The sequence below is a fragment of the Solicola agrisoli genome, from assembly GCF_049059935.1.
In the GTDB taxonomy this organism is placed as follows: domain Bacteria; phylum Actinomycetota; class Actinomycetes; order Propionibacteriales; family Nocardioidaceae; genus JAURVT01.
In genome coordinates this window covers 55858-169521 of the sequence record NZ_JBMGQR010000002.1, presented here as the reverse complement: position 1 = coordinate 169521, position 113664 = coordinate 55858, and the positions used below count along the sequence as shown (strand labels likewise).

The window sequence follows — 113664 nt, the reverse complement described above, 5'->3', positions numbered from 1 at the left end:
CTCCGCGGAGGTGACCGCCCGACGGTTTCTGCGACAATCCGCCCGTGGCCACTGCACCGAGCGTCTCGTACTCCATCACCGTCCGCCTCGAGGTCCGCTCCGGCGGCGCCGGGGTCGGCGAGCTGACGTCCGCCGTCGAGCAGGCCGGGGGCCTGGTCTCCGCGCTCGACGTCACCGGGTCGGAGACCGACCGTCTCCAGATCGACGTCACCTGCGCCGCCTCCGACACCGAGCACTCGGCGGCCATCGTCGAGGCGCTGCGCGCCGTCGAGGGCGTCACCGTGCACAAGGTCTCCGACCGGACCTTCCTCATGCACCTCGGTGGCGTCATCGAGATGGACAGCAAGCACCCGATCCGCAACCGCGACGACCTGTCGATGGTCTACACGCCGGGCGTCGCGCGCGTCTGCCTCGCGATCGCCGAGAACCCCGAGGACGCACGCCGCCTCACCGTCAAGCGCAACTCGGTCGCCGTCGTCACCGACGGGTCCGCGGTGCTCGGCCTGGGCAACATCGGGCCGCACGCGGCGCTGCCGGTGATGGAGGGCAAGGCCGCGCTGTTCAAGCGCTTCGGCCAGATCGACGCGTGGCCGATCTGCCTCGACACCCAGGACACCGACGAGATCGTCCGCACCGTCGCGGCGATCGCGCCGGGCTTCGCCGGCATCAACCTCGAGGACATCTCGGCGCCGCGCTGCTTCGAGGTCGAGCGCCGCCTGCGCGACATGCTCGACATCCCGGTCTTCCACGACGACCAGCACGGCACGGCCATCGTGGTGCTCGCCGCGCTCCGCAACGCCCTGCGCGTCGTGGGTAAGGACATCGGCTCGGTCCGCGTCGTCATGGTCGGCGCCGGTGCCGCGGGCACCGCGATCCTCAAGCTGCTGCTGGCCGCCGGGCTCCGCGACGTCACCGTGTGCGACGTCGACGGCGTCATCCACGGCGGACGGGCCGACATGCACGACTCGATCCGGTGGATCGCCGAGCACACCAACCCCGAGGGCCGGACCGGCACGCTGCGCGAGAACCTCCCCGGTGCCGACGTCTTCGTCGGCGTCAGCGCCCCCAACCTGCTCGAGGAGTCCGACGTCGCCGCGATGGCCGCCGACTCGATCATCTTCGCGCTCGCGAACCCCACGCCGGAGGTCGACCCGGCGATCGCGCGTCGTCACGCCGCGGTGGTGGCCACCGGCCGCTCGGACTACCCCAACCAGATCAACAACGTGCTCGCGTTCCCCGGGATCTTCCGCGGCCTGCTCGACGCCCGCAGCCACGGCATCCACGAGTCGGTGCTCGTCGCCGCCGCCGACGCGATCGCGGCCACCGTCACCGACGAGGAGGTCAACGCGAACTACATCATCCCCAGCGTCTTCCACGCCGACGTGCACGAGCTGGTCGCCGAGGCCGTCCAGCACGCGTCCGAGGTGGCCGAGGGGCGCGCCCCGAGCAAGCAGGGCTAGGCGGGGGCGCCGGCCTCGCCGAGGTTGCGCAGCTCGGCGCCGAGCACGTCCTCGATGGCCGCGGCGAGCTCGCGGCGGAACACCGCGAGGACGGCCTGCCCGGCGACGGGCAGCAGGCCCTCGATCAGGCCGAGGATCTCGGGCCAGCGGTCCTCGGGCATCTCGGCCTCGACGAACGGCTGCCAGACCTGCGCACGGACGCGGTCGACGAGCGTCTGCGCGACGGCGCCGAGGTGCTCGGACAGCGTGGGCAGCAGCGTCATCACCGTCTCGGTGGACAGGCCGATCGCGATCGCGGACGTGCCGGCGCGCACGACGCTGGGCTGCAGCAGCAGCAGCGAGTCGTCGCCCTGGACCTCGACCAGCCCCGCGGTCACGAGCTGCTCGACCAGGGCGTCGTCGCGCTCGGTGCCGGCCATCGCGGCGAGCGCGTCGCGCGAGACCACCTGGGTGTCGTCGTCGGCGACGGGGGACTCCAGCACCTCGAGCAGGTCGAGCGCGTGCGCGGCGGTGCTGTCCTGGTTGCTGAGCACGGCCTTCTCGACCGCCGCGAGGGTGTAGCCGCGGTCGAGCAGCTCGCGCACCAGGCGCAGCCGGCTCACGTGGACGTCGTTGTAGTACCCGGTGCGCCCGGCGAGGCGAGGGGCCGGGATCAGCCCGCGTCCGGCGTAGGCGCGGACGTTGCGCACGGTCATGCCGACCCGGGCGGCGAGCTCGTCGATCGTGAGCTCGGCCTCGGACGTGGAGTCCGGGTCGGTCATCGCTGGCCTCTCGTGGTGCGGTCGGGGTCGGTACAGGATGTCACGGCATACGATCGGGGCGTGGTGGACGACGCGGCCGAGGGCGACTGGCTGACCGGCCGGCTGCTGCTCGCCGCGCCCAGCCTGGACGAGCCGACGTTCCGGCGCGCGGTGGTGCTGCTCCTCGACCACGACGAGCACGGGGCCCTCGGGGTGATCCTCAACCGGCCCACCGGTGCCGGGCTCGACGACGTCCTGCCCGGGTGGGCGGCCGTGGCGGCCGGCCCCGTCACGATCTTCGAGGGCGGCCCGGTGTCGGCCGAGGCGGCGCTCGCGGTGGGCGTCCTGCTGCCGGGCGTCGACGACGAGCCGCTCGGCTGGCGCCCGATGTACGGACGCGTCGGGCTGGTCGACCTCGACACCCCGGTGGCCGCGGTCGGTGACGCCCTCGCGGGCCTGCGCGTCTTCGCCGGCTACGCGGGATGGTCGCCCGGCCAGCTCGAGGAGGAGCTCGCGTCGGGGTCGTGGCTGGTGGTGCGCTCGAGCGAGCAGGACCTGCTGAGCCCCAGCCCGGACGACCTGTGGCGCGTGGTGCTCCGGCGGCAGGACGGCGAGCTGCGGCTGCTCGCCAGCTACCCCGACGACCCGTCGATGAACTGAGACCAGAACCCGGACGAAAGCGACTCCGGGAGGGCGGGTGGATGGCCTACACTTCGACTCGTGACGCCCCCCATGAGTCCCGGTTTCCTGAGTCCTGGTGCGCAGACCGTGGAGGACCGCCGCACGCTGCCCCAGACCAGTGACGGCGATCACGAGCGCTTCTCGCACTACGTGCCCAAGGACAAGCTCACCGAGGCGATGATCGAGGGCACTCCCGTGGTCGCGCTCTGCGGCAAGGTGTGGGTCCCGAGCCGCGACCCGCAGCGCTTCCCGGTCTGCCCGGAGTGCAAGGACCGGTGGGAGTCGTTCGAGCCCGGTGACGACGAGGGAGACGACCGTTAACGGGCGCTCCTCGCGCGCCGGACTGCTGGGGCTGACCGCTCTCGCGCTGGCTGCTGCACTCGTGTCCGCCGCCCCGTCCACGGCCCGGGCCGTCGACGCCCCCGCCGTCTCGCGCACGGCCGACGCGTGCGTCCCCGGCGACGTCGCGGCCCGTCAGGACGGCTACAGCCGCGAGTCCGCGCTCCCGGCCGCCACGGCGCACGCGCTCGACCGCCACCTCGACCGCCGCGTCAACGCCTCCGCCGGTGCCCGTCAGGCGCGTCCGTCCACGGCCGCGCTGGTGCGCAAGAACGTCCGCATCCCCGTGCGCGTCCACGTGATCAAGCCCCGCAAGGGCGCCAAGACGAAGATGACCAAGGCCAAGGTCAAGCGTCAGATCTCGATCATGAACAAGGCGTTCGCCGGCAAGCAGTCGTCGACCGGCGCCAACGCGCGCATCCGCTTCGTGCTCAAGGGCATCGACTACACCGCCAACCGGTCCTACTGGGACGCCGACTACCGGTCGGCGGCGGCCAAGAAGATGATGGCCCGCCTGCACCGCGGCGACGCCCGCACGCTCAACCTCTACTTCAGCTCGCCCAAGAACGACGTCAACAAGACGCTCGGCTGGTCCAGCTTCCCGCAGCGCGCCGCCAAGGCGCCGCGCAGCGACGGCGTCGTCATCAACGTCGACACCGTGCCCGGCGGGCGCTTCGCCGGCTACAACCGCGGCGACACCGCCGTCCACGAGGTCGGCCACTGGCTCGGGCTGTTCCACACGTTCCAGGGCGGCTGCTCGTCGCGCAACGACTACGTGTCCGACACCCCTGCCGAGCGCAACCCCAGCTTCACCTGCCCGATCGGACGCGACACCTGCTCGGCACCCGGTGCCGACCCCGTGCAGAACTTCATGGACTACTCCTACGACTCGTGCATGAACCACTTCACACGGGGCCAGGTGGAGCGCATGAAGCTGGCTTGGTACGCGTACCGTCGTTGACGATGAACCACGCTGCTGACCTTCCTCCGGCCTTCCCGGGGCGGGCGGCGTGGGGGACGGCTCCGGCGCTGCGCGCCTGGCAGGCCGACGCCCTCGCGCAGTACCGCGAGCGTGCGCCGCGGGACTTCCTCGCGGTCGCCACGCCCGGCGCCGGGAAGACGACATTCGCCCTGCGCGCCGCCGCCGAGCTGCTCGACTCCCGCGTCGTCGAGCGGATCGTCGTCGTCACGCCGACCGACCACCTCAAGACCCAGTGGGCCGAGGCCGCCGCCCGCGCCGGCATCCCGCTCGACCCGGCCTTCACCGGCAGCCAGGGCAAGATGGCCAGCGACTTCCGCGGCTTCGTGCTCACCTACGCCGGCGTCGCCGGCAACCCGACGGCCTACCGGATGCGCACCGAGCGCTTCCGCACGCTGGTGATCCTGGACGAGATCCACCACGCCGGCGACGCGCGGTCGTGGGGTGACGCGGTCAAGGAGGCGTTCGCGCCCGCCGTGCGCCGCCTGGCGCTCACCGGCACCCCGTTCCGCTCCGACGCCAACCCGATCCCGTTCGTCACCTACGCCCCCGAGGCCGACGGCGTCTCGCGGAGCGAGGCCGACTACTCCTACGGCTACGCCGAGGCCCTGCGCGACGGCGTCGTGCGCCCCGTGCTGTTCATGGCCTACTCCGGCGACATGCGCTGGCGCACGCGGGCCGGCGACGAGATCGAGGCGCGCCTCGGCGAGCCGCTGACCAAGGACATCACCCAGCAGGCCCTGCGCACCGCGCTCGACCCCCAGGGCGCGTGGATCCCGGCGGTCCTGCGGGCCGCCGACCGCCGACTGTCGGAGGTGCGGCGCCACGTCCCCGACGCCGGCGGCCTGGTGATCGCCACCGACCAGACGCAGGCCCGCGCCTACGCGAAGATCCTCAAGGAGGCCACCGGCACCCTGCCGGTCGTGGTGCTCTCCGACGAGCGCGAGTCGAGCAAGCGCATCGCGGAGTTCTCCGACGGCGACGACCGCTGGATGGTCGCGGTGCGCATGGTCAGCGAGGGCGTCGACGTCCCGCGGCTGGCGGTCGGCGTCTACGCCACCACCACGTCCACGCCGCTGTTCTTCGCCCAGGCGGTCGGACGCTTCGTCCGTGCCCGCAAGCGCGGCGAGATGGCGTCGGTGTTCCTGCCGAGCGCGCCGGGCCTGCTGCGGCTCGCGTCCGACCTCGAGGTGCAGCGCGACCACGTGCTCGGGCGCCGGGTCACCGACGAGGACGACGTCTTCGCCGCCGAGGAGTCGCTGCTGGCCCAGGCCAACGAGGGCGAGGGCGCCAGCGACGAGCTGAACCAGCAGTTCGAGGCGCTCGGCAGCGACGCGTCGTTCGACCGCGTGCTGTACGACGGCGGCGAGTTCGGCCACGAGGGCGAGGTGGCCGTCGGCAGCGACGAGGAGATGGACTTCCTCGGCATCCCCGGCCTGCTCGAGCCCGAGCAGGTGCGCGACCTGCTCCGCCACGCCCGCTCCCGGCGCTCGGCGCAGACGGCCGCCGCCGCTGCGGCGGCTCCCGTGGCGGCCGCCGAGCCGGAGCCCGAGGTGGCGACCCACGCGCAGCGCTCGATGCTGCGCCGCGAGCTGAACGGCCTGGTCGGCGCGTGGCACCACCGCACGTCCACGCCGCACGGCGTCATCCACAACCGGCTGCGCGAGTCGTGCGGCGGGCCTCCGGCGGCGCAGGCCTCGGCCGACGAGCTGACCGCCCGCATCGACACGCTGCGAGGTTGGGCGACCAAGCCGTCCTGAGCGTCTGCCTAGGCTGGTGAGGTGGCTCCGGAGACCTCGCAGACCCTCGACCGCGGCGTGCGCCTGATGCTCGCCGTCGCCGAGGCGCCCGCGGGCTTCACCGTCGCCGAGCTGGCCGAGTCGCTCGCGCTCAACCGCACCGTCGTGCACCGGCTCGTCACCACCCTGGCCGGGCACGACCTGGTCACCCGCGACGCCCACGGGCGCGTCGTCGCCGGTGCGGCACTGCTGCGGCTGGGCCAGACCCTGCGACCGGTCCTGCTGGCGCGCACGACCCCCGTGCTGCGGGCGCTGGCCGACCGGGTCGGCGCCACCGCCCACCTCACCGTGGCCGAGGGGGAGGAGGCCGTGGCCGTCGTCGTGGTCGAGCCCGGGTGGACCGACCTGCACGTCGCCTACCGGGTGGGGGCACGCCACCGGCTGGCCGACGCCGCGTCCGGGCGCGCGATCGCCCTCGGCCGCGAGACCGGTGACGCCCGCGGCTGGGCGGTGAGCCGGGGCGAGGTGCAGCCGGGCACCTTCGGCCTCGCCGCGCCCGTCCCGTCGACCGAGCTGGGGGAGGCCGCCGTCGGCCTCGTCACGCTCGACGAGCTCGACGAGGACGCCGTCGGCCCCCTGGTCGTCGCCGCCGCCCTCGAGGTGGCCGAGGTGCTGGGCGCCTAGTCCGCCGGCCCGACGGCCCGGACGAGGGGGCCCGTGCGGGGAGGCACCTGGGTGTCGAGGGCGATGACCGTCGAGGTGCGCAGGACGCCGTCGATCGCCCCGACGGTGTCGATGACGCGCTGCAGGTCGGCGTTCGAGCGGGCCACGCAGCGCACCCACAGGTCGCCGCTGCCCGTGGTGGTGTGCACCTCGAGCACCTCGGGCAGGGCGGACAGCTGGACGGCGACCGGACGGTGACCGGCGGTCTGGCTGATCTCGAGGGCGAGGAAGGCCGTCACGGTGAAGCCGAGCGCGGCGGGTGACACCGTCGGCGCCCACGAGACGATGACGCCGTCGGCCTCGAGCCTGGCCAGTCGTGCCTGCACCGTGCCGCGCGCGACACCGAGCTGCCGGGAGGCGCCCAGCACGCCGATGTGGGGCTCGGCGCTGAACAGCTCGACCAGGTCGACGTCGAGGGCATCCAGCGCGCGGCTCATGCGGCCCAGCGTAGGGTTTGGGACCCCTCGGGCTGGGGTACGGTTCGCGCATGTCGACACGGTTCGTCCGCGCTCTCGGGGTCCTGCTCACCACCTGCTGCCTGGGGTTGGTGTCGGTCGTGCCCGGCCCCGCCACCGCCGCCCAACGGGCCGGCAGCACCGGTGCGGACGGGATCGGCGACCCGTACTTCCCCGAGGACGGCAACGGCGGCTACCAGGTGGGGCACTACGACATCCGGGTCTCGTACGACCACCCGTCCAAGAGGCTGGCCGGCACCGCGACCCTGACGGCGCGCACCAAGCAGCGCCTCACCCGGTTCAACCTCGACCTCGCGCTCAAGGCCTCCGCCGTGACCGTCGACGGCGCGACGGCCCGCTTCAGCCAGAAGGGCAAGGAGCTGACGGTCTCCCCGGGCAGGGCCCTGGCCAAGGGACAGAAGTTCCGCGTCGCGGTCACCTACGCGGGCGTGCCGGAGAAGATCAAGCGGCGCGGCGAGAACGCCTGGTACACCACACCCACGGGCGGCGTCGTGGTGAACCAGCCGCAGGCGGCCGCCTGGTGGTTCCCGAGCAACGACCACCCGGCCGACCCCGCGGCGTTCGACGTGCGCGTCACGGTGCCCAAGGGCACCGAGGCGATCAGCAACGGCAACCTGGTGAGCACCACGCCCACCGGCAGCCAGGCCACCTGGCACTGGCGGCTGAGGTCGCGCATCGCCACCTACCTCGCGTTCGTCGCCATCGGCGACTACGACATCGAGCAGGGCACCGCCGGCGGCCGGAAGTACCTCTACGGGCTCGAGAAGGGCCTGCCGGCGAGGACGGCCGCCAACGCCCGCCGCTCCCTACGCACCACGCCACGGGTGACGAGCTTCCTGGCACGCCGGTGGGGCTCCTACCCCTACGGCGTCGTCGGCGGCGTCGTCCCGAACGTCGACTTCGGGTACGCGCTCGAGAACGCGACCCGTCCGGTCTACAGCCCGGCGTTCTTCGAGGGGGGCGCCAGCTCGAGCATCGTCGTCCACGAGATGGCCCACCAGTGGTTCGGCGACAAGGTCGCGGTGAAGCGCTGGAAGCACATCTGGCTCAACGAGGGCTACGCGACGTACTCGGAGTGGCTGTGGTCGCAGGCCCGGGGCAACCGCTCCACCCAGAGCCACTTCAACCGGCTGTACAGGGGCTACGAGGCGTCCAACGAGTTCTGGGACCTCGAGATCGGCGACCCCGGTGCCAAGCACATCTTCGACGAGCCCGTCTACGACCGCGGCGCCATGACGCTGCACGTCCTGCACAAGCGCATCGGCGACAAGGCGTTCTACAAGCTGAGCACCCGCTGGCACCGCGACAACGCCGACGGCCTCGGCACCACGCGCGAGTACATCGACCTCGCCGAGAAGATCACGGGCAAGAACCTCGACCCGCTGTTCCGGCAGTGGCTCTTCAGCGGCAAGAAGCCCACGATCACCCGCTGAGCGGCGTCGCTCAGATCCGGGGGCTGGACGACGCGGGCTTCTGGTTCAGACGCGCGTGCCGGTAGCCGTAGGCGAAGTAGACGACGAAGCCGAGCAGCAGCCACACCACGAACCGCAGCCAGGTCTCGACCGCGAGGCTCGACATCAGCCCGATGCAGCACAGCGCCGACAGGATGGGGACGATCGGCACCAGCGGGGTGCGGAACGGGCGGTCCATGTCCGGTGACGTGTGGCGCAGCACGACCACGGCGATCGAGACCACCAGGAACGCGAACAGCGTGCCGATGCTGACCATCTCGGCGAGCACGGAGATGGGGATGAAGCCCGCGAGAATCGCGACGGCGCCGACCGTCAGGCCCGTCATCAGCACCGGGGTGCCCCAGCGGGGGTGGATCCGGCTGAAGATCGGCGGCAGCAGACCGTCCCGGGCGAGCGCGAAGCCGATACGACCCATGGCCACGATGTCGACCAGGATCACCGACGACAGCCCCGCGACCGCGGCGATGCCGATCAGGATGCCGGCCCACTGCAGGCCCACCTGGTCGAAGACGTCGGCGACGGCGTCTCCCTCGCTGAGGTTCTGGTACTCGACCATGCCGGTGACCACCAGGCAGACGCCGACGTAGAGCAGCGTGCAGATGCCGAGCGTGCCGAGCAGGCCGAGCGGCATGTCGCGGCCCGGCTTCTTGGTCTCCTCACCGAGGTTGGCCACGGCCTCGAAGCCGCTGTAGGCGAAGAACACGACGGCCGCGGCGACGAAGACGCCGGCCAGGCCGTACGACGACGGCTCGATCCCCGAGACGAACTGCCACAGGGGCGCCGTCAGGGTGCTGCTGGTGCCGCCGCCCTCGGGCTCCTTGGCCGGCGGGATGAAGGGCACCAGGTTGGAGCCCTTGACGTAGAACGCGCCGACCGCGATGACGAACAGGCAGACGATCACCTTGATGACGACCAGCCCGTTGGTCACCCACTTGGACTCACGGATGCCGCGGATGGCCACGAAGCCCAGCACCAGCACGATGAAGATCGCGCCGACGTTGACGACCGAGCCCTCCTCGGCGAACCACTTGGACGGCAGGTCGAACACGCCCGCGACGTAGCCCGACCAGCCGCGCGCGACCACCGCGGCCCCAAGGGCGAACTCCAGGATCAGGTCCCACGCGATGATCCAGGCGAAGATCTCGCCGATCGTCGTGTAGGCGTAGGTGTACGACGAGCCGGCCGTGGGCACCGCGGACGCGAGCTCGGCGTAGCAGAGCGCGGCGAGCAGGCTCACGAAGCCGGCGATCAGGAACGAGAACACGACGGCCGGGCCGGCGTTCTCCTTCGCCTGGAGTCCGGTGAGGGTGAAGATCCCGGTGCCGATGACGATGCCGATCCCGAACCCGATGAGGTCCCAGGCCGACAGCGACTTGTTCAGCTGGCCCCCGCCGTGGGGGTCGTCGGCGCCGTCGGGGGTCTCGTCGTTCTGGTGGATGACGTCGTCGACGCTCTTCTTGCGTGTGATGTCCACCCGGCGACAGTAGACCCGCCGGGGCCCGTTCTGCCCGGTTGAGTCGTACATCGGCGCAACGAAATGTGCCCGACACAAGCCGATCGCGCCCCAGGTGGCATCGTGGCGTCGTGCCTCTCGACCCCTCGCAGTCCGCCGCCCTGCCCATGCGCTGGCGCACCCGCGCCCTCGCCGCCCTGCTGAAGCGGGGGCCCGGGATCGAGGACCTCGACCCGAACGAGCTGCCCGCGGCCCGCACCGCACGGGCCACGGTGCGGGCGTCGTGGGCCGGCCAGCGCGTCTACGGCCGGCTCGACCCGGCGTGCGCCGTGGCCGACCGTCGTGTCGACCTCGACGGGACCGTCGTGCGGCTGCGGATCTACCGCCCGAAGGCCAAGGTCTCGCGCTCGCTGCCGCTCGTCGTCCTGTTCCACGGCGGCGGCTGGGTGCAGGGCGACCCCGAGCAGGACGAGTGGCTGGCCAGCCGCGTCGCCACCCGCACCCAGGCCGTCGTGGTCTCGGTGGCCTACCGGCTCGCACCCGAGCACCCGTTTCCGGCAGGGGTCGACGACTGCTGGGCCGCGACCCGATGGGTGCACGAGCACGCCGACGAGCTCGGGGGCGACGCCGACCGGATGGCCGTGATGGGCGACAGCGCGGGCGGCAACCTCGCCGCCGTCGTCGCGATGCTCGCGCGCGACGCGGGCGGGCCCCGACTGCGCGCCCAGGTGCTGATCTACCCGGGCACCGAGATGATCGACGTCTTCGACTCCGAGGTCGAGCACGCGGTCGCGCCGGTGCTGACGTCGCGCGGCATGCGCACCTTCACCGCGCTCTACCTGGCGGGTCAGGACGGCACCGTGCCCACCGCCTCGCCGATCCGGGCCGAGTCGCACGCCGGCCTCGCCCCGGCCCTCGTGCAGACCGCCGGCCACGACCCGCTGAAGGACAACGGTCGCCTCTACGCCGACAAGCTCCTCGCGGCGGGGGTTCCGGTCACCTACACCTGCTACCGCGACGCCATCCACGGGTTCGCGTCGCTCCCCGGCGCCGTCCCGGCTGCCGAGCCGGCACTGGCCGAGATCGTCCGGACGCTGCGCGACGCCTTCTCGGCAGCGCAGGCCTAGCGCTCGGCGATCCGGTCGAGCCAGTCCGCGAGCAGGGCCCGCTCGGCGGCGGTGAGCACCGGGACGTCGTCGAGGCCGGCGCGCAGGGTGATCGCCGCGGTGGCGACGTCGTCGGCGTCGGTGGCGGGGCCGTCGGCGAGGATCGCGGCCGCCACGGCCTCGTACACCGAGTCGACGAGCCCGAGGTCGCGCTCGGCCGGGGCAGTGGCGAGCAGCGTGAGCACCAGGCCGGTGCCGGCGGCGTGGATCATGTCGACGGCACGGTCCTCGGGCACGGCGAGTCGTCCTGCGGAGGCGACCCGGTGCACCCGGGCCCGCAGGACGCGCATCCCGGCGGCGCCCGCGGGCGACGTCCGGGCGCGGGCGGGATCGGCGAGCAGGGTCGCCACGGCCGGGTTCGCCAGCCCGAACTCGACGTGGGTCCGCCAGCTCGCGGCGAGCTCGGCCACCGGGTCCTCGCCCCCGACGACCTTGGTGTCGACGTAGGTGGCGAGCGCGTGCTCCGCGACGGCGTCGAGCAGCCCGTCCTTGTCGCCGAACAGCCGGTAGATCGTCGGCGGCTGGGCCCCCGCGGCGGCGGCGACGGCCCGGGTGGTGACGGCAGCGGGCCCGCCCTCGCGCAGCAGGGCGGCCGCGGCCTCCACGATGGCCCCGTGGGCGCGGGTCCGGCCCGGGCTCTGGTCCACCTCGGTCATGGTCCGACGATAACGCATCGGTGATGCCATCGATAAATCAGTGATAACGTCAGAAGCGTTCCGTCGGAAACACGAGAGGACCCCCCATGATCGTCGTCACCGGTGCCACCGGACAGCTCGGCTCCCAGGTCGTCCACCACCTGCTCGACCGGCTGCCGCCCGACCAGGTGGGCGTCAGCGTCCGCGACCCCGCGCGGGCCTCCGACCTCGCCGCGCGTGGCGTGCGGGTGCGGCGCGGTGACTTCGCCGAGCCCGACACCCTCGCCGAGGCCTTCGAGGGCGCGTCGCAGGTGCTGGTCGTCTCGTCGGACACCCTCGGGGCCGAGGGGGTGGCCCTGCACCGTGCCGCCGCCGACGCGGCCCGGGACGCCGGCGCCACCCGGGTGCTCTACACCAGCCACCAGGGCGCGTCGGCAGGCTCGGTCTTCACGCCGATGCCCGACCACGCCGCGACCGAGGACCACCTGCGCACGCTCGGCACGGCCTGGACGTCGCTGCGCAACGGCTTCTACGCGAGCACCGTGCCACGGATGATCGGCGGCGCGCTCGAGACCGGGGAGCTCGCGGTCCCGGCGGACGGCCCCGTCTCGTGGACGACCCACGCCGACCTCGCCGAGGCCACCGCGGTGCTCCTCGCCGACGAGGGACTGCCCGATGGGCCCACGCCGCCCCTCACCGCCCCGGAGGCCCACGACTTCGCCGACGTGGCCCGGATGCTCGGGGACCTGACGGGGCGCACCGTCCGCCGCGTGGTCGTCGAGGACGAGGACTGGGTCCGGGGCCTGGTCGACCGCGGCGTCCCGCGCGAGCAGGCCGAGATGCTCCTGCTGCTCTTCCTCGCCTCGCGGCGCGGCGAGTTCGCGGCCACCGACCCCACGCTCGAGAAGCTGGTGGGCCGTCCCGCGACCTCGTTGCGGGAGGTCCTGGCGGCCGCGGTCTAGACCGTCAGGACCGCACGCAGCGCGGTGACGAGGGCGGCGGGATCGGTGGACTCGACGGCGCGCAGCCAGCGACGCGCCGAGGCGCCGGCGGCGTCGTCCCAGCCCCGGACGTCGGCCCCGGCGGAGCCCGGCTCGGCGAGCATCCGCACCGCCTCGTCCCGACCACCGCCGTCCCAGAGCACGCGGACGGCGGCGAGGGCGCCGAGCGTCAGGTCGAGCGAGGTGTCGCCGGCCAGGTGCACGGGACACTCGCGGTCGAGGGCGGCGTCGACGACCGCCACGGTGGCGACGGGGTCGCCGGGCGCCGGCCGGAACGCGACGCCGTGGCCCTCGGCCCCGAGCCGGTCGACGGCGTCGAGCCAGGTGGGGGTCGGGCGACCCGTGGGCGGCGCGGGCACCTCGACGGAGGCGAGGACGTCGTCGGGCAGCTCGCCGTCGAGCACCCGGACGATGCGCTCGGCGTTGCGGCCCAGGTCGTCCTCGTCGCGCAGCGCGATCGAGACCGCGAGCAGTCGCTCGCCCACGACACGGACGGCGTGCTCGAGAGCCGGACCGAGCGCGCCGGCGCCGCCGGTGACGCGCAGCGAGACGGGCGCCGTCGTGGCGGCCTCGCCGAGGGCGCGCAGGGCGGTGTCGGGCACGGTGAGGGCGCGGAGCACCGGCTCGTCCACGGTCGGCGGGTCGGCGGGCAGCGCCCCGGCGGCGACCGCTCGGGCGTCGTCCACCAGGGCCGCGACGGAGGCGGGCACGTCGGCCATCAGAGGCTGACGCCCGCGGCGTCGAGGTCGGCGCGCGTGGCGGGGACGTTGTCGGCGGAGACGGCGGCGGTGAGGTCGAGGAGCACCCGGGTCGCGAAGCCGTGGCGGGCGGCGTCGAGCGCGGTGGCGCGCACGCAGTAGTCGGTGGCGATCCCGCAGACGTCGACCGCCTCGACCCCGTGCGCGGTGAGCCACAGCGCCAGCTCGGTGCCGTCGGCGTCCACGCCCTCGAACCCGGAGTAGGCGGCCTCGTACTCGCCCTTGCGGAACACGGCCTGGAAGAGGTCGTCGCGCAGCGGCTCGTGGAGGTCGGCGCCCGGGGTGCCGACGACGCAGTGGGGTGGCCAGGAGTCGACGAAGTCGGGCTCGTCGCTGAAGTGCGAGCCGGGGTCGACGTGGTGGTCGCGGGTGGCGACGACGGTGGCGTAGCGGCCGGACGCGACCAGCTCGGCCACGCGACGGGCGACGTCGGCGCCGCCGGTCACAGCCAGCGAGCCGCCCTCGCAGAAGTCGTTCTGGACGTCGACCACGACCAGGGCGGTCGTCGGGGTGGGAGTCGCCATCGCCCCATCATGCCAAGCGCTCACCAGCCGGAGCCGAAGCACTGGAAGGAGGTGCCGCCCACCCGCGCGGACGCGGCCGCCAGCGCCGCGGCGGGCGTGGTGCCCCGGGCCATCGACGCGTGCATCGAACCCAGGACCTCGCACGCGACGTCGTCGGCGACCTCGGCGGGGGAGGCGACGACGCACCGGGCACCAGCGTGCAGCCACGCGGCCGTCATGCCCACGAGCTCCTCGCCCCAGCGGACGGTGGAGCGGCCGACCTCGCACGCCGACAGCACCACCACGTCGGGCACGGCCGGCAACCGGTCGACGTCGTGACCGAACCACGGCCCGTCGGCGAGCTCGAGACCCGAGAACAGCGGGTGGTCCGACGAGTGCCGCCCGTGGGCGGCCACGTGCAGCACGTCCGCGGTGGTGGCCAGGGCCCCGGTGCGCGCGGCCGTCGCGTCGTCGCCGAGCACCACCGCGGCGCCGGGCCAGGCCCGCGCGGCCGCCGTGACCTCCTCGGCGGCACGGGGCACGTGCGGCCCGCCCACGAACGCGGCGGACCGTGGCGGGCGAGCGGTGCGGTGCTGCCGGACGAAGACCGACGCCGAGCCGGCCACCGTCGACGTCCGGCCGACCAGCCCCGGCAGCATCGACCACGGCACCCCGGCCAGCGCGCCCGACGGCGTCAGGACGACGGGTCCGTCGGCGAGCAGGTCGGCGACGGGGGAGACGAGCCGCTCGGCCAGCGCGGCCAGCCGCTCGTCGAGCGACGCGGCCACGACGGCGGCGAGCGGACCGGTGGCGTGCGCCGCGACGACGTCGAGGTCGGCCCGGAGCCCCTCGAGCAACCGGTGGACGGGCCCGGCGTCGCCCAGGTGCACGACCCGGTCGCGGGTCGCGGTGACGACGAGCGCGTGCACCGCGTCGTCGACCACGACGTGCACGACGAGCGTGCCGTCGGCGTCCCCGAGCACGGCCCGCACCTCGTCCAGGCCGAGCGGCTCGTCGACCTGCCCCGAGCCGGGGTCGGCCCAGGCCCGGCCCCGGATGCGGTCGACGAGCGCCGCCTCGTCGGTCAGCGCGACCCCGGACCGTCGGGACGCCCGCAGCGTCGCCAGGTCGGCGGCCCCGTCGAGGTCGGCCGGTGGACGCAGCGGCGCCACGCGGGTCGCGAGCGAGCGGGCCCGCTCGGACCACTCCAGGACGACGTCCGGACGCCCGTCGGCGACGGCGAGCCGCAACCCGTGCTGGGCGAGCCGACGTCCGTGCCCGACGACCGACGTCTGCAGGTCGAGCCCGCCGAACGTCGCCTGCCAGGCGCCCAGGTCACGCAACCCCGCACGCAGGTGCCGGCGGGCGTCGGCAGGACGCCCCGCGGCCGTCGCCACCTCGGCCCGCACCTCGCGGGCGAGCAGCCGGGTGGGCAACGGGGTGCGCGCGCCGGCCCGGACGCGGTCGACCCGCGACCGCGCACCGTCCAGGTCCCCTCCGGCCAGGGCCGCCCGGGCGGCCTGCAGACCGAGCACCTCGGCGTCGGGCCTCAGCCCGTGCGCGGAGAGGTCGTCGGCGAGGGCCTCGGCCCTCGCGAGCAGTCCCGGCCCGTGGCCCCCGGCGACCACCTCCGCGGTGGTGGCGACGGCCTCGGCCCGCAGCGCCCAGCCGGTGCTGCCGAGCCCGGCCAGGCGCCGCGCGGCCCGACGGGCCACGAGCCGGGCGCGGCGTGGGTCGTCGCGGACGAGCAGCCGGGCGAGCGCGAGCTCGGCCTCGCCCTGGTGCTGGCGGGCGCGCCGCGACCCGAACGCCCGCGCGGCCCGCGTCAGCGCCTCGTCGGCCTCCCGCACCATGCCGGCGGCCGTGAGCACCTCGGCCCGGTCCTGCTCACCGACGGCCCTGGACACCGGCGAGAGCGGGGCCAGCACGGGACGCGCGGCGTCCATCAGCCGCAGCGCGGTGACGAGGTCGCCGGCGAGCAGGCTGGCGTACCCCTCGTTGTGCTGGGCGCGCGCCCGGAAGATCGCGTCGCCCGCCAGGTCGAACGCGGCGGCGGCACCCCCGAGGTCGACGACGGCGCGCGCCGACTCGCCCCGCATCAGGTGCACGTTGCCGCGGTTGAGCAGCACCACGCCGAGCTGGTGCGGGTCGGCCGCGAGCCCGTCGGCGGCCCGGGCGAGGTGCTCCAGCGCCCGGTCACCGTCTCCCGCGCGCATGTGGATCATGCCGAGCTGCCCGTGCACCAGGGCGGTGGTCGAGGCCGAGAGGCCGGTCCGGGCGCCGGCCCGCTCGCAGACGGCCAGGGCCGCCTCGAAGCTGCCCGCCTCGGTCTCGAGGTGCGCCAGCGTGACCTCCACCCGGGCCCGCACGTCCTCGTCACCGGGGTCGACGCGGGACAGCGCGGTGTCGAGGTAGCGGCGGGCGGCGGCCAGGCGGCCGGCGTTGGTCGCGGCACGTCCGCGCCGGTGCAGCTCGTCGGCGGTGAGCACGGACGGTCAGGCCGGCACGGTCGCGACCGTCATCTCCTTGCTCGTGCGTTCGAGGACCGCGGCGGTGGCCTTCTCCGCCCGGGCCACCGCGGCGTCGGCCGACGGCGTCTTCTCCGGCGTCGCGAGGTCGTCGCACAGCTGCCGGGCGAGGCGACCGGCGAGCAGGGGAGCGGCGAACGAGGTACCGCTCCAGACCGCGAACCCCGAGCTGAAGTCGTCGGGGTCGATCGCCTCGCGTCGCAGCCCGTGCGCCTGCGTGGCCGCGGCGGGGAGGAACCCGCCCTGGAACGTCGTCGGGACCGTGCTCATCACCGCGGCGCCCTTGACGTAGGTCTGCACCCACGGTCCGGTATTGCTGAACAGGGCGACCGTGCCGTTGGGGTTGAGGGCGCCCACCGACACCGGGGGCACCACGCCCGGGATGGGCGGGATCGGCGACGTGCCGCCGACCCACGGGCCGAACGCCGCGGGGAAGACCGGTCGGTCGGTCGCGTCGTTGCCGGCCGAGCAGACCACGACGGTGCCGCAGGCGCCGAGCACCCCGAGCAGCTCGGAGAACGTCTGGTCGACGAGGGCGTCGTCGGCGGGGGTCTCGTGGTAGTAGCCCATCGACAGGCTCAGCACGTCGAGCAGGTGGCCGCCCGGCTGGTCGTCGTAGGCCAGCGACACCATCGTCGTGATGCGCGTGAGGGCGAGGAGCAGGTCGCTCTCGCGGATCGCGCCCTCCGAGGTGACGATCCGCCAGGCGAGCAGCTGGGCGTCCGGGCACTGCTGGTGGACGAGGCCGGCGATGAAGGTGCCGTGCCCCGACAGCTCGTCGAGCGCACCGTCGAGCGGGCCCATCAGGTCGCCGTGGTCCTCGGGTGCGGTGAGCGGGTCGTCGTACCCGATGGTCTCGCCGGCCGACTGCACGGCGCGGTCGACGACGTCCCCGCCCAGCCAGTCGTGCGCGCCGCACCCGGTGTCGAGCAGCCCGACGACGACGCGGCGGCCCGGCACGGGGTCGGGCTGCCGGACGGGCTGCGGGCCCACGTAGGCGACGGGCTGCAGGCCGCCGCTGCCGGCCCGGGCGTAGCTCTCGGTGCCCTCGCCGTGCGACCCGTGGTACGGGTGGGAGCCGTGGTACGGCGCCGGTTGGAACGCCCCCGACTGCACCACGTGGTCGAGGCCGACGCCGCGCAGCGCCTCCCGTCCGGCGAGGGCGCGGGCCCGCTGCAGCAGCACCCACGCATCGGGCACCGTCGCCACCCCGCCGGGCACGGCGGTGATGACCAGGCGCTGCACCCCGAGCTCGCCCGTGGCCCACGGCAGTCGTTCGGCGCGCCGGAGCCGGCTCCGTGTCCGCTCGGGCTCGGGCACCCGCGCCGCGGTGAAGGTGGGGTCGGGGGCGACCGTCCAGGACAGGCCCTTGGCGGCCCGCTCGAGCAGGGCGATCGTCGCTGCCTCGTCGACCAGCGTCGAGAGCACCAGCGTCGCGCCGACGTAGGCGGTGGGACGGGGCTCCACCCCCTCGACGACGACCGAGGTCGACGGGTCGAGCAGGCGCCCGCCGATCGAGTCGAGGACCTCGCGGGTGGGGAGGTCGGGCTCGCGGGCCAGCAGGGCCTCGCGACGGGGCTGGGTGACGGGGGCGGGCTTGTCGTTGGCCATCGGTGGGTCCTCAGATCGCGAAGGAGGGGGTGGCGAGCAGCGGCCCGTCGCCGCCGGTGGGCGTGAGCCAGAGCCGGCTGGGGCCGGGGGTCACGCGGGGGAGCTCGAAGCGGCCGCGCTCGTCGACCACGGCCTCGTAGGTGGTGCCGGCCTGCCGCAGCCGGGCGGTCATGGGCATCGCCGGAGCGACCCACCCGTCGACGCGACGGCCTCCGTCGACGTCGGCGATGCGCAGGAGCAGGTGCGTCTCGGTGCCGTCGAAGGCGTAGGTGGAGCGGGGGCCGTCTCCCCGGACGGCCGTCTGCTGGTCCTCGACGAGCACCAGGAGCTCGTGCTCGGCGTCGAGGTCGTCCAGCGCGATCTCGACCAGCACCCGCTCGGCGAGGCCGTCGGGGACGGGGTCGCGCCGGCGCCAGAGGTCGGCGACCTCGCGCAGCAGCTCGTCGTCGTCCATCACGCACCGACCCCGTCCGCGGCGAGCTCGGCCCGCAGCTTGTCCAGGCAGCGACGACGGGTGGGCCCGATGCTGCCGACGGGCATCTGCAGCACCTCGGCGAGACCCGCGTAGTCGGGACGCTGGTCGAACGCGACCACCCGGATCAGCCGGACGCAGCGCTCGGACAGCCGGTGCACGCAGCGCCACAGACGGTCGTGCTCGTCGGCCTCGAGCGCGTCGGACTCGGCGGACCTGGCGTCGGGGACGCGGCGCGCGAGCTCGTCGTCCTCCACCGGGCGCGCCCTGCCCTCGGCCTTCGCGACCCGCCACGCCTCACGCCTGGCCGTCGTGGTGAGCCACGACCCGACGGCGCGGGGGTCGCTGACGCTGTCGCCCCGGCGCACCAGCGTCATCCAGGTCGACTGCACGACGTCCTCGGCCCGCGCCTCCTCCAGTCCCGCGGCCCGCACGACGTGCCACAGCACCGGCGTCAGCGCGCGGACCAGCCGGTCGAGCGCCGCCGGCTCGCCGTCGCGCCACGCGGTGAAGTCGGCGGCGGCCGACGACCACAGGTCGGGCTCGTCGGACGGTGGGACTCGCGTGGCTGGCTCGGGCATCGACGTCGGCATCCTGGTCATACGAGGAAGGACTGTCCCGAGGTCCGCCTGATACATCCATCAGGTGCACAGCAAGGTAGCGCCTGCCGCACGCGCGTGTCATCGGTCTGCGGGCTGCTCAGTCCCGCTTGGGTCGGTATCGGGTGTTCGTCCTCGGTCTCCGGTACGGATCGAGGCGCGCGGGTGGGACGAACGCCGGCCGTCTGTCGTCGGTGTCGAAGGTGATGGTCCATCCGTCGTCGTGGACGGTGCGGTGGTGGAACGGGCAGAGCAGGACGCCGTCGTCCAGATCCGTGCTGCCGCCGTGGGACCAGGGTTCGCGTGCGTGGTGGGCCTCGGTCCAGGACGGTGGGCGGTCGCAGTCGGGGAACGCACAGCCGCCGTCGCGGTGGGCCAGGGCCAACCGCTGGGCCCGGTTGAACAATCTCTGGGTGCGGCCCAGGTCGAGGGGCAGGGACGCTCCGCCGAGGACCTGGGGAATGATCCCGGCCCGGCAGGCGGCCCGGCGGACCTCGCCGGCGGACATGCGCTGGCCGGTCGAGGTGGTGCCGACGCCGGTGCCGGTGGCCAGCGTGTCCAGGTCGACGTTCACGGTCACGACGAGTCCACTGCCGCCGGCGTCGGGGAGCCCGTCGGTGGGCAGGTGCTCGACCAGTGAGGTGAACGCCCGGCCTTGGCGCTGGGAGTAGGTGAGGTCCTCGGCGGCCTGCCCGTGGTCGAGGTGGCGGCGGCGGGGTGCGGTGAACCGGTCGAGGGCGTGCTTGAGGAACCCGGCCTGGGCTTCGGGGAGGCGGAAGCGGCCGACCCAGGTGCCGTCGGCCTGGTCCTGCATCCAGAACTCCGACCGGGCGTACGCGTCGCGTTCGCGGTCGCGCACGAGCTGGCCCTCGTCGACGTCGACCTGGTCGGCCGGCTTGAAGACGTCGGTGATCCGGTCGGCCCGGCGTCGCAGGTCGGGCATCGTCAGGGTCTGTGCGTCCTCGATCAGCGCCCGCTCGCACCGGACCCTCGTGACCTCAGGCAGCTGTTCGGGGAGCCCTGCGACGGTCCTGGCGATCAGGGCAGCCTGGTCCTTGGTCACCCGACCCTTCGCGAGGGCGTTCTCGGTGGTCCTGGCCTTCTCGAGGTCATCGCCCAGATGCACGTCACGCGCGGCCGCGTGGCGGTCGCCACCGAACTGGCCGGCCATCAGCGACCCGGTTGACGTCGCACCGGCCTTCTGAGCCGCACCCGAGTGGTGGACGGCCCGCGTCGCGGCCACCGCGTGCGCCGACACCCGAGCCTGCACCCGCGCCCACCGGGCCGCGACCTGCGTCGCATCCTCTGCGGACAGCCCGTCGAACACCGACAGGTCGCCTCCATCGAGGGCGATCTCGACCGCCGCGAGCACCGCGAACGCGGGGTGCTCGGTGAGCGGGAGAGCGGTGACCGTCATGGACTCATTTTACGACAGTCGAACACACGTTCGCAACGGTGTGGACGTGGAGCGGCCCGAACGCCGCTCGACGGACCGAACGCTGCGGGTTGTCCACAATCGCCCCGCGGCGCCTCGCCGGACCGCCTGCTGATCCGCCTGGCTGGTTCGCGAGCGACGGGCCGGCCGTCGGCCCGACTACACGTCGAGCCGGGCGACCCTCCTCGTGATCCCGGAGTCCGTCCGCTCGAGGAACACGATGTGGCCGAACTCCAGCTCCCACCAGTCCTCGGTGTTCTCGGTCAGGGGCTCGGAGGCGAAGATGACGGACGTGGCCTCGTCGACGTCGCACACGTCGACGTCGTAGGACGTCTCGTAGTTCTCGAAGTCGCGGCCGGTGAGCATGTACATCGGCTCCAGGAGCATGCCGAGCGCGTAGTCGTCGGTGCCCGGTCCGGACGTCAGCAGCTCCCTCCAGTCGCCCTCCGGAGCGGTCTCGCCGTGGTGCCCCGAGCCGACGTTGACGCCGATGATCCGGTGGGGGGCGACCAGGGCGATCTTCAGCTTGGTGAGTGCCACGAGGTCGAGCTTCTCCATCGCGCCGACGATGAGCCCGAGCAAGGTCTCGAACGCGCGCTGGACGTCGTCGTCGCTGTCGCCGTCGAGCAGCGACAGCAGCAGGACGTAGACGAACTCGGTGTCGGTCGTGCCCCGCATCTGCTCGAGGTACCGGTCCGCGCAGTGGGGCAGCAGCTCGCGCTGCAGGACCCTCCAGCTCGGCACGTCGCCGTTCTGGGCGATGATCCAGGGCGTCCCCTGGTAGGAGAACGGGTGGCAGTTCTCGTCCGTCACGACGGCGGCCGCGTCGTAGTCCGCCGCTCTCACGTGCGCGAGCAGGGTGTTGGCCCGCAGGCTCGGGATGATCCGCTGCACGTTGTCGTCGTAGAACGCTGCGGTCGGTCGCCGGTAGATCAGTGGTGTGTCGGGCTCCAGCAGGTGCTCGCTCCAGGCACCGAACCCCCAGCCCGCGAGCTGCAGCAGCGGGTGACGCTCGGGATCCAGGGTCTGGTTGATCAGGCTGTTCCCGGGCTCGAGGAGCAGGCTCCCCAGCGGGAGCTCGGGGCCGACGTAGGCGAGGACTCGACACACAGGGGTCACCCTAGGGCTCCGGCACCGCCGTCCGCCCCGGTCGGCCTCGCCTGGCCCACCCGTCCACCGGGATGTCGGCGTCGAATGTCTTGTGTGCAAGATGTTGGTGGGAGAGGATGACCGTCATGGTGGACCACGTGGACGACGTCGGCGGTGAGGAGACCGCGGTCGACTTCGAGTCCGACGACATCGCGACGTCGTGCCCGCACTGCCCGGACTGGCACCGGGAGGTCGCCTTCGACCGCGGCGTCGAGGTGTCGCGCGAGTGGCACGCGCCCGGGTGCCCCGTGGTCGTCAACTGGCTCTGACCGGCGCAGCGCTCGCGGGGATCCTCAGGCGCGCTCGTAGGTGAGCACGACGACGCCGATCTCGTGGACGCGTGACGCGACGAGGCGCCAGACGGACGGGTCGAACGCGCCGTCGACGAGGGGGATGCCCGCGCCGAGGACGACGGGGTTGAGCTTGAGCACGAGCCGGTCGACCTCCGGAGCGAGCGCGCCGGCCAGGCGTCCACCGCCGCACAGCCAGATGTCGCCGCCCGGCTCGGCCTTCAGGCGGCGGACGAACGCGAGCGGGTCCTCGTCGACGACCTGGACCCCCGGGTGGTCCTCGGCGCGGAGCGTGGAGGAGAACACGTACTGCGTCAGGTGGGCGTACGGGCTCTCGATGCCCGCGTCGATCGCCGGCTGAAACGTGCCCCGTCCCATCAGGACGGTGTCCCACCGGGTCCCGGGAGGGGTGCTGCCGGTGGCCTGGTGGAACGCGGTCGGGAACCCGTCGCCCCACTCGCTCGCGAGCGCGCCGAGGTACTCCTGGTCCATCGGGAACGAGTCGAACGACCCGTCGGGGCCGGCGATCCTCCCGTCGAGGCTGACGGCGACGAAGTAGACGAGCGAGCGCTGGGTCATGACGCCATGGTGGCAGCCCTGGCGTCCTCGGCGATCAGGTCGCCGTTGATGGCCGCGCCCGCCATCAGCCCCTGCCCGGCCGCCACCACCACCTGGGCCATCGCGTTGGCGACGTTGCCCGCCACCCACACGCCCGGCACCTCGGTGGCGCCCATCGGGTCGGCGACCACCTGGCTGCCGATGACGTGGCCGGCCACCTCGAGGTCGGACGTCGTGACGCCGAGGTCGGCGAGCGGGCCTGGACGGGCGAGGAACCGCGGGGCGACGACGAGCGCCTGCATCGGGACCACCTCGCCGGAGACCAGACGCACGCCGGTCAGCCGGCCGTCCGTGCGCTCGACCGCGGCGACCTCGCCCTCGACCACCCGCACCCCGCGGGCTGCCAGCTGCTCACGCTCCTCGCCGGTGAGGGCGGGGCCGGTGTGCTGGAGCAGGACGACGTCGTCGCTCAGCTGGCGGAACATCAGGGCCTTGTGGGAGGTCATGGGTCCGGTCGACAGCACGCCGACCGCCTGGTCGCGCACCTCGTAGCCGTGGCAGTACGGGCAGTGCAGGACGTCGCTGCCCCAGCCCTCGGCCAGGCCGGGGAGGTCGGGCAGCTCGTCGACGAGGCCCGTCGCACCCAGGAGGCGCCGCGCGCGCACCGACCGACCGTCGGCGAGGCCGAGCCCGAACCCGCCGTCGGTGCGGCTCGCCGACGTCACCTCGCCGTCCACCACGTGCGCGCCGTACCCCTCGGCCTCGGTGCGTCCGATCGCCACCAGCTCGGTGGGGGACGTCCCCTCGCGTCCCAGGTAGTTGTGCACCCCGTCGGCCGGTGCGTTGCGGGGCGAGCCCGCGTCCACCACCAGCACCGAGCGCCGTGAGCGCGCCAGCGCCACCGCCCCGCTCAGGCCGGCTGCGCCGCCACCGATGACCACCACGTCGTATGTCTCGTCCATGCCCCGACGATGCGTCAGCCCGTGCGGTATTGACAAGCATCGTTGCCGAAGTGGCAAGATCAGCGCATGGACGACGACTCCGACCTCGACGACGTGCTCGGCTCGGTCGGCCCGCGCCTGCGCGCGCTCCGGCTCGAGCGGGGCGCCACCCTGGCCCAGCTCTCCTCCACCACGGGCATCTCGGTAAGCACCCTGTCGCGCCTGGAGTCCGGCGGACGGCGTCCGACCCTCGAGCTGCTGCTCCCGCTGGCCCGCGCCCACCAGGTGCCGCTCGACGAGCTCGTCGACGCCCCTGCCACCGGCGACCCCCGCGTGCACCAGCGCCCGATCCGCAAGGGCGGGCAGACGATCATCCCGCTGACGCGACGACCGGGCGGGGTGCAGGCCTACAAGTTCGTCATCCCTCCGTCCACCCGCCGCACCGAGCCCGAGCAGCAGGTGCACGAGGGCTACGAGTGGCTGTACGTGCTCTCCGGACGCATCCGGCTGCTCCTCGGCGAGCACGACATCGAGCTGGGGCCGGGCGAGGTGGTCGAGTTCGACACCCGCGTGCCGCACTGGTTCGGCGTGATCGGCACCGAGCCCGCCGAGATCCTCAGCCTCTTCGGGCCGCAGGGGGAACGCATGCACGTCCGGGCCAAGTCCCGTTAGTCTGGCCAGCCGACCGGCGGACCAAACCCCTGGAGCCACGCATGCACGGCAGGACCGGACGCGTCACCGGTGCGATCGGCCCCGGTCTCGTGGGCGAGGTCATGGTGGCGGTGCGCGGGGGAGTCGAGGCGTTCTACGCCTACCCCTACGTCCCCGGTGACCAGATGGCCGTGGGCGACACCGTCCTGGTGATGGAGTACGACCCGCCCCGCAGCGTCCGCGTCGCGCCGACGTCCTAGACCCGACCCTCAACGGAAAGCTGGACCCATGCCCGGTTTCGTCATCCCGGTGGCCGTCGGCCTCGGTGTCGTCCTCGTCCTCGTGCTGCTCCTCAAGACCGTGTGGCGGGTGGCCGAGCCCAACGAGGCGCTGATCATCTCGGGCCTGGGCGCCCACGGCGACAACGGCACGCGGCTCGACAGCCTGGCGTTCAAGATCGTCGTCGGCCGCGGCACGATGGTGATCCCGGGGTTCCAGACGGTCCGCCGGCTGCCGCTCGACATCCGCTCCACGGGCATGGAGGTCGACGCGGTCTCCAACCAGTCGATCCCGCTGAAGGTGCGCGGCGTCGTCGCCTACAAGATCGGCGACGACCTGTCCTCGATCGCCAACGCGGCCCGCCGCTTCCTGGAGCAGTCCGCCGAGGAGATGCAGTCGACGATCCACGAGCTGTTCGCCGGTCACCTGCGCGCCATCGTCGGCGGCATGACCGTCGAGGAGATGCTCCACAACCGCGAGGTCCTCACCGCCAACATCCGCACCTCGCTCGCCGACGACCTGCAGAAGCTCGGTCTCGTCGTCGACTCCCTGCAGATCCAGGAGATCAACGACAGCTCCAACTACATCGCCAACCTCGGCAAGCCGCAGGCCGCCGACGTCGAGGCCAAGGCGCGCATCGCCGCCGCGGCGCGCAACCAGGACGCCACCGCCGCCGAGCAGGCGGCCAACGCCAACAACGCCCAGGCCGTCCGCGACTCCCGCATCAAGCAGGAGGGCTACCAGGCCGAGGTCGACACCGCCGCGAACGAGGCCGCGCAGGCGGGCCCGCTCGCCGAGGCCAGGGCCCGCCGCGAGGTCGTCCGCGCCGAGACCGAGACCGCCGAGCTCGACGCGCAGCGCACCGACCGCACGCTCGACTCGACGGTCCGCAAGCCCGCCGACGCCGCCGCCTACCAGGCCCGCGTCACCGCCGAGGGCGAGCGCGACGCCCGCATCGCGGCCGCGCAGGGCCAGGCCCAGGAGACCACGCTGGGCGGTGCGGCCGACGCCGAGGCGATCAAGCTCAGGGGCCAGGCCGAGGCCGCCGCGATCCAGGCCAAGGGCGAGGCCGAGGCCGCCGGCATCAAGGCGCGCGCCGAGGCGCTCGCGGTCAACTCCGACGCGGTCGTCGCCCAGCAGATGGCCGAGAACTACCCGGCCATCGTCACCGCGGCGGCGTCGTCGTTCGAGAAGGTCGGCACGATGGTCGTGCTGAACGGTGCCGACGGCGTCGAGGACATGCTGGGCAAGGCCATGACGATGGGCGGCGCCGGCTTCGGGCTGGCACGCCAGCTGATGGACTCGATCGGCGGCGCCCGGCCCGAGACGTCCGCGACGCCCGCCGAGCAGAACGGCGACGAGGCCCCGGCGCCGACGGCCTAGCGGCCGCCGACGTACTGCGTCTCGATCGCGGGCTCGCCCCGCGACAGCTGACGGGCGCGGTCGGGCAGCTCGGCGAGCGAGGCCTGCAGGCGTGCGCGTGCGTCGTCCAGGGTCGAGTGGTCGACGCGCACGCCGTCCTCGACGAGCGGCACGAGCAGCGCGCGGTCGTCGCCGTCGTCCTCCGGCGGCACGCCGATGCCCACGACCTCGGCCTCGGCGGTGCCGCGGGCGTCGCGGCGGCGCAGCGCGTACTTGCGTCCGCCGACCGAGGCCTTGTCCTTGCTGCGCTTGGCCACCGAGACCAGCTCCGAGCCGGGCTCGTCACCGCCGCGCGCCACCAGCTTGTAGACGAACCCGCAGGTCGGGTGGCCGGAGCCGGTGACGAGCTTCGTGCCCACGCCGTAGCCGTCGACGGGCGCGGCGGCGAGCGCGGCGATCGCGTGCTCGTCGAGGTCGCTCGTGACGGTGATGCGTGTGCCCGTGGCACCGAGCTCGTCGAGCTGGCGGCGGACGGTGCCGGCCATCTCCAGCAGGTCGCCGGAGTCCAGGCGCACCGCGCCGAGCCCGGTGCCGGCCACGTCGACGCCGATGCGTACGGCCTCCGCGACGTCGTAGGTGTCGACGAGCAGGGTGGTGCCCGTGCCGAGCGACTCGACCTGCGCAGTGAAGGCCTGGCGCTCGGTGTCGTGCAGCAGGGTGAAGGAGTGGGCGCTCGTGCCGACCGTCGGGATGCCGTGCGCCGCACCCGCGGCGAGGTTGGACGTCGAGGCGAACCCGGCGACGTACGCCGCCCGCGCGGCCGCGACGGCCGCGCCCTCGTGCGTGCGGCGCGAGCCCATCTCGATGCACGGACGGGTGCCGGCTGCCCCGGCCATCCGGGCCGCCGCGGACGCGATGGCCGAGTCGTGGTTGAGGATCGACAGCACCACCGTCTCCAGCACGACGGCCTCGGCGAACGTGCCCTCCACGACGAGCACGGGCGACCCGGGGAAGTAGACCTCGCCCTCGGCGTACCCCCACACGTCGCCGGAGAAGCGGTAGTCGGCCAGCCAGTCGAGCGTCGGGGCGTCGACGATCGCGCGGTCGCGCAGGAACGTCAGGGCGGCGTCGTCGAAGCGGAACGCCTCGATCGCGTCCAGCACGCGACCGAGCCCGGCGACCACGCCGTAGCGGCGGCCGCTGGGCAGACGGCGGGCGAAGACCTCGAACACCGAGCGGCGGTGGGCCGTCCCGTTCGCCAGCGACGCCTGCAGCATCGTCAGCTCGTACTGGTCCGTCAGCAGCGCGGTGGACGTCACCGCCACAGCGTAGGGCGTGGGCAGCAGGAAGCCTGGGGTCCGTCCCTCCCCCCGGACGGGACGGACCCCAGGAGCGTGGGGGCTGCGCTACTTCCTGACGCGGATCGTCGTGACCGCGGCCTTGCCGCTGCCGGCCTTGTTGGTCGCCCGAACCACGATCCGGTTCCTGCCCCGCACCAGCCGCGATCGCTTCAGCGTCGCCTTGCGGGCCCCGGCCGAGACGGTGCGCGTGAGCACGGCCTTGCCCTGGTGGCTGACCGTGATCCGGTAGCCGGTGATCGTCGCGCCGCCGGTGGACGACGGGACCGACCAGCGGACGACGCGCTTCTTGCTGCGGGCCTTGCCCGAGACCCGCAGGTTGCGGGGCTTGCTCGGCGCCTTGGCGACGACCTTGGTGAACAGCGGGGCGAACGTGCGCAGGCTGCTGTTGCCGAAGTTGGCGGTCACGATGCGGCGGTCGGCGCTCACCTGGACCGCGAACGGCTGGCTCATGCCGGTCGCGGCACCGGTGAGGGCGCGCTGCGGGGCCACGTTGCCGTCGGCGCCCTGGGGATAGGTCGTGACGGTGCTGGTGCCGACGTTGGACACGTAGAGCCTGCCGGTGTCGTCCTGACCGATGCCGGTCGGCTGCGAGAGCCCGGTCGCCCCGCCCACGATCGCGAGATCGGGAGCGACGTTGCCGTTCGCGCCCGCGCCAAAGGTCGAGACGCGGTTGCTCGCGGGGTCGGCGACCGCGAGGTCGCCGTCGGCCTGGTGGACGACACCACGCGGGCCGACCAGGCCGGTCGAGGCACCCGCGATCCGCCTGCTGGGCGCGGTGTTCCCGGTGGCCGACGGGCCGAAGGTGAGGACCGAGGCCGCGCTGGTCACGTAGACGGTGCCGTCGGGGTCCACGTCGATGCCGACGGGCGCGGACAGGGTCGTGGCCGCACCGGAGATCGTGGTGACGGGGGCGGCGTCGCCGTTGGCGTTGGGGGCGTAGACGGTGATCGAGGACGTTCCGAAGTTCGCGACGTAGATGAACCCGTTGGCGTCGACGTCGACCCCGGTCGGCGTGGAGAGCTTGGTCGCGGCGCCCTTGATCGTGCGGACGGGGTCCGCGTTGCCCGAGGCGCCCGGTGCGTAGACCGTGACGCTGGCCCCGGCCGAGCTGGTGGCGTAGGTGGTGCCGTTGGCGATGCGGTGGACGCCGGCGGGCTGGGCCAGCCCGGTGTCGACGCCGGCGACGACCGACGTCGGGCCGGTGTTGACGTTGTCGGCGACGGCGGAGCCACCGGCGAGGACGCCGGCGAGCAGGCCGCCCGTCGCCAGCAGGGCGACGGCCGGTCGGTGGAGCGTGGAGCGGTGCATGGTGGTCCTCCTGGGTGGTCGATGCCGCTCAGGAGCACGGGACGCCGTCGGTGATACGCCGACGGCGGACGGCGCTGTCGCCATCGGTGCCCGGGGTTGCCACAATGGGGCAATGGCTGCAAGCCCCGCGCCCGTCGAGCTCGACCGCCCCGAGACCGATCTCGTGGTGGAGCCCGACCTGCCCTGGGTCACCCTGGTCTGGAACGACCCGGTGAACCTGATGTCGTACGTGGCCTACGTCTTCCGGTCCTACTTCGGCTACTCCGACGCCAAGGCCGAGAAGCTCATGCTCGAGGTGCACCACGACGGCCGGTCTGCGGTCGCCAGCGGCAGCCGCGAGGAGATGGAGCGCCACGTGCAGGCCATGCACGACTACGGCCTGTGGGCCACCCTCGAGAAGTCCGGCTCCCAGTGAAGCCCTTCAAGCGACGACGCCGCGGCGGCATCGTGGGCGTCTTCGAGCCCACCGAGGCGCACCTGCTGCGCAACCTCCTCGGTCAGGTCGTCGAGCTGCTGCAGGACCGCACCGGGCCGAGCGAGTCGTCGCCCGACCCGTTGTTCGACCAGCTCGCGCCGGCGGCGTCGCACCTGCCGCCCGAGGACCCCGTGCTCCACCGGCTCCTGCCCGACGGGTACAGCGACGACGACGAGGCCTCCGGCGACTTCCGCCGCTACACCGAGCGCGGTCTGTCGACGGCCAAGGTGGCCAACGCCGAGGTCGTCATCGAGTCCCTCGTGCGCGGCGGCATGGATCCCGACGACGCCGACACCGCGCCCGTCGAGGTCGAGCTCGACCCGGGCGAGGTGCAGTCGTGGCTGCGCTCGCTCACCGACCTGCGTCTCGCGCTGGCCGTCCGCCTGGGCATCGAGACCGAGGAGGACGCCGAGGCCGCGTCCGAGAGCGACGACGAGCAGACGGTCGTCATGTCCGACATCTACGACTGGCTGGGCTACGTCCAGGAGACGCTCGTCGGCGCGATCGACTGAGGCTCAGCCCTCGGTCGGGGTGCGCGTGGTGGTCAGCTCGGCGACGGTGAACCGGTGCCGGCCGCCGCGCTTGGAGTCGTAGAGCGCCAGGTCGGCGGCGGCGAGCACGCTGGTCGCGGTCGTGGGGCCGTCGGTGATGGCGCACACGCCCACGCTGACGGTGATCTCGCGGTCGACCGTGGTGTAGCGCCCACGCACCTCGGCGTCCACACGTCCGATGATCGACCGGGCGGTCTCGACGGCGCGCTGCTCGCCGCCCTCGCACAGCAGCAGGGCGAACTCGTCGCCCCCGAGGCGTGCGGCGAGCTCGCCGTGGTCGCCGACGTGCTGGCGAAGCAGGTCGGCCACCTCGCGGATGAGGGCGTCCCCCGCCGCGTGGCCGAGCGTGTCGTTGACGGACTTGAAGTGGTCGATGTCGAGCAGCAGCAGGGACCCGGACGCGGTGCGGCCCGCCTCGGCGAGGTGCGTCTCGAGGGCGTGCGAGAACGCCCGGCGGTTCGCCAGGCCGCTCAGCGGGTCGTGGTTGGCCAGGAACTCCAGGTGCTGCTCGGCCAGCCTGCGCTCGGTGAGGTCGCGGGTGACCTTGCCGAAGCCGAGGAGGGTGCCGTCGCCGGAGCGCAGCGCGGTGATCACCACGTTGGCCCAGAAGGTGGTGCCGTCGCGGCGGACGCGCCAGCCCTCGTGCTCGGCCCGGCCCTGCATCTCGGCCTCGGTGAGGAGCGTGTCGCACAGGCCGCTCGCGGCGTCCGCGCGGGGGTAGAAGACCGAGAAGTGCCGGCCGACGATCTCCGCGGCCGTGTAGCCCTTGATGCGCGCGGCGCCGGCGTTCCAGCTCGACACGTGCCCGCCGGGGTCGAGGATCAGGACGGCGTAGTCGCTCAGCTCGTTGACGAGCTGCCCGATCGCGGCGTCGACGAACGCGCGGTCGCGCACCGCGTCGTCAGGGCCCTCACGATCCATGGTCCGGGATCCTACGGCGGACCACCGCCGTGGGGGCCCGATTCGGCGGATCCGGACGGACTAGAGGCCGAGACGTCCCAGGACGCGCTCGGTCGAGCGTCCGTCCTCGAGGCGGCAGAACGTGTCGGCGAACGCCGTGTACGCGTCCGCGTGCTCGGCGCGCAGGCGCGGCAGGTCGGCCAGGGCGTCGCCGACCTCCTCGGTGGTGCTGAGCACCGGGCCGGGCGCGACGGGGAGCAGGTCGAAGTAGAAGCCACGCGTGGAGTCGCGGTAGCGCTCGAGGTCGTAGGCGTCGAAGACGACGGGCTTGCCGGTGACGCAGAAGTCGAACATCACCGAGGAGTAGTCGGTGACGAGGACGTCGGCCGCGAGGTAGAGGTCGCGGATGTCGGGGTGGTACGACACGTCGGTGACGCCGTCGATCTCCTCGTGCGCCCAGCGTCCGGTGACCAGGTTGTGCAGGCGGACGAGCAGCTGGTACCCGTCGCCGAGCCGCTCGGTGAGCCGGGCGAGGTCGAGGCCCATCGTGATGGGGGAGCCGTCGGAGCGGTAGCCCTCGTCGTCGCGCCAGGTGGGCGCGTAGAGGACGGCGACCGTGTCGTCGGCCAGCCCGAGCTCGGCGCGGACACGACGGCGGACGGCGTCGCGGTCGGGGGCCTGCAGGGCGTCGTTGCGGGGGTAGCCGGTCTCCCAGACGTCGCCGTCGAAGCCGAACGCGCCGCGCAGGCGCGGGGTGCTCACCTCGTTGGGCGAGAGCAGCGCGTCCCAGCGGTCGACGTCCTGCTGCAGCCAGTCCAGGCGACCCTCGGGCGCCCAGAGCACGTCGTGGTGGACGCGCTTGAGCGGCGTGCCGTGCCACGTCTGCAGGTAGGTCGCGCCGGGCTTCTTGGTCCAGGTCAGCTCGATGTGGGACGAGGCGACCACGAGGTCGGCGTCCTCGAGCGCGGCGACGGCCGCCTCGCCCTGGACGGGGACGGTGCGGGCGTCCGCCGGGAAGGCGGCGGCGTGGTCGGGGTGCTCGAGCCAGGTGTGCTCCAGGCCGTCGCGGCCGAGCAGCGCCTCGTAGAGGGCCCGAGGGCTGTCGGAGTAACGCCCGTCGAAGCTGCTCCACACGATCTTCACCTGCTGATCGTAGGTGGGGGCCCGTCTCGCCGATCGAGCGGTGTCGGTCCGGATGCTGGGACGCAGATACGCTCGGAGGCGTGCTGACCATCGACGAGGCCATCCGCGACGCGATCGTCGCCCACGCCCGGCGCGACCACCCCGACGAGGCCTGCGGGGTCGTCGCGGGCGCCGAGGGGTCCGACCTGCCCACGCGGCACGTCCCCATGCTCAACGCGGCGATGTCGCCGACGTTCTACGAGTTCGACTCCACGGACCTGCTCCGTCTCTACAAGGACATGGACGCCCGCGACGAGGAGCCGGTGGTCGTCTACCACTCGCACACCGCGACCGAGGCGTACCCGTCGCGCACCGACATCGGCCTGGCCAACGAGCCGAACGCCCACTACGTGCTCGTGTCCACCCGCGAGACCGGCAACGACGACGGCCCGTACGACTTCCGGTCGTTCCGGATCGTCGACGGCGAGGTCACGGAGGAAGAAATCACCGTGGTCCCCGCTTCTACTTCACAGCACCCCTGACCAGCCACACCCCGAGCCAAGAGAGCGAGACACCCCAGACATGGCCATCGAGGTTCGCGTCCCCACCATCCTGCGCACGTACACCGGCGGCGAGAAGGCCGTCCAGACGTCGGGCGCCACGCTGTCCGAGGCGATCGACCAGCTCGAGGCCGACCACAGCGGCCTGAAGGAGCGTCTGGTCGAGGGCGGTCAGGTGCGCAAGTTCATCAACGTCTACGTCAACGACGAGGACGTGCGCTTCTCCGGCGGCATGGAGACCCCGCTGTCGGACGGCGACACCGTCGTCATCCTCCCCGCCGTCGCCGGCGGCTGAGCCGACGCCGTGCGTCACGACTCCCTGCTCGACTCGGTCGGCGGCACGCCCCTGGTGGGCCTGCCGACGCTCTCGCCCTCGCCCGACGTGCGGCTCTGGGCCAAGCTCGAGGACCAGAACCCCACCGGGTCCATCAAGGACCGGGCCGCCCTGGCGATGATCTTCCGGGCCGAGAAGGAGGGGCTGCTGCGCCCCGGCTGCACCATCCTCGAGCCCACGTCGGGCAACACCGGCATCTCCCTGGCCATGGCCGCGCGACTGCGCGGCTACCGGATGGTGTGCGTGATGCCGGAGAACACGTCCGAGGAGCGCAAGCAGCTGCTGCGCATGTGGGGCTCGGAGATCATCTCCTCGCCCGCCGCCGGTGGCTCCAACGAGGCCGTGCGCGTGGCCAAGCAGGTCGCGGCCGACCACCCCGACTGGGTGATGCTCTACCAGTACGGCAACCCCGCCAACGCCCAGGCGCACTACGAGGGCACCGGCCCCGAGATCCTCGCCGACCTGCCCGACGTCACCCACTTCGTCGCCGGTCTCGGTACCACCGGCACCCTGATGGGCGTCGGACGCTTCTTCCGCGAGCACAAGCCCGACGTCCGCATGGTCGCCGCCGAGCCGCGCTACGGCGAGCTCGTCTACGGCCTGCGCAACATCGACGAGGGCTTCGTCCCCGAGCTCTACGACGAGACCCTCATCGACGCCCGCTTCTCGGTCGGACCCCGTGACGCCGTGCGCCGCGTCCGCGAGCTGATCGACTCCGAGGGCATCTTCGCGGGCATCTCCACCGGCGCGATCCTGCACGCGGCGCTGGCGCAGGCGTCGAAGTCGGTCAAGGCCGGCGAGCGTGCCGACATCTGCTTCATCGTCTGCGACGGCGGCTGGAAGTACCTGTCCACCGGTGCCTACGAGGGCACCGTCGACGAGGCCGAGGAAGCCCTCGACGGGCAGCTCTGGGCCTGACCTACGGCCGGATCCCCCTCAGGAAGTCGTTGAGGGCCGAGGACTTGGCGTCGATCGTGCCGCGTGAGTCGATCACCAGCGTGTCGTAGACGCTCTTGGTGTCCGCGTCGCGCTGGTACTGCTCGAACCGGGCGTCCGAGCGGCCCCAGTCGCGCAGGTCGTTGAGCTCCCGGTTGGACAGCTCGCTGAGCGGCGGGAGCTTGCCGTCGTCGCCGAGCAGGCCGCTCAGCCGCTCCGGCAGCTGGTCGGGGTAGGCGTCGACCTTGGCCTGCGCGAACGTGTACGCGGCCGACGCGGTCTGCGCGGTGGAGTCGTTGACGTCGCCCACCTGGACGCCGTCCGGCAGTGGGGGCTCGGTGATGGCGCCCTGGACGACGAACTCGCCCAGGCCGCTGAACGCGCCGCTGGCGACCGCCGGGCCGACCGGGAGCGGGACCGCGCCGATCAGGCTGCCCAGGAAGTTCTTGCCCACCTGCGCCGCCAGCAGGTTGGCCTTGTAGTCCGCCACGTCCACGGCGTACTCGGTGCCCTTGTCGACGATCTCGGCGTTGACGCTGCCGGCGCCCACGAGCCCCTCGAGGTAGGCGGCCTCCTCGCCGGCGCGCTGCAGCTCGACGGGGTCGCCGGAGCGGATCGCCTCGTTGGCGCCGAGCTGCTCGTAGGCGCCCACCGTGATGCTGAGCCTGCGCATCGCGTCGTCGTCGGTGCCGACGAGCGTGAAGAAGCGGGCGCGGTCGCCGGCGTTGACGTTGAAGCTGTCGTCGCCGTCGGGCCCTGCCTCGGAGCCACCGGTCGGGGTGTCGGCGAACGCATCCAGGTTGGCCGCCGCGACCCCGGCGAAGCTGCGGGCGACGAACGGGTTGGCCCCGCCCACCGAGCTGGACTCGTCCTCGCCGACGTAGTCGCGCGGCACGCCCTGCATCAGGGAGCCGAAGGTGTTGGAGCCCGCGTCCTTCGTGCCGGTCTCCGTCGCGAACTCGATCAGGTCGCCGGAGGCCTGCAGACCCATCTGCTGGGTGCCCGGGTCGCCCATCGCGGCGGGGATCCAGTCGGTGTACTGCGCGACGGCCTTTCCCTGGTCGGGCCAGTCGAACAGGTAGAGCTCGCGCAGGTCGGCCGCGGCCCCGACGTCGGCGCGCGTGCTGCCGTCGTCGCCGTAGCCCTCGCCCGAGCCGTCGCGGGCCGCGTCGTGGAGCATCGTCGCGTTGGCGTCCTCGTTGCGGCTCGCGATGGACACGACGCCCTGGAGCCGGTCCTGCCAGTCGGTGCGGCTCTGGTCGCTGATCCAGTCCGTCATGTCGTCCTCCTTGACGGCGTGCTCGTTGACGCTGCCCGCGACGTCGGCCGCGGCGATCGTGAGGTCGCGCGAGGTCTGGTCGCCGGCCTCGACGTCCGCCGACGCGTGGCCGAGCAGGTCGGCGAGCTCGCCGAACTTCTCCCCGCCCTCGATCTTGTAGGGCAGGTAGGCCACGCCCTCGCCGGCGTAGCTGTAGTCGGTGTCGACCTTCGTCCGGTCGGCGAGGGCGTCCTTGACCGACTGGGGGAGCGCGTCGGCGCCCAGGCCCTCGCCGAGGTCCTCGTCGCTCGACAGGAGCAGACCGTCGGCGAGGTCGTTGAGCATCGCGTCCTGGGTGGCCTGGTCGAAGCCGGGGAGCTTCTCCGAGACGGTCCTCGTCGTGGTGACGGGCACCGGGTAGCCCATGTAGCCCGAGACGGTCGTCTGCGTGGTCCGCACCTCGTCGACGAGGTGCTCGTCCTGCTTGATCCAGTCGGTGAACCGCTGGAGCCCGCCCTCGGTCCGGTCGAGGTCGCCGTAGAAGGTCCTCAGGTAGTCCGCCGACGTGCCGGGCAGTGTCCGGCCGCCCCGCTGGCCAGCGATGCCCACGGCGGTCAGGAGCGACAGCCCGCTCATCGCCTCACGGGTGCCGGCGTCGTCGGTCCTGCGGTCCATCGCGCCGATGATCGTGGCGGCGTCGGCGCTGGCCTGGCCGGCGTCCCAGCCACCGACCCGCCGGCCGAGCGCCTCCCACACGTCGTCGGTGACGTCGGGGTTCTCGCGCAGCCAGGCCGCCAGGTCGGCGTCGGACATGTCGCGGACGGCGTCCAGGCCCTCGGACTCCTTCTCCACCGCCGCGAGCAGCGTCCCCTGGTCCGTCAGCAGGTCACGCCGGACCGAGAGCAGCTCGGCCGACGAGATGGCGTCCTCGTCGTGGAGCAGCGCGAGGCCCTGGCCGTTGGGGCCGCGGTCGAGGTGGCCGGCGATCAGCGCGGCCTCGTCGTCGAGCGCCGCGGTCAGCCGCTGCTCCTCGCGCTCGAGCTCCTGACGCAGACCGGCCTCCACCGGTGGCGTCTCGCTCGCCTCGCGCCACCGCGTGTTGAGCGGCCCGATGTCGCGGTTGTAGCCCTCGACGGCGGTCGCCCAGAGCCGCAGCAGGCCGCCGGCGAACACCGACGCGTCGGCGAGGTCGCGCGCCTGGGCGATCGTCGGGTCGGCGCTCTGCGACAGCGGCGTCACGAGCAGGCCCTCGGTGTGCGTGGCGGCGTCCCGGGTACGGGTGCGGACGTCGTCGCCGAGCGCCTGCAGATCGGTGCGCGCGGCGGTGAGGCGGTCGGCCTCGGCGCGGACGGCCTCCGGGGAGGAGGCGTGGGCGGGGAACAGGTCGATCTCCGGCATGTCTGCTGCGTCCTTCGGTGTGGTCACCCCCGTGGCCGAGCACGAAACTAGGACCGCAGGGGGTCACGTCCACGCGAACGGGCGGACCGCCGCAGCGAAACAGTCATCGAGAGCGGGTCAGATGCCCGTTCGTGTGGGGTGGCCGAAGCCGAGGCGCAGCAGACGCATGGCGCTCGCGAGCGGCGACAGCGTCGTCGACGCGGCCAGCAGGTGCCCCACCGGCCCGGGCACCGCCTCGCGGGCCACCAGGGGCGTCATCGGCACGTCCTCCAGGGCGACGAGCCCGGGGTGCTGCCGGGCCAGCGAGCGCGCGCCGCGCGTCGACCAGCGGAACCGGACGTCGTCGCGCGCGACGACCTTCAGCAGGCGGCTGACGGGCAGCACCCACCGTCCGACGGCGTCGAAGCAGATCTCTCCGGGAGAGCGACGGGCGGCCAGGTGGTCCAGCAGCGTCTCGACGGCGTCGGGCTCGAGGTACATGAGCAGGCCCTCGGCGACGACGAGCGTCGGCCGGTCGTCGGGGAGGTCGCGCCACAGGGCGGGATCGGTGGCCGAGGCAGCCAGCGTGACGACGTCGTCCGGGAGGTCGTAGACCGGGCGGCGCAGCTCGACCACGTCGGGCAGGTCGACGTCGGTCCAGGCCGACGTGGCGGGCCGGCGCACGCGCAGGACCCGGCTGTCGAGCCCGCAGGCGAGGTTGACCACCTGCCCGTCGGGGTGCCGGTCGAGGAACTGCTGGGTCCAGCGGTCGAGCTCGCGCCCGCGCGTGGCGATGGTGCGGATGTCGCCGCGCAGCAGGGCCAGGCGCCGCGCGTCGACCTCCACCCGGTCGAGCACCTGCTGCGCCCACGGGTCGCCGAGCACCGGGCGGGACGACCGGGCGTCGACCGCCCGCAGGTACAGCGTCCACAGCAGGGTCTCGCTGACGCCGCGCAGGGGGCGTGGTCGGCTCATCCTCCGATGGTGCCCCTCGCGGCCCGGGGGTGCCATGCGGCACAGTGGCGTCGTGCGCGACATCGTCGTCTTCTCCGGCAACGCCCACCCCGCCCTGGCCGACGCCATCGCCGGGCAGCTGGGCATCTCGGTCTCACCGGTCGACATCACCCGGTTCTCCAACGACTGCCTGCAGGTGCAGCTGCACGCCAACTGCCGCCAGCGCGACGTCTACGTCGTCCAGCCGCTGGTGCCGCCCACGCAGGAGCACCTGATGGAGCTGCTGCTGATGCTCGACGCCGCCCGTGGCGCGTCGGCCGCCCAGGTGACGGCGGTCATCCCGCACTACGCCTACGCCCGCTCGGACAAGAAGGACGCGTCGCGCATCTCGATCGCGGGACGACTCGTGGCCGACATGCTGACGACGGCCGGCGCCGACCGCGTCCTCACCATGACGCTGCACGCCCCGCAGGTGCACGGGTTCTTCTCGGTGCCGGTCGACCACCTGACGGCCATCGGCGAGCTGGCCGCGCACTACGCCGACCGCGACCTCACCGACACCGTCGTGGTCTCGCCCGACCTCGGCAACGCCAAGACCGCCACGCTGTTCGCCCGCCTGCTCGGCGTGCCGGTCGCGGCCGGGAGCAAGCAGCGTCTGGCCGACGACCGCGTGGTCATCGACGCCATCGTCGGCGACGTGTCGGGCAAGCGCGCCATCGTCCTCGACGACGAGATCGCCACCGGCGGCTCGATCATCCAGCTGATGGACAAGCTGGAGCAGGAGGGCTGCGTCGAGGCGTCCGTCGCCTGCACGCACGGCCTGTTCACCGGCAAGGCGGTCGAGCGGCTGCGCTCGCACCCGGGCATCACCGAGGTGCTCACCACCGACACCGTGCCGGCGCCCGCGGACTGGCCCGAGCTGCGGACGAGGTCCGTCGCGCCGCTGTTCGCCGAGGCCGTCCAGCGCATCCACGCCGGGGAGTCGGTCAGCTCGCTGTTCGACGGCGTCGACCCGGCGCACGGCCCGCCGCAGCCTCATTTGCCCCTCTGAGGACCCGTCACGGCCTCCCGGCCGCGGACAGGTCCGCGCACACCGCACCCCGGTTGCCGTCCGGGTCGGCGAGCACGGTGAAACCCGGCGACTCGGAGTCGTCGACGACGGTGCCGCCCGCGGCGACGGCCGCGGCGACCCGCTCGGCGGCCGTCTCCGGCGCCACCCAGACCTCGACGTGGACGCGCTGACGCGACGGGGCGTGGTCGTCGGCGTCGTCGAACCACAGGTTCGGCACCCGGTTCGTGGCGTCGCGGATCTCGTCACCGGGGGTGCCGCGCCCCTGCGAGTCCGGGCTCCCGGTGAGCAGGGCGGCCCACATCGGGGCGATCGTCGCCGACCGCGCGGTGTCGACGCCCAGCTCCATCTCGCAGGTCGCGGAGGGGTCCGGTGCGACGCCCTGCTCGGCGGCGATCCCGCTGATCCGTCGGGCGAGGTCGACGTCCTGCTGGGTGACCCACTCGACGACGTGCTCGGTGCCCTCGTCGTCGCGGTACACCGCGTCGGCGCTGACGAGCTCGAGGTCGACGTGGCCGCTGCCGATCGAGGCGCGCGGATGGTGCCCGACCGCGTCGCCCGCCTCGCCCACGGCGGCGACGAACCGCACGCCCGCTCCGAAGTCGTCGACCAGGAACCGGGCGTGGAGTCCCTGGGCGAGCTTGCGCCAGTCGGCGAGGTGGGCCTGGGCGATCGCGTCGCCCCGCAGCATGTCCATGCCCGCGGACCCTAGACCCGATCAGGGGGCCGTGGCACCGGCCAGAATGGGGGGAGGGGACAGCCGCGCACAGAGAAGTGTCGTCGTGGCATGGGGGGTCGACAACGGTCCCGAAGGATTTTCTCTGACTGATTCGCAGCTGTCCCCTACGAGAAGAAATCTAGGTCCGACGGCGAGGGGCCCGCCGTCGATTGGACGAAATTCATCCACCTGGACGAGGCGTCGCCGCGAGACGCGACTCACGCGAGCGTTGGCCCACGTTCGTTTCGTTTCCGACACCGGCTCGTCATACGCTCGGCCACGTGAGCGACGCACCCATCGGGATCTTCGACTCGGGATTCGGAGGCCTCACGGTGGCGCGCGCCGTCCTGGACCAGCTGCCGCACGAGCCGGTGCTCTACCTGGGCGACACCGCGCGTCAGCCCTACGGTCCGCAGCCCATCGCCGCCGTCCGCGAGCACGCGCTCGAGTGCCTGGACCACCTGGTCGCCCGGGGCGTCAAGGCGCTGGTCATCGCGTGCAACTCCGCCAGCGCCGCGGTGCTGCGCGACGCGCGCGAGCGCTACGACGTCCCGGTGGTCGAGGTCATCGTCCCGGCCACCCGCCGCGCCGCCGCCGCCACGCGCAACGGGCGCGTCGGCGTCATCTGCACGCAGGCCACCGCCGCGTCGCGGGCCTACGACGACGCGTTCGCCGCCAACCCCGGCATCGAGCTGCACACGCAGGCGTGCCCCCGCTTCGTCGAGCTCGTGGAGGCCGGCGTCACCGGCGGGCCCGAGCTGCAGGCCGTCGCCGCCGAGTACCTCGCTCCGCTCGTGCGCGCCGACATCGACACCCTCGTCCTCGGCTGCACCCACTACCCGCTGCTCACCGGCGCCATCTCCTACGCGGTCGGCGACGGCGTCACACTCGTCTCGAGCGCCGAGGAGTGCGCGCAGGACGTCTACGCGCTGCTCGAGCGCGGTGGGCTGGTGCGCGACGTCGCGCTGCCCGAGCCCGACCACCGCTTCCTGACCACCGGGCACCCCGGATCGTTCCGCGAGCTGGGCCGCAGGTTCCTCGGCCCCGAGCTCGACGTCGTCGACCAGTTCGCGCAGGTGGCCGTGTGACCGACCAGATGACCCTCACCGTCGTGGGGTGCGCGGGCTCGTTCCCCGCCCCCGACTCGCCCACCAGCTGCTACCTCGTGCAGGCGCCGCACGAGGGCGGCACGTTCAACCTGCTGCTCGACCTCGGCAGCGGCGCGCTCGGCCCGCTGCAGAGCCACGTCAGCCTCGACGACGTCCACGCGGTCGCGCTGTCGCACCTGCACGCCGACCACTGCCTGGACCTCACCGGCTACTACGTGGTGCGCAAGTACCACCCCGACGGCGCGCTGCCGCGCATCCCCGTCCACGGGCCCTCGGGCACCGCCGACCGTCTCGCCCGCGCCTACGACCTGCCGCTCGACCCCGGCATGACCGCGGAGTTCGACTTCCACGAGTGGCACGCCGGCGAGCCCACCGCCGTGGGCCCGTTCGAGATCAGCGTCGTGCTCGTCGACCACCCCGTCGAGGCGTACGCGCTGCGCGTGGCCTGGCGCGACAAGGTCCTGGTCTACTCCGGCGACACCGGCCCCACCGACGCCCTGGTCGACCTCGCCGGCGGCGCCGACGTCCTGCTGTGCGAGGCGTCGTTCGTCGAGTCGGCCGTCAACCCCGAGCACCTGCACCTGACGGGCGCCCAGGCCGGCGACCACGCCACCCGCGCCGGCGTCGGGCGCCTGCTCATCACCCACGTGCCGGCCTGGACCGACCGCGACGAGGTCGTCGCCGACGCCAAGTCCACCTGGAACGGCGACCTCGACCTCGTGAACGCCGGGGACGTCTTCGTCGTCTGACCGGCGAGTGAGAGGGTTGCGGCATGAGTGATGCTGCACGCCCGGACGGCCGCGCCGTCGACGAGCTCCGCCCCGTCAGGTTCACCCGCGCCTGGGCCGACCACCCCGCAGGCTCGGTGCTCGTGGAGTTCGGACGCACCCGCGTCCTGTGCTCGGCGAGCGTCACCAAGGGCGTCCCGCGGTGGCGCCGTGACTCCGGCCTCGGGTGGCTCACCGCCGAGTACGCGATGCTGCCGGCGGCCACCAACACCCGCTCGGACCGCGAGTCGGTCAAGGGCCGCGTGGGCGGACGCACCCACGAGATCTCGCGCCTGGTCGGACGCTCGCTGCGCGCCGCGATCGACCTCGCGCAGCTCGGCGAGAACACCATCAACCTCGACTGCGACGTGCTCCAGGCCGACGGCGGCACCCGCACCGCGGCCATCACCGGCGCCTACGTGGCGCTCGCCGACGCCGTCGCGTCGCTGCGGGCCGACGGCGCGCTCAAGGGCGAGCCGCTCAAGGACTCCGTCGCCGCGATCTCCGTGGGCATCGTCGACGGTCGCCCCGTCCTCGACCTGCCGTACGTCGAGGACGTCGCGGCCGAGACCGACATGAACGTCGTGATGACCGGCGGCGGCACGTTCGTCGAGGTCCAGGGCACCGCCGAGGGTGCGCCGTTCGACCGCGCCGAGCTCGACGCGCTGCTCGCGCTGGCCGAGAAGGGCTGCGCCGACCTCACCCGCATGCAGGCCGAGGCCCTGGCGTCGTGACCCCGCCGCGCCGCACGGTCGTCCTGGCCACGCACAACCACAAGAAGCTCGCCGAGCTGCGCCGCATCGTCACGCCGGCCGTGCCCGACGTCGAGGTGCTGGGGCTGGACGACATCGGCGACTTCGAGGAGCCCGTCGAGGACGCGCCCACGTTCGAGGGCAACGCGCTGATCAAGGCGCGGGCGGCCTTCGCCGCCACGGGCATCCCGTCGCTGGCCGACGACTCCGGTCTGTGCGTCGACGCGCTCAACGGGATGCCCGGCGTGCTGTCGGCCCGCTGGTCGGGCCCGCCCAAGAGCGACGAGCGCAACAACACGCTGCTGCTGGCCCAGCTCGAGGACGTGCCCGACGAGCGACGCGGCGCCCAGTTCCGCTGCGCGATGGCGATGGTCGACGGGTCGGTCGAGCGCGTCGAGACCGGAGAGATGCGCGGCCACCTGCTGCGCGCGCCCCAGGGCGACGGCGGCTTCGGCTACGACCCACTGTTCGTCGCCGAGGGCTACGACGGCGTCTCGACCGCCGAGCTGTCGCCGGAGGACAAGGACGCCATCAGCCACCGCGGACGCGCGCTGGTGCTGATGGTGCCGCACGTCGCCGCCCTGATCAGCTGACGCCCGTGTTCCGCGTCCTGTACTTCGAGCCGCGCATCCCGCCCAACACGGGCAACGCGATCCGGCTGTCGGCCGCCACGGGCGTCGAGCTCCACCTGGTGGAGCCGCTCGGCTTCGACCTCTCGGACGCCAACCTGCGCCGCGCCGGCCTGGACTACCACGACCTCGCGTCGATGACCGTCCACCCGGACCTCGAGACCGCGTGGGAGGCGCTCGCCCCCGAGCGCGTCTTCGCGTTCACCACCCGCGGCGACGTGATGTTCCAGGACGTCGCCTACCAGCCCGGCGACGTCCTGATGTTCGGCCCCGAGCCCACCGGGCTGCCCGACCACGTCGTCGAGGACCCGCACGTGACGGCCCGCGTCCGCGTCCCCATGCTCCCGGCCCGCCGCTCGCTCAACCTCGCCAACACCACCGCGATCGTCGTCTACGAGGCCTGGCGCCAGCACGGGTTCGCCGGAGGCCTCTGACCTGGCACCCTGGGCGGGTGACCCCGCTCTGGGAGACCCCGGCACCCGCGGTGCTGCCCCGCGCGCTGCGTCCGTTCGTCTCGGCGATGCACGGCTACGCCGCCTCCGGCCTGACGCCCGACGTCCACCGCGGCCTGCCGGGACGGTCGCTGACGCTCGTCCTCGCCCTGGTCGACCCGCTCGCCGTGGCGCCGTCGGGGGACGCGTGGCGCGCGGGCGACGTCCAGACCCAGTGGTCGACCCTGGGCGGCCTGCACTCCGAGCCCGCGTACGTCGTGCAGCCCGGACGGTGGGCGGGCGTCCAGCTCGACCTGCACCCGCTGGGCGCGCGCCGGCTCCTCGGGCTGCCCGCGTCCGCGCTGCCGCTCGACCGCTACGACGCGCGCGACCTGCTCGGCGACGCCGAGGTGCGGCTGCACGACCGGCTGCAGGCGGCGACGTCGTGGGACGCGCGGTACGCCGTCGTCACGGGCTTCCTGCTCGACCGGCTCGCCACCACCGACGACCGTCCGCGCGTGCGCCGCGAGGTGGTCGAGGCGTGGCGCTGGCTCGGCGCCCGCCGCGGCGCGGGCACGGTCACCGAGCTGAGCGACCACCTCGGTCTCGGACGACGCCGTCTCGCGCAGCTGTTCGGCGGCGAGGTGGGCGTCACGCCCAAGACGGCGGCGCGCCTGATGCGCTTCGACGCCGCCCGGCGGGTCGTCGGCGAGCGCGTGAGCGCGGGGGAGGGCCTGGACCTGACGGGCGTCGCCGTCGCCCACGGGTACTACGACCACGCCCACCTGGTGCGGGAGTTCACCGAGTTCACCGGCCTGAGCCCGACGGCGTGGGTGCGCGCCGAGGTCGCAAACGTCCAAGCCGCGGTGCGCGTCGAGCAGGCAGGGTGAGACCCATGAGCGAGAACACCACGGCACCCACGTTCGTCTACCCGGCCTTCCAGGCCCACGACCCGCGCGCGGTCATCGACTTCCTCGTCGGCCTCGGCTTCACCGAGAACGTCGCCTACGCCGACGACGCCGGCGTCATCCAGCACGCCCAGGTCGACTGGCCCGAGGGCGGCGGCGTCATGCTCGGCATCCACAAGCCCGACGGCCCGTTCACCCAGCAGCCCGGCACCACGTCGGTCTACGTCGTCACCGCCGACGTCGACGCCGTGCACGCCCGCGCCGTCGCGATCGGGGCGGATATCGACCGTCCGCTCGAGGCCCCCGACTACGGCGGCAAGGAGTTCGGCCTCCGCGACCCCGAGGGCAACCAGTGGGGCTTCGGCACCTACGCGGGCGAGCCGCGGAAGGCCTGAGTGCCGACGGCGGGACTCGAACCCGCACACCCGGAGGCACAGGAACCTAAATCCTGCGTGTCTGCCAGTTCCACCACGTCGGCGCAGCGCCCAGCCTAGGGCCTGCCCCTCCCCACGATTCGACGCGTTTCGGTCGTCGACACGCCGTGCCGCACGACGGAAACCGGTCGAATCGTGGAGCGGACGGACGCCGCGGCGAGCGTCAGGCGTCGATGGGGGCCATGCCGAGGTCGCGGCGGAGCTTGGCGACGTGGCCGGTGGCCTTGACGTTGTACTGCGCGACCTCGATGCGGCCCTCCTCGTCGACGACGAACGTCGAGCGGATGACGCCCTCGACGACCTTGCCGTAGAGCTTCTTCTCGCCGAACGCGCCCCAGGCCTTGAGCACGTCGCGCTCGGGGTCCGACAGCAGCGTGACGGTCAGGGAGTCCTGCGAGCGGAACTTCGCGATCTTCTCCGGGCTGTCGGGCGAGATGCCGAGGACGGTGTAGCCCTCGGCGTCGAGGTCCTGCTCGTTCTTGGTGAAGTCGCAGGCCTGCGTCGCGCACCCGGGCGTCATCGCCGCGGGGTAGAAGTACACGATGACCTTGCGTCCACGCAGGTCGGACAGCGTGATCTCGTTGCCGCTGTCGTCGGGCAGGGTGAAGTCCGGGGCCTGGTCGCCAGGCGCGAGGCGTGCGTTCATGCGTCCATCCTCCCGTATCGGTAACGTGACACCCTCAGCAGCACGGCGACACCCCTAGACGAGGAGCAGACAGTGGCCGACGGCCCGGACGCGAATGCCAAGCCCGACGACCTGGTCGACGACATCGAGCAGGTGCGCGAGCGCCTCGCGTCGACGATCGACCAGCTCGTCTACCGCGTGAAGCCGGCCACGATCGCCTCGCGCGGCGTCGCGAGCGTCAAGGCCAAGTTCGTCAACCCCGACGGCTCGCCGCGCTTCGAGACGATCCTGCCCGTCGCCGGTGGCGTCGTGGCGTTCGTCGGCCTCGTGGTCGTCATCCGCAAGCTCGTCAACGACTAACGCGCCCGCCCGTGAGCGCCGACCGGCCGCCCATCCGCATGCTGCACGACCGCGTCCTGGTCTCGCAGGACCGCGAGAGCGGCGAGCGTCGCTCGGGCGGCGGCATCGTCATCCCCGCCACCGCGGCCATGGGACGCCGGCTCGCCTGGGCCAAGGTCGACGCCGTCGGCCCGCACGTGCGCAGCGTCGAGGTCGGCGACCGCGTGCTCTACGACCCCGACGACCGCGCCGAGGTCGAGGTGCGCGGCGACGACTACGTGCTGCTCCGCGAGCGCGACGTGCACGCGGTCGCGGCCGAGCGCATCGACGGCGGTCAGACCGGTCTGTACCTCTAGGGTCTGACCATGGCGACCGGACCGCGGTGGAGGCGGCTGGGTCGTCCGCTGTCGCCGGACGCCACGCACGTCGTCGACCGTCCGCGCGGACGGGTCCCGGCGCCGCTGTCCAAGCGGTGGGCCGTGCTCAAGCAGCAGCGGACGACGATCCTCCAGCTCGCGCTGGCGTCGTCGGTGTCGTGGTACATCGCCACGCTCGTCTTCGGCCACCTGCAGCCGTTCTTCGCGCCCATCGCGGCGATCATCACCATCATCGCGAGCGTCGGGCAGCGACGCCGCACCGTCATCGAGCTGATCCTCGGCGTCTCGCTCGGCATCCTGGTGGGCGAGATCATCATCTCGATCATCGGACGCGGCGGCTGGCAGATCGGGATCGTCGTGGCGCTGGCGGTGACGGCCGCGATCTTCCTCGGCCTCAAGGGGCTGGCGCGCACGCAGTCGGCGACGTCGGCGGTGCTGCTGGCGGCCGTCGTCCCGATCACGGGCAGCGGCAACCCGGCGATCAACCGGTTCGTCGACGCCCTCGTCGGCGGCCTGATCGGCGTCCTGATCTCGGTGGTGCTGCCCGGAAACCCGGTGCGCAAGATCGACCGCGACGTCCAGTCGGTGGTCGTCGGGCTGGCCCAGCTGCTCGACCTCGTCGCCGAGTCGCTGCGCTACCACGACCCCGGCCCCGCGTGGACGGCCCTGCAGCAGGGCCGCGCGATGCAGCCCACCGTCGAAGGACTGACGTCGACGGTGTCGGTAGCCGACGAGGTCTCGCGCATCTCGCCGATCCGCTGGGGCCAGCGCGAGCACGTCCGCCTCTACGCCGACGCCATCCGCGACATCGACAACGCGGTGCGCGACTCCCGCGTGCTGTCGCGCCGCGTCCACACCATGCTCCGCCAGCGGGAGGCGTCACCCGAGGGCATGGACCTCGCCGTCTCCACGCTCGCCCGCGCCGTCCGGACGTTCGGCGACGACCTCGCCGAGCAGCACGACTTCGACGAGGCCCGCGACCTCCTCGTCGAGGCCGCCCGCGCCGCCACCCGCGCCCTGCCCAAGGCCGCGACGATGAACACCGCCGCCACCGTCGCCCAGATCCGCTCGCTCGCGGCCGACCTGCTCTACGCCATGGGGGCCAGCGCGCCCGAGGTGGACGAGTGGCTCCACTTCAGCTGACGTGTCGCGTGGCCGGTGCAGGTCGCCTGCCCGCAGGGCACCGACACCGACACCGACACCGGTGAGCGCCCGACGGTCACCGTGAGGCCCGACAGCGGCTCGTGCGCGACGTCCAGCGGTCCGCGCGCGACGGTCCCCAGTCGCCGCGGTGCGTCGTCGGCGACGGGGTGGGTGACGTCGGCGACGACCTCCACCCACGCGCCGTCCAGCACGAGGGCGCGGCCGCGCGGCGGCATGGCGAGCAGGTCGCCGGGCCCGAGCACGACGTGTGTCCAGACGAGGGGGAGCAGCGCGTGCCACCCCGGTCCGGTGAGGGCGCCGTCGGCGAGGAACGCGACGGTGCGGACCAGCTCGCGCTCGGCGGCCGTGACCCTCCGCGGTGAACCGGCCAGCCGGCGGTGCAACGAGGGCTCGACGGCGGTGCAGCGCGCCCTCAGGTCGCTCAGGCGCCGGGACCAGGTCGACGCGTGGAGGCCCGCCCACACCTCCGGCAGCCGGGACGGCGCGCTGGCGCCGTCGAGGTCGTCGAGCAGGCCGGCGACCCAGGCGAGGTCGAGCATCGAGGCGAGGGCGCGGGCGTCGGCCGCGGAGCGGGTGCCGGCGAACAGCTCGGTGCGGCGCTCGGCCACCAGCACCGTCACCTGGCTCAGGCGGGCGGGCGTGAGGGTCATGACGCCCCCAGCACAGCGAGCCACTGCTCGAATCCGTCGCTGACGGGCGGTACCGCCCACACCGCGGCCACCTGCACGAGCGCGACGACGCCGATCAGCACCTGCAGGCGTCGGGTGAGGTCGCGCGGCACGTGCGTGAGCGCGACCAGGGTGCACAGGAGGTAGACCGACACCGCCGTGAGCGGCAGCTGGAACCACAGCGCCATCACCATCACCGGGACGACGACCAGCTGCGCCAGGACCGTTAGCGGCTGGCGCCAGTAGAGCAGCGCCACGACGACGAACAGCGGGCTGACGAGCACGGTGAGCCCCACTTCGGCCGCGGCGATCCCGAGGCCACCGACGACTCCGTGGGTGAACTGCAGCGCGTCGTCGGTGAGGAGCACCCAGCCGAGGGCCGAGCCGGTGAACTGCCACTGCAGGAACGACCAGGCCACGGCCAGGAACATCACGGGGAACACCATGACCGCGACGGTGGCCGTGGCGGCGCCGGGCTCGTCGCGGAACCGGTCGCGGGCGATGAGCACCGACATGGCGGCCACGGCGATGGCGAAGAAGATGGCCAGGGGGTCGAACAAGAAGGCCCCGGCGAGCGCGAGTCCCACCATGAACCCCGCCTCGGTCTGGCGGGCGAGGGTGAACCAGGCGACGCCCTCGAGCGCCACGGTGAGGAGCGCGAGCGAGCCGATGGCCGCCATCGACTGACTCGCCACGTACGCCACGGCCGGCACGGCGAAGACGGTCGCGAGCAGCGCGCCGACGAGCAGGTGCGGCAGGTCGCGCTGCACCAGCAGCGCCCACACCCGCTGCAGCGCGAACGCCGCCAGGAGGCAGGCCACCAGCGATAGGCTCAGCGCACCACCGGGCAGGGCAGCGGCGGCCAGGGTGGGCAGCGGTGGGTAGGCCCAGCCGAGCCCGGACAGGTCGGCGCCGCCGGCGACGAGGGCCTCGGCGTGCAGGGCGAAGCGCTCGTTGGCGGCGCTGACGAACCCCTGGTGCGAGGCCCACCACGCCGCGACGGCCAGGGGCGCGGCCAGGGCCGCGCGCAGCGTCCAGCGGCGGCTCGGGCTAGCCGGCCACAGGCTCCGCATGGGGACGACCGAGGGCCCCGGCAGGCTCGACGGTGACGTGGTCGGGCTCGGCAGTACTGAGACCATGGGTCGTCTTCTCCCAGTAGTGGGGCTTGGTGATGAGCTGCCAGAGCGCCTTGTACGAGGCGATCGAGTGGAGCAGCCAGTAGACGGGGTTGAGCAGCGCCCACGGCACCAGCTCGTACCGCCGGCGCTTGAAGGCGCCCATCATCGAGATGTGGATCATCAGGCCGTTGCCGGCGATCAGGTTGAACAGGCTGACCCACAGCACCCAGCCGCCGAACAGCCCGCCGAGGGCCGACGGCCCCACCACGAGCGACGCGACGAACAGCGCCAGCAGCGGCGGGGTGCACAGGAACGTGGCCGGGGTGCCGCCGATGAGCAGCGCGAACGCGCCGACCTGCACGGGCCCGGCCTTGCGCACGAGCCTGCCGGGCTGACGGGCGTGGACGAGCAGCGTCTGCAGGTAGCCCTTGATCCAGCGCGAGCGCTGGCGCACCCAGTTGCCCGGGGCCCGGTTGGCCTCCTCGAACGTCGTCGAGTTGACGACGCCCACGGTCTTGCCCAGCGCCGACGCCCGGATGCCGAGGTCGGCGTCCTCGGTGACGTTGAAGGGGTCCCAGCCGCCGAGCTCGCGCAGGTCGGCGGTGCGGAAGTGGTTGGACGTGCCGCCGAGCGGGATCGGCAGGTGGAGCTTGTCCAGGCCCGGCAGCATGTAGTCGAACCAGAACGAGTACTCGAGGGTGAACATCCGGGTCAGCCAGTTGTCGGTGGCGTTCCAGTAGTTCAGGGCGGCCTGGACGCAGACGAGGTCGTCGCCGCCGCGGCGGAACGCGAGCACGGCCTTCTTCAGCTGGTCGGGGTCGGGCTTGTCCTCGGCGTCGTAGATCACCAGGTGCTCGCCGCGGGCGAAGAACAGGCCGACGTTGCAGGCCTTGGGCTTGGTCTGGGGGTGGCCCGGGGGGACGATCACGAAGGTCACCGTCTCGGGCGGACGGGCCGCCTTGGCCGCGGCGATCGTCTCGTCGTCGTCCTGCTCCAGGAGCAGCAGGATCTCGAGCTTCTCGGCCGGGTAGTCGAGCGCGCCGAGGTTGGCGATCAGGTCGGCCACCACGTTGGCCTCGCGGTAGACGGGGACGAGCACGGTGTAGACGGGGAGGTCACCGGGGTCGAGCGCCTCGACCTCGGCGTCGGTGACCTGCACGTGGTTCTCGCGCTTGGCGCCCGAGAGGCACACCACGTACTTGAAGAGCACCGACGCGAGGAACACCAGGCTGACGACCGCCATCGCGGTCTTGGCCGTGGCGAGCGGCGCGAGCACGGCCGCCACCGCGATCGCGACGAGCGTGAGGACGATGCCGAGCTTCTGCCGGCCCAGCACCGTCGTACGGGCGGACTGGGTGGCCTCGCGCTGCCACAGCCCCATCGTGGCCTGCTCGACGATCTCGTCGCGGAAGCCCTCGTGCAGGGCGTGGCGCAGGTCCCAGTCGGTGGTCACCTGGAACTGCACCGGTGTCGCGAGTGCCTGCTCCACCGTCGCGCGCAGGGCGGGCGTCGGGCGCTCGCTGGTGGCGACGAGGACGAACTCCGTGCCGGTGGCGCCCACGCGGCCGCGGCGTACCGGCACCCAGCCCTGGTCGGCGAGGCGGCGAGGGTCGAGCCCCTGCAGCACCCCGGCCTCGACGGGCTCGCGCACCAGGTCGATCAGCGTGTAGCCCCACATGTCGGCGAGCACCCGGAACAGGTCCACCCGCCGGACCAGGCCCGACGCGACGAGGACCTCGCCGAGGCGGCACTTGTGGGTCGTGGCGACGTCCAGGGCCCAGTCCCGCTGGCTCTCGGTGAGCAGGCTTGACGTCACGAGGGCCTCGCCCAGGGTCGGTGCTCGGTGCTTGCTCACTACTACATAGTGATGGCTTTTACCTCATCTTGTGTAGGAATTGAGGATTCCCGGAGAGACACGACGATCAGTGGACCGGACGGAACCCGCTGCACATGAGCCGCATCCAGTCGATCCGGCCGGCCGACTCGGTGAGGTAGGCGGTCTGCTCCACCAGGTGCAGCCCGTCGACGTTCAGGACCGTCAGCTGGTAGGTGAGGTGGGTCCGGTCCATCACCGCGTGGGTCTCGACCGACACCAGGTCGGTGATCCGGTCGGTGGGCTCGAACCAGGCCCCGAGCAGCACGTCGTCCACCAGGGCCGCCGACGAGGGCGCGCTCCAGGTGCGGCCCGGCGTCATGCCGTGGAAGTCGACGTCGGCGGCGAGGACGTCGCACAACTCGTCGCGGTCCTTGGCGGCCAGGGCCGCGGCGAAGCGGCACGCGAGCTCACCGGCCTCCTCGTCCACGTCGACGACGCTACTCCCGCGGACGCGGGGTGTCAGGGATCCCGGCGGAGTCGCTCCACATCGGCCCGCAGCCGGGTGATCTCCTCGCGCAGCGCACGGACGTCGCCGCGCGTCACCTGCTCGGCGTCCTCGTCGACCTGGCTGACGCGCTGGATCAGCCACGACGCGAGGCCGGCGGTCACCACGCCGAGCAGGGCGATGCCCGACAGCATCAGCACCGCGGCGACGATGCGTCCGGTCACGGTGACGGGGGCGTAGTCGCCGTACCCGACCGTGGTGATGGTCGTCATCGCCCACCACAGCGCGTCGCCGAACGTCTCGATGTTCGCGCCGGGCCGGCCGCGCTCGGCGTTGAGCACCGCGAGCGAGGCGACGAACACCACCAGCACGGTGGCGCCGGCGACGTACGCCGCGACCCGTCCGCGGAACGAGCCCGTCGCGTAGCGGTTGAGCACGTGCAGGAACGTGACGAGCCGCAGCAGCTGCAGCGGTCGCAGCAGGGGCAGGACGACGACCGCGAGGTCGAGCAGGTGGGTGCGGACGAACCTGCGCCGGTCGGGCGCCATCACGAGCCGCGCGACGTAGTCGACGACGAACACCGCCCACGTCACCGTGGTCGCGGTGCGGCACAGCACCACCCAGTGCCGCGGCAGGTCGGGGTCGAGGATGGGCCACGCGTACGCGGCCAGGAACACCACCGCCGACACCGTCAGCGGCCAGAAGGCGCGCCGGCGCCAGCGCGCCCGCCGCTCGCTCATGGTCACAGTCGAGGATCCACCGGTTCGGACTCCAGCGCCAGCACCGCGAACACCGCCTCGTGGACGCGCCACAGCGGCTCGTCGCGGGCGAGCCGCTCGAGCGCCTCGAGCCCGAGCGCGTACTCGCGCAGGGCGAGCGAGCGCTTGCGCCCGAGGTTGCGGTCACGCAGCCGCGCCAGGTGCTGGGCCTCGGTGTAGTCGGGGCCGTAGATGATCCGCAGGTACTCGCGTCCACGCACCTTGAGGCCGGGCTGGACCAGCCCCTTCTTCCCGCGCGTCAGGTTGGTCGCCGGCTTGACGACCATGCCCTCGCCACCGCCCGCCGTCAGCTGCTCCCACCACGCCACGCCCTCGGCGAGCGACGCCGCGTCGGCGGTGTCGACGAAGAGGCGACGGGTGGTGCGGAACGTCGACGGGTCGGCGGCCACCAGCCGGTCGGCGACGTCGAGGTGCCAGGCGTGCTCGCGCTCGGCGTACGTCCGTCCCTGGGTGGCGAGCACCTGGAACGGCGCGAGCTGCACGCCGTCGAGCCCGTCGACGGGCCAGCAGTAGCGGCGGTAGGCGTCGACGAACAGGTCGGCGTCGGTCGCGCGTGCCCGCGTGCGTCCGAGCAGGTCGGTGACGTCGACGCCGCGGTCGGCGGCGGCCTGCAGTCCGTCGGCGGCCGCAGCCAGGGACGACCGCGCGGACGCACCGACGGATGCGTACTGGTCGCGCAGCAGCTCGCCGGCCTTGGCCGACCACGGCAGCAGCTCGGCGTCGAGCAGCAGCCAGCCCGTCCCCAGCTCGTCCCAGAGCCCGGCGGCATCGACAGCCGCGCGCACCCGTCCGAGCAGCTCCTCAGTGAGGTCGCGCTCGAAGAACGTGCGGCCGGTTCGGGTGTGGACCGCTCCGGTCTCGCCGCCGGTGGCGCCGAAGCGTGACGCGGCGACGTCGGCGTCGCGGCACACGAGCACGACGGCCCGCGAGCCCATGTGCTTCTCCTCGCAGACCACCCGCGTGACGCCCTGGCTCGCGAACGCCGAGAACGCCTCGTCGGGGTGCTCGAGCAGGTCGGGGCGCGCCGAGGTGGCGACGGGCGCCATCGTCGGCGGCAGGTACGGCACCCAGCGCGGGTGCAGCGCGAAGCGGCTCATCACCTCGAGCGCGCCGGCCGCGTTCTCCTCGCCGATCGTGACCCGGCCGTGCTGCGACGTCTCGACGACGCGCTTGCCCAGCACGTCGTCGACGCTCAGTTGGTCGGGCTCGCGCGCGGCGGGCCCGGTGGTGAACGGCTTGCTCGGCTCGTGCCAGACCCGCTCGGCCGGCACCGCCACGACCTCCTTCTCGGGGTAGCGCAGCGCCGTCAGCTCGCCGCCGAACACGCAGCCGGTGTCGAGGCACATGGTGCCGTTGATCCACTCGACCTGCGGCGTGGGCACGTGGCCGTAGAGCACCATCGCGCTGCCGCGGTAGTCGTCGGCCCACGGCAGGCGCACGGGCAGGCCGAACTCGTCGGTCTCGCCCGTGGTGTCGCCGTAGAGCGCGAAGCTGCGCACCCGTCCGGACGCGCGGCCGTGGTACGCCTCCTTCAGCCCGGCGTGCGCGACCACGAGTCGGCCGTCGTCCAGCACCAGGTGGGAGACGAGGCCGTAGCAGAACTCGCGCACCTCGGCGACGAACGCGTCGTCCTCGCGCGAGAGCTGGTCGAGCGTCTCGGCGAGCCCGTGCGACGCCGTCACCTTCCTGCCGTCGAGCGCGCGGACGAGCTTGGCCTCGTGGTTGCCCGGCACGCACAGCGCGTGCCCGGCCTTCACCGCACCCATGACCAGGCGCAGCACGCCGGGGGAGTCGGGGCCGCGGTCGACGAGGTCGCCGACGAACACGGGCCGACGTCCGGCGGGGTGGGTGAGGTCGACGGCGCGGCCGGCGTCGTCGCGGACGAGGGCGTAGTCCAGCTTCCCGAGCAGCGTCTCCAGCTCGGATCGGCAGCCGTGCACGTCGCCGATCACGTCGAACGGCCCGTGCTCGTCGCGGAGGTCGTTGCGCAGCCGCTCGCGGACGATCGTCGCCGCCTCGACCTCCTCGACGCTCGACAGCACGTGCACCTGGCGGAACCCCTCGCGCTGCAGCCCGCGGATCGACCGCCGCAGCTGCTCGGCCTGGCGCTTGACGACGCGCGCGCCGAAGTCGCGGTCGGGCCGCTCGGCGTTGCGGGCGACGCAGACGCTCTCGGGCAGGTCGAGCACGATCGCCACTGGCAGCACGTCGCGGTCCTTGGCCAGCTGGACGAGGCTGCGGCGGGCGTCGCGCTGGACGTTGGTGGCGTCGACGACCGTCAGGCGCCCGCGGGCCAGGCGCTTGCCGGCGATGAAGCCCAGCACGTCGAACGCGTCGGACGTGACGGACTGGTCGTTCTCGTCGTCGGACACCAGTCCGCGGCAGACGTCGCTGGAGATCACCTCGTACGCACTGAAGTGCTGGCGCGCGAAGGTGGACTTGCCCGAGCCGGACGGGCCCACCAGGGCGACGAGGCTCAGCTCGGGGATGCTGAGCTCGTTCGTGTGGGGCTCGGTCACGATGCCGCCTGGCTGGTCTCGATGCGGGTGAACACGGCCATCTGGGTGGGTGGGCCGACCTCGGGGTCGTCGTCGCCCACGGGGGCGTAGCGGACGGCGTAGCCGTGACGGGCGCCGACGCCCTCGGCCCACGCGGCGAGCTCGGCGCGCGTCCACTCGAAGCGGTGGTCGCGGTGGCGGAACGTCCCCGCGGGCAGGTGCTCGTAGCGCACGTTGTGCTCCACGTTGGGCGTGGTGACGACGACCGTGCGCGGCCGGAACCCCGCGAACACGGTGGTCTCGAGCGCGGGCAGCCGCTCGGGGTCGAGGTGCTCGACCACCTCCATCAGCACGACGGCGTCGTACCCGGCGAAGCGGTCGTCGCGGTACGTCAGCGACGACTGCGCCAGCGTCAGCTTGCTGCGCTGGGTGTCGGGCAGGCGGTCGAGGTCGAGCCGCCTCTCGGCGACCTCGAGCGCGCGGGCGGACACGTCGACGCCCACCACCTCGCCGAACGCGGGGTCGCGCACCAGGTCGCGCAGCAGCGCGCCCTCGCCGCATCCCATGTCGACGACGCGCGACGCGCCCTCGGCCCTGAGCGCCTCGACGACGGTGCGCCGCCGCGTGACGACGAGCGGCAGGGTCTCGCGGTCGTCGTCGGGTGCGGGCTCGTCGACGGTGCCGTCGAGCTCGGTGAGCCGCGTGGTGGCGTCGAGGACGAGGTCGCGCTGGTGCTTGAGGTAGCGGCGGGTGACGAGCTCGCGCTCGGGGTGCGCGCCCAGCCAGTCGCCGCCGGCGCGAAGCAGCTTGTCGACCTCGTCGCCGGTGACCCAGTAGTGCTTGGCGTCGTCCAGCACGGGAAGCAGGACGTACAGGTGGCTCAGCGCGTCGGCCAGCACGACGTCGCCGGTCAGCGTGAGGTCGACGTAGCGGGAGCCGCCCCACGCCGGCACCGTCTCATCGAGCGCGATCGGGCGCGCGTCGACCGTCCAGCCCAGCGGCTCGAACAGCCGGCGGACGAGGTCGGCGCCGCCGGCGCTGGGCAGCGTCGGCACGTGGATCGTCAGGGGGAGGGCCTGGGTGACCAGGTCGGGACGCGCGTCGCACCGCCCGGCCATCGCCGTCCGGAACGCCTTGCCCATCGCCACGGCGAGCATCGACGACGCCGCGTACGGCCGGTCGTTGACGTACTGGCCGAGGGAGAACGCGTCCCGCTGCCCCCGGCGGCCCTTGACCAGCGCGATCGGGTCGATCTCCAGCAGCAGGGCGACGGTGCACCGCTCGTCGCTCGCCTCGGGGTAGAACACGTGCGCCCGGCCGGCGAGGACGTCGAGGCTCTGCGCCCGCTCGGGGTGCTTGTGGAGCAGGAAGCCGAGGTCGGTCGCCGGGGTCGACGTCGAGGTGAGGGTCAGGTACACCGCACCATCCTGTCGGACGCGCCCACGCGGCACGACCGCGATTAGCTGGCCAGGTGCCCCCCATAAGCGCTTGAGTGTGCAGGAAACCTCTTCGGCGAGCAACAACACGGGGCCGGCTGCTATCACTCCCACGAGGGTGAGCCGATGGACCTTACCGCCCGAGCATTTCGCCGCGGTGCCGACCGCGGCGTCGGGCCTGCCATTCGTCGACGTCGGCGCTCAGACAGGTGCCGTCCCAAGCTCACTTATGCCCGCAAGCGGGCCATGGCGACCTGCCGCTGATGTACGCCCCGTACTCCCGTGATGACCCCAGCCGCTGGCGCCTGGGAGAACTGGCTAAGTGCTGCCGCTTGGTGATGGCAGCGACGTGTCCAGAGCGCGATCAAGATGGCTGCGATGCTCTATCGTTGGCTCGGCGGAGAACTAGACGGTGACGGGTGCGGCTCGACGCCAGGATGGACGGGCACGGTGTCGGGTTTATGGGTGCCAGCCCTTATTCTGGCTTACAAGTTTGCAATGCGAGTCATGATCGATAAGGAAGTCTCCTTTCCGGACTTTATAAAGCAGTTGCTATCACTGCCGATCGACATTTCCTTTCTTGCGGTCTCGTTGGTGGCTGGCCTGCTAGTGGTCACCCAGGACGTTGACGAGAGGGATCTTGCGTTGCTTGTTGCTAGCATGATAGTTGGTGCGGTGGCTGTCTTCCTGTCTAGGCGAAGCGACCGATTTTTCACGGAGAGCCGCATAGGCATGCTCTTTGTGCCGCTGACTATCAACCTCTTTATAACAGTTGGACTGCTTGTTTACATAGTGAGCTACATTCAGGATGGAATGAAGGCATGACAGGATCGACGCTCTCAGTAGTGGCTGCCGTCGTGGCGCCTATCCTGGCATTCGTCCTTGCGATGCTGCTCATTTACGAGCGGGTGCGTAAGGGCAACTACGACCACGAAAGACGCCAGATTGAACTCGAAATGATGCGCAGGTCGTTAGAAGGGAAAATTTATGATCTGAATAGTCAACTGGTCTCAACGGAAGAGCGTTGGCGGGACGCAAACCACCTGTTGTTGGCGTCGCAGAGTGTTCAAGGATCGTCTGCACGGAGTCCGCGCCTAGTAGATTCGCCAATCGTTGCGAGCGCCAATGTGCGGGATGCTGATTTGCGTGGGGATCCGCAACTGGTGTTTGTTCTGACGCCCTTTCACCAGTCTTATGCGGCCGATTTTACGGCTGTGAAGGAGGCTTGTGATGGCATAGGCATGCGGGCGGTGCGTGGGGATGAGGACTTTAGGCCCGAGGATGTATTTTCACATATAGTGCAAATGATCGTCCGTGCACGGATAATCGTTGCAAATATCAACGGTCGGAATCCCAATGTGATGTACGAACTGGGGATTGCGCAAACGCTAGGGAAGACGACCATTCTTGTAGCGAGTAGACCGGAAGACGTCCCATTCGATGTTCGTGCTCGCCAACTCGTGATCTTCGACAGCAACGACGACCTCGTCCAGAAACTTCGCGCGGAGATTACGAAGGCACTCGTTGCTGAGGGATGACTGGGTTTGACCCGTGCGAGGTCTGGCGACGACCCAAGAAATCAGCCCCCACCCTTTAAGGGTGGGGGCTGATTGAGATGATGTGCGCCATCAGGGACTCGAACCCCGAACCCGCTGATTAAGAGTCAGCTGCTCTGCCTATTGAGCTAATGGCGCATGTCGCCCGGACGCTGGCGAGAGCCTCCGGGCAACGAGGAGAGACTGTAGCAGGACGGTCAGCCCCGGATGAAATCGAGTACCGCGTGGGCGGCGTTGTGGCCCGCGATGCCGCTGACGGCGCCGCCGCGACGGGCACCGCTGCCGCACATCAGCACCCGCGGGTGGGGGGTGGCGACGCCCCAGCGCTCGGCCGGGGTCTCGGCCGCGTCCAAGCTCGACAGCCACGGCCAGGCGAGGTCGCCGTGGAAGATGTGGCCGCCGGGCATGTTGAGGGCAAGCTCGATGTCGAGGGGGTTCTTGGCCTCGATGCAGGGGCGGCCGTCGGCGTCGTGGGCGAGGACGGACTCGAGCGGCTCGGCGAGGTGCTGGTCCATCTCGGCGATGGCGCGCTCGACGGCGAGCTTGGTCTGGCCCACCGGGTCGGTCTCGAACAGCTCGGACGGGGTGTGCAGGCCGAAGTACGTCAGCGTGTGGGCGCCGGACGCGGCCAGCTCGGCGCCGAGGATCGACGGGTCGGTGAGGGTGTGGCAGTAGGTCTCGCCCGGCATCCGGGACGGGACGCTGCCCGCCGCGGCCTCGGCGTGGGCCGTCTCGAGCTCGGAGTAGCTCTCGCCCAGGTGCAGGGTGCCGGCGAACGCCGTCTCGGGGTCCATGCCGCTGGCCAGCTGAGGCAGGCGGTCCACCAGCAGGTTGATCTTCAGCTGTGCGCCGCTGGGCTTGGAGCGCACCTCGCGGCCCACCAGCTCGTCGAGGACGGCCGGGGCCGCGCCGCAGAGCACCCAGTCGCAGTCGATCGTCGTCTCCCCGTCAGGTCCGGCGAAGGTCACTTGCGCGCCGTCGTCGTCCGAGCGGATCGACGTCACGGTGCAGCCGGTGCGCAGCTGGGCGCCGGCGTGCGTGGCGGCGCGGGCGAGCTCGCCGGTGACGGCGCCCATGCCACCGACGGGCACGCGCCACTCACCCGTCCCGTTGCCGACGAGGTGGTACAGGAAGCACTTGTTCTGGATCAGCGACGCGTCGTTGAGCGACGCGAACGTCCCGATCAGGGCGTCGGTGGCGACGACGCCGCGCACGAGGTCGTCGTGGAAGCGCTGCTCGATCGTCTGCCCCAGGGGCTGCTCGACGATCGCGTCCCACGTGGCGGTCTCGGCGTCCTCGCGCAGACGGGACGCGCGAGGCAGCTGCTGCAGGAACGTCGGCGCCACCACCTCGGCGAGCCCGGCCACCTCGTCGTAGAAGCGCTCCCAGGCCGTGTACGCCGACTCGTCGCCGGTGAGGCGCAGGAACGACTCGGACGTCGCCTGGCTCGGCACCGACTCCACCAGCAGCCCGTCGGCCACGCCGTCGCGCAGCGTGGGGGAGAAGGACGCGGTGGGGCGCGAGCGCAGGTCCAGGTCGAGGCCCAGGTCGGCGATCAGCGCCTCGGGCATCAGGCTCACCAGGTACGAGTACCGCGACAGCCGCGCCGGCACCCCCGCCCACGGCTCGACGCTGACGGCGGCGCCGCCCGTCGCGTCCAGACGCTCCAGCACGACGGTGCGCAGTCCCGCGCGGGCCAGGTAGGTCGCGGCGACGAGGGCGTTGTGGCCGCCCCCGACCACCACCACGTCTGCGTGCTCGCTCATTGGCGCTCGATCGTCATGGCCAGAGCGTAGGGCTCCCGGGTCGATCCTCACGATCCGGTGACGTCAGGCCCGTCCGCCGCGCGCGGACGGGCCGGAGCTCGCCTAGTCGTGGGGACCCCCGGCCGCGGGACGTCACCCGTCCTCGTGGCCCGCCCAGCCCAGGGCGTGCTCCACCGCGCGGTTCCAGCGCGACGCCTCCCTGCGGCGCAGGCCGGCGTCCATGTCCGGCTGCCACGACGCCGCCCGGTGCCAGTTGCGCTGCAGGGAGGCGAGGTCGGACCAGTAGCCGACCGTCAATCCGGCCGCGTACGCCGCGCCGAGGCACACGGTCTCGGACACCAGCGGACGGTCGACGCCCACGTCGAGCACGTCGGAGACGAACTGCATGAGCAGGTGGTTGGACGTCATGCCGCCGTCGACGCGAAGCGCGGCCAGCTCGATGCCGGCCTCGGCACGGATCGCCTCGACCACCTCGTAGGTCTGCCAGCCCGTGGCCTCCAGCACGGCGCGCGCCAGGTGCCCGCGGCCCACGTACGAGGTGAGCCCGACGATGACGCCGCGCGCGTCCTGCTCCCAGCGCGGCGCGTACAGACCCGAGAACGCCGGGACGATGTAGCAGCCGCCGTTGTCGTCGACGCTGCGCGCGAGCGTCTCGATCTGCGGGGCGGTGCGGATCATCCCGAGCGAGTCGCGGAACCACTGCACGAGCGACCCGGCCATCGCGATGGAGCCCTCGACGGCGTAGACGGGGTCGTCGTCGCCGAGCACGTAGCCGACGGTGGTGAGCAGGCTCGGCGTGGACGTCGGTCGCTTGGTGCCCGCGTTGACGAGCAGGAACGCACCGGTCCCGTAGGTGCACTTGGCCTCGCCGGCGGTGAAGCAGGTCTGCCCGAACAGCGCGGCCTGCTGGTCGCCCAGCGCCGCGGCGAGCGGGACGCCGGGCAGCAGGGACGCGCACGTGCCGTACCCCTCGGCGCTGGAGCGGATCTCGGGCATCACCGAGCGGGGGAGGTCCATCGCGGCGAGCAGCCGGTCGTCCCACTGCAGGGTGTCGAGGTCCATCAGCATCGTGCGGCTCGCGTTGGTGGCGTCGGTGACGTGGGTGCCGCCGTCCGGGCCGCCGGTGAGGTTCCACATCAGCCAGGAGTCGATGGTGCCGAACAGCAGCTCGCCCGCGTCGGCCTTCTCCCGCAGCCCGCGGACGTTGTCGAGCAGCCAGCGCAGCCGCGGGCCGGCGAAGTAGGTCGTGGGACGCAGGCCCGTCAGCTCGCGCACCAGCGGCTCGTGCCCGTCGGCCACCAGCTGCTCGACCACCTCGGCGCTGCGGGTGTCCTGCCAGGTGATCGCCGGGCCGAGCGAGCGTCCCGTCCGCGGGTCCCACACGACGGTGGTCTCGCGCTGGTTGGCGATGCCCAGGCCCACCACGTCGGACGGCGACGCACCCGCCTGCGCCAGCGCGGCGGGCACCACGCGCTGGACGTTGCGCCAGATCTCGTCGGCGTCGTGCTGCACCCAGCCCGGCCGCGGGAACTCCTGGCGGTGCTCGCGCTGGGCGAGCGACACCGTCTGCCCCTGCCGGTCGAACAGCATGCAGCGCGTCGACGTCGTCCCCTGGTCGATCGCCGCGATCAGCGCCCGGCTCACGACGGCGCCACCAGCGCCCGCGAGATGGCCCGGCCGGTCGCGCGCACCTCGCGCACGACCTCGGGACGCGCCGCGCCACCGGACGCGAACACCTTGTCGACGGGGCCGACGACGGCCACCGCGCCGACGGCCAGGCCGCCGAGGCCGCGCAACGCCACCGCGACGCTGCCGACGCCCGGCTGGTGCTCGCCGAGCGCCGACGCCCAGCCCTGACGGCGCACCCGCTGCAGCTCGCCCTCCAGCTCGGCCCGCGTGCGGACGGTGCGCGTGGTGAACCGCTCCAGCGTGGACGGACGCGCGCCGCGCGAGGCCGTCGTCGCCAGCACGACCTTGCCGGTGGCCGTGGCGTGCAGGGGCAGCGACTCGCCCACCCGGAGCGCCTGCGCCGTGTCGTCGGGGCGGAACACGTGGTGGACGACGCGCACGTCGTCGCCCTGCGGCATCGAGACGAGCACCTCGAGCCGGACGTGGGCCGCGAGCGCGTCGGCCCAGTTGGTGGCGTGCGAGCGCAGGTCGTGCGGGTCGAGTCCGAGCCGGTCGAGGTCGGTCAGGCCGCTGCCGAGCGTGTAGGCCGATCCCGGTGCGGGCTGGTCGACGAAGCCGACGTCGCGCAGCGTGCGCACCAGGCCGAACGCGGTGGTCTTGGGCAGGTCGAGGACGGCGGCGATCTCGGCGAGCTCGAGCGGACGTCCGGCGCCACCCAGCACGCGCAGGACGGCGGCGGCGCGCTCGACGGACTGCAGGGCTCCGGGCACGCCTCACACCCTAGCGTTCGGGATTGTCGAACGGCCCTCGTTGACCCTCGTCACACCGCCTCCTAGTTTCGGGACACCCCGCAACGGTGCGGGGCCGACGGACTGGAGGGTTCCGTGAACAAGAACGCGTACACCGGGGAGCTGATCGCCGAGTTCCTCGGCACGATGATCCTCATCCTGTTCGGCGTGGGCGTCGTCGCCCAGGTCGTCACCGGGGGCGGCCCCGGACCGGACTCGACGGCCGGCAACTACGACTCGATCGCCTGGGCCTGGGGCATCGGCGTGACGATGGGTGTGTACGTCGCCGCCCGTCTCAGCGGCGCCCACCTGAACCCCGCGGTCACCATCGCGCTGGCCGCCTTCAAGGGCTTCGAGTGGCGCAAGGTCGGCCCGTTCGTCGTGGCCCAGACGCTCGGCGCGTTCGTCGCCGGACTCATCGTCCGCGTCACCTACGCCGACGCGATCGCCAAGATCGACCCCGGCCACACCAAGGCCACGCAGGGCATCTGGTCGACGTCGCCCGGCGCCGGCATCTCGATCCCGACCGCGTTCCTCGACCAGATCGTCGGCACCGCGATCCTCGTCCTGGTCATCTTCGCCCTCACCACGGCGGCCAACAACGGCCCGCTGTCGAACATGGCGCCGCTGCTCGTCGGCCTGCTGGTCGTCGGTCTCGGCATGGCGTGGGGCTCCAACGCCGGCTACGCGATCAACCCGGCCCGCGACTTCGGTCCGCGCCTGGCGTCGTTCATCACCGGATACTCCGGGGCGTTCGAGTCGGCGAACGGTCCAGAGCTGTACTTCTGGCTCCCGATCATCGCGCCGATCATCGGCGGACTCATCGGCGGCGCGATCTTCAAGTTCATGATCGAGCCCTACCTGCCCGAGGACGTCCTGCCCGCGAGCAACAACCCCACCGGCGACACGGTCTCCTGACCGCCCCCACCCTCGACAAGGAGCATGACCATGGCTGACTACATCGGTTCGATCGACCAGGGCACCACCAGCACCCGCTTCATGATCTTCGACCACGGCGGCAACGAGGTCGCCCGCCACCAGCTCGAGCACGAGCAGATCCTGCCGCAGGCGGGCTGGGTGGAGCACAACCCCACGGAGATCTGGGAGCGCACGTCCGCGGTCATCCAGACCGCCATGGACAAGGCCGGTCTCACCCACGAGGACCTCGCCGCGCTCGGCATCACCAACCAGCGCGAGACCACCGTCGTGTGGAACAAGAACACCGGCCGTCCGTACTACAACGCGATCGTCTGGCAGGACACCCGCACCGACCGCATCGCCACCGCGCTCGACCGCGACGGACGCGGCGACGTCATCCGTCAGAAGGCCGGCCTGCCCCCGGCGCCGTACTTCTCCGGCGGCAAGATCCAGTGGATCCTGGAGAACGTCGACGGCGTGCGCGAGGCCGCCGAGGCCGGTGACGCCATCTTCGGCAACACCGACTCGTACCTCATCTGGCACCTGACAGGCGGCCGCAACGGCGGCGTGCACGTCACCGACGTCACCAACGCCAGCCGCACGATGCTGATGGACCTCGAGACCCTCGAGTGGGACGACGAGCTGCTCGGCTTCTTCGACATCCCGCGCCAGATGCTGCCCGAGATCAAGTCGTCGTCGGTGCCCGAGGGCTACGGCGAGACGCTCGAGAACGGACCGTTCGGCGGCGCCGTCAAGATCACCGGCATCCTCGGCGACCAGCAGGCCGCCACCGTCGGCCAGGTCTGCTTCGCGCCCGGCGAGGCCAAGAACACCTACGGCACCGGCAACTTCATGCTGCTCAACACCGGCACCGAGATCGTCCGCAGCAAGTCGGGCCTGCTCACCACGCCGGCCTACAAGTTCGGCGACGAGCCGTGCGTCTACGCGCTGGAGGGCTCGATCGCCGTCACCGGCTCGGCCGTGCAGTGGCTGCGCGACCAGCTCGGCATCATCTCCGGTGCCGCGCAGTCCGAGTCGCTCGCCAAGCAGGTCGAGGACAACGGCGGCGTCTACTTCGTGCCCGCCTTCTCCGGCCTGTTCGCGCCGTACTGGCGCTCGGACGCCCGCGGCGCGATCGTCGGGCTGTCGCGCTTCAACACCAACGCGCACCTGGCCCGCGCCACCCTCGAGGCGATCTGCTACCAGAGCCGCGACGTGGCCGAGGCGATGGAGAAGGACTCCGGCGTGGTGCTCGAGGTGCTCAAGGTCGACGGCGGCGTCACCGCCAACGAGCTGTGCATGCAGATCCAGTCCGACATCCTCGGCGTCCCGGTCAGCCGTCCGGTCGTGGCCGAGACCACCGCCCTGGGTGCGGCCTACGCGGCCGGCCTGGCCGTCGGGTTCTGGAAGAACACCGACGAGCTGCGCGAGAACTGGAACGAGTCCAAGCGCTGGGAGCCCAGCTGGGATGAAGACCAGCGCGAGACTGGTTACACCCAGTGGAAGAAGGCCGTCACGAGGACGCTCGACTGGGTCGACGTCCAGTGACAACCAGACCGATGGAGGGAACCACCTGATGAGGACCGTCGCACTGTCACCGTCCGCGCGCGAAGAGGCGCTCGCGGCCATGGAGAGCGAGGTGCTGGACATCCTCGTGATCGGCGGTGGAGTCGTCGGGGGAGGCGCCGCGCTCGACGCCGCCACGCGCGGGCTGAGCGTCGGGCTGGTCGAGGCGCGCGACTTCGCGTCCGGCACGTCCAGCCGCTCGTCCAAGCTGATGCACGGTGGGCTGCGCTACCTGGAGATGCTCGACTTCCGCCTGGTGGCCGAGGCGCTCAAGGAGCGCGGGCTCAACCTGCAGAAGCTGGCGCCGCACCTGGTCAAGGAGGTGTCGTTCCTCTACCCGCTGCAGCACCGGGTCTGGGAGCGCTTCTACGCCGGCTCCGGCGTGGCCCTCTACGACGCGATGAGCAAGGCGTCCGGCTACGGCGCGGGCGTCCCGCTGCACCGTCACCTGACCCGTCGCGGGGCGCGCAAGATCGCCCCGTCGCTGCGCAAGGACGCCCTCGTCGGCGCCCTGAAGTACTACGACGCGCAGGTCGACGACGCCCGTCACACGATGTTCCTGTCGCGCACGGCCGCGGCCTACGGCGCGCACGTCGCGTCGCGGGCGCGCGTCACCGAGCTGATCAAGGAGGGCGACCGCGTCGTCGGCGCCAAGGTGGCCGACCTCGAGTCCGACCGCGTGTACGAGGTGCGGGCGCGCCAGGTGGTCAACGCCACCGGCGTCTGGACCGACGACACGCAGAACCTCGCCGGCCAGCGCGGGCAGTTCCACGTCCGCGCGTCCAAGGGCATCCACCTCGTGGTGCCCAAGGACCGCATCCGCAGCAGCTCGGGCCTGATCCTGCGCACCGAGAAGTCGGTGCTCTTCGTGATCCCGTGGGGGTCCCACTGGATCATCGGCACCACCGACACCGACTGGTCGCTGTCCAAGGACCACCCGGCGGCGTCCGAGAGCGACATCGACTACCTGCTCGACCACGTCAACGCCGTCCTCGAGACGCCGCTGACGCGGGCCGACGTGCAGGGCGTCTACGCGGGCCTGCGCCCGCTGCTCGAGGGCGAGTCCGAGGCCACGTCCAAGCTGTCGCGCGAGCACGCGGTGAGCCACCCGGCACCGGGTCTCGTCGTCGTCGCGGGCGGCAAGTACACGACGTACCGGATCATGGCCGAGGACGCGATCGACGAGGCCGTCCACGGCCTGGAGTCGCAGCTCGACCGCCGGGTGCCCAAGAGCGTCACCGAGGACATCCCGCTGCTCGGGGCCGAGGGGTACGAGGCGCTGTGGAACCAGCGTCACCTGCTCGCCCGACGCAGCGGCCTGCACGAGACGCGGATCGAGCACCTGCTCAACCGGTACGGCAGCCTGATCGACGAGGTGCTGGCGCTCGTCGCCAAGGACCCGACGCTCGGCGAGCCCCTCACCGGCGCCGGCGACTACCTCCGCGCCGAGGTCGTCTACGCCGTCGAGTTCGAGGGCGCGCGTCACGTCGACGACGTCCTCGCCCGCCGCACCCGGATCTCCATGGAGGAGTTCGATCGCGGCACCGGCGTCACCGAGGAGGTCGCCCAGCTGATGGGCGCGTCCCTGGCCTGGGACGACGAGCAGCGTGCGCGCGAGGTGGACCACTACCTCAAGCGCGTCGAGGCCGAGCGTCAGAGCCAGCAGATGCCCGACGACGAGACCGCCGACGCCGCCCGCATGGGTGCGCCGGACGTCGTCCCGGTCACGACCGGCTGACGCACCGCACCACCACGACGCCCCCGCGCCTGCCCGTCAGGTGCGGGGGCGTCGTGCTGCGCGGCGCGAGGCCAGGACGGACGCGACGGCGGTCGCGACGAGGACGAGCGCGGTGAGGACGAGCCAGGCGGTCCAGTACGGACGGTCGAGCAGGGTGGCGTTGTCGGGCTTGCCGCCCTGGCCCGACAGCACCGGGATCGCGGCGACGGTGACCGTGCCCCAGACGACGACGGCCACCGCGACGGGACGGCGCGCGGCGTCGGGCAGCACCCGAGCCAGGAGCACGCCGAGCACGACGACGACCGGGGCGAAGACGAAGTCGTGGGCCACCACGCCGCCGGCGAGCCAGATGACGGTGGAGAGCAGGCGGGAGAAGTCGAGCTGCAGCAGCAGGACGGCCCCGTAGACGCCGGCGGCGAGGCCGGCCAGCAGCAGGACGCCGCGCGTCACGGTGGTGCCCATCAGCCCGCCACCTCCAGCTTCGTGACCCACTTGGTCTGCAGGACGCCGGGGCGGTTGGGCGCGATGATGCGTGCCGGGTAGCCGTGGTCGAGCGTGAGGGGCTCGCCCGACAGCCGCAGCGCGAGCAGTGTCCGCTCGTCGTCGACGAACTGGGCGGGCAGCTCCGACGTCGCGAACGCGCCGCGGGTCTGCAGCGACGTGACGAAGACGCGCGAGCGGGCCGGGGCGCCCATCGACTCGACGAGGTCGCGCAGCGGCACGCCCGTCCAGTCGCCCGACGCGCTCCATCCCTCGACGCAGGCGATCGGCAGGGTGTGGGTGCGCTGGGTCATCGCCTCGAGGTCGGCGCGGTCCATCGTCACGGTGCGGCCGGCGTACGACAGCTCGAGCTGCCAGGCGTCACCCGTCGAGCCGCCGGGGACGCCCGCCGCCGCGGCGGTGCGGTTGATCGGGATGCCGAGCGGGCCGTCGCCGGAGCGGACCCCGAACACCGACACCTTGCGCAGCAGCGGGACGGTCTGGCCGGCGCTGAGGACGAACGTGAGGCCGGCCGCGACCCAGGTGGCGCGCAGCAGGCCGCGTCGCGACAGGCGCGAGGCCGCGGGCGGCTCGTCGACGTCGACGGGGTGCGAGAACGAGCGACGGATCACCGGGAGCTTCACCGCGACGTGCACCGCGAGCGCGCCGATCATCACCCACGCGACGGCGTAGTGGGTGGAGCGGAAGCTGAAGCTCCACGGGTACCACTGGATCGTGTTGAGCATCCCGACGACGAGCTGGAAGATGCCGGAGCTGACGAGCACCAGGATCGACACGCGCTCCAGGACGTGCAGCAGGGCGGGCACCGCGGGCTTGAGCACCGGCGGCTGGAACAGCCGCGGGAACACCGACCACAGCTTCACCAGCAGCAGCGGGATCGCGACGGTGCCGCTGAGCACGTGGGTGCCCTGGGTGACGCGGTACAGCCAGGCCGGGCTCGTCGGGATCGTCAGCCAGCCCGGCGGCCCGTACTGCCAGTGGCTCCACAGCCCGGTCAGGAAGCAGACGGTGAACGCGACGCCGAGGACCGAGCCCACGCGGGACGTCACCTCCGGGACGCGGAGGCGGTCCTCGAAGTCCTCCACGCGGGGCAGTCGCACGTCTCCCAGGGTCTCACGCGCCGGGCGACGGGGCTGGCTAGTCGTCGAGGTCGGCGTCGGGCGGGTGCCCCGGACGCGAGACCGTCAGGACCGCCTCGACGACGGCGTCGCGCTGCTCGAGCCGCTCCTCCAGCGCCCGCAGCCGGTCGGCGACGCTCGACTCGCTCTCGTCGCCCACGAGGTCGACGCTCGCCACCAGGTAGACGCGGTGCGGACCGACGATCTCCATGTGCAGGTAGCCGACGCTCGCGACCTCGTCCATCTCCTCGAGCGCGTCGACCACGGTCTGCTCGATCGCGTCCGTGACGCCCTCGCCCACCAGGAAGCGGCGGTTGCGGTCGATCAGGACGAACGCGACCACGCCGAGCAGCAGACCGACCAGGATCGACCCGACCGCGTCGAAGACGGGGTCGCCGGTCGCCTGGTGCAGGCCGATGCCCGCCAGGGCGATGACGATGCCGATCAGTGCGGCGGAGTCCTCGGCGAACACGGCGCGCAGCGTCGGGTCGGAGGTCTGCAGCGCGCGCTCGAGCAGCTCGGTGTGGGTGTCGGCGGCCTCGCCGCGCAGCTGCCGGTAGGACTGCAGGAAGCTCGTCCCCTCGAGCACGAACGAGATGCCGAGCACGACGTAGGCGATCGTGTAGTTCTCGGCGGCCTCCTCGGCGGACAGCTGCTGGATGCCGTGGACGATCGAGACGGCGGCCCCGGCGACGAACAGCCCGACCGCGGCGAACATCGACCAGACGTAGGCCTCGCGTCCGTACCCGTGCGGGTGGGAGCGGTCGGGGCGGCGCTGCGAGCGCTTGTCGGCGACGAACAGGAAGATCTCGTTGCCGGTGTCGGCCCAGGAGTGGGCCGCCTCGGCGACCATCGATGCCGAGCCCGTCAGCAGCGCGGCCGCCGACTTGGCGAGCGCGATGAGCAGGTTGGCCCCGAACGCGACGACGACGGTGACGTTCATGTCACCGTCGTCGTCGATGTGGGGTGAGTGACGGGACTTGAACCCGCGACCACCGGCACCACAAGCCGGTGCTCTACCAGCTGAGCTACACCCACCATGCGCGTCCGGCGTGCACCGGATGCGACGCCGAGAAGCATAGCGGCTGCCGTGGGCGCTCCGGACCGGGGGATCACGAGGGGTTCGTCAGTGATCCCGCGACCTGTGCGGCCAGGCCGCGCGCGGTCTCGCTGTCGGGCCCGGGCGCGGGCACGAAGACGGCCTGGCGGTAGTACCGCAGCTCCTCGATGCTCTCCTGGATGTCGGCCAGCGCACGGTGGTTGCCGGCCTTCTTGGGCGAGGCGAAGTAGGCCCGCGGGAACCAGTGGCGCGACAGCTCCTTGATCGAGGAGACGTCGACGATGCGGTAGTGCAGCCAGGCCTCGAGGTCGAGCATGTCGCGGGCGATGAACGCGCGGTCGGTGCCGACGGAGTTGCCCGCCAGGGGGGCCTTGCGGGGCTCGGACACGTGCTCCTTGACGTAGGTGAGCACGGCGTCCTCGGCCTCGGCCAGGGTGATGCCGCCGTCGAGCTCGGTGATGAGCCCGGACGTGGTGTGCATCGTGGTGACGACCTCGTTCATCTGCTCGAGGGCCTCCTGCGGGGGCTTGATCACCAGGTCGACGCCGTCGCCGAGCACGTTGAGCTCGTAGTCGGTGACCAGGGCCGCCACCTCGACGAGCGCGTCGGCGCCGAGGTCGAGGCCGGTCATCTCGCAGTCGATCCACACCAGCTTGTCGTTCACGCCCCTCAGACTAGGTGGTGGACGCGGCCTGGATACGCTGGAGTGGTCCGTCCTCGGGCTCCGGAACCTGTGGGGCACGTCGTTCGTTGTGCGGACCGGACCCTCACGACCCCGCCGATCGGAGCACCCCAGCGTGGCCAGCAACAGTGGCAAGAACGAGCGTCAGCAGCGCGCGGAGCAGATGCGCAAGGAGCGCGAGCGCGCCGAGAAGCGCCGCCGCAACGGCATCACGCTCGGCATCATGGCCATCGTGGTGGTGCTGGTGGCCGTCGCCGCGTTCGCGATCGTCAACGAGGTGGGCAAGAGCAACGACCCCGCCGCGCAGCCCAAGAACACCACCGACGACTACGGCATCGTGTACGACCAGGCCGCGTCGGGCAGTGAGCCGAGCGCCGGTGCTGCCGAGCCGGTCAACGTGACGATCTACGAGGACTTCCAGTGCCCGGTCTGCCAGGCCTTCCAGGAGGCCAACGGTGACTTCCTCGACCAGCAGGTCGCCTCGGGCGCCATCGAGATCGAGTACCGCCCGATCGCGTTCCTGAACAACGCCAGCAGCACGCAGTACTCCACGCGGTCGGCGAACACCGCCGCGTGCGTCGTCGACACCGCCGGCGCCAAGGGGTTCCACGAGCTGCAGAAGATCCTCTACACGAACCAGCCCGCCGAGGGCGGCGCGGGCCTGACCGACGACCAGCTCGCCGACTACGCCCGTCAGGCCGGCGGCCTGGAGACCGAGTCGTGCATCAAGGACGGCACCTACGAGAAGTGGACCGAGGAGGCGACCGAGGCCTCGCGCGACAACGACGTCCAGGGCACGCCCACCGTCCTCGTCGACGGCAAGGTCACCAACGGCGCGCAGGGCGGCGTCCCCACCGCCGAGGACCTGCAGAAGGCCATCACCGCCGCCCAGGGCAGCTGACCCCCCCACGATCCGTCGGTTCGGCTGGTCCGATCCGTCAGTTCTGCTGGTCTCCGACCGGCCGAAGTGACGGATGGTGCCCGCAGAACCGACGGATCGCGGGTTGTGTGTGTGGGTGCTTCGGTGCGCCTGGCAGGACTCGAACCTGCGACCTGAAGATGAGAACGGCGCCTGTTCTTCCAGCTGATGGATGCTGAGCGGTGGTGCGCCTGGCAGGACTCGAACCTGCGACCTGAAGATTAGAAGGCTCCTGCTCTATCCAGCTGAGCTACAGGCGCGTGCGGGTCAGCGTATCGGCGGCGCGCGGACGTGCGGCAGCACATAGGCTTTCGTCGTGTCCTTCCCCGTCCCGGCGCCGCCGGTGCCTGCGCCAGGCCTGCCGCCGTACCGCGAGGTGTTCGTCCAGCGCGGACGCACGCTGCTCGTGGTGCTGGTGTGGATCGCGGCCGTGGTGGGCGTGGCCGGGGCGATCGCGCTCGCGGTGTTCACGAGCCGGGCCGGGTCGGGGCTGGTGCTGCTGTACGCCCTGATCCCCGCGGTGACGCTGGTCGCCGGGTACGTCTGGCTCGACCGGTACGAGCCCGAGCCGCGGCGCTACGTCGCGGCCGCGTTCGTCTGGGGCGCGGTGGTGTCGACGAGCTCGGCCCTGCTGCTGCAGCTCGGCGCCCAGAACCTCTTCGGGTGGGGCGACGAGGTGATGGCGACGTGGGTCGCCCCGCTCACCGAGGAGCCGGCCAAGTGCCTGTTCCTCGTCCTGACCTTCCTGCGCGCCCGCCGCGTGGTGGACGGGCTCGTCGACAGCCTCCTCTACGCCGGCATCGTGGGGCTCGGCTTCGCGTTCGTCGAGAACATCGGCTACATCTCGATCGCCTACGACGGGCTGCCCACCGGCGTCGACGGTCCGCAGCTGGACGGGGTCGGCGGCGCGACCGCGACGTTCATCGTCCGCGGCATCTTCAGCCCGCTCGCGCACCCGCTGTTCACGTCCGCGTTCGCGGTGGCCGTCGCGTTCGCCCTCACGCTGAGGTCGCGCTGGCTGCGCGGCCTGGTCTGCGTCGTCGGCCTGCTCGGGAGCGTCGGCCTGCACGCGCTGTGGAACGGCTCGCTGAGCTACGGCGGGGGAGTCGGCTTCGTGCTGGCCTACCTCGTGCTCGCCGCCGTGCTGGTCGGCCTGGTCACGTGGGCGATCCTGGCCCGCGCCCAGCAGGGCAGGCGGCTGCGGGCGGCGCTCGACCACATGTCGACGCGTGGCTGGCTGCACCGCGACGAGGTGCCGTACCTCGGACGGTTCCCGCTGCGCGCTCGTGCGGTCGCGTTCGCCAAGGCGCAGCCGGGCGGCACCGCCGCGCCGGCGTTCAAGCGCTACCAGCGCCTGGCCGCGACCGCCGCCTTCCTCTACGCCGGCGTGATGGACGGCCGGCCCAAGCGCGACGCCGTCGGCAAGGTCGACGCGCTGCGCGCGGCGATGGGCGAGGTCAAGCCGTGGGTCCGGCTGCCGCCGCCCGTGCGACCCCCGATGGTCTGGTACGGCCCGCCGCCGGGCTACGGTCCTCCTCCCGGCTACGGACCCCCGCCCACCTACGGTCCGCCGCCGTACTACAGCCAGCCTCCCGTCCCCGGCCCCGGACGGCCGTCCCCGTAGACCGCGACCCCGGCGTGCTCGGACGCCGGACGCCGTGTCCGCGGAGCCACCCCGACCACCTCCACTAGGGTTCGGGTTGACGTCACTGAAGTCACAGCCGTCCCACAGGTCCGTCCACGTCGAGAGGAGAGCGCGGTGCCCACCGAACGCTCCGCCGCCGCGCTGCTCAGCGCGCTCATGCGGCTGCGCTCGGACCTCGACGCCGCGCCCCTGCGCCTCGACCTCCCCGAGGCCGAGCAGGCCCGCCTCGCCAGGCGCGAGACGATCGACCAGCTCGAGGACTACGTGCTCCCGCGCCTGGTCCAGCTCGACGCGCCGCTGCTCGCCGTCGTGGGCGGTTCGACCGGCGCGGGCAAGTCGACCCTGGTCAACAGCATCGTCGGTCGCCCCGTCACCGAGTCCGGCGTGCTGCGCCCCACCACCCGCTCGCCGGTGCTGGTGCACCACCCGTCCGAGGCGCACTGGTTCGCGCCCGAGCGGATCCTGCCCGACCTCGCGCGCACCACGACGTCCACCAACGACATCAGCGCGCTGCGCCTGGTGTCGACCAAGGCGGTCCCCGCCGGCCTGGCCATCCTCGACGCGCCCGACGTCGACTCGGTCGACGTCGCCAACCGCGAGCTCGCTGCGCAGCTGCTCGCCGCGGCCGACCTCTGGCTGTTCGTGACGTCGTCCGCGCGCTACGCCGACCAGGTGCCCTGGAACTTCCTGCAGGCGGCGGCCCGCCGCAGCGCGGCCGTCGCGGTCGTCCTCGACCGCACCCCGGCCGTGTCGCTGTCGGAGGTGCAGCGCCACCTCGCCCGCATGATGACGTCGCGCGGCCTCAAGGACTCGCCGTTGTTCACCGTGCCCGAGTCGCCGGTGGACGCCGACGGACTGCTGCCGCCCGACAGCGTCGCCACGATCCGCGACTGGCTCCAGGACCTCGCCGTCGACACCGACGTGCGCGACGCGATCGTCACCCAGACGCTCGACGGCGCCGTCCGCCAGATCATCTTCCGCGCGCACGACGTCGCCGACGCCGCGAACCAGGAGTCGCGGGCGCTCGTCCACCTCCACGAGGCCGCCGACGTCGCCTACGCCGACCAGCAGGCCGCCCTGTCGGTCGCGCTGGCCGACGGCACCGTCGTCCGCGGCGCGCTCGCCGCGCGCTGGCAGGAGTTCGTCGGCTCCGGCGAGCTCGTGCGCTCCCTCGAGGACCGCGTGACCCGCATCCGCGACCGCTTCCTCGACTCGGTCACCGGTCGCAAGGACCGCTCCGGCGAGGTGCTCGCCGCCGTCGAGAACGCCGTCGACCTGACGCTGCTCGAGCACGCCGAGCGTGCGGCCGAGGCCACCGAGCGGGCCTGGTCGTCCACCCCGCCGGGACGGGCGGTGCTCGCCGCGCACGGGGGAGGGCTCGGCAAGGCCCCCCGCGACTTCCGCATGCGCGCCGAGCGCACCGTCCGCGACTGGCTCGGCGCCGTCCTGGTGATGGTGCGCGAGGGCGTCGCCGACAAGCGCATGAACGCCAAGGTCCTCGCCCTCGGCGTCAACGGGCTCGCCGCGGCGCTCGCCGTCGCCGTGCTCACGCGGCAGGCGGGCTCGCAGGACGACGCCGGGGCGTCGGGACGCCGGCTGCTCGAGGCCGTCCTCGGAGCCCCCGAGGTGGACGCGCTGCTCGACCGCGCCCGCGACGACCTCGAGCTGCGGGTGGGTGCGCTCGTGCGCAGCGAGCACGACCGGTTCGGGGCGTTGCTCCGCGAGTTCGACTCCGGCGGCAAGGCGGCGGATAATATCCGCGAAGCCGCACGCCGCGCCGAGGACGCACGGCACAGCGACCTGATGCCCGACTGGGACGAGTGAGGACCGTGGACGCCACCGTGGACCGTGACCGATGGTTCTCCCCGGAGCAGGGTGACGTGGTCGCGCGGGTCACCGGCCTGCAGCGTGCCGTCGAGGGCGGGCGGGGCCTGCTCGACGACGGGCTGCTCGACCAGGCGCAGGTCGTCGTCGACCACGCGGGGGAGCGGCTGCGCCTGTCGGCCGACCACACCATCGTCGCGCTCGCCGGGGCCACCGGATCCGGCAAGTCCTCGCTGTTCAACCTGTTGTCGGGCCTGGAGATCGCCGGCGTCGGCGTCCAGCGCCCCACCACCTCGTGGGCGCTCGCGTGCGCCTGGGGACCCGACGGCGCCACCGAGATCCTGGAGTGGATGGGCATCCCGCCCCGCAACCAGGTCTCGCGCACGAGCATGCTCGACACCTCCAGCGAGGACACCAACCTCGAGGGCCTGGTGCTGCTCGACCTGCCCGACCACGACTCCACCGAGGTCTCGCACCACCTCGAGGTCGACCGCCTCGTCACGCACGCCGACCTGCTCGTGTGGGTGCTCGACCCGCAGAAGTACGCCGACGCCGCCGTGCACGACCGCTACCTGAAGAAGCTCACGTCGTACGCCGACGTGACGATGGTCGTGCTCAACCAGATCGACCGGATCCCGGCCGAGCAGCGCGACGCCGCGCTCGCCGACGTCCGGCGCCTTCTCGTCGACGACGGACTGCCCGACGTCCCCGTGCTCGGCACGTCGGCCGCCACCGGCGAGGGCGTCGACGAGCTCAAGCGCACCCTGGTCAAGCGCATCCGTGACAAGCAGACCGCGCGCGACCGGCTCTCGGCCGACGTCGAGGTGGCCGCCACGGCGCTCCTGGCGGCCAACGGCGCGGCCGCGGCCCCCGGGCTCGGCGAGGACGCCCGCGAGCACCTCGACGCCGCCCTGGCCGACGCGGTGGGTGTGCCCGCCGTCGTCGACGCCGTCGGCTCGACGGTGCGCCGCCGCGCCGCGTCCGCCGTCGCCTGGCCGCCCGCCCAGCTGCTCGGACGCCTGCGCAAGGACCCGCTCACCCGCCTCGAGCTCGACCCCGCCCTGGGCGCGGGCGCCCGCCGTCCGTCCCCGGTGCCGGGCGACGCGCAGCGCTCCGGCGTGGAGGTCGCCGTCCGCGACGTCGCCGAGACCTCGTCGTCGGGCCTGCCCCCGGTGTGGAGCACCACCGTGCGCAGCGCGGCCACCGACGACGCCTCGACGCTCGCCGACGAGATCGACGCCGCCACCGGATCGGCCGACCTCGGCCTCGGACGCTCGCAGGCCGGGTGGCGACTCGTCGCCGTCCTGCAGTGGCTCCTGCTCCTCGCCGCGGTCGCCGGACTCGTCTGGCTCGTGGCCGTCGCCGCGGGGGCCGGCAGCTCGTCCGTCCCGTCGGTGCTGGGCCTGCCGCTGCCCACGGTGCTGCTGGTGGCCGGGCTCGTCCTCGGTCTGCTCGTCTGGGCCGTCGGGCGGCCGCTGGCCGGCCGGGCCGGGCGACGTGCCGCCGACGACGCCGATGCGACGCTCCGTCGGGTGATCGGCGAGATCGCCCACGAGCGCGTCGTCAGCCCCGTCCGCGCCGTGCTCGAGCGCCACGAGTCGGTGCGCACCAGCCTGCTGACGGCCACTGGTCTCAAGGGAACGCGCAGGGCCTAGGCTTCTGCATCATGGCCGAGTACATCTTCACGCTTCGCAACGTCCGCAAGGCCCACGGTGACAAGGTCGTCCTCGACGACGTCACCCTGTCCTTCCTCCACGGCGCCAAGATCGGCATCGTCGGTCCCAACGGCGCCGGCAAGTCGACCCTGCTCAAGGTGATGGCGGGCCTGGAGCACGTCAACAACGGCGAGACCCACCTCGACGCCGACGCCACCGTCGGCATGCTCCAGCAGGAGCCGCCCCTCACCGAGGGCAAGACGGTGCTCGAGAACGTCGAGGAGGCCGTCGCCGAGATCAAGGGCAAGCTCGACCGCTACAACGCGATCGGCATGGAGATGGGCGAGCCCGACGCCGACTTCGACGCGCTGATGGCCGAGATGGGCAACCTGCAGGAGGACCTCGAGCGCACCAACGCGTGGGAGCTCGACAGCCGCCTCGACCAGGCCATGGACGCGCTGCGCTGCCCGCCGCCCGACGCGCTCGTCGACAACCTCTCCGGTGGTGAGCGCCGCCGCGTCGCGCTGTGCAAGCTCCTGCTGCAGGAGCCCGACCTGCTGCTGCTCGACGAGCCCACCAACCACCTGGACGCCGAGTCGGTCCAGTGGCTCGAGGGCCACCTCGCCACGTACAAGGGCGCCGTCCTGGCGATCACCCACGACCGGTACTTCCTGGACAACGTCGCCGAGTGGATCGCCGAGGTCGACCGCGGCCGCATCCACGGCTACGAGGGCAACTACTCGACCTACCTGGAGACCAAGCGCGACCGGCTCAAGGTCGAGGGCCAGAAGGACGCCAAGCGCGCCAAGATGCTCGAGAAGGAGCTGGAGTGGGTCCGCTCCAACGCCAAGGCCCGCCAGACCAAGAGCAAGTCGCGTCTGGCCCGCTACGAGGAGATGGCCGCCGCCGCCGAGCGCGACCGCAAGATCGACACCTCGGAGATCAACATCCCGGCCGGCCCGCGCCTGGGTGACGTCGTGCTCGAGTCGCGCGACCTCACCAAGGGCTTCGAGGGCCGCGTGCTCATCGACGACCTGTCGTTCTCGCTTCCCCGTGCCGGCATCGTCGGCGTCATCGGTCCCAACGGCGTCGGCAAGACCACGCTGTTCCGGATGATCACCGGGGGAGAGGAGCCCGACGAGGGCAAGCTCGACGTCGGCACGACCGTCAAGATCTCCTACGTCGACCAGAGCCGCGGGGGCCTGGACCCGGAGAAGAACGTCTGGGAGACCGTCTCGGACGGCCTGGACTTCATCAAGGTCGCGAACTTCGAGATGAACTCGCGCGCCTACGTGGCGTCGTTCGGCTTCAAGGGCCCGGACCAGCAGAAGAAGTCCGGCGTGCTCTCCGGTGGTGAGCGCAACCGCCTGAACCTCGCGCTGACGCTGAAGATGGGCGGCAACCTGCTGCTCCTCGACGAGCCCACCAACGACCTGGACGTCGAGACGCTGTCGTCGCTCGAGGACGCGTTGCTCGACTTCCCCGGCTGCGCCGTGGTCACCTCGCACGACCGGTGGTTCCTCGACCGCGTCGCCACCCACATCCTCGCGTGGGAGGGCGACGGCGACGAGCCCGCCAAGTGGTTCTGGTTCGAGGGCAACTTCGCCGCCTACGAGCAGAACAAGATCGAGCGCCTCGGCCAGGACGCCGCCCGTCCCCACCGCGTCACCCACCGCCGCCTGACCCGCGACTGACGGCCGCGCGTCCCCGCCCGACGGCTGCGGCCTGGCGGTGCCTCACCCACCACATGTGGCCCGGAGGGGGTGGCTGAGCCACCGTCCGTGGTGGGTCGCCACCTGGCGGTGGGTATGCCCCCAGGATCGCGCCGAACGTGGGGGCTCACCCACCGCTGGGCCGAGGACGAGCGTCGCCCCGCGCCGCCGCGTCCTCGTCGCCACCCCGGGCCGCGCAGGTGCCTCACCCACCACGCGACGGACGCGCCGCGGCGGGCCGGTGGCTGCCGCACCACTTGACGCCCCCGATGTGGTGGCTGAGCCACCGCCGGTGGTGGGTCACCCACCTGGCGGTGGGTATGCCCCCAGGATCTTGCCGAACGTGGGGGCTTACCCACCGCTGGGCCGAGGACGAGCGTCGGCCCGCGCCGCCGCGTCCTCGTCGCCACTCCGGGCCGCGCAGGTGGCTCACCCACCACGCGACGGACGCTGGGCCGAGGACGAGCGTCGGCCCGCGCCGCCGCGTCCTCGTCGCCCCACCCCGAGCCGCGCAGGTGGCTCACCCACCACGTGACGGGCGCGCCGCGGCGGGCCGGTCCCTCACCCACCACTGCGGGCCCAGACGTGGTGGGTGAGCCACCGCCGGTGGTGGGTCGCCCACCTGGCGGTGGGTAGACCTGCAGCGGAGCGCAGGTGCCCCCAGGATCGGGCCGAACGTGGGGGCACACCCACCGCTGGCCGGAGCGACTAGAAGCGGTTGCCCTCGAGGTCGGTGACGATGCGCTCCATGACGCGGCCGATGGCGTCGAGCTCGTCGGGCGTGGCGCGGTCGACGAGGTACTTGCGCACGCCGGCGACGTGGGTGTGCGAGGCCTGCTCGAGGACGGAGAAGCCGTGGTCGGTGAGGACGGCCTCGACGCCGCGGCCGTCGTCCTTGCACGGCTGGCGGTGCAGGATGCCGACGCGCTCGAGGCGGGCGACGGTGTGCGTGACGCGACTGCGGGAGTGGGCGACCATCGAGGCGAGCTCGGCCATGCGCAGCGTCCGCTCGGACGACTCCGAGAGCCGGACCAGGATCTCGTACTCGGCCATCGAGAGGTCGTGCTCGGTACGCAGGTCGCGGTCGAGGCAGTCCATCAGGACGGTGGAGCCGCCGAGGAACGAGCGCCAGGCTCCCTGCTGACGGCGGTCCAGCCAGCGGGTCTCGTCCGTGGTCGCGGTGCTCGTCGGGCTCATGGGACGAATCGTATCGCAGCCATAGTTGACGCCTAAACCTTTCAGGGGTATCGTCTGCTCTGTAGTTGAAGCATCAACCAACTGCCACCGTCTTCATCCACACAGTCTTCGGCCCATGAGGCCCCCACGAGAGGAATCGCCATGACGCAGGTCACCGCCGGCACCTGGCAGCTCGACCCGACCCACACCGAGGTCGGCTTCACGGTCCGTCACCTGGTCAGCAAGGTGCGCGGCAAGTTCACCGGTTTCGAGGGCACCATCGTCACCGCCGACGACGCCGCCGCCCACAAGGTCGACGTCTCGATCCAGCTCGCCACCGTCGACACCGGCACCGCCGACCGCGACAACCACCTGCGCTCGGGCGACTTCTTCTCCGTCGAGGAGAACCCCGAGATGACGTTCACCTCCACCGGCGTCACCGACAAGGGCGACGACACCTTCGTCGTCACCGGCGACCTGACCATCAAGGGCACCACGAAGTCGGTCGACCTCGACGTCGAGTTCCTCGGCGAGGGCTCGGACCCGTGGGGCGGCACGCGCATCGGCCTCGAGGCCAAGGGCGAGATCAGCCGCAAGGACTTCGGCATCGACTTCAACATCCCGGTCCAGGGCGAGAAGCTCATGATCGGCGACAAGATCAGCATCGTCATCGCCGCCGAGGCCGTCCTGCAGGCCTGAGCCTCAGCACGACCCAGCAGCACCGCACGACCCCGCACCGATCCCCTGGGTGCGGGGTCGTCGCGCGTCCGGACAAGGGTCAGGCGGCGACCATGCGCAGCGCGAGGTCGGCGTACAGGTCGGCGACGGACTCCGGCGTGCGCGGGCCGTCGGGCTGGAACCAGCGCACCAGGTCGACGCCGAGCGACAGGACCGCCAGGGCGGTGCCCGGCACGTCGTCGACGGTGAAGACGCCCCGCGCGACGCCGTCCTCGAGCACCTCGCGTGCCGTGGCCTCGATGTCGCGGCGGTACCCGGCCACCTCGTGCAGGTGCTCCTCGGACAGCGCCGTCAGCTCGTACTGCACGATCCGGCCCGTGAGGCTGTGCTCGGCGTGCCAGCGGGTGAAGTCGTGGACGAGCCGTCGCAGCCGCTCGCGCGGGTCGTCCGAGCCGTCGACGGCGCGCCTGACGACGTCGAGCGCGGCGAGGTGACCCTCGCGCGACAGCTCGTACAGCAGCCCCTCCTTGGACGGGTGGTGGACGTACAGCGCCGCGGGGCTCATGCCGGCGCGCGAGGCGATGTCGCGCGTCGTGGTGGCGTGGAAGCCCTTCTCGGCGAACGCCTCGACGGCGGCCCGGACGAGCCGGTGGCGCGCGGTGAGCTGGGTCATGGACGCCTCCTGTGCCTGCCGTGGGTGGACGGGGTGTGCTCGCGTTGACAGCATGCGGGACGGATTGCATGCTAAGCAAGCGCTCAGTCAGCGCCCGGTCCAGGGTGCTGCACACCCACCCGGAAGGCCCTCATGCCCGAGGCAGTCATCGTCTCCACCGCCCGCTCGCCCATCGGCCGCGCGTTCAAGGGATCGCTCAAGGACATGCGTCCGGACGACCTCGCCGCGCAGATGGTCCAGGCCGCGTTCGACAAGATCCCGGCGCTCGACCCGCACGAGGTCGAGGACCTGATGCTGGGCTGCGGCCTGCCCGGCGGCGAGCAGGGCAACAACCTCGGACGCATCGTCACCGTGATGCTCGGGCTCGACGACGTGCCCGGCACCACCATCACGCGGTACTGCTCCTCGAGCCTGCAGACCACACGGATGGCCTTCCACGCGATCAAGGCCGGCGAGGGCGACGTCTACGTCTCGGCCGGCGTCGAGACCGTCAGCCGCTTCACCAAGGGCAACAGCGACGTCATCCCCGGCGAGCAGACCTCGAACCCGATCTTCGACGACGCCATGACGCGCACCCAGGACCGCGCCGAGAACGGCGGCACGTGGCACGACCCCCGCGAGGACGGAGTCCTCCCTGACGCGTACATCGCCATGGGCCAGACCGCCGAGAACCTCGCGCAGCTCAAGGGCGTCACCCGCGAGGATCAGGACGCGTTCGGCGTCCGCAGCCAGAACCTGGCCGAGAAGGCCATCGCCGACGGCTTCTGGGCCCGCGACATCACGCCGGTGACGCTGCCCGACGGCACCGTCATCGACGCCGACGACGGCCCGCGCGCCGGCGTCACCCTGGAGGCCGTGCAGGGGCTCAAGCCGGTCTTCCGCCCCGACGGCACCGTGACGGCCGGCAACTGCTGCGCGCTCAACGACGGCGCCGCGGCGCTCGTGATCATGAGCGACACCCGCGCCGCCGAGCTCGGCCTGACGCCGCTCGCGCGCATCGTCTCCACCGGCGTCACCGGCCTGTCGCCGGAGATCATGGGCTACGGCCCCGTCGGCGCGTCGAACCAGGCGCTCGCTCGCGCCGGCATGAGCATCGGCGACATCGACCTGGTCGAGATCAACGAGGCCTTCGCCGCGCAGGTGCTGCCCTCGGCACGCGACCTCGGCGTCGACATGGACAAGCTCAACGTCAACGGCGGCGCGATCGCCGTCGGCCACCCCTTCGGCATGACGGGCGCGCGCATCACCAGCACGCTGATCAACTCGCTCCAGACGCACGACAAGCAGTACGGCCTGGAGACGATGTGCGTCGGCGGCGGCCAGGGGATGGCCATGATCATCGAGCGCCTCGCGTGAGCCGCCGCTTCGAGGGCCGCACCGCCCTGGTCACCGGCGCCAGCCGCGGCATCGGCCTGGGGATCGCCCAGCGGCTCGTCGACGAGGGCGCGCGCGTGTGCATCACCGCGCGCAAGCCCGACGCGCTGGAGGAGGCCGTGGCGGCCCTGGGCGGCCCCGAGAAGGCCATCGCGGTGGCCGGCAAGGCCGACGACCCCGACCACCAGGCCGAGGCCGTCGCACGCACCGTCGAGACGTTCGGCTCGCTCGACCACCTCGTCAACAACACCGGCATCAACCCCGCGTACGGCCCGATGATCGACATCGACCTCGGCGCGGCCGAGAAGATCGTCAAGGTCAACGTGCTGGCCGCGCTCGCCTGGACCCAGCACGCCTGGCGCGCCTGGATGTCCGAGCACGGCGGCTCGGTGCTCAACGTGGCCTCGGTCGGCGGCCTCAAGCCCGCCCCGGGCATCGGCATGTACGGCGCGTCCAAGGCGATGCTCATCCACGTCACGCAGGAGCTCGCCGTCGAGCTCGGACCCGTGGTGCGCGTCAACGCCGTCGCGCCCGCGGTGGTCAAGACCAAGTTCGCCACCGCGCTGTACGAGGGCAAGGAGGAGGAGGTCGCGTCGCAGTACCCGGCCAAGCGCCTCGGGGTGCCCGAGGACGTCGCGGCCGCCGCGGCCTACCTGCTGTCGGACGAGGCGAGCTGGGTGACCGGGCAGGTCCTGGTCACCGACGGTGGCCTCACCCTGACGGGCGGCGTGTGAGCGAGGTCCGCGACGCCGGCGTCGTCGTCACCGGCGCCGCCGGCGGCATCGGCCGGGCGATCGCCGAGCGGCTGGTGGCCGAGGGGGCGCGCGTCGTCGTCAACGACCTCGACGCCGACCGTCTCGCGGCCACCGCCGCCGAGATCGGCGCCCACCCGGTGCCCGGTGACGCCGCGAGCGAGGACGGCGTCGCCGCCCTCGTGGGCGCAGCGCGCGAGCAGCTCGGCGCCGTCGACGTGTGGTTCGCCAACGCCGGCGTCGCCACCGAGGGCGGGCCCGAGGCTACCGAGCACGACTGGGCGCTGTCGTTCGAGGTCAACGTCATGGCCCACGTGCGTGCGTCGAGGCTGCTGCTCCCCGACTGGCTCGAGCGCGGCTCGGGCCGGTTCGTCTCGACGGCGTCCGCCGCCGGGCTGCTGATGATGCTCGGCTCGGCCCCGTACACCGTCAGCAAGCACGCGGCCGTTGGCTACGCGTCGTGGCTGCGCGCCACCTACGCGCACCGTGGCGTCGTCGTGCAGTGCCTGTGCCCGCAGGGCGTCAACACCGACATGCTCGCGGCCACTGGCCGGGCCGGCGAGGTGACGCTGTCCGAGGGCGCCGTCGAGCCGTCCGTCGTCGCCGACGTGGTGGTGCAGGCCCTCGCCGACGACCGGTTCCTCGTCCTGCCCCACCCCGAGGTGGAGCAGTACTTCCAGGCCCGGGCCGCCGACGGTGACCGCTGGCTCGGCGGCATGAACAAGCTGCAGCGCCGCATCGAGAGCTGAGCGCACCGACGCGGCGCTCAAACACCACGTTCACGTGGTACCTGACGCGAAGCATGGGAGATCTACCGTGCTTCGGACCAGATACCACGTGAACGTGGTCATTGGTCCCCGGCCCGCTAGCGGGTCTGGCGCCGGATCTCGGCCTTGGCGAGGGCGTTCTTGTGCACCTCGTCGGGGCCGTCGGCGAAGCGCAGGGTGCGGATGCCGGCGAACCACGACGCGAGCGGGGCGTCCTGGCTGAGGCCGGCGGCACCGTGGGTCTGGATCGCCTTGTCCAGGATCCACTCGACGGCCTGCGGCGTGGCGATCTTGATCGCCTGGATCTCGCTGTGGGCTCCCTTGTTGCCCACCGTGTCCATCAGCCAGGCGGTCTTGAGGACCAGCAGGCGCAGCTGCTCGATGCGGACGCGCGACTCGGCGATCCAGTCGCGGACCACGCCCTGCTCGGCGATCGGCCTGCCGAACGCGACCCGCTCGCTCGCCCGTGCGCACATCAGCTCGACGGCACGCTCGGCGATGCCGAGGGAGCGCATGCAGTGGTGGATGCGGCCCGGGCCGAGCCGGGCCTGGGCGATCGCGAACCCGTCGCCCTCGCCGCCGATCAGGTTCGACGCGGGCACCCGCACGTCGGTGAAGGAGAGCTCGGCATGGCCGCCGTGGTCGTGGTCGTCGTACCCGAACACCTGCATGCCGCGCTCGATCTCGAAGCCCGGGGTGTCACGCTCGACGAGGATCATCGACTGCTGACGGTGGCGGTCGGCGTCCGGGTCGGTCTTGCCCATGACGATGAAGATCTTCGCGTTCGGGTTCATCGCGCCGGTGATCCACCACTTGCGGCCGTCGACGACGTACTCGTCGCCGTCGCGGCGGATGCTGGTCTCGATGTTGGTGGCGTCCGACGACGCGACGGCGGGCTCGGTCATGGCGAAGCTCGAGCGGATCTGCCCGTCGAGGAGCGGCTGCAGCCAGCGCTCCTGCTGCTCCCGGGTGCCGAACATCGCCAGCACCTCCATGTTGCCGGTGTCGGGCGCGGCGCAGTTCAGGGCGGCGGGGGCGAGGCCGGGGCTGCGTCCGGTGATCTCAGCGAGCGGCGCGTACTGCAGGTTCGTCAGCCCCGCGCCGTGCTCGCCGGGCAGGAACAGGTTCCACAGGCCGCGGCGGCGGGCCTCGGCCTTGAGGTCCTCGAGCACCGGGGGAGGCGACCAGTGGTCGTCGGCCTCGGCGAGCTGCTGCGCGGCCACCGCCTCGGCGGGGTGCACGTGGTCGTCCATGAACGCGGTGAGCTCGGCACGGAGCTCCTCGGTGCGGGCGTCGAACGCGAAGTCCATCGCGGGTCCTCCTGGGTGCGTCGGGTGGTCAGGCGGTGCGCGCGGCGAGACCGGCCCGGACGAGCGAGGGCACCATGGCGCCGATCGAGTCGAAGCCCTCGCCGACGGTCTGCCCGTTGACGTAGCGGTAGTGAATGCCCTCGAGGATCACCGCGAGCTTGAAGTAGGCGAGCGCGAGGTAGAAGCCGAGGTCGGAAAGGTCGCGTCCGCTGGTCGCGGCGTACCGCTGCAGGACCTCGTCGACCGAGGGGTACCCGTCGGCCAGGGCGGCGTCGGTGACGGCGCCGGCGGTGTCCTGGGCGGCCATCTCCTGGTAGGCGACCATCAGGGCGACGTCGGTGACCGGGTCGCCGAGCGTGGCCATCTCCCAGTCGAGCACGGCGGTGATCTGGTCGTCGCCGTCGACGAGGACGTTGTCGAGCCGGTAGTCGCCGTGCACGATCGCCGGCGGCGGCGACGTGGGCACGTGACCCTCGAGCCAGGCGTGCAGCTCGCCCGCACCGTCGACGTCGCGGGTGTGCGACGCGTCCAGCTGACGCTTCCAGGTGCGCACCTGACGCTCGAGGTAGCCGTCGGGGCGTCCGAAGTCGCCCAGGCCGACCTCGGCGGGGTCGACGGCGTGCAGCGTGGCCAGGGTGTCGACCAGGCGCTCGCCGATCGCCCGGGTGCGCTCTGCGCCGAGCGGCGCGAGCTCGGCGGCGCGGCGGTAGGCGGTGCCCGGCGCCTCGTCCATCACGTAGAACGGGGCGCCCAGCACCGAGTCGTCCTCGCACAGCAGATGGGTGCCCGGCACCGGGACGGAGGTGCCCGCGAGGGCCGTCATGACGCGGTGCTCGCGTGACATGTCGTGCGCGCTGGCGAGCACGTGGCCCAGCGGGGGACGACGCACGACGAGCCTCGTCGTGCCGTCGCCCACCCGGTAGGTCAGGTTCGAGCGACCGCCCGCGACGACCGTCGCGGAGAGGTCGCCCGTGACGAGACCGGGAGCGTGCGCGTCGAGGTAGCCGCGCAGCGCGTCCAGATCGAGGCCCGGGGTCTCGTCGGCCATGCTCAGTCCCTCGGTCCGCCGGCCACGTAGATGACCTGGCCGGACACGAAGCCCGAGCCCTCGCTGGTCAGGAACGAGACGGTGTGCGCGATGTCCTCGGGCTTGCCGGTGCGCTTGACCGGGATCTGGTCGGCGTTGAACTTCTTGAAGTCCTCGAAGTCGACGCCCAGGCGCTCGGCGGTGGCGGCGGTCATGTCGGTCTCGATGAACCCGGGGGCGATCGCGTTGGCGGTGACGCCGAACTTGCCCAGCTCGATGGCGAGGGTCTTGGTGAAGCCCTGCATGCCGGCCTTGGCGGCCGAGTAGTTGACCTGGCCGCGGTTGCCCAGCGCCGAGGTGCTCGACAGGTTGACCACGCGGCCGAAGCCGGCTTCGGTCATGTGCTTCTGCGCGGCCCGCGTCATCAGGAACGCGCCACGCAGGTGGACGTTCATCACCGCGTCCCAGTCGTCGACGGGCATCTTGAACAGCAGGTTGTCGCGGGTGATGCCGGCGTTGTTGACCAGGATCGTCGGCGCGCCGAGCTCGGTGGCGACCTTCTCGACGGCTGCCGCGGCGGCCTGCTCGTCGGCGACGTCGACGCCGACCGCGAGGGCCTTGCCGCCGGCGGCGGTGATCGTCTCGACGGTGCCCGCGCAGGCGGCCTCGTCGAGGTCGAGCACGCCGACGCCGTGGCCGTCGGCGGCCAGTCGCGCGGCGATGGCGGCACCGATGCCGCGGGCGGCACCGGTGACGATGGCGGTACGGGGCTGGTCGGACACGTCTGCACTCCTCGAGGGTCGGCGGTGCGCTGACTAAGCGCTCGCTTAGCACGGTAGCGCATCCCGGGCGGACGCGGGCAGGGCCCGTGCGCCGACCGTGGCAGGATCAGCCGCGTGCGCCACGTCTACGAGTGCCCGATGCGCTGGGCCGACATGGACGTGCTCGGGCACGTCAACAACGTCACCTACGTCGACTACCTCCAGGAGGCGCGGGTCGACATGTTCGCGCTCCACGAGGGGCCGCCGTCCACCGAGCCGCGCGCCGAGGGGCTGGTGGTGGCCCGCAACGACATCGAGTTCGTGCGGCCGCTGATGCTCCGCGCCGCCCCCATCCGCATCGAGATGTGGGTCAGCCGCGTCCGGGCCGCCTCGTTCACGCTCGCGTACGAGATCGTCGACGAGGTGGACGGCGAGCGCGTCGTCTACACCCGGGCGTGGAGCGACCTGACGCCGTTCCTGTTCGCCGAGGAGCGTCCGCGCCGGATCACCGACGACGAGCGCGAGTTCCTCACCCGCTACCTCGAGGAGCCGGTCGCATGAGCGGCGAGCACCGGTACGACCTGCACGTGCGCTGGTCCGACGTCGACGCCTACGGGCACGTCAACAACGTCAAGTACTTCGAGTACTTCCAGGAGTCGCGGATCAACTACCTGGACGAGCTGGTGCGCGCGGCCGGCGGCCGCTCGCTCGTCGTCGCCCGCGTGGCGGTGGACTACAAGCGGCCGATCTTCTTCCGCCAGCGTCCGTACCACGTCCACACCAGCGTGCTCCGCCTCGGCGGACGCTCGTTCGACCTCACGTCGCGGATCGTCGACCAGGAGGCCGACGGCTCGCCCCTGCTGGCCAGCGCCACGGCCGTCCTCGTCGCGTTCGACGCCGCCACCCAGCGGTCGCGGGAGTTCGACGCCGCCGAGCGCGAGTACCTGGAGAGCCAGCTCAGCTGAGCGGTCTCAGAGCTCCTCGTGGGTGTTGACCATGAAGGTGGCAGCGTGGGTGACGTACTCCCAGAACTGCCGGTCGAGCTCGGGGGGCAGGGCGGCGGCGTCGAGGCCGGCGCGGAAGTGGACGAGCCAGCGGTCGCGCGCCGTGGGCGTCACGGCGAACGGCGCGTGACGCATGCGCAGCCGCGGGTGGCCGCGCTCCTGGGAGTAGGTGGTGGGGCCGCCCCAGTACTGCTCGAGGAACCCGCGGAAGCGGTCCTCGGCGGGGCCGAGGTCCTGCTCGGGGTAGAGCGGGCGCAGGACGTCGTCGGTGGCGACGCCCTGGTAGAAGACGTGCACGATGAGCGCGATCGTGTCGTGGCCGCCGATCGCGTCGTAGAACGTCTGCCCCTCGGGCTGGGTGTCGGTCACGTGCCCATCGTCCCAGGGCCGGCGGCGTCGGGTGCGGGGGGAGTGCTCTCGCCGAGCAGCGTGTCGGCGCCGGCGGCGTGGCGCATCCACTTCACGCGCTCGGCCGCGGGGATGACGATGCCCTCCGCGTCGAAGCGGTCCTTGATCCGCTCGCGCATCTCGCGGGCCACGGCCCACTGGCGCAGCGGTGCGGTCTTGAGCACGACGCGGACGACGACGGCGTCGGCGTCCCAGCGCTCGACGCCCCAGACGTCGGGCTCCTCGATGATGTCGCCGCGGTGGTCCTCGTCGTCCCACATCTCGTGGGCGACCGACTGCAGCACGGCGCGGACCCGCGTGAGGTCCTCCTGGTAGGCGACGGGGATGTCGAGGACCGTCTGGGCCCAGTTCTGGCTCTGGTTGCCGACGCGCAGGATCTCGCCGTTGCGGACGTACCAGACCGTGCCGTTGACGTCGCGCACCCGGGTGACGCGCAGGCCGACCGCCTCGACGGTGCCGATGGCCTCGCCGAGGTCGACCGAGTCGCCGACGCCGTACTGGTCCTCGAGGATCATGAAGATGCCGGACAGGAAGTCCTTGACCAGGCTCTGGGCGCCGAAGCCGAGCGCGACGCCGATGATGCCGGCGCTCGCGATGAGCGGCGCGATGTTGTAGCCCAGCTGGGCGATCACCATGAACGCGACGATCACCGCGAGCACGATCGTGACGATGTTCTTGAGCAGCGACCCCATCGAGCTGGCGCGCTGCTGACGGCGCTGCATCGCGATGGCGTGGGTCTCGCCGAGGATGCGGTCGGCCTTGCCGTTCTGGAGCATGCCCGGCACCGTGCCCGAGGCGGCCTTCTGGGTGACCCGGTCGATGACACGGTGCAGGAGCAGGCGCAGCAGCCAGCCGAGGAACAGCAGTCCGACGATGGCGGCCGGCTTGGCGACCACCCAGTCGGCGACCTCGGCGGCCGTGCCGTTCTGGTTGGTCCAGCCGTAGACCAGACGGCAGACGTCGTTGGTGCTGTCGTCCCAGCACCGGGCCGAGTCGGTGGCGGTGGCCTCGGTTGGCAGGGCGGACGTCAGGGCGGCGTGGAGAGGCGACACGTCCCCGACCGTAACGGACGACGCGGACGGGGCAAGGAGCGTCGAGTCACACGGTCGGTCCGGGCACGGCGAGCACGACGGAGTCCTGGCGGACGCCGTCGACGAGCCGGGCCCCGACGAGCCGCGCCTCCTGCGTGAACCCGCACCGGCGGGCCACCGTCAGCATCGCCTCGTGCCCGCCCCAGGTGACGAGGTCGAGGCGGTGCACGTCGGGCTGCCCGTGCAGCCAGGACGCCCACAGCCGCAGGGCCCGCGTCCCCGTGCCGGCGCCCCAGGTGGACGGGTCGTGCAGGACGATCCCCACCCGCGCCCAGCCCGAGACCGGGTCCTCCCAGTGCCACGACACCGTCCCGACGGCCCGTCCGTCGAGGCAGACCGGCAGGCGCATCGGACGGTCCGACCGTGGGTCGCGCTGCCAGGGGTCGACGGTGAGCGCGGTGACGAGCGCCGCGCGCTGCTGCTGGGTCGGGGCGGGCAGGTAGGGCGCGTCCCAGCGCTTCCACTCGTGCCCGGCCTCCAGCCACGGAGCGACCGCGGCGACGCGGTGCACGGTCCAGGCCTCGATGGTGAGGTCGCCGTCGGCCAGCAGGACGGTGTCGACGTGACGGCTCACGGCAGGCTCATCGCCGGGCGCGACCAGTCGCCGGGCGTCGTCGAGCAGGCGTCCTCGACCTGCGCGGCCAGCGCGCAGAGCACGTGCTCCTCGCCGGGGCGGCCGGCCAGCATGGTGCCGATGGGCAGGCCCTCGGTCGACCACGCCGTCGGCAGCGACACCGCCGGCATGCCCGTGACGTTCCACGCCGCCGTGTAGGGGGTGAAGGCCTTCTGCGCCGCGAAGTCGGCTTCGGGGTCGGCGTCGTCGCGGATGCCGCCGACGGGCGCGGGCAGCTGCCCGAGCGTCGGCGTGAGCACGGCGTCGAACGGGTCCATCGCGGCGACGGCACGCGCACCCGCCTGGCCCATCGCGAGCAGGGCCTGGGCGAGGTCGGTGGCCGACGCGGCCCGTCCGCGCTCGCGGAGCCACCGGCTCAGCGGACGCAGCTGCGTCTCGGCCTCCGGCGGCACCGGCGACATCGTGGCGCTCACGGCCCAGACGGTCTCGAACGCGGGCACGGTGGTGGGGGCGAGCGGCGGGTCGACGTCGACGAGCTCGTGGCCGAGGCCCTCGAGCAGGCGCGAGGCCTCCTCCCACGCCGCGACGACCTGCGCGTCGACCTCGACGTCGGCGATCACGGGCGCGACGAAGCGGGCGATCCGCAGCCGGCCGGGGTCGCGGTCGCACCACGCGCGCCAGCTCGCGCCGTCGGGCGTGGGGGCCGCGCGCAGCGCCTCGCCGGGCACGCGGGCCGCCATGACGTCGAGGAGCACCGCGGCGTCGCGGACGGTGCGGGCGAGCGAGCCCGACGTCGACAGGCCCGTGACGTCGCCGTAGACGGGGGCGCGGGAGATGCGCCCGCGGCTGGGCTTGAGCCCGACGAGGCCGCAGACGCTCGCCGGGATGCGGATCGAGCCGCCGCCGTCCGAGCCGTGCGCGAGGGGGACGAGCCCGGCCGCGACCGCGGCGCCCGCCCCGCCGGAGGACCCGCCGGCGCTGCGCGTCAGGTCGTACGGGGTGCGCGCGGGCGGGGCGACGTCGGGCTCGGTGTAGCAGGGGCTGCCGAACTCGGGCGTGTTCGTCTTGCCCAGGCTGATCAGGCCGGCGGCCTCGAGGTTGGTCACGACGGCGTCGGAGAACCTCGGCACGTGGTCGCGCATGACGGCCGAGCCGAAGGTGGTGCGCACGCCGGCCGTCAGGTTGAGGTCCTTGATCGCGGTGGGCACGCCGAGCAGCGGCGCGAGGTCGTCGTGGTCGCCCGCGAACGCGGCGGTGGCCTCGGCGGCACGACGGCGTGCGTCGTCGGCGGTGACGGTGACGAACGCACCGACCGCGGCGTCGAGCCGACCGACCCGCTCGAGGAGGTGGTCGACCACCTCGGTGGGGGTGGTGTCGCCGCGGCGGTAGGCGGCGGCGAGGGCGTGGGCGTCGAGCTCGTGCAGGTCGGCCATCGGGCCAGCGTAGGGCGCGGAGCCGTCGGTATGATGGCGCCATGAGGCCCTCGACGAAGCCCCGCTGGACCGTCCCCGCCGCTGTCGCGGCCGCCGTCGCCACGCAGGTGGTCGCGCTGCCGGCCCTCGCGTCGGCCGACGAGCCCACCACGTGGGCCGCGGGCGAGAACCTCTCGACGCTCTACGTGGTCATCGTCTTCGTGGCGGTGCCCATCGTGCTGTTCGTGCTCATCGGCATGCTCGGCCTGATCGGCAAGCACAAGACCTATCCGCGCCCCAACCTCGGCCAGGAGCTCGAGCCCAGCGAGCAGCGCTTCGGCGAGGTCGGGGCCGCCGAGCAGCGCGACGAGGGCACCGACGCGCGCGCGGGCTCCACCGGTGGTGCCAGTGCCACGTGGTGAGCTGACCGAGGCGCAGCGCCGGCTGGTGCGTTACGCCGTGCAGGAGGCCGAGCAGGTCAGCGGCCGCAGCTTCGGCGTGGTCATCGGCCACGGCGGCGACTCGCCCCGTGCCACCGCCGAGCGCCAGCACGCGGCCATGGCCGACCCCGCCAACGCGGTGCTGGTCCTGGTCGACCCCGACGCCCGCGCGCTCGAGATCGTCACCGGCACCGCGGTGCGCCGCGTCCTCGGCGACGGTGCTGTCGCCCTCGCCGCCCTGGGCATGCAGGGCTCGTTCCTGGCCGACGACCTCGCCGGCGGCATCGTCCGCGGCCTGCAGCAGCTGGCCGAGCACGCCCGCGCACCCCGCCTGCTCCACTACTCCTGACCCCCGCCCCGGCGGTGTCCCAACCACCGCCGTCAGTCCTCGGCGGTGCCTGACCCACCACTTCTCGGCGGTCAGTCGTGGGTGCGGCACCGTGCGTCGTGGGTCCGCCACCGCCGGCTGGGACCAGAGCGCATCGAGGACCACGCGCGTCCTCGCTGCGCCTCTCCCGACCTCCGCGCCAGCCACTGGCGGCGACGGTGCGTCACCCACCACCCGCGGTGGCTCACCCACCACCCACGGCCGGATAGTGGTGGGTGAGCCCCTGCCGGGCTACTGCTGCTCGCGCCAGGCGTTGGTGATGGGGACGCGGCGGTCGCGGCCGAAGTTGCGGCGCGAGATCTTGGGGCCCGGCGGGTACTGACGGCGCTTGTACTCGGCACGGTCCACCAGCGTGACGACGCGCTGCACGAGCTCGCGGTCGAAGCCCTCGGCGACGACGTCCTCCGCGCCGAGCCCCCGCTCGACGTACGCGTCGAGCACGCCGTCGAGCAGGTCGTACTCGGGCAGCGAGTCCGAGTCGAGCTGGCCGGGGCGCAGCTCGGCCGACGGGGGCTTGCTGATCGCGTTCTCGGGGATGGGCGGGGTCTCGCCGCGACGCTCGGCCTCGGCGTTGCGCCAGCGCGACAGCTCCCAGACCAGGGTCTTGGGGACGTCCTTGATCGGGGCGTAGCCGCCGACGGCGTCGCCGTAGATGGTGGAGTAGCCGGTGGCGAGCTCGGACTTGTTGCCGCACGCCAGCACCAGGTGCCCGTGCTGGTTCGACAGCGCCATCCAGATCACCGCGCGCACGCGCGCCTGGAGGTTCTCCTCGGCCAGGCCGTCGACGTGCAGCGCCGACTGGTAGGCGTCGAAGATGGGCGCGATCGGCACGGTGTCGAGCGTCAGCCCCGTGCGGCGGGCGAGCTCGGCGGCGTCGGTGCGGGAGTGCTCGGTGGACCAGTCGCTCGGGTTGGAGACGCCGAACACCCGGTCGGCCCCCAGCGCGTCGACGGCGATCGCGCCGACGAGCGTGGAGTCGATGCCGCCCGACAGGCCCATCAGCACGCTGCGGAAGCCGTTCTTCTCGACGTAGTCGCGCAGGCCGAGGACCAGGGCGTGCCACCGCTCGGCCAGCGAGTCCAGGCGGGGGACGACCTCCTGGGCCTGCGGCTCGTACGCCGGCACCGGCTCGGACGAGACGATGGTGCGCTGGATGCGCAGACCGCCGAAGCGCTCGTCGGCGCCGGGCATCGTCGGGGTGGCGGCGGGGAGGTCGAGGTCGGCGAGCACCAGCTCCTCGACGAACTGGCGCGACCGCGCGACCAGCCGACCCTCGGCGTCGACGACGATCGAGTCGCCGTCGAAGACCAGCTCGTCCTGACCGCCCACGAGGTTGACGTACGCCAGCGCGCAGGAGCCCTCGACCGCGCGCCGCGCGCACAGGTCGAGCCGGACGTCGTCCTTGTCGGCCTCGTACGGCGACCCGTTGGGGACGACGAGCAGCGCCGCGTCGGCGGCCTTGGCGGCGGCCGACGGGCCGTCGCGCCACAGGTCCTCGCAGATCGCGATCGCGACGTCGACGCCGTGCACCTGCACGACGTTGATCGTGTGGCCGGGGACGAAGTTGCGGATCTCGTCGCCCACGCCGTAGTTCCACAGGTGGTGCTTGGCCTGCCGCGCGACGATCCGTCCGCCGTGCATGACCGCGACCGAGTTGAGCGGCGCGTTCTTGGGGACGCCCGGCGCGTCGGCCATCTCGTCGTCGCGGTCGAGGAAGCCCACGACGGCGACGAGGTCGCCCATGCCCTCCTCGGCCAGACGGGCGGCGACCGCGACGGCCGTCTCCTGCGAGGCGCGGATGATCGTGGCGCGCATGGCGAGGTCCTCGATCGGGTACCCGGTGAGCGCCATCTCGGGGAAGACGACGAGGTGCGCTCCCGCCTGGTGCGCCTGGCGGCACCGCTCGACGACGATCTCGGCGTTCCCGGCGAGGTCGCCCACGCGGGTGTTCACCTGGGCGAGGGCGAGACGCAGCTGAGGCATGCCGTCAGCGTAGTCAGGGGGTCCGTCGGGCAGACTGCTGCCATGGGCAAGCAAGAGGACTTCGTGCTGCGTGCGCTCGAGGAGCGTGACGTGCGGTTCGTGCGGCTGTGGTTCACCGACGTGCTGGGCTCCCTGAAGTCGGTGGCCGTCGCGCCCGCCGAGCTCGAGGGCGCCTTCGACGAGGGCATCGGCTTCGACGGCTCCGCGATCGAGGGCTTCGCCCGCGTGCACGAGGCCGACATGCTCGCCAAGCCCGACCCGGCGACGTTCCAGATCCTCCCGTGGCGCGGCGAGACGCCCGCCACCGCGCGCATGTTCTGCGACATCGCGATGCCCGACGGCAGCCCGTCGTACGCCGACCCGCGCCACGTGCTCAAGCGTGCGCTCGGCCGCGCCGCCGAGGCCGGCTTCACCTTCTACACCCACCCCGAGATCGAGTTCTTCCTGTTCAAGGGCAAGCCGGCCGCCGGTGACAAGCCCGTGCCGATCGACGACTCGGGCTACTTCGACCACACCGCGCGCGGCGGCGGCCAGGACTTCCGCCGCGAGGTCATCACCATGCTCGAGGCGATGGGCATCTCGGTGGAGTTCAGCCACCACGAGGGCGGCCCGGGCCAGCAGGAGATCGACCTGCGCTACGCCGACGCGCTCTCCACGGCCGACAACATCATGACGTTCCGCACCGTCGTGCGGGAGGTCGCGCTCTCGCAGGGCATCTGGGCCTCGTTCATGCCCAAGCCGCTCACCGACCACCCCGGCTCGGGCATGCACACCCACATGTCGCTGTTCGAGGGCGACGAGAACGCGTTCTACGAGGCCGGCGCGGAGTACCAGCTCTCGCGCACCGGCCGCGCGTTCATCGCCGGCATCCTGCACCACACGCCCGAGATCACCGCGGTCACCAACCAGTGGGTGAACTCCTACAAGCGCCTGATCTACGGCGGCGAGGCGCCGTCGTACATCTCCTGGGGCCACAACAACCGCTCCGCGCTCGTGCGCGTGCCCATGTACAAGCCGCACAAGGGGCAGTCGGCCCGCGTCGAGCACCGCTCGATCGACTCGGCCTGCAACCCCTACCTGGCCTACGCGCTGCTGCTCAGCGCCGGCCTGAAGGGCATCCAGGAGGGCTACGAGCTGCCGCCGGAGTCCGAGGACGACGTCGACTCGCTCAGCGAGCGCGAGCGCCGCGCCCTGGGCATCGCGCCCCTGCCCCGCAACCTCGACGAGGCCATCCGGCTGATGGAGGGGTCCGAGCTCGTCGCCGAGACCCTCGGCGAGCACGTGTTCGACTTCTTCCTGCGCAACAAGCGCGCCGAGTGGCACGACTACCGCTCCCAGGTCACCCAGTTCGAGCTCGACCGCATGATGCCCCTCCTCTGACGTCCGGCGCCGCCCTGGCGGCGTTCTCCTCGCATCGCAGGGCAAACACCGCCCAGCTTCGCTCGTCGGCCTTGCCAGGACGGCGCCGGACGCCAGAGGGGTCCGGGATGTGTCGGCGGCGTAACCTGCCGGGGTGCCGTCCACCGGATTCCTCAGCCGACTCGGGTTCACCGCACGTGACGCCGCGGACGCGCTGGAGGTGCTGGGCGACGTCCCGGACGAGACGCTGCAGCGCATCGCGCGGGCGGCCGACCCCGACTGGGCCCTGGCCACGGTGGTCGCGCTCGCCGGGCTGGGGGAGCCCGGTGCGTTCGTGCAGCGGCTCGTCGACGACCCGCAGCTCACCGAGAACCTCGCCCTCGTCACGGGGCTGAGCGAGGCGCTCGGGACGTTCCTGGTGCGCCATCCCGACGTCGTGGACGACCTGTCCGCCGCGAGGCTGTCGCCGTCGCCGCGTGACGCCGCGGAGCTGGCCGAGCTGTTCGACGACGTCCACGACCCCGACGCGCTGCGCGTCGCGTACCACCGCGCGCTGGTGTCGGTGGCCGCCCGCGACCTCGTGGGCCTGGTCGCGTTCGAGCAGACCGCCGCCGAGCTCGCCGATCTCGCCGCCGTCACGCTGTCGGCGTCGCTGCGCATCGCGCAGGAGAAGGACCCCGACGCGGCGGACGCCTGCCGGCTCGCGGTCATCGCGATGGGCAAGACGGGCGGACGCGAGCTCAACTACGTCAGCGACGTCGACGTGGTCTTCGTCCACGAGACCCCCGAGGGCGGCGACGACGACCGCGCGCGGCGCGCGGCCACCCGCCTGGCCGGCGCGATGATGCGGCACTGCTCCGAGCGCACCGCCGAGGGCACGATCTGGGAGGTCGACGCCAACCTGCGGCCCGAGGGCAAGACCGGCCCGCTCACGCGCACCCTCGACAGCCACGTCGCCTACTACGAGCGCTGGGCCCGCACCTGGGAGTTCCAGGCGCTGCTCAAGGCGCGTCCGGTCGCGGGCGACACCGACCTCGGGCAGGCGTACGTCGACGCGCTGTCGCCGATGGTCTGGGAGGCGAGCACCCGTCCGCACTTCGTCGAGGACACCCGCGCGATGCGGCGCCGCGTCGTCGACCACATCCCCGCCGACCGGATCGACCGCGAGCTCAAGCTCGGCCCCGGCGGCCTGCGCGACGTCGAGTTCGCCGTGCAGCTCCTGCAGCTGGTGCACGGACGCGCCGACGACCGGATCCGTGCCGCCAACACGATGGCGGCCCTCGACGCCCTCACCGAGCACGGCTACGTCGGCCGGCAGGACGGTGCCCGCATGCGCGAGGCGTACGACTTCCTGCGCACGCTCGAGCACCGCATCCAGCTGACGCACCTGCGGCGCACCCACCTGGTGCCCGACGACCCCGACGAGCTGCGGCGCCTCGGTCGCAGCATGGGCTTCCGCGGTGACCCGGGCGAGAACCTCGTCAAGGAGTGGCGCGCCAACGGCCGCGAGGTGGGGCGCCTGCACCACAAGCTCTACTACCGCCCGCTGCTGGAGGCCGTGGCCTCGCTCCCGGCGGACGGGCTGCGGCTCACCACGGACGCCGCGCAGGCCCGGCTGGTCGCGCTCGGCTACAGCGACCCCCGCGGCGCGCTCGCGCACATCTCGGCGCTGACGTCGGGCGTCTCGCGTCGCGCGTCGATCCTGCGCAACCTGCTGCCGGCCATGCTCGCCTGGTTCGCCGAGGCGCCCGATCCCGACGCCGGGCTGCTCGCGTTCCGCCGGATCTCCGACAGCCTGGGCTCGTCGCACTGGTTCCTGCGCAAGCTCCGCGACGAGGACGAGGGCGCCGCCCAGCTGGCCCACGTCCTCGCGTCGTCGGCGTACGTCACCGACCTGCTGCTGCGGGCGCCGGAGTCCGTCGCGATGCTCGGCCACGAGGAGGAGCTGCGGCCACGCGGCCGCGAGTCCCTGCTCACCGAGATGCACGCCGCGGCCGGTCGCCACGAGGACGCCGCCGAGGCCGTCCGCGCCGTCCGCCGCGTGCGGCGACGCGAGCTCTCGCGGGTGGGCATCGCCGACGTCCTCGACCGGCTCGACGTCGTCGAGTCCGGCCGTGCGCTCAGCGACGTCTCCATCGCCACGTTGTCGGCCTCCCTCGCGGCCGCGTCGCGGGCCGCCGCGGAGTCCCGCGGCGGCGAGCTCCCGACACGGATGGCGATCGTCGTCATGGGCCGGCTCGGCGGGCACGAGGTCGGCTACGGGTCGGACGCGGACGTCATGTTCGTCCACGAACCGGTGGAGGGAGCCGAGGAGAAGGAGGCGTCGACCGCCGCGCTGTGGATCGCCGCCGAGGTCCGACGCACGCTCGCGCTGCCCGCCGGCGACCCCGCGCTCGCGGTCGACGCCGACCTGCGGCCCGAGGGCCGGCAGGGCCCGCTGGTGCGGTCGTTGGCGTCCTACGCCGCCTACTACGAGCGCTGGTCGGCGGTGTGGGAGGCGCAGGCCCTGCTGCGCGCCGACCCGGTGATCGGCGACGAGGGGTTGCGGGAGCGGTTCGGTGCACTCATCGACCCCCTGCGCTGGCCCGAGGCCGGCACCAGCCCCGACGACGTGCGCGAGGTGCGCCGGATCAAGGCCCGGATCGACGCCGAGCGGCTGCCGCGCGGTGCCAACCGCGCGACCCACCTCAAGCTCGGACGCGGCGGGCTCGCCGACGTGGAGTGGACGGTGCAGCTGCTGCAGATGCAGCACGCGCACGAGGTGCCCGGGCTGCGCACCACCGAGACCATCGCGGCGCTGCGGGCCGCGTGCGAGGCGGGCCTGGTGACCGAGCCCGACGCCGAGGCGCTGGAGCACGCGTGGCGCATCGTCAGCCGCATCCGCAATGCCGTGGTGCTGATGCGCTCGCGTCCGGCGGAGTCGATGGTCGAGCAGAACGGCGACCGCGCGGGCGTCGCGTACCTCATGGGGTACCGCCCGGACGAGACCGAGCGAATGGTCGACGACTACCTGCGCGCCACGCGGCACGCGCACGCGGTGGTCGAGCGGGTGTTCTGGGGCTGAGCCGACTCAGCCGACGGCGCGGCGCTGCAGCACGCCGGCGCGCTCGCCGGTGGTGAGCCCGCCCCAGACGCCGTACGGCTCGCGCACCTCGAGCGCGTGCTTGAGGCACGACTCGACCACGGGGCACCGGGCGCAGAACGACTTGGCCGCGGCCTCGCGGGCGTGGCGGCGGGGCCCGCGCTCGGACTCGGGGGAGAAGAAGGTCTCCGGATCGGCCTCGGTGCACGCACCGTCGTACTGCCACTCGTAGAGGTCCATCAGCGGCATGGGCAGTCGAGCGATGCTGGCCATGGTGGGCCCCCTGTCCGAGTGGGTGGCCGGCCTCCGTCAATTGGAGGACCGAGAAGGTGAAACCGATTCGAAACTTAGTCAGATGTGGTTCGCCGCGCAAGAGGTTCTGAACAAGTTCGCGCGATTGATTTCTCGCGACGCTGTGAGCGGTACCGTCTCGGGAGCCCTGTCCCGCCTGGCATGCTGGCCCCAGCACGTGCATCGCAGACCAGGAGGACGCCGGACGTGAGCAGCGAGACCGACACGTCGCCGCAGGTCGACGCACCCGCGGACGACGGCTCCGACCTCGTCCTGATGTGGGGGGTCGGCGCGGTCTCCGTCCGGGTCGGGATCGCCACCCCCACGCTGCGCACCTGGGAGCGCCGCTACGGCATCGGTCCCTCGCAGCGCACCGAGGGAGGTCACCGCCGGTACAACGACGAGGACGTCTCCCGCGTCCAGCTGATGGGTCGCCTCGTCACGCGCGGCGTCCCGCCGCAGGCCGCGGCACGCGTCGCCCTCTCGCTCGACCCCGACGGGCTCGCGAGCGCGCTCGTCGTCCCCGAGCAGTCCGACGCCGACGACCGCCTCGTCGCCGACGTCGCCCCGACCGTCGCGATCGAGGCCATCCTCGCCGCGGCCGAGGACCTCGACGCGCTCGGCCTCAGCCGCGTCTACTCCCGCACGATGTCCGAGATGGGCGTGGTCGACGCGTGGACGCGGGTGATCGCCCCGGCGCTGGGCACGGTCGGCGACCGGTGGTTCGACGGCACCCTGGGCGTCGACTCCGAGCACCTGGCCAGCGAGCGCCTCGCCTCCGAGCTGCGCACGGTCATCCGCAGCCGCCGACCCAACGACATGGGCGCGACGCCCGTCGTGCTCGCGAGCGCCGAGGACGACCAGCACGCGCTGCCGCTCCTGGCCGCCGAGGCGGCGCTGGCCGCCGACGGTGCCGCCTGCTACTCCCTCGGCGGTCGCCTGCCGGTGCAGGCCCTGACCGACATGGTGCACCGGGTGCGGCCCGGGGTGGTGTTCCTGTGGTCGTCGCTCGCCCGCCCGCGGGTCGACCACGCGTGGCGTGCGTTCGCGGACGTGACGTGGCCGCTGACGGTGCTCGTCGGCGGACCGGGGTGGTCCCAGGACGTCGTCGAGCGCTCCCACGACGACTTCCGCGTCGAGCTGGTGGACGACCTCGGCTCGGCCGTCGAGCGGATCACCGCCGTGACGCGCGCGGTCTGAGCGGCCGGTCAGCCCACGAAGGACGGCCGGCGGCCGATGGCCAGCTGGCTGACGCCGATGTACTCGGTGCGGAAGCCCGCCTCGCAGTAGGCGAGGTAGAACCGCCACATCTTGTGGAACACGTCGTCGAAGCCCAGCTGCGCGACCGCGCCGCGGCGCTCCTCGAACCGTGCACGCCACTGGCGCAGCGTCTCGGCGTAGTGGACGCCGAGGTCGCGGCGCTCCTGCACGTACAGGTCGGTGTGCTCGGCCAGCACCTCGTCGATCGCGGTGAGCGAGGGGATGAGGCCGCCGGGGAAGATGTACTTCTGGATCCAGCCGTAGGAGCGGCGCGTGGTGAGGTAGCGGTCGTGCGCCATGGTGATCGCCTGGATCGAGACCCGGCCGTTGGGCGCCAGCAGGCGGTCGATGGTGGAGAAGTAGGTGGGCCAGTACTCCTCGCCCACCGCCTCGATCATCTCGACGCTGAGGATGGCGTCGAACTCGCCGGTGACCTCGCGGTAGTCCTGGAGCCGCACCTCGACGCGGTCGCTCAGCCCGGCGGCGTCGATGCGCTCCTGGGCCAGCGCCGCCTGCTCGTGCGAGATCGTGATCGTGACGACCTGGGCGCCACGGGCGGCGGCGCGGATCGCGAGCGCCCCCCAGCCGGTGCCGATCTCGAGCACGCGGGTGCCCTCGCCCACCCGGGCGTAGTCGAGCATGCCGTCGATCTTGCGCTCCTGCGCCCGCTCGAGGTCGTCGTCCTCGTCGGCGAACCAGGCCGAGGAGTACGTCATCGTCGGGTCGAGGAACTCGGCGAACAGGTCGTTGGACAGGTCGTAGTGCGCCTGGATGTTGTCGCGGGAGCCCTCGACGGTGTTGCGGGTGCTGTGCGGGATCGCGGTGTCGACGAGCTTGCGGAACGCCTGCAGCGGACGGGGCACGAGGCTCGCCATCCGCGCCGCGAACGGCGAGAGCAGGTCGGCCAGGTCGGTGTGCTGCCCCTCGACCCAGTCGCCGGCCATGTAGGCCTCGCCGAAGCCCGAGCGGAAGTCGGCGGCCAGACGGGAGAAGAACTCGCGCGGACGCACGAGCAGCATCTCCGGCGCCGAGGCGCTGCCGGCGCCCCAGGTGGTGCCGTCGGGGAAGCTGACCCGCACCGGGAGGCCGGACACGGCCTGACGCACGATCGCCTCGGTGATCCGGGCCTTGGCCGGGACGTCGGGCACGCGCGCGACGTCGGGCCAGCGCTCGGGCGAGACGTCGGTGTAGGGGCTCAGCTCTGCGGTCACGTGACACCCTCCTGGTGGTCATGGGGACGGCGGGGCACGACGGGAAGTCGTCGCAACCACAGCCAGACGCCATGGATTCGTATCAGCAGGCTCACCCGATGGGTCATCAGGGGCTGCGAGATGAGCAGACGCACCAGGCGGCGCGTGCGCAGGGGACGCGGACGGCCGCGGAAGGTGGCGCTGAAGACGGCGTCACCGCCCTCGCCCTGCCGCAGCACGATCGTCGAGGACACCTGGTCCTCGCCGAGCCGGAACTGCAGGTCGTAGCGGCCGTCGACGGTGAAGAACGGCGAGACGTAGAACGCCTTGTCGGTGCTGCTGCGACCCTGCTCGTCGGGGCGCAGCAGGTACGCGTGCCGCTCGCCGTAGGTGTTGTGGACCTCGGCGACGATGCAGGCGAGCGAGCCGTCGGGGCGCAGGCACCAGAACACGCTGAGCGGGTCGAAGGTGTGGCCGAGCACGCGGGCGTTGGCCAGCATGAGCACCCGCCCGCCCGTGAGGTCGACGTCGTGCAGCGCGCAGTAGGCGTCGATGTTCTGGCGGATGGTGCGTTCGGGGTCGCCCATGTGGTCGCGGGCCGAGAACGACGAGAACGCGCGGAGCGGCCAGCGCAGGCGCGGGAGGTCGTCGACGTCGACGAGCCACTGGTAGACGCGGTAGTCGAATCGGTGACGCAGGGGCGTGCGCCGCGTGTGCCCGACCGTGCCCTCGACGAGGGCCGGCACCTGCGGCAGGGTGCCGAGGGCGGCGGTCGTGGCGCTCACCAGCGCGAGCCCCCGATGGCCTGCGCGGCGCGCACCCCCGAGCGGCAGCCGTCCTCGTGGAAGCCCCAGCCGTGGTACGCGCCGGCGAACGCGGTGCGTCCGGTGGTGACGGAGTCGAGCTCGCGCTGGGCGGCGACCGAGGCCGGCGTGTAGATCGGGTGCGTGTACTGCATCGTCGCGACGACGCTGGCGGGGTCGATGCGGTCGGTGGCGTTGAGCGTCACCAGGTACTGCTCGTCGCCGGGCAGGCCCTGCAGCTTGTTCATCCAGTACGTCACCTGGGTGCGCGCCTCGCGACGTCCGCCGTCGGTGCGGTAGTTCCAGGCGGCGCGGGCCTGCGGCGCGGTGGGCAGCAGGCTCGCGTCGGTGTGCAGGACGGTCTCGTTCTGGGAGTACTCGAACGCGCCCAGCACCCGCTTCTCGTCGGGCGTCGCGTCGGCGAGCAGCGCGAGCGCGTCGTCGGCGTGCGTGGCCAGCAGCACCTGGTCGTATCGCTGCGAGCCGCCGCGGGCGTCGTCGACGGTGACGCCGTCGGCGTCGCGCAGCACGCGGGTGGCGCCGGTCGAGCGACGGACGTCGGTGAGGGCCGCGGCGACCTTGTCGACGTACGTGCCCGAGCCGCCGACGACGGTGAACCACTGCGGGGAGTCACCGAGGCTCAGGAACCCGTGGTGCCGCAGGAACTCGAACAGGTAGCGGGCGGGGTACTCGAGCGCTATGTCGTGCCCCGACGACCACACGCACGACACCACGGGGATCGCGTAGTAGCTGGTGAAGTAGGAGCCGAACCGGTGCCGGCGCAGGAACTCGCCGTAGGTCAGGGAGTCGTCGCCGTCGGGGTCGTCGAGCAGCCTGCCGGCGAGCACCTGGAACCGCTTGACCTGGGCCAGCAGGGCGAGGAAGCGGGGGTCGGCCGCGCGGCGGCGCTGCGCGAAGATGCCCTTGGCGCCGCGTCCGCCCGCGTACTCCAGGCCGGTGCGGGTGCACTGGATGCTCATCGACATCTCGGTGGGGTGCACCTCGACGTCGAGCTCGTCGAACAGGCGGCGCAGGTACGGGTACGTGCGGTCGTTGTGGACGATGAAGCCCGAGTCGACGCCCATCGTGCCGGTGGGCGTGGCCACCTGGTGGGTGTGCGCGTGGCCACCGAGGCGGTCGTCGGACTCGAGCAGCGTGACGTCGTGGGTGTCGCGCAGCAGGTAGGCCGCCGTCAGGCCCGAGACGCCGGACCCGATCACCGCGACGCTGGGACGGGACCCCGTCGGGCTGCTGTCGTGCACCATCACACACTACCTACTTTTCTACTCACTTAGGACGAGAAACGACCCGCACGGATGACGCACCGGGGAGGGTGCGTCGTCCGTGCGGGTCCACCACACAACCACGTGTGTACTTCGCGCCCGCGGGGGGCGTGGATGGGTCCCTCAGGCGGCCAGGTCGGCGTCGGCGCGGGGGGTCTGCGCCGTGGCGGACGAGCCCTTGCGCGGGGGCAGGCCGAGCGTGAAGAGCTTCTTGGCGACACTGCCGATCTGCCTGGTCAGCGGGCCGGTGTTGTAGGTCAGGCCGTAGCGGTCGCAGATCTCGCGGACCTCCGGGGCGATCTGGGGGTAGCGGCGCGACGGGATATCGGGGAACAGGTGGTGCTCGATCTGGTGGCTCAGGTTGCCGGTGAGGATGTGGAAGACCTTGGAGCCCGAGATGTTGGCCGACCCCAGCACCTGGCGCAGGTACCACTGGCCGCGCGACTCGTTCTCGGCCGACTCCTCGCTGAACGTCTCGACGTCGGCCGGGAAGTGGCCGCAGAAGATCACGTTGAACGCCCAGATGTTGCGGACGATGTTGGCGCTGAAGTTCCCCGCCAGGGTGGAGAGGAAGAACGGGCCGGTCAGGGCGGGGAACAGGACGTAGTCCTTGAGCACCTGGCGGCGGATCTTCGCCAGGGTGCCCGCGTTGCGGGCCTTGACCTCGGCCCAGGTCTCCTCGCCCGACTGCAGCTTGTCGAGCTCGAGGTCGTGGAGCATCACGCCCCACTCGAAGATGAACATCAGGCCGAACGCCAGCAGCGGGTTGGCGAGGTAGACCGGGTGCCAGGGCTGGTCCTCGTCGATGCGCACCAGGCCGTAGCCGATGTCGCGGTCCTTGCCGTGGATGTTCGTGAACGTGTGGTGCTCGTAGTTGTGCGTCTGCTGCCAGCCCTTGGCCGGACCGACGATGTCCCACTCGAACTGCTTGGAGTTCAGTGCGGGGTCGTTCATCCAGTCGTACTGGCCGTGCATGACGTTGTGGCCGATCTCCATGTTGTCCAGGATCTTGGCCAGCGAGAGGCTCGCGACGCCCGCGAGCCAGGCCGGCGGGACGAACGGCAGGAACATCAGGGCGCGCCCGGCGATCTCCAGGCCGGACTGCACCTTGACCACCCTGCGGATGTAGTCGGCGTCCTCCTGGCCGAGGTCGTCCAGCACGCGCTGACGGATCGCGTCCAGCTCGGCCGCGAGCTCGTCGAGCTGCTCGTAGGTGAGGCGGTCCAGGCCGACGGTGGCGCGACGCGTCGGGTCGGTCTCGGAGACCAGGGGCTTGGGGCGCTCGTCGTGGGCGCTGGCGCTGGGCACGGGGCCCTTGCCGATGTTGAGCAGGGTGGTGAGCACGGGGCTGGTCCTTCCGTCGCGGGATGGAGGGGGAGTGAGGAGCTGGCTAGAGGGAGACGCAGACGTCGCCGACGGGCTTGTTGACGCAGATGCGGATGTCCTCGTCGGTGTCGGCGCGGACCTCGCCGGAGAGCACGTTGCGCACCGCACCGTGCTTCTTCCTGACGGTGCACGTGTGGCAGATGCCCCTGCGACAGCCGAACTCCGGCGTGAGACCGGCCTCCTCGGCCTGCTCCAGGATGGTGCGGCCGTCGTTGGGCACGTCGCGCCCGCTGAGGTCGAGCGACAGGGTCCCGGTCGCATCGGCGGCGTCGAGGTCGACCGAAGGGACCTTGAAGTACTCGACGGCGAGCATCTGCTCGGCCCCGGCCTCGGCGTAGACCTTGCGGACGGTCTCGATCAGGCCCGCTGGACCGCACGCCCAGGTGGGCGTGGTGGCCGGCTCGAGACCGAGGGCCTCCAGGTGCGCGGCGGTGAAGCGGCCCTGCAGGTCGCCCCGGCCGGGCTCGCGGGTGTAGACGCGACGCACGGTGGCCCAGGGGCAGGTGGCGGCGATCTCGTCGAGCTCGCCGCGGAAGATCTCGTCGTCCGGGGTGCGGGCGTAGTGCAGGAACGTCACCGGACGGTCGTGACCGACGTCGCGCAGGCTGCGGAGCATCGACATCACCGGGGTGATGCCGCTGCCGCCGCTCAGCAGCAGCAGGTCGTCGGGGACGACCTCGGGCAGCACGAACTCGCCCTCGGCCTCGGACAGGTAGACCCGGGTGCCCGGCGTCATCTGCCGGTGCAGGTACTGCGAGACGTAGCCGTCGTCGTGCGCCTTGACGGTGACGCTGAAGCGGCCGTCGGCGCGGGCGGTCGAGCTCGACACCGAGAAGCAGCGGATGCGGCGCTTGCCCTCGACCTCGACGCCGAACTGGACGTGCTGGCCCGGCCTGAAGCCGGTCCAGGCGTCGTTCGGGGCGAGCACGACGGTGCTGGCCGCGCCGGTCTCGTGGACGACCTCCGAGACGATGCCGCGCACCTGGTGCACCGTCAGCATCGGGTCGATCTGCTCCAGGAAGCGGTCGACGCCGTGCGGCGCGGTGAGGTGGTCGGCCAGGCGGGTCGCGAGCAGCCGCCGTGCCAGACCCCGGCGGGGGAGACGGTCGGTCGACATGGCTCGTCCTCCGGTGGTGGGGGCAGTGGGTCCAGAACCTACGGATGCGTAGGTACGTACCCCCTAAGTTACGGTGCCGTAGGTAGTGAGTCAACGGCCCGTGAGACGACCCACAGCCGTCGTCCGGCCCCTCAGGCGGGGCCGAGAGCGGCGTCGGCGAGCCGGTCGACGACGTCGTCGAACCACGCGTCGGCGTCCTGCACCGACCCGACGTAGTGGCCGGCCAGCTCGAACGAGACGGTGCCGACGACCGTCGTCCAGGCCAGCAGGACGGCGGTGACGACGTCGTCGGCGACGTCGCCCGCGTCCAGCCCGCGCTCCACCAGGGCGTCGCGGGCCGCGGCGGCGGTGCCGGCCAGGGCGTCGGGGACCGGTCGGCGGCCGGGCCGTCCGGCGTTGGCCTCGACGGCGATCGTCGCCAGCACGAGGACGACCCGCACGGCCGCGCGGACGGTGTCCTGCGGGGCGGCGTAGCCGATCACGGGCGAGCCGTAGACCAGGGCGTGGTCGTGCGGGTGGGCCAGCGCCCAGCCGCGCAGGGCGCGGCACGACGCCGTCCACCGGGCGCGGTGGTCCTGGCGGTCGGCGACGGCTGCGTCGGCGGTCTCCACGTGCTCGCCCAGCTCGTCGTAGGCCCGCACGATCAGGGCGGTGAGGAGGTCGTCGCGGCTCGCGACGTAGCGGTAGACCGCCGACGACACCATGCCGACGTCGCGGGCCACCGCCCGCAGCGACAGCCCGCCGGGCCCGACGGTCGCCAGCTGGCGGCGGGCCGAGGCGAGGATCTCCTCGGTGATCTCCACGCGGGCTCGGGCGCGGGCGGTGCGGGGGGCGTCGGTCACGGGACCGATCCTGCCCGTTCACGAGAGCACTGGCAAGAAACGAGAGCACTGCTCTTGACCACAGATGGCGAAGGTGGGAGTCTCGAGACAGCAGAGAGCACCGCTCTCGTTCCTGAACGGAGAATCCCATGTCCGATCGTCACGTCGTCGTCGGAGCCGGCCCGGTGGGCCGCGAGGTCGCCACGCAGCTCGCCGCGTCCGGCCGGGAGGTGGTGGTGCTGACCCGCTCGGGTCGCGACACCGGCATCGCCGGCGTCAGCCACGAGGCCGTCGACGCCTCGGACCCCGTCGCCCTGCGTGAGCGGGTCGAGGGCGCCGTCGCGCTCTACAACGCCGCGAACCCCGTCGACTACACGACCTGGGAGCAGCTGTGGCCGCCGCTCGCGGCGTCGCTGCACCAGGTGGCCGAGCAGACCGGCGCCGTGCTCGCGATCACCGGCAACCTGTACCCCTACGGCCCCGTCGACCGTCCGATGGTCGAGGGCATGCCCGACGCGGCCACCGACCACAAGGCCGTGCTGCGCAGCCGGATGTGGGCCGACGCGCTCGCCGCGCACCGGGCGGGACGGATGCACGCCTTCGAGGTGCGGGGCTCGGACTACGTCGGCACCGGCGTCGGGACCAACGGGCACGTGTCGCGCGTGCTGCCCGCGGCGCTGCAGGGCAAGGACGTCCGGGTGCTCGGCGACCCCGACCAGCCGCACTCCTTCACCGACGTCCGCGACGTGGCGCGCACGCTCGTGGCGGTCGTCGACCGGCCCGAGGCCTGGGGACGCGTCTGGCACGTGCCCACCAACCCGCCCCGCACGCAGACCGAGGCCGTCAACGACGTGCTCGCCGCGGTCGGCAAGCCCGCGGTGCGCGTGCGCGCGATCCCGCGTCCGATCACCTGGGCGGCGGGCAAGGTGGTGCCGATGATGCGCGAGCTCGAGGAGCTGCGGTACCAGTGGACGCGTCCGTACGTGCTCGACTCGTCGGCGGCGCAGGCCGAGCTGGGCCTGGCGCCCACGCCGTGGGACGAGGTGTGCCGCCGCACCGCGGTGCAGCCCTGAGCTACGGCAGCTGCTCCATCAGGTCGCCGAGGTCGTCCATCCGGTCCTCGACCTCGGTGCGGTGCACCTGCTCGAGGTCGGAGTCCAGCTCGTCCCAGGTGCGGGGCATCGCGACGGTGGCGCGCTCGCGACCGCGCAGCGAGTACGGCGTCACGGTGGTCTTGGCCGGCGTGTTCTGGCTCCAGTCCAGGAGCACCTTGCCCTTGCGGATGTCGCGCTTCATGTTCGACAGCACCAGGTCGCGTCGCTCGGACTCCAGCGACGTCGCCAGCTCCTGGGCGTAGCCGCGGAACGTCAGGCCGTCGCGCTGCTGCCCGTCCGAGGCGTAGAGCTGCATGCCCTTGCTGCCGCTCGTGACCGGCACCACCGTGAAGTCGTCGGCCTCCAGCCGCTCGCGCACCAGGTGCGCCACCTCGACGCACTCGGCCAGCCCCGCGGGCTCGCCGGGGTCGAGGTCGATGACGAGGCGGTCGGGGGAGTGGACGCCGCCGCGCGGGCCGACCGTCCACTGCGGGGTGTGCAGCTCGAGCGCCGCGAGGTTGGCCGCCCAGATCAGGCCGGCCCGGTCCTCCAGGATCGGGTAGGTGACCTGCTCGCGGTCGCGGCTGCTGCCGGGGGAGTCCAGGACCACGGTGCGCAGCCAGTCCGGGGCGCCCCGCGGGACGTTCTTCTCGAAGAACGAGCCCTTGCCCGTGCCGTCGGGCCAACGCTTGCGGGTGGCCGGACGGCCGGCGAGCTGGGCGAGGATCGCGTCCGCCACGACCAGATAGTGGTGCATCACGTCCGACTTGGTCGTACCGTCAGCGGGGAACAGCACCTTGTCGAGGTTGCTCACGCGCAGCGTGGTGCCCTCGACGTCGACGGTCGTGCGGTCGGCGGACGGCATGCCCCAGTGTGGCACCAGGGAGACACGATGCGCGCGATGTGGAAGGGCTCGGTCGCCTTCGGGCTGGTCAGCGTCCCGGTGAGCCTCTACACGGCCACGGGCAGCCACGACATGAAGTTCCACCAGGTCAGGGCCTCGGACGGCAGCCGCGTCCGGTACCGCCGCGTGGCCGAGGCCGACGGCGAGGAGGTCGAGTACAGCCAGATCGCCAAGAGCATCGAGGTGGGCGGCGAGCAGATCGTGCTCACCGACGACGACCTCGACCAGCTGCCGCTGTCGAGCAGCAAGGAGATCGAGATCGGCGAGTTCGTGCCCGCCGAGTCGATCGACCCGATGTGGCTCGACAAGAGCTACTACCTCGAGCCCGACCCCAAGGCGATCAAGCCCTACGTGCTGCTGCGCGAGGCCCTGACGCGCACCGAGCGCGTCGCCGTCGTCACCGTGGCGCTCCGCCAGCGCGAGTCGATGGCCGTGCTGCGCGTGCGCGACAAGGCGATCGTCCTGCAGACCATGCTGTGGCCCGACGAGGTCCGCGAGGCCGCGTTCGACGTGCTCGACACCGAGGTCGAGCTCAAGGCCAAGGAGGTCCAGATGGCCGACGCGCTCGTCGAGAGCCTGGCCACCGACTTCGACCCCACCCAGTACGAGGACCACTACGCCGAGGCCGTCCAGCAGCTCGTCACCGCCAAGATCGAGGGTGGCGAGGTGATCCGCCGCGAGGTGGACGAGAAGGACGACGGCGAGGTCATCGACCTGATGGCGGCGCTGCGCAAGAGCATCGACGGGTCCAAGTCGTCGGGGTCGGACGGGGCGAAGAAGGCCCCCGCCAAGAAGGCCCCGGCGAAGAAGACCCCCGCCAAGAAGGCGGCGGCCAAGAAGGCCCCGGCGAAGAAGACGGCGGCCAAGAAGACCGCGGCGAAGAAGACGGCGTCGAAGCAGGCCAGGTCGGCCTAGCCGGTCGTTGCGCCGCGCACCTTGGTTTCGGGGGTGGGCGAGCGGGTAGGGGATGGCATCACCCCGTGCACCCGACTCGAGGAGACCCCCTGTGAGAGCACGTCGAACCCCCGTGGCCATGGTGGCCGCGGCATTCCTGGGCCTCGGCCTCGTCGCCCCCACCACGGCCGCCACCGCGGCCGCCGAGGACGACACGCTGAAGGCGACCGAGAAGATCCGCAAGGCCGTGAGCGCGAAGTCGCTCACCGCCCACCTCACGCAGCTGGACGCGGCCGCCAAGCGCTACGGCGATCGCGCCGCCGGCACCGAGGGCTACGACGCGGCGGGCAGGTACGTCGAGTTCAAGCTGCGCGAGGCCGGCTACAAGCCCACGCGCCAGTACTTCGACTTCGAGTTCGAGGAGGTGCAGAAGCAGGAGGTGACCGTCGGCGGTGCGGCCGTCGAGGCCATCCCGGCGACCTACTCGCCGAGCACGCCCACCGGTGGTGTGAGCTCGACGCTGGCGGTGCCGACGACGCCGCTCGGGTGCGACGCCGCCGCCTACGCGGGCTCCGACGTCGCCGGCAAGATCGTCGTCGTCAACCGCGGTGAGTGCCCCTTCGGGCAGAAGGCCACCGTGGCCAAGGCCGCCGGCGCCGCGGCCGTCCTGATCGCCAACAACGAGGCGGGTCCGCTCAACGCGACGCTCGGCGACCCCGCCGGGGACTACGCGCCGGCGCTCGGCATCACCCAGGCCGAGGGCCAGCGCCTCGCCGGCCTGGTGGGCACGGCGGCCACCGTCGACCTGCAGGTGCTGCGCGAGACCCGCCGGACGTTCAACGTCATCGCCGAGACCAAGGGCGGCGACGAGGACAACGTCGTGATGCTCGGTGCCCACCTCGACGGCGTCGAGGACACCGTCGCGGCCAACGACAACGGCACCGGCGCCGCCGCGGTGCTCGAGACCGCGCTGCAGCTGCCCAAGCAGAAGGGCCTCAAGAACAAGGTCCGCTTCGCGTTCTGGGGCGCCGAGGAGCTGGGCCTGATCGGCTCGACCGAGTACGTGAACGACCTGGTCGAGACCGACCCGGCCGCGCTGGACGACATCGCGACCTACCTGAACTTCGACATGCTGGGCTCGCCCAACTGGGTCACGTCGGTCTACGACGCCGACCAGTCGACGTACGAGTCGACCGTCCCGATCCCGGCCGGCTCGATCGAGACCGAGAACGCGTTCCGCTCGTACTTCAAGGCCACCAAGCAGCCGGTCGTCGACACCGAGTTCTCGGGCCGCTCGGACTACCAGGCGTTCATCGAGAACGGCGTCGCTGCGGGCGGTGTCTTCAGCGGGGCCGACGGCACCAAGACCGAGGCCGAGCAGCAGCTGTTCGGCGGCACGGCCGGCCTGACCTACGACCCGAACTACCACACGGCCAAGGACGACCTCGCCAACGTCAACACCAAGGCGCTGCACGTCCACGGCGACGCGGTGGCGCACCTGACGCTGACGCTCGCCCGCAGCACCCGCATCATCGACGTGCCGAACCCCGAGGCTCGCACGTTCTCGGCCAAGAAGAAGGTGGCCTACGGGCTGCCCGACGGGGTCGAGCGCCGCTGACCCGTCCCGCACCGCACGCGCCGCCCTCCTCGGACTACCCGAGGAGGGCGGCGACGGTGATGACGACGGGCACCGACAGCACCGTCGTCGCGAAGATCGCGTCCCGGCTCAGCGCGACGCCCCGGTCGTAGCGGGTGGCGTAGACGAAGATGTTCTGGGCGGTCGGCAGCGCCGCCAGCACGGTGACGGCGAACAGCGAGGCGCCGTCGGCGTCGAACACGAAGCGGGCGATCGCCCACGCCGCCGTGGGCTGCACGACGAGCTTGAGCACCGTGATCATCGCGATCCGCCAGGCCGAGCCGCCGGCGCCCGGCTTGGGGCCGAGCCGCAGCGAGATGCCGTAGGCGACGAGCACGCCGGGCACCGCCATGCCGCCGACGAGCGACAGCGGGTCGTCCACGACGGGCGGCAGGGTGGCGTCGGTCGCGGAGAGCACGACACCGAGGATCGAGCCCAGCGTGAGCGGGTTGGTCAGCGGCGTGAGCACCGCCCGGTACCAGGAGCGACCGGCCCGGCCCGACGAGTCGAGCAGCACGATGGCGATCGGCTGGATCACCACGAGCTGCAGCAGCAGGAGCGGCGCGACGAGCGCGGCGTCGCCCAGCACGTAGGCGGCCACCGGGATGCCGAGGTTGCCGGCGTTGGCGTACGACGCCGACAGCGCGCCGATCGTCGCCTCACCCCGGTCGCTGCGCCACACGAGGCGGTCGACGAGCACGTACAGCCCGACGGTCAGCACCACCGCCAAGGCCAGCGCGGCGGCGTCGAGGGAGAACACGGCCCCGACGTCGCTGCCGGCGAGCACGGTGACCAGGAGCGCGGGGTTGGCGACGTAGAACGCCACCCGCGACAGCACCTGCTGGGCCGCGAGGTCCACCACCCCGAGGTGCGCGAGGAGGAACCCGGTGCCGATGACGAGACCGAGGGTCGAGAACCCCAGCAGCACGTCACCCACGGCCCCACCCTGTCGCACCGCGGCCGGGGACGTGACCTCGGGCCCGACCGCCGCCTGAGGCGACGTGCGGCGCCGACGACCACCGTGTGCCTATCGTCGGAGACGTGCTCATCACCAACCACGTCCTGGCCGGTGCGCTGATCGGGACGGCGGCGCCGGGGCCGGTGTCCGCGTTCGCGATGGGGGTGGCGTCCCACGTCGCGATGGACGTGGTGCCGCACTGGGGCAACGAGGAGATCTTCGTGCCGGTGGCCGTGGTCGACGGGCTGGTCGGCGCCACGGCGATGGCCGCCGTCGCCGCACGGGCACCGCGCGACCGTCGGCTGGCCGTCGTCGCCGGCATGGTCGGTGCCTGCCTGCCCGACGCCGACAAGCCCAGCACGATGTTCTTCGGCCGCTCGCCGTTCCCCGCGGCGGTGGACGCCTGGCACAAGCGCATCCAGCGCGAGTCGCCCCGTCGGCTCGTCCAGGAGCCGGTGGTGGCGCTCGCCGGTGCTCTGATCCTGCGGCGGGTGTGGCGGGGGCTACGGAGCCACTGAACCGGCCCCGTGGTCGTCGAGGTCCGAGCTGTTCAACGCGTCAGCCGCTGATGCGTTGCACAACCCGGACGTCGACGGCACGGGGGACAGGCTCTGGGGGACCGGCTCAGGCGCGGCTCTTGGCGAGGGCGAGCCAGGTGTCGACGACGGTGTCGGGGTTGAGGGACATCGACTCGATGCCCTGGTCGAGGAGCCACTGGGCCATGTCGGGGTGGTCGCTGGGGCCCTGGCCGCAGATGCCGACGTACTTGCCGGCCTCGCGACACGCGGTGATGGCGCGCTCGAGCATGAACGAGACGGCGGGGTCGCGCTCGTCGAAGGAGCCCGCGACGAGCGAGGAGTCGCGGTCCAGGCCGAGGGTCAGCTGCGTCATGTCGTTGGACCCGATCGAGAAGCCGTCGAAGTGCTCGAGGAACTCCGAGGCCAGGATCGCGTTGGACGGCACCTCGCACATCATGATCACCTGCAGGTCGTTCTCGCCGCGCACCAGGCCGTGCTCGCCGAGCAGCGAGATGACGCCCTCGGCCTCGGCCACCGTCCGGACGAACGGGATCATGATCTTGACGTTCGTCAGGCCCATCGTGTCGCGCACGTGGCGCAGGGCCTCGGCCTCCATCGCGAAGCAGTCGACGAAGTCCGGCGACAGGTACCGCGAGGCTCCGCGGTAGCCGATCATCGGGTTCTCCTCGTGCGGCTCGTAGAGCTCGCCGCCGACGAGGTTGGCGTACTCGTTGGACTTGAAGTCGCTCATCCGCACGATGACGGGGTTGGGCGCGAACGCCGCGGCGATCATCGAGACGCCCTCGGCGACGCGCTGGACGAAGAAGTCGCGCGGGCTGGGGTAGGCGGCGATCGTCTGCTCGATCTCGCCCTTCAGCGGCTGCTCGAGGGTGTCGAGCTCGAGCAGCGCCTTGGGGTGGATGCCGATCTGGCGGTTGATGATGAACTCGAGGCGCGCCAGGCCGACGCCGGCGTTGGGCAGCCGCGAGAACGCGAACGCCTGCTCGGGCGTGCCGACGTTCATCATGATCTTGGTGCCGACCTCGGGCATCTCCTCGAGCTCGGTCTCGGTGACGGAGAAGTCGAGCAGGCCCTCGTAGACGAACCCGGTGTCGCCCTCGGCGCACGAGACGGTGACCTCGCGACCGTCGGCCAGGGTGCGGCTCGCGTCGCCCGTGCCGACGACGGCGGGGATGCCGAGCTCGCGGGCGATGATCGCGGCGTGGCAGGTGCGTCCGCCGCGGTTGGTCACGATGGCGGCGGCGCGCTTCATGATCGGCTCCCAGTCGGGGTCGGTCATGTCGGCGACGAGCACGTCGCCCTTGTTGAAGTCGTGCATCTGGTCGATCGAGTCGAGCACCCGGACGGCCCCCGCCCCGATCTTCTGGCCGATCGCCCGACCCTCGACGACGACCTCGCCGCGCTCCTTGATCGAGAACCGCTCCTGGACGCCGGTGGCCCGCGACTGCACGGTCTCGGGACGGGCCTGCAGCACGTACAGCTGCCCGTCGTTGCCGTCCTTGCCCCACTCGATGTCCATCGGGCGGCCGTAGTGCTCCTCGATCGTGAGCGCGTGGCGGGCCAGCTCCTCGACCTCGTCGTCGGTCAGGCTCAGCAACGGACGCTCGGCCTCGTCGGTGTCGACGAACTCGGTCGTGCGGCCCACCTCGGGGTCGTCGGTGTAGACCATCTTGATCAGCTTGGAGCCCACGCCGCGCTTGAGCACCGCCGGACGTCCGGCGCGCAGGGCAGGCTTGTAGACGTAGAACTCGTCGGGGTTCACCGCGCCCTGGACGACGGCCTCGCCCAGTCCGTACGACGAGGTGATGAAGACGGCGTCGGTGAAGCCCGACTCGGTGTCCATCGTGAACATGACGCCCGACGCGCCGACGTCGGAGCGCACCATCTGCTGCACGCCCGCCGACAGCGCCACCGACGCGTGGTCGAAGTCGTGGTGGACGCGGTAGGCGATCGCGCGGTCGTTGTAGAGCGAGGCGAACACCTCGCGGATGGCGTGCAGCACCGCGTCGATGCCGCGGACGTTGAGGAACGTCTCCTGCTGGCCGGCGAACGAGGCGTCGGGGAGGTCCTCGGCGGTGGCCGAGGAGCGCACGGCGAACGACCGCTCCTCGTCGCCGTCGACCAGACGCTCGTAGGCGCTGCGGACGTCGGCCTCGAGCTCGGGCGGGAACGGCTGCGCGACGACCAGCTCGCGGATCTGCTTGCCGACCTCGGCGAGCCGGCGGACGTCGTCGGTGTCGAGGCCCGTCAGCTCGCCGTCGATGCGCTCGGCCAGCCCCGTGTCGCCGATGAAGCGGCGGAACGCGTCGGCCGTCGTCGCGAACCCGTCGGGGACGTTGACGCCGAGCGACGACAGGTTGCCCACCATCTCGCCGAGCGAGGCGTTCTTGCCCCCGACCTGCTCCAGGTCGGCCATGCCGATCTCCTCGAACCAACGCACGTTCTCGGTCATGACGCTCTCCGCTTCTTCGTCTGCAGGATGATCGTGGACATCTCCTCGACCGACTTGGTCGAGGAGTCGATGACGGGCAGGCCGTTGGCCTCGTACATGGCCTTGGCCCGGCGCAGCTCGTAGGTGCACTGCTCGAGCGAGGAGTACCTGGACGACGGGCGCCGCTCGTGGCGGACCGCCGAGAGCCGAGACGGCGAGGTGACGATGCCGAAGCACTTGTCGGCGAGCTCGCGGATCGGGCGGGGGAGGTCGGTGGTGTCGAAGTCCTCCTCCACGATCGGGTAGTTCGCGACGAACAACCCGTGCTGCAGCGCGAGGTACATGGTCGTGGGGGTCTTGCCGCAGCGCGACGGCGCGACGAGGACGACGTCGGCCTTCTCGAGCGCCCGCAGGCTCTGGCCGTCGTCGTGCTCGATCGCGTA

111 protein-coding genes and 4 tRNA genes (1 of these 115 only partly in view) are annotated in these 113664 nt (G+C 72.4%); 54 read left to right on the top strand and 61 right to left on the bottom strand.

What is annotated here, in order from left to right:
- The first annotated feature begins 44 nt into the window (after positions 1–44).
- Complete coding sequence (locus ACI6PP_RS01930) at positions 45–1460, top strand: NAD-dependent malic enzyme (RefSeq protein WP_421108596.1); 1416 nt, start codon at positions 45–47, stop codon at positions 1458–1460.
- Here the strand turns inward: ACI6PP_RS01930 and ACI6PP_RS01925 are convergent.
- Positions 1457–2221, bottom strand: coding sequence for a MerR family transcriptional regulator (locus tag ACI6PP_RS01925; protein WP_421108595.1), 765 nt, complete (start codon positions 2219–2221; stop codon positions 1457–1459). The genes ACI6PP_RS01930 and ACI6PP_RS01925 overlap by 4 nt on opposite strands.
- Before the next feature lie 60 nt (positions 2222–2281).
- Here ACI6PP_RS01925 and ACI6PP_RS01920 point away from each other — a divergent pair, with 60 nt between their 5' ends.
- From ACI6PP_RS01920 to ACI6PP_RS01900, 5 genes are all read left to right on the top strand, one after another.
- Complete coding sequence (locus tag ACI6PP_RS01920) at positions 2282–2860, top strand: YqgE/AlgH family protein (RefSeq protein ID WP_421108594.1); 579 nt, start codon at positions 2282–2284, stop codon at positions 2858–2860.
- A 72-nt stretch (positions 2861–2932) separates the two neighbouring features.
- A complete protein-coding gene (locus ACI6PP_RS01915) occupies positions 2933–3202 on the top strand; it encodes a DUF3039 domain-containing protein (protein ID WP_421108604.1) in 270 nt (89 codons plus the stop codon).
- A 61-nt stretch (positions 3203–3263) separates the two neighbouring features.
- Positions 3264–4181: a zinc metalloprotease gene (locus tag ACI6PP_RS01910; RefSeq protein WP_421108592.1), complete on the top strand. Its 918-nt coding sequence runs from the start codon at positions 3264–3266 to the stop codon at positions 4179–4181.
- A 2-nt stretch (positions 4182–4183) separates the two neighbouring features.
- Complete coding sequence (locus ACI6PP_RS01905) at positions 4184–5959, top strand: DEAD/DEAH box helicase (protein WP_421108591.1); 1776 nt, start codon at positions 4184–4186, stop codon at positions 5957–5959.
- Between the two features lie 21 nt (positions 5960–5980).
- Positions 5981–6622 (top strand): helix-turn-helix domain-containing protein, encoded by a 642-nt coding sequence (locus ACI6PP_RS01900; protein WP_421108589.1) that lies wholly within the window; start codon positions 5981–5983, stop codon positions 6620–6622.
- Here ACI6PP_RS01900 and ACI6PP_RS01895 read toward each other — a convergent pair.
- On the bottom strand, positions 6619–7098 hold the full coding sequence (locus tag ACI6PP_RS01895; RefSeq protein WP_421108588.1) for an Lrp/AsnC family transcriptional regulator: 480 nt from the start codon (positions 7096–7098) through the stop codon (positions 6619–6621). The genes ACI6PP_RS01900 and ACI6PP_RS01895 overlap by 4 nt on opposite strands.
- 50 nt (positions 7099–7148) lie before the next feature.
- On the opposite strand from ACI6PP_RS01895, the gene ACI6PP_RS01890 reads away from it, so the two are divergent.
- Positions 7149–8570: a M1 family metallopeptidase gene (locus ACI6PP_RS01890; protein WP_421108586.1), complete on the top strand. Its 1422-nt coding sequence runs from the start codon at positions 7149–7151 to the stop codon at positions 8568–8570.
- A gap of 10 nt (positions 8571–8580) precedes the next feature.
- Here the strand turns inward: ACI6PP_RS01890 and ACI6PP_RS01885 are convergent, their stop codons facing one another.
- Positions 8581–10083, bottom strand: coding sequence for an APC family permease (locus tag ACI6PP_RS01885; RefSeq protein ID WP_421108585.1), 1503 nt, complete (start codon positions 10081–10083; stop codon positions 8581–8583).
- Between the two features lie 110 nt (positions 10084–10193).
- Here ACI6PP_RS01885 and ACI6PP_RS01880 point away from each other — a divergent pair, with 110 nt between their 5' ends.
- A complete protein-coding gene (locus tag ACI6PP_RS01880; protein WP_421108583.1) occupies positions 10194–11189 on the top strand; it encodes an alpha/beta hydrolase in 996 nt (331 codons plus the stop codon).
- On the opposite strand, the gene ACI6PP_RS01875 is transcribed toward ACI6PP_RS01880, so the two are convergent.
- Positions 11186–11884 carry a TetR/AcrR family transcriptional regulator gene (locus tag ACI6PP_RS01875; RefSeq protein ID WP_421108582.1) on the bottom strand — a complete coding sequence of 233 codons (699 nt, stop codon included), beginning with the start codon at positions 11882–11884 and terminating at the stop codon, positions 11186–11188. The two genes, ACI6PP_RS01880 and ACI6PP_RS01875, sit on opposite strands and share 4 nt — an antisense overlap.
- Before the next feature lie 86 nt (positions 11885–11970).
- On the opposite strand from ACI6PP_RS01875, the gene ACI6PP_RS01870 reads away from it, so the two are divergent.
- Complete coding sequence (locus ACI6PP_RS01870; protein ID WP_421108581.1) at positions 11971–12825, top strand: NAD(P)H-binding protein; 855 nt, start codon at positions 11971–11973, stop codon at positions 12823–12825.
- Here ACI6PP_RS01870 and ACI6PP_RS01865 read toward each other — a convergent pair.
- The 8 genes from ACI6PP_RS01865 to ACI6PP_RS01830 all read right to left on the bottom strand — a co-directional run bounded on the left by ACI6PP_RS01865 (position 12822) and on the right by ACI6PP_RS01830 (position 21880).
- Complete coding sequence (locus ACI6PP_RS01865; protein WP_421108580.1) at positions 12822–13574, bottom strand: hypothetical protein; 753 nt, start codon at positions 13572–13574, stop codon at positions 12822–12824. The two genes, ACI6PP_RS01870 and ACI6PP_RS01865, sit on opposite strands and share 4 nt — an antisense overlap.
- A gap of 8 nt (positions 13575–13582) precedes the next feature.
- Positions 13583–14146, bottom strand: coding sequence for an isochorismatase family protein (locus ACI6PP_RS01860; RefSeq protein WP_421108579.1), 564 nt, complete (start codon positions 14144–14146; stop codon positions 13583–13585).
- A gap of 20 nt (positions 14147–14166) precedes the next feature.
- Positions 14167–16614 (bottom strand): CHAT domain-containing protein, encoded by a 2448-nt coding sequence (locus tag ACI6PP_RS01855; RefSeq protein WP_421108577.1) that lies wholly within the window; start codon positions 16612–16614, stop codon positions 14167–14169.
- A 6-nt stretch (positions 16615–16620) separates the two neighbouring features.
- Positions 16621–18264, bottom strand: coding sequence for a S8 family serine peptidase (locus tag ACI6PP_RS01850; RefSeq protein WP_421108575.1), 1644 nt, complete (start codon positions 18262–18264; stop codon positions 16621–16623).
- Between the two features lie 10 nt (positions 18265–18274).
- Positions 18275–18718, bottom strand: coding sequence for a hypothetical protein (locus ACI6PP_RS01845; protein ID WP_421108574.1), 444 nt, complete (start codon positions 18716–18718; stop codon positions 18275–18277).
- A complete protein-coding gene (locus ACI6PP_RS01840; protein WP_421108572.1) occupies positions 18718–19317 on the bottom strand; it encodes an RNA polymerase sigma factor in 600 nt (199 codons plus the stop codon). The genes ACI6PP_RS01845 and ACI6PP_RS01840 overlap by 1 nt, the downstream gene beginning before the upstream one ends.
- A gap of 118 nt (positions 19318–19435) precedes the next feature.
- Entirely contained in the window at positions 19436–20752 is a 1317-nt protein-coding gene (locus tag ACI6PP_RS01835; protein ID WP_421108570.1) for an HNH endonuclease signature motif containing protein, read from the bottom strand.
- A gap of 177 nt (positions 20753–20929) precedes the next feature.
- The gene (locus ACI6PP_RS01830) at positions 20930–21880 is read right to left on the bottom strand and encodes a class II glutamine amidotransferase (RefSeq protein ID WP_421108568.1); all 951 of its coding nucleotides are present in this window, start codon (positions 21878–21880) and stop codon (positions 20930–20932) included.
- Between the two features lie 125 nt (positions 21881–22005).
- Between ACI6PP_RS01830 and ACI6PP_RS01825 the strand changes: the two genes are divergently transcribed.
- Positions 22006–22188 carry a hypothetical protein gene (locus ACI6PP_RS01825; protein WP_421108566.1) on the top strand — a complete coding sequence of 61 codons (183 nt, stop codon included), beginning with the start codon at positions 22006–22008 and terminating at the stop codon, positions 22186–22188.
- Between the two features lie 24 nt (positions 22189–22212).
- Here ACI6PP_RS01825 and ACI6PP_RS01820 read toward each other — a convergent pair whose 3' ends face one another.
- Both ACI6PP_RS01820 and ACI6PP_RS01815 read right to left on the bottom strand, forming a co-directional pair.
- On the bottom strand, positions 22213–22788 hold the full coding sequence (locus ACI6PP_RS01820) for a dihydrofolate reductase family protein (protein ID WP_421108564.1): 576 nt from the start codon (positions 22786–22788) through the stop codon (positions 22213–22215).
- Positions 22785–23729, bottom strand: a complete 945-nt coding sequence (locus ACI6PP_RS01815) for an NAD(P)/FAD-dependent oxidoreductase (RefSeq protein ID WP_421108563.1) — start codon at positions 23727–23729, stop codon at positions 22785–22787. Before ACI6PP_RS01815 ends, ACI6PP_RS01820 begins: the two co-directional genes overlap by 4 nt.
- A gap of 66 nt (positions 23730–23795) precedes the next feature.
- Between ACI6PP_RS01815 and ACI6PP_RS01810 the strand changes: the two genes are divergently transcribed.
- The 3 genes from ACI6PP_RS01810 to ACI6PP_RS01800 are packed head-to-tail and all read left to right on the top strand — an operon-like array spanning position 23796 to position 26021.
- A complete protein-coding gene (locus tag ACI6PP_RS01810; RefSeq protein ID WP_421108561.1) occupies positions 23796–24380 on the top strand; it encodes a helix-turn-helix domain-containing protein in 585 nt (194 codons plus the stop codon).
- Between the two features lie 41 nt (positions 24381–24421).
- Positions 24422–24619 (top strand): hypothetical protein, encoded by a 198-nt coding sequence (locus ACI6PP_RS01805; protein WP_421108559.1) that lies wholly within the window; start codon positions 24422–24424, stop codon positions 24617–24619.
- Between the two features lie 28 nt (positions 24620–24647).
- Positions 24648–26021 carry a flotillin family protein gene (locus tag ACI6PP_RS01800; RefSeq protein WP_421108558.1) on the top strand — a complete coding sequence of 458 codons (1374 nt, stop codon included), beginning with the start codon at positions 24648–24650 and terminating at the stop codon, positions 26019–26021.
- Here ACI6PP_RS01800 and ACI6PP_RS01795 read toward each other — a convergent pair.
- Both ACI6PP_RS01795 and ACI6PP_RS01790 read right to left on the bottom strand, forming a co-directional pair.
- Positions 26018–27319: a nicotinate phosphoribosyltransferase gene (locus ACI6PP_RS01795; protein ID WP_421108556.1), complete on the bottom strand. Its 1302-nt coding sequence runs from the start codon at positions 27317–27319 to the stop codon at positions 26018–26020. The genes ACI6PP_RS01800 and ACI6PP_RS01795 overlap by 4 nt on opposite strands.
- A gap of 87 nt (positions 27320–27406) precedes the next feature.
- Complete coding sequence (locus tag ACI6PP_RS01790) at positions 27407–28669, bottom strand: fibronectin type III domain-containing protein (protein ID WP_421108554.1); 1263 nt, start codon at positions 28667–28669, stop codon at positions 27407–27409.
- Positions 28670–28781: 112 nt separating this feature from the next.
- On the opposite strand from ACI6PP_RS01790, the gene clpS reads away from it, so the two are divergent.
- Positions 28782–29084, top strand: a complete 303-nt coding sequence (clpS, locus tag ACI6PP_RS01785; RefSeq protein WP_421108552.1) for an ATP-dependent Clp protease adapter ClpS — start codon at positions 28782–28784, stop codon at positions 29082–29084.
- Complete coding sequence (locus ACI6PP_RS01780) at positions 29081–29656, top strand: DUF2017 domain-containing protein (protein ID WP_421108550.1); 576 nt, start codon at positions 29081–29083, stop codon at positions 29654–29656. Before clpS ends, ACI6PP_RS01780 begins: the two co-directional genes overlap by 4 nt.
- Before the next feature lie 3 nt (positions 29657–29659).
- Here ACI6PP_RS01780 and ACI6PP_RS01775 read toward each other — a convergent pair whose 3' ends face one another.
- Together ACI6PP_RS01775 and ACI6PP_RS01770 are read right to left on the bottom strand one after the other, a co-directional pair.
- Complete coding sequence (locus ACI6PP_RS01775) at positions 29660–30616, bottom strand: GGDEF domain-containing protein (protein WP_421108548.1); 957 nt, start codon at positions 30614–30616, stop codon at positions 29660–29662.
- Positions 30617–30676: 60 nt separating this feature from the next.
- Positions 30677–31738, bottom strand: a complete 1062-nt coding sequence (locus ACI6PP_RS01770; RefSeq protein WP_421108546.1) for a CDP-glycerol glycerophosphotransferase family protein — start codon at positions 31736–31738, stop codon at positions 30677–30679.
- 80 nt (positions 31739–31818) lie between these two features.
- Between ACI6PP_RS01770 and ACI6PP_RS01765 the strand changes: the two genes are divergently transcribed.
- From ACI6PP_RS01765 to ACI6PP_RS01755, 3 genes are read left to right on the top strand one after another with little or no spacing between them, the layout of a single operon-like run.
- Positions 31819–32259 (top strand): M67 family metallopeptidase, encoded by a 441-nt coding sequence (locus ACI6PP_RS01765; protein WP_421108544.1) that lies wholly within the window; start codon positions 31819–31821, stop codon positions 32257–32259.
- Positions 32260–32299: 40 nt separating this feature from the next.
- The gene (locus ACI6PP_RS01760; RefSeq protein ID WP_421108543.1) at positions 32300–32572 is read left to right on the top strand and encodes a MoaD family protein; all 273 of its coding nucleotides are present in this window, start codon (positions 32300–32302) and stop codon (positions 32570–32572) included.
- Positions 32573–32581: 9 nt separating this feature from the next.
- Positions 32582–33529, top strand: coding sequence for a PLP-dependent cysteine synthase family protein (locus tag ACI6PP_RS01755; RefSeq protein ID WP_421108541.1), 948 nt, complete (start codon positions 32582–32584; stop codon positions 33527–33529).
- Between the two features lies 1 nt (position 33530).
- Here the strand turns inward: ACI6PP_RS01755 and ACI6PP_RS01750 are convergent, their stop codons facing one another.
- Both ACI6PP_RS01750 and ACI6PP_RS01745 read right to left on the bottom strand, forming a co-directional pair.
- The gene (locus tag ACI6PP_RS01750) at positions 33531–36203 is read right to left on the bottom strand and encodes a TPR repeat domain-containing protein (protein WP_421108539.1); all 2673 of its coding nucleotides are present in this window, start codon (positions 36201–36203) and stop codon (positions 33531–33533) included.
- A 117-nt stretch (positions 36204–36320) separates the two neighbouring features.
- Entirely contained in the window at positions 36321–37157 is an 837-nt protein-coding gene (locus tag ACI6PP_RS01745; protein WP_421108538.1) for a class I SAM-dependent methyltransferase, read from the bottom strand.
- Between the two features lie 52 nt (positions 37158–37209).
- On the opposite strand from ACI6PP_RS01745, the gene ACI6PP_RS01740 reads away from it, so the two are divergent.
- Positions 37210–38187: a ribose-phosphate diphosphokinase gene (locus tag ACI6PP_RS01740; protein WP_421108536.1), complete on the top strand. Its 978-nt coding sequence runs from the start codon at positions 37210–37212 to the stop codon at positions 38185–38187.
- A gap of 7 nt (positions 38188–38194) precedes the next feature.
- Here the strand turns inward: ACI6PP_RS01740 and ACI6PP_RS01735 are convergent, their stop codons facing one another.
- The gene (locus tag ACI6PP_RS01735) at positions 38195–38902 is read right to left on the bottom strand and encodes a 4a-hydroxytetrahydrobiopterin dehydratase (protein ID WP_421108535.1); all 708 of its coding nucleotides are present in this window, start codon (positions 38900–38902) and stop codon (positions 38195–38197) included.
- A gap of 302 nt (positions 38903–39204) precedes the next feature.
- On the opposite strand from ACI6PP_RS01735, the gene murI reads away from it, so the two are divergent.
- The 7 genes from murI to ACI6PP_RS01700 are packed head-to-tail and all read left to right on the top strand — an operon-like array spanning position 39205 to position 43914.
- Complete coding sequence (gene murI / locus ACI6PP_RS01730) at positions 39205–40011, top strand: glutamate racemase (RefSeq protein ID WP_421108534.1); 807 nt, start codon at positions 39205–39207, stop codon at positions 40009–40011.
- Complete coding sequence (locus tag ACI6PP_RS01725) at positions 40008–40781, top strand: MBL fold metallo-hydrolase (protein ID WP_421108532.1); 774 nt, start codon at positions 40008–40010, stop codon at positions 40779–40781. Before murI ends, ACI6PP_RS01725 begins: the two co-directional genes overlap by 4 nt.
- A 23-nt stretch (positions 40782–40804) precedes the next feature.
- Positions 40805–41533, top strand: coding sequence for a ribonuclease PH (gene rph / locus ACI6PP_RS01720; RefSeq protein WP_421108530.1), 729 nt, complete (start codon positions 40805–40807; stop codon positions 41531–41533).
- Entirely contained in the window at positions 41530–42144 is a 615-nt protein-coding gene (locus ACI6PP_RS01715) for a non-canonical purine NTP pyrophosphatase (protein WP_421108528.1), read from the top strand. The genes rph and ACI6PP_RS01715 overlap by 4 nt, the downstream gene beginning before the upstream one ends.
- A 5-nt stretch (positions 42145–42149) precedes the next feature.
- Positions 42150–42614: a tRNA (cytidine(34)-2'-O)-methyltransferase gene (locus tag ACI6PP_RS01710; protein WP_421108526.1), complete on the top strand. Its 465-nt coding sequence runs from the start codon at positions 42150–42152 to the stop codon at positions 42612–42614.
- Positions 42615–42631: 17 nt separating this feature from the next.
- Positions 42632–43501, top strand: coding sequence for an AraC family transcriptional regulator (locus ACI6PP_RS01705; protein ID WP_421108524.1), 870 nt, complete (start codon positions 42632–42634; stop codon positions 43499–43501).
- Positions 43502–43506: 5 nt separating this feature from the next.
- Positions 43507–43914 (top strand): VOC family protein, encoded by a 408-nt coding sequence (locus ACI6PP_RS01700; protein ID WP_421108522.1) that lies wholly within the window; start codon positions 43507–43509, stop codon positions 43912–43914.
- 1 nt (position 43915) lies between these two features.
- On the opposite strand, the gene ACI6PP_RS01695 is transcribed toward ACI6PP_RS01700, so the two are convergent.
- Positions 43916–43997: transfer RNA gene (locus ACI6PP_RS01695), tRNA-Leu, on the bottom strand.
- A 119-nt stretch (positions 43998–44116) separates the two neighbouring features.
- Positions 44117–44599, bottom strand: a complete 483-nt coding sequence (gene bcp, locus ACI6PP_RS01690; protein ID WP_421108520.1) for a thioredoxin-dependent thiol peroxidase — start codon at positions 44597–44599, stop codon at positions 44117–44119.
- Between the two features lie 72 nt (positions 44600–44671).
- Here bcp and ACI6PP_RS01685 point away from each other — a divergent pair, with 72 nt between their 5' ends.
- The 3 genes from ACI6PP_RS01685 to ACI6PP_RS01675 are packed head-to-tail and all read left to right on the top strand — an operon-like array spanning position 44672 to position 46437.
- Complete coding sequence (locus tag ACI6PP_RS01685; RefSeq protein WP_421108518.1) at positions 44672–44938, top strand: DUF3618 domain-containing protein; 267 nt, start codon at positions 44672–44674, stop codon at positions 44936–44938.
- A 38-nt stretch (positions 44939–44976) separates the two neighbouring features.
- On the top strand, positions 44977–45273 hold the full coding sequence (locus tag ACI6PP_RS01680) for a GroES family chaperonin (RefSeq protein WP_421108602.1): 297 nt from the start codon (positions 44977–44979) through the stop codon (positions 45271–45273).
- 9 nt (positions 45274–45282) lie between these two features.
- Entirely contained in the window at positions 45283–46437 is a 1155-nt protein-coding gene (locus ACI6PP_RS01675; protein ID WP_421108516.1) for an FUSC family protein, read from the top strand.
- Here ACI6PP_RS01675 and ACI6PP_RS01670 read toward each other — a convergent pair.
- From ACI6PP_RS01670 to ACI6PP_RS01640, 7 genes are all read right to left on the bottom strand, one after another.
- Complete coding sequence (locus tag ACI6PP_RS01670; protein WP_421108514.1) at positions 46383–47108, bottom strand: hypothetical protein; 726 nt, start codon at positions 47106–47108, stop codon at positions 46383–46385. The genes ACI6PP_RS01675 and ACI6PP_RS01670 overlap by 55 nt on opposite strands.
- Positions 47105–48199 (bottom strand): hypothetical protein, encoded by a 1095-nt coding sequence (locus ACI6PP_RS01665; protein WP_421108512.1) that lies wholly within the window; start codon positions 48197–48199, stop codon positions 47105–47107. The genes ACI6PP_RS01670 and ACI6PP_RS01665 overlap by 4 nt, the downstream gene beginning before the upstream one ends.
- A complete protein-coding gene (locus ACI6PP_RS01660) occupies positions 48177–50099 on the bottom strand; it encodes a glycosyltransferase (protein ID WP_421108510.1) in 1923 nt (640 codons plus the stop codon). Before ACI6PP_RS01660 ends, ACI6PP_RS01665 begins: the two co-directional genes overlap by 23 nt.
- A gap of 67 nt (positions 50100–50166) precedes the next feature.
- Complete coding sequence (locus tag ACI6PP_RS01655) at positions 50167–50547, bottom strand: hypothetical protein (protein ID WP_421108509.1); 381 nt, start codon at positions 50545–50547, stop codon at positions 50167–50169.
- A gap of 32 nt (positions 50548–50579) precedes the next feature.
- Positions 50580–51305: a potassium channel family protein gene (locus ACI6PP_RS01650; RefSeq protein ID WP_421108507.1), complete on the bottom strand. Its 726-nt coding sequence runs from the start codon at positions 51303–51305 to the stop codon at positions 50580–50582.
- A gap of 2 nt (positions 51306–51307) precedes the next feature.
- Complete coding sequence (locus ACI6PP_RS01645) at positions 51308–53863, bottom strand: polynucleotide kinase-phosphatase (RefSeq protein WP_421108505.1); 2556 nt, start codon at positions 53861–53863, stop codon at positions 51308–51310.
- Positions 53860–55260: a 3' terminal RNA ribose 2'-O-methyltransferase Hen1 gene (locus tag ACI6PP_RS01640; RefSeq protein WP_421108503.1), complete on the bottom strand. Its 1401-nt coding sequence runs from the start codon at positions 55258–55260 to the stop codon at positions 53860–53862. Before ACI6PP_RS01640 ends, ACI6PP_RS01645 begins: the two co-directional genes overlap by 4 nt.
- A gap of 387 nt (positions 55261–55647) precedes the next feature.
- Between ACI6PP_RS01640 and ACI6PP_RS01635 the strand changes: the two genes are divergently transcribed.
- Positions 55648–56103, top strand: a complete 456-nt coding sequence (locus ACI6PP_RS01635; protein WP_421108501.1) for a hypothetical protein — start codon at positions 55648–55650, stop codon at positions 56101–56103.
- A 20-nt stretch (positions 56104–56123) separates the two neighbouring features.
- Positions 56124–56816, top strand: a complete 693-nt coding sequence (locus tag ACI6PP_RS01630) for a hypothetical protein (protein WP_421108499.1) — start codon at positions 56124–56126, stop codon at positions 56814–56816.
- An 83-nt stretch (positions 56817–56899) separates the two neighbouring features.
- Here ACI6PP_RS01630 and ACI6PP_RS01625 read toward each other — a convergent pair.
- From ACI6PP_RS01625 to ACI6PP_RS01610, 4 genes are all read right to left on the bottom strand, one after another.
- A tRNA-Lys gene (locus tag ACI6PP_RS01625) sits at positions 56900–56972 on the bottom strand.
- 59 nt (positions 56973–57031) lie between these two features.
- Positions 57032–58600, bottom strand: a complete 1569-nt coding sequence (locus ACI6PP_RS01620) for a phytoene desaturase family protein (protein WP_421108497.1) — start codon at positions 58598–58600, stop codon at positions 57032–57034.
- 132 nt (positions 58601–58732) lie between these two features.
- Positions 58733–60244, bottom strand: coding sequence for a glycerol kinase GlpK (glpK, locus tag ACI6PP_RS01615; RefSeq protein ID WP_421108495.1), 1512 nt, complete (start codon positions 60242–60244; stop codon positions 58733–58735).
- Entirely contained in the window at positions 60241–60999 is a 759-nt protein-coding gene (locus ACI6PP_RS01610) for an IclR family transcriptional regulator (protein ID WP_421108494.1), read from the bottom strand. The genes glpK (ACI6PP_RS01615) and ACI6PP_RS01610 overlap by 4 nt, the downstream gene beginning before the upstream one ends.
- Before the next feature lie 114 nt (positions 61000–61113).
- On the opposite strand from ACI6PP_RS01610, the gene ACI6PP_RS01605 reads away from it, so the two are divergent.
- The 3 genes from ACI6PP_RS01605 to ACI6PP_RS01595 are packed head-to-tail and all read left to right on the top strand — an operon-like array spanning position 61114 to position 65239.
- Positions 61114–61935: an MIP/aquaporin family protein gene (locus ACI6PP_RS01605; RefSeq protein ID WP_421108492.1), complete on the top strand. Its 822-nt coding sequence runs from the start codon at positions 61114–61116 to the stop codon at positions 61933–61935.
- 24 nt (positions 61936–61959) lie between these two features.
- Positions 61960–63483: a glycerol kinase GlpK gene (gene glpK, locus ACI6PP_RS01600; RefSeq protein WP_421108491.1), complete on the top strand. Its 1524-nt coding sequence runs from the start codon at positions 61960–61962 to the stop codon at positions 63481–63483.
- 28 nt (positions 63484–63511) lie between these two features.
- The gene (locus tag ACI6PP_RS01595; RefSeq protein ID WP_421108489.1) at positions 63512–65239 is read left to right on the top strand and encodes a glycerol-3-phosphate dehydrogenase/oxidase; all 1728 of its coding nucleotides are present in this window, start codon (positions 63512–63514) and stop codon (positions 65237–65239) included.
- 36 nt (positions 65240–65275) lie between these two features.
- Here the strand turns inward: ACI6PP_RS01595 and ACI6PP_RS01590 are convergent, their stop codons facing one another.
- From ACI6PP_RS01590 to orn, 5 genes are all read right to left on the bottom strand, one after another.
- Positions 65276–65701 carry a hypothetical protein gene (locus tag ACI6PP_RS01590; RefSeq protein ID WP_421108487.1) on the bottom strand — a complete coding sequence of 142 codons (426 nt, stop codon included), beginning with the start codon at positions 65699–65701 and terminating at the stop codon, positions 65276–65278.
- On the bottom strand, positions 65701–66840 hold the full coding sequence (locus ACI6PP_RS01585; RefSeq protein WP_421108485.1) for a molybdopterin-dependent oxidoreductase: 1140 nt from the start codon (positions 66838–66840) through the stop codon (positions 65701–65703). The genes ACI6PP_RS01590 and ACI6PP_RS01585 overlap by 1 nt, the downstream gene beginning before the upstream one ends.
- Positions 66841–66877: 37 nt before the next feature.
- Entirely contained in the window at positions 66878–67801 is a 924-nt protein-coding gene (locus ACI6PP_RS01580) for a cation diffusion facilitator family transporter (RefSeq protein WP_421108484.1), read from the bottom strand.
- Between the two features lie 19 nt (positions 67802–67820).
- Positions 67821–67896: transfer RNA gene (locus ACI6PP_RS01575), tRNA-His, on the bottom strand.
- 74 nt (positions 67897–67970) lie between these two features.
- Positions 67971–68582, bottom strand: coding sequence for an oligoribonuclease (orn, locus tag ACI6PP_RS01570; RefSeq protein ID WP_421108482.1), 612 nt, complete (start codon positions 68580–68582; stop codon positions 67971–67973).
- A 133-nt stretch (positions 68583–68715) separates the two neighbouring features.
- Here orn and ACI6PP_RS01565 point away from each other — a divergent pair, with 133 nt between their 5' ends.
- A complete protein-coding gene (locus ACI6PP_RS01565) occupies positions 68716–69501 on the top strand; it encodes a DsbA family protein (RefSeq protein WP_421108480.1) in 786 nt (261 codons plus the stop codon).
- Positions 69502–69702: 201 nt separating this feature from the next.
- Here the strand turns inward: ACI6PP_RS01565 and ACI6PP_RS01560 are convergent.
- Positions 69703–69779: transfer RNA gene (locus ACI6PP_RS01560), tRNA-Arg, on the bottom strand.
- A gap of 56 nt (positions 69780–69835) precedes the next feature.
- On the opposite strand from ACI6PP_RS01560, the gene ACI6PP_RS01555 reads away from it, so the two are divergent.
- The 4 genes from ACI6PP_RS01555 (at position 69836) to ettA (ending at position 76337) form a co-directional block, all read left to right on the top strand.
- Positions 69836–71143 (top strand): PrsW family intramembrane metalloprotease, encoded by a 1308-nt coding sequence (locus tag ACI6PP_RS01555; RefSeq protein WP_421108478.1) that lies wholly within the window; start codon positions 69836–69838, stop codon positions 71141–71143.
- A gap of 135 nt (positions 71144–71278) precedes the next feature.
- Complete coding sequence (locus ACI6PP_RS01550; protein WP_421108476.1) at positions 71279–72988, top strand: ABC transporter; 1710 nt, start codon at positions 71279–71281, stop codon at positions 72986–72988.
- 5 nt (positions 72989–72993) lie between these two features.
- Positions 72994–74643 (top strand): GTPase, encoded by a 1650-nt coding sequence (locus ACI6PP_RS01545; RefSeq protein ID WP_421108474.1) that lies wholly within the window; start codon positions 72994–72996, stop codon positions 74641–74643.
- 11 nt (positions 74644–74654) lie between these two features.
- Complete coding sequence (gene ettA / locus ACI6PP_RS01540; RefSeq protein WP_421108473.1) at positions 74655–76337, top strand: energy-dependent translational throttle protein EttA; 1683 nt, start codon at positions 74655–74657, stop codon at positions 76335–76337.
- A gap of 726 nt (positions 76338–77063) precedes the next feature.
- On the opposite strand, the gene ACI6PP_RS01535 is transcribed toward ettA, so the two are convergent.
- Complete coding sequence (locus tag ACI6PP_RS01535) at positions 77064–77552, bottom strand: MarR family winged helix-turn-helix transcriptional regulator (RefSeq protein ID WP_421108471.1); 489 nt, start codon at positions 77550–77552, stop codon at positions 77064–77066.
- Positions 77553–77693: 141 nt separating this feature from the next.
- Between ACI6PP_RS01535 and ACI6PP_RS01530 the strand changes: the two genes are divergently transcribed.
- On the top strand, positions 77694–78230 hold the full coding sequence (locus ACI6PP_RS01530; RefSeq protein WP_421108469.1) for a YceI family protein: 537 nt from the start codon (positions 77694–77696) through the stop codon (positions 78228–78230).
- A gap of 79 nt (positions 78231–78309) precedes the next feature.
- Here ACI6PP_RS01530 and ACI6PP_RS01525 read toward each other — a convergent pair whose 3' ends face one another.
- A complete protein-coding gene (locus ACI6PP_RS01525; RefSeq protein ID WP_421108467.1) occupies positions 78310–78882 on the bottom strand; it encodes a TetR-type transcription factor C-terminal domain-containing protein in 573 nt (190 codons plus the stop codon).
- Positions 78883–79014: 132 nt separating this feature from the next.
- Between ACI6PP_RS01525 and ACI6PP_RS01520 the strand changes: the two genes are divergently transcribed.
- Genes ACI6PP_RS01520 through ACI6PP_RS01510 form a run of 3 tightly spaced genes read left to right on the top strand, consistent with a single transcriptional unit; the run spans position 79015 to position 81757 of the window.
- Positions 79015–80238: an acetyl-CoA C-acetyltransferase gene (locus tag ACI6PP_RS01520; RefSeq protein WP_421108465.1), complete on the top strand. Its 1224-nt coding sequence runs from the start codon at positions 79015–79017 to the stop codon at positions 80236–80238.
- Entirely contained in the window at positions 80235–80990 is a 756-nt protein-coding gene (locus tag ACI6PP_RS01515) for an SDR family oxidoreductase (RefSeq protein WP_421108463.1), read from the top strand. Before ACI6PP_RS01520 ends, ACI6PP_RS01515 begins: the two co-directional genes overlap by 4 nt.
- On the top strand, positions 80987–81757 hold the full coding sequence (locus ACI6PP_RS01510) for an SDR family oxidoreductase (protein ID WP_421108461.1): 771 nt from the start codon (positions 80987–80989) through the stop codon (positions 81755–81757). Before ACI6PP_RS01515 ends, ACI6PP_RS01510 begins: the two co-directional genes overlap by 4 nt.
- 116 nt (positions 81758–81873) lie before the next feature.
- On the opposite strand, the gene ACI6PP_RS01505 is transcribed toward ACI6PP_RS01510, so the two are convergent.
- Genes ACI6PP_RS01505 through fabG form a run of 3 tightly spaced genes read right to left on the bottom strand, consistent with a single transcriptional unit; the run spans position 81874 to position 84894 of the window.
- Positions 81874–83085 carry an acyl-CoA dehydrogenase family protein gene (locus ACI6PP_RS01505; RefSeq protein ID WP_421108459.1) on the bottom strand — a complete coding sequence of 404 codons (1212 nt, stop codon included), beginning with the start codon at positions 83083–83085 and terminating at the stop codon, positions 81874–81876.
- 28 nt (positions 83086–83113) lie between these two features.
- Positions 83114–84133, bottom strand: coding sequence for a phosphotransferase family protein (locus ACI6PP_RS01500; protein WP_421108457.1), 1020 nt, complete (start codon positions 84131–84133; stop codon positions 83114–83116).
- Between the two features lie 2 nt (positions 84134–84135).
- On the bottom strand, positions 84136–84894 hold the full coding sequence (gene fabG, locus ACI6PP_RS01495; protein ID WP_421108455.1) for a 3-oxoacyl-ACP reductase FabG: 759 nt from the start codon (positions 84892–84894) through the stop codon (positions 84136–84138).
- A 114-nt stretch (positions 84895–85008) separates the two neighbouring features.
- Between fabG and ACI6PP_RS01490 the strand changes: the two genes are divergently transcribed.
- Both ACI6PP_RS01490 and ACI6PP_RS01485 read left to right on the top strand, forming a co-directional pair.
- On the top strand, positions 85009–85434 hold the full coding sequence (locus ACI6PP_RS01490) for an acyl-CoA thioesterase (RefSeq protein WP_421108453.1): 426 nt from the start codon (positions 85009–85011) through the stop codon (positions 85432–85434).
- On the top strand, positions 85431–85838 hold the full coding sequence (locus tag ACI6PP_RS01485; protein WP_421108451.1) for an acyl-CoA thioesterase: 408 nt from the start codon (positions 85431–85433) through the stop codon (positions 85836–85838). Before ACI6PP_RS01490 ends, ACI6PP_RS01485 begins: the two co-directional genes overlap by 4 nt.
- 6 nt (positions 85839–85844) lie before the next feature.
- Here the strand turns inward: ACI6PP_RS01485 and ACI6PP_RS01480 are convergent, their stop codons facing one another.
- The 4 genes from ACI6PP_RS01480 to ACI6PP_RS01465 are packed head-to-tail and all read right to left on the bottom strand — an operon-like array spanning position 85845 to position 89383.
- On the bottom strand, positions 85845–86246 hold the full coding sequence (locus ACI6PP_RS01480) for a globin (RefSeq protein ID WP_421108449.1): 402 nt from the start codon (positions 86244–86246) through the stop codon (positions 85845–85847).
- Positions 86243–87337 (bottom strand): mechanosensitive ion channel family protein, encoded by a 1095-nt coding sequence (locus tag ACI6PP_RS01475; RefSeq protein ID WP_421108447.1) that lies wholly within the window; start codon positions 87335–87337, stop codon positions 86243–86245. Before ACI6PP_RS01475 ends, ACI6PP_RS01480 begins: the two co-directional genes overlap by 4 nt.
- Before the next feature lie 46 nt (positions 87338–87383).
- Entirely contained in the window at positions 87384–87950 is a 567-nt protein-coding gene (locus tag ACI6PP_RS01470; protein WP_421108445.1) for a GNAT family N-acetyltransferase, read from the bottom strand.
- A complete protein-coding gene (locus tag ACI6PP_RS01465) occupies positions 87947–89383 on the bottom strand; it encodes an amidase (RefSeq protein ID WP_421108443.1) in 1437 nt (478 codons plus the stop codon). Before ACI6PP_RS01465 ends, ACI6PP_RS01470 begins: the two co-directional genes overlap by 4 nt.
- Before the next feature lie 41 nt (positions 89384–89424).
- Here ACI6PP_RS01465 and ACI6PP_RS01460 point away from each other — a divergent pair, with 41 nt between their 5' ends.
- Entirely contained in the window at positions 89425–89784 is a 360-nt protein-coding gene (locus ACI6PP_RS01460; protein WP_421108442.1) for a hypothetical protein, read from the top strand.
- A complete protein-coding gene (locus ACI6PP_RS01455; protein ID WP_421108440.1) occupies positions 89762–90151 on the top strand; it encodes a DUF5130 family protein in 390 nt (129 codons plus the stop codon). Before ACI6PP_RS01460 ends, ACI6PP_RS01455 begins: the two co-directional genes overlap by 23 nt.
- A 270-nt stretch (positions 90152–90421) precedes the next feature.
- Here the strand turns inward: ACI6PP_RS01455 and ACI6PP_RS01450 are convergent, their stop codons facing one another.
- Positions 90422–92173, bottom strand: coding sequence for an NAD+ synthase (locus ACI6PP_RS01450; protein WP_421108439.1), 1752 nt, complete (start codon positions 92171–92173; stop codon positions 90422–90424).
- Positions 92174–92215: 42 nt separating this feature from the next.
- Between ACI6PP_RS01450 and ACI6PP_RS01445 the strand changes: the two genes are divergently transcribed.
- Positions 92216–93553, top strand: a complete 1338-nt coding sequence (locus tag ACI6PP_RS01445) for a glutamine synthetase family protein (protein WP_421108437.1) — start codon at positions 92216–92218, stop codon at positions 93551–93553.
- A 133-nt stretch (positions 93554–93686) separates the two neighbouring features.
- Positions 93687–96596, top strand: coding sequence for a bifunctional [glutamine synthetase] adenylyltransferase/[glutamine synthetase]-adenylyl-L-tyrosine phosphorylase (locus ACI6PP_RS01440; RefSeq protein WP_421108435.1), 2910 nt, complete (start codon positions 93687–93689; stop codon positions 96594–96596).
- Positions 96597–96602: 6 nt separating this feature from the next.
- Here ACI6PP_RS01440 and ACI6PP_RS01435 read toward each other — a convergent pair whose 3' ends face one another.
- Positions 96603–96887 (bottom strand): WhiB family transcriptional regulator, encoded by a 285-nt coding sequence (locus ACI6PP_RS01435; protein WP_421108434.1) that lies wholly within the window; start codon positions 96885–96887, stop codon positions 96603–96605.
- Between the two features lie 225 nt (positions 96888–97112).
- Between ACI6PP_RS01435 and ACI6PP_RS01430 the strand changes: the two genes are divergently transcribed.
- The gene (locus tag ACI6PP_RS01430; RefSeq protein WP_421108432.1) at positions 97113–98105 is read left to right on the top strand and encodes a MerR family transcriptional regulator; all 993 of its coding nucleotides are present in this window, start codon (positions 97113–97115) and stop codon (positions 98103–98105) included.
- Positions 98106–98113: 8 nt separating this feature from the next.
- Here ACI6PP_RS01430 and ACI6PP_RS01425 read toward each other — a convergent pair whose 3' ends face one another.
- The 6 genes from ACI6PP_RS01425 to ACI6PP_RS01400 form a co-directional block, all read right to left on the bottom strand.
- Positions 98114–99376, bottom strand: coding sequence for a class I SAM-dependent methyltransferase (locus tag ACI6PP_RS01425; protein WP_421108430.1), 1263 nt, complete (start codon positions 99374–99376; stop codon positions 98114–98116).
- The gene (locus tag ACI6PP_RS01420) at positions 99373–100140 is read right to left on the bottom strand and encodes a DUF1365 domain-containing protein (RefSeq protein WP_421108428.1); all 768 of its coding nucleotides are present in this window, start codon (positions 100138–100140) and stop codon (positions 99373–99375) included. Before ACI6PP_RS01420 ends, ACI6PP_RS01425 begins: the two co-directional genes overlap by 4 nt.
- Positions 100137–101420 carry an NAD(P)/FAD-dependent oxidoreductase gene (locus ACI6PP_RS01415; protein ID WP_421108427.1) on the bottom strand — a complete coding sequence of 428 codons (1284 nt, stop codon included), beginning with the start codon at positions 101418–101420 and terminating at the stop codon, positions 100137–100139. The genes ACI6PP_RS01420 and ACI6PP_RS01415 overlap by 4 nt, the downstream gene beginning before the upstream one ends.
- A 144-nt stretch (positions 101421–101564) precedes the next feature.
- On the bottom strand, positions 101565–102785 hold the full coding sequence (locus ACI6PP_RS01410; RefSeq protein ID WP_421108425.1) for a fatty acid desaturase family protein: 1221 nt from the start codon (positions 102783–102785) through the stop codon (positions 101565–101567).
- Positions 102786–102831: 46 nt separating this feature from the next.
- Positions 102832–103944 (bottom strand): ferredoxin reductase, encoded by a 1113-nt coding sequence (locus ACI6PP_RS01405; protein WP_421108424.1) that lies wholly within the window; start codon positions 103942–103944, stop codon positions 102832–102834.
- 131 nt (positions 103945–104075) lie between these two features.
- Complete coding sequence (locus ACI6PP_RS01400) at positions 104076–104786, bottom strand: TetR/AcrR family transcriptional regulator (protein WP_421108423.1); 711 nt, start codon at positions 104784–104786, stop codon at positions 104076–104078.
- Between the two features lie 128 nt (positions 104787–104914).
- Between ACI6PP_RS01400 and ACI6PP_RS01395 the strand changes: the two genes are divergently transcribed.
- Positions 104915–105838, top strand: a complete 924-nt coding sequence (locus ACI6PP_RS01395) for an NAD-dependent epimerase/dehydratase family protein (RefSeq protein WP_421108421.1) — start codon at positions 104915–104917, stop codon at positions 105836–105838.
- A gap of 1 nt (position 105839) precedes the next feature.
- Here ACI6PP_RS01395 and ligD read toward each other — a convergent pair whose 3' ends face one another.
- Positions 105840–106724 (bottom strand): non-homologous end-joining DNA ligase, encoded by an 885-nt coding sequence (gene ligD / locus ACI6PP_RS01390; RefSeq protein WP_421108419.1) that lies wholly within the window; start codon positions 106722–106724, stop codon positions 105840–105842.
- Positions 106725–106751: 27 nt separating this feature from the next.
- Between ligD and ku the strand changes: the two genes are divergently transcribed.
- Both ku and ACI6PP_RS01380 read left to right on the top strand, forming a co-directional pair.
- Positions 106752–107678 (top strand): non-homologous end joining protein Ku, encoded by a 927-nt coding sequence (gene ku / locus ACI6PP_RS01385; protein WP_421108417.1) that lies wholly within the window; start codon positions 106752–106754, stop codon positions 107676–107678.
- Positions 107679–107769: 91 nt separating this feature from the next.
- Positions 107770–109275 carry a M28 family peptidase gene (locus ACI6PP_RS01380; RefSeq protein WP_421108416.1) on the top strand — a complete coding sequence of 502 codons (1506 nt, stop codon included), beginning with the start codon at positions 107770–107772 and terminating at the stop codon, positions 109273–109275.
- 34 nt (positions 109276–109309) lie between these two features.
- Here the strand turns inward: ACI6PP_RS01380 and ACI6PP_RS01375 are convergent, their stop codons facing one another.
- Positions 109310–110230 (bottom strand): AEC family transporter, encoded by a 921-nt coding sequence (locus tag ACI6PP_RS01375; protein ID WP_421108414.1) that lies wholly within the window; start codon positions 110228–110230, stop codon positions 109310–109312.
- A 104-nt stretch (positions 110231–110334) separates the two neighbouring features.
- Here ACI6PP_RS01375 and ACI6PP_RS01370 point away from each other — a divergent pair, with 104 nt between their 5' ends.
- Positions 110335–110769 (top strand): hypothetical protein, encoded by a 435-nt coding sequence (locus tag ACI6PP_RS01370; protein WP_421108412.1) that lies wholly within the window; start codon positions 110335–110337, stop codon positions 110767–110769.
- A 106-nt stretch (positions 110770–110875) separates the two neighbouring features.
- On the opposite strand, the gene ppsA is transcribed toward ACI6PP_RS01370, so the two are convergent.
- Entirely contained in the window at positions 110876–113242 is a 2367-nt protein-coding gene (gene ppsA / locus ACI6PP_RS01365) for a phosphoenolpyruvate synthase (protein WP_421108410.1), read from the bottom strand.
- Positions 113239–113664 carry the 3' portion of a pyruvate, water dikinase regulatory protein gene (locus tag ACI6PP_RS01360; RefSeq protein ID WP_421108409.1) on the bottom strand. The gene runs 411 nt beyond the window's last position, so only the last 426 of its 837 coding nucleotides appear in the window; the start codon falls outside the window, past its right edge; the stop codon is at positions 113239–113241. Before ACI6PP_RS01360 ends, ppsA begins: the two co-directional genes overlap by 4 nt.

Coding starts and splice junctions, on each gene's coding strand:
- ACI6PP_RS01925 (WP_421108595.1), bottom strand. CDS start 2,221: ATGACCGACCCGGACTCCACGTCCGAGGCCGAGCTCACGATCGACGAG.
- ACI6PP_RS01915 (WP_421108604.1), top strand. CDS start 2,933: ATGAGTCCCGGTTTCCTGAGTCCTGGTGCGCAGACCGTGGAGGACCGC.
- ACI6PP_RS01905 (WP_421108591.1), top strand. CDS start 4,184: ATGAACCACGCTGCTGACCTTCCTCCGGCCTTCCCGGGGCGGGCGGCG.
- ACI6PP_RS01895 (WP_421108588.1), bottom strand. CDS start 7,098: ATGAGCCGCGCGCTGGATGCCCTCGACGTCGACCTGGTCGAGCTGTTC.
- ACI6PP_RS01890 (WP_421108586.1), top strand. CDS start 7,149: ATGTCGACACGGTTCGTCCGCGCTCTCGGGGTCCTGCTCACCACCTGC.
- ACI6PP_RS01875 (WP_421108582.1), bottom strand. CDS start 11,884: ATGACCGAGGTGGACCAGAGCCCGGGCCGGACCCGCGCCCACGGGGCC.
- ACI6PP_RS01870 (WP_421108581.1), top strand. CDS start 11,971: ATGATCGTCGTCACCGGTGCCACCGGACAGCTCGGCTCCCAGGTCGTC.
- ACI6PP_RS01860 (WP_421108579.1), bottom strand. CDS start 14,146: ATGGCGACTCCCACCCCGACGACCGCCCTGGTCGTGGTCGACGTCCAG.
- ACI6PP_RS01850 (WP_421108575.1), bottom strand. CDS start 18,264: ATGGCCAACGACAAGCCCGCCCCCGTCACCCAGCCCCGTCGCGAGGCC.
- ACI6PP_RS01845 (WP_421108574.1), bottom strand. CDS start 18,718: ATGGACGACGACGAGCTGCTGCGCGAGGTCGCCGACCTCTGGCGCCGG.
- ACI6PP_RS01840 (WP_421108572.1), bottom strand. CDS start 19,317: ATGCCCGAGCCAGCCACGCGAGTCCCACCGTCCGACGAGCCCGACCTG.
- ACI6PP_RS01835 (WP_421108570.1), bottom strand. CDS start 20,752: ATGACGGTCACCGCTCTCCCGCTCACCGAGCACCCCGCGTTCGCGGTG.
- ACI6PP_RS01825 (WP_421108566.1), top strand. CDS start 22,006: ATGGTGGACCACGTGGACGACGTCGGCGGTGAGGAGACCGCGGTCGAC.
- ACI6PP_RS01820 (WP_421108564.1), bottom strand. CDS start 22,788: ATGACCCAGCGCTCGCTCGTCTACTTCGTCGCCGTCAGCCTCGACGGG.
- ACI6PP_RS01815 (WP_421108563.1), bottom strand. CDS start 23,729: ATGGACGAGACATACGACGTGGTGGTCATCGGTGGCGGCGCAGCCGGC.
- ACI6PP_RS01810 (WP_421108561.1), top strand. CDS start 23,796: ATGGACGACGACTCCGACCTCGACGACGTGCTCGGCTCGGTCGGCCCG.
- ACI6PP_RS01805 (WP_421108559.1), top strand. CDS start 24,422: ATGCACGGCAGGACCGGACGCGTCACCGGTGCGATCGGCCCCGGTCTC.
- ACI6PP_RS01800 (WP_421108558.1), top strand. CDS start 24,648: ATGCCCGGTTTCGTCATCCCGGTGGCCGTCGGCCTCGGTGTCGTCCTC.
- ACI6PP_RS01790 (WP_421108554.1), bottom strand. CDS start 28,669: ATGCACCGCTCCACGCTCCACCGACCGGCCGTCGCCCTGCTGGCGACG.
- clpS (WP_421108552.1), top strand. CDS start 28,782: ATGGCTGCAAGCCCCGCGCCCGTCGAGCTCGACCGCCCCGAGACCGAT.
- ACI6PP_RS01775 (WP_421108548.1), bottom strand. CDS start 30,616: ATGGATCGTGAGGGCCCTGACGACGCGGTGCGCGACCGCGCGTTCGTC.
- ACI6PP_RS01760 (WP_421108543.1), top strand. CDS start 32,300: ATGGCCATCGAGGTTCGCGTCCCCACCATCCTGCGCACGTACACCGGC.
- ACI6PP_RS01750 (WP_421108539.1), bottom strand. CDS start 36,203: ATGCCGGAGATCGACCTGTTCCCCGCCCACGCCTCCTCCCCGGAGGCC.
- ACI6PP_RS01745 (WP_421108538.1), bottom strand. CDS start 37,157: ATGAGCCGACCACGCCCCCTGCGCGGCGTCAGCGAGACCCTGCTGTGG.
- ACI6PP_RS01735 (WP_421108535.1), bottom strand. CDS start 38,902: ATGGACATGCTGCGGGGCGACGCGATCGCCCAGGCCCACCTCGCCGAC.
- rph (WP_421108530.1), top strand. CDS start 40,805: ATGAGTGATGCTGCACGCCCGGACGGCCGCGCCGTCGACGAGCTCCGC.
- ACI6PP_RS01700 (WP_421108522.1), top strand. CDS start 43,507: ATGAGCGAGAACACCACGGCACCCACGTTCGTCTACCCGGCCTTCCAG.
- bcp (WP_421108520.1), bottom strand. CDS start 44,599: ATGAACGCACGCCTCGCGCCTGGCGACCAGGCCCCGGACTTCACCCTG.
- ACI6PP_RS01680 (WP_421108602.1), top strand. CDS start 44,977: ATGCTGCACGACCGCGTCCTGGTCTCGCAGGACCGCGAGAGCGGCGAG.
- ACI6PP_RS01675 (WP_421108516.1), top strand. CDS start 45,283: ATGGCGACCGGACCGCGGTGGAGGCGGCTGGGTCGTCCGCTGTCGCCG.
- ACI6PP_RS01670 (WP_421108514.1), bottom strand. CDS start 47,108: ATGACCCTCACGCCCGCCCGCCTGAGCCAGGTGACGGTGCTGGTGGCC.
- ACI6PP_RS01665 (WP_421108512.1), bottom strand. CDS start 48,199: ATGCGGAGCCTGTGGCCGGCTAGCCCGAGCCGCCGCTGGACGCTGCGC.
- ACI6PP_RS01650 (WP_421108507.1), bottom strand. CDS start 51,305: ATGAGCGAGCGGCGGGCGCGCTGGCGCCGGCGCGCCTTCTGGCCGCTG.
- ACI6PP_RS01635 (WP_421108501.1), top strand. CDS start 55,648: ATGGCTGCGATGCTCTATCGTTGGCTCGGCGGAGAACTAGACGGTGAC.
- ACI6PP_RS01620 (WP_421108497.1), bottom strand. CDS start 58,600: ATGAGCGAGCACGCAGACGTGGTGGTGGTCGGGGGCGGCCACAACGCC.
- glpK (WP_421108491.1), top strand. CDS start 61,960: ATGACCATGGCTGACTACATCGGTTCGATCGACCAGGGCACCACCAGC.
- ACI6PP_RS01595 (WP_421108489.1), top strand. CDS start 63,512: ATGAGGACCGTCGCACTGTCACCGTCCGCGCGCGAAGAGGCGCTCGCG.
- ACI6PP_RS01590 (WP_421108487.1), bottom strand. CDS start 65,701: ATGGGCACCACCGTGACGCGCGGCGTCCTGCTGCTGGCCGGCCTCGCC.
- ACI6PP_RS01580 (WP_421108484.1), bottom strand. CDS start 67,801: ATGAACGTCACCGTCGTCGTCGCGTTCGGGGCCAACCTGCTCATCGCG.
- ettA (WP_421108473.1), top strand. CDS start 74,655: ATGGCCGAGTACATCTTCACGCTTCGCAACGTCCGCAAGGCCCACGGT.
- ACI6PP_RS01535 (WP_421108471.1), bottom strand. CDS start 77,552: ATGAGCCCGACGAGCACCGCGACCACGGACGAGACCCGCTGGCTGGAC.
- ACI6PP_RS01530 (WP_421108469.1), top strand. CDS start 77,694: ATGACGCAGGTCACCGCCGGCACCTGGCAGCTCGACCCGACCCACACC.
- ACI6PP_RS01525 (WP_421108467.1), bottom strand. CDS start 78,882: ATGACCCAGCTCACCGCGCGCCACCGGCTCGTCCGGGCCGCCGTCGAG.
- ACI6PP_RS01520 (WP_421108465.1), top strand. CDS start 79,015: ATGCCCGAGGCAGTCATCGTCTCCACCGCCCGCTCGCCCATCGGCCGC.
- ACI6PP_RS01505 (WP_421108459.1), bottom strand. CDS start 83,085: ATGGACTTCGCGTTCGACGCCCGCACCGAGGAGCTCCGTGCCGAGCTC.
- ACI6PP_RS01500 (WP_421108457.1), bottom strand. CDS start 84,133: ATGGCCGACGAGACCCCGGGCCTCGATCTGGACGCGCTGCGCGGCTAC.
- ACI6PP_RS01485 (WP_421108451.1), top strand. CDS start 85,431: ATGAGCGGCGAGCACCGGTACGACCTGCACGTGCGCTGGTCCGACGTC.
- ACI6PP_RS01465 (WP_421108443.1), bottom strand. CDS start 89,383: ATGGCCGACCTGCACGAGCTCGACGCCCACGCCCTCGCCGCCGCCTAC.
- ACI6PP_RS01460 (WP_421108442.1), top strand. CDS start 89,425: ATGAGGCCCTCGACGAAGCCCCGCTGGACCGTCCCCGCCGCTGTCGCG.
- ACI6PP_RS01450 (WP_421108439.1), bottom strand. CDS start 92,173: ATGCCTCAGCTGCGTCTCGCCCTCGCCCAGGTGAACACCCGCGTGGGC.
- ACI6PP_RS01445 (WP_421108437.1), top strand. CDS start 92,216: ATGGGCAAGCAAGAGGACTTCGTGCTGCGTGCGCTCGAGGAGCGTGAC.
- ACI6PP_RS01435 (WP_421108434.1), bottom strand. CDS start 96,887: ATGGCCAGCATCGCTCGACTGCCCATGCCGCTGATGGACCTCTACGAG.
- ACI6PP_RS01405 (WP_421108424.1), bottom strand. CDS start 103,944: ATGTCGACCGACCGTCTCCCCCGCCGGGGTCTGGCACGGCGGCTGCTC.
- ACI6PP_RS01395 (WP_421108421.1), top strand. CDS start 104,915: ATGTCCGATCGTCACGTCGTCGTCGGAGCCGGCCCGGTGGGCCGCGAG.
- ligD (WP_421108419.1), bottom strand. CDS start 106,724: ATGCCGTCCGCCGACCGCACGACCGTCGACGTCGAGGGCACCACGCTG.
- ku (WP_421108417.1), top strand. CDS start 106,752: ATGCGCGCGATGTGGAAGGGCTCGGTCGCCTTCGGGCTGGTCAGCGTC.
- ppsA (WP_421108410.1), bottom strand. CDS start 113,242: ATGACCGAGAACGTGCGTTGGTTCGAGGAGATCGGCATGGCCGACCTG.